Below are 113,475 nucleotides of genomic sequence, written 5' to 3' on the forward strand. Positions count from 1 at the left end.
CTTCCGTCAGATCCTCACCGCCAACGTCCTCCATGTGGAAGAACACGTCGTCGTCAGCATCCTCAGTCGCGATGAAACCGTAGCCGCCTGTATCGTTGAAGAAATCAACCTTACCGTTTGCCATTACGATTATATACAGACCCACTACACGGTTAAGTGTTCGGTATTCGTTTTCTTATTCTCCGACACCCTAAACAAATATCCAAATAAATAGCGAATGGGTGATTGATTGACCATGTATGTGATACTACGAAGAAGCCACACCTGATTCGTCAGAACGAATGGTAACTTCCGACGAAACCATACTCCTCGCTTCGCGAGAACCCTTACCATCGGTCGTTCCAAGGATCACTGGCCGCTGTCTAACCGTACCCTCTGTCGGAAATGTCTCTCGCAGAGAGGACCCTAGTCCGCGCAGCACGACTGACCATAGCCGATCTCTTGGCTTTGTTGAACCCATCAAGTGAAGACATGTTTCGGTGGTCGGGTTGAATACAGGGCGCGTACTTTGGATGATAATGCGCCGTGAAGCCGGCGTTACCAGGACACGCGAATCGGTCACTCGATCTCCAACTGGCCGCTCCCACCGTCATTTCCATTGCCGTTCTCGTCCCATTCGAGTTCGAACTCGATACTCAATTCACCGGGGCCGTCCGTCGGCCCCTCGCGTTCGGCTTTGACCTCAAATGTCGGACGGGCTGGCGGCTCCATCGTCACGGACTCGGAACCCGATTTCAGAGTGACCGCCTCTCCTTGGTCGAGTTTATCAGCGACACTACGAAGATACGACGCAATTTCTTCTCGGGTCTGGTCGCTCTCGGATTTGAACAGGACTTCTTCAGGCATACAGGAATACTACACCGCCTCACCGATAAGTCCACCCACTGATTTACTCACCCCGCTGCACAGCCGTTATGAGTTGGCTCTTCGGAAGCCACTCGTCGGAAAGGATCGGAGCATCGTCTCGATTAGCAACCTTTCGGCGTTTTTTACGAAGATGGCCCTCTAGCTCTTCGCGGCGGGTATCATCCGCTCCAGTGTTTTCTATGCCGCGTTCGAGAGAGTGTATACCGTGTGCGAGGCGCATGAGCGGACGCACAGGCGCAGAATTTTCGAAAAGAATCGCATCTTCCGTTCCCAGGTGACGTGTCCAACGAACGTTGTCGGTATGATTCCATCTGCGTCACGGGGTTTCTCTTCGGTCAACCACTCGGGGATCTGGATGAACAGGTTGTCTTCACCAAGGAGACCTAACAATTGCCACAGTTGACGAGTATCCTGTTCGTTGAGTAACCCCCGCTTTTGGGCATTCTCAAGGAATATGCAGCGGTCGTCGAGAGTCTTTGCCTGCCACCTACGGGCAAATGATTCGTAATCGGCGTAGTCGGTGATCAGGTCAGTCACTATCTCAGGTCTAACGACACCCGGAAGTGGGCTTTTGTTCTAGATACCAGCGTATTACCACTCGAAGAAACTAGGGAGTTCACTCTTCTCCCGCCGTTAGGACGATTGTCTGAGCCTCACATTCTGGACATTGGTCGCGCTGGGCGTTAATGCGTGCATCACACGCCTGACACTGATAGACTACGTCCTTCTTGGCAGTTTCCGTCGCCGTCTGCTTGAACTTCTCGACCTGTCTCCCGACTCGTTTAAAAAAGCTCATCTATTCGTTTTCGTCTCTCAGAGACCGTTTGCTGTCTCCGTCTGAGTCAGACTGGTGGACGGTGATCTGTCCGTTGCTGTCGACCCTGACGTGATATGCATCGTACGTGAACAGGACATGGCCATTCGTCTCACGCAGCGTATCACCAGCTTTTGGCCCGAAGAGCGCATCAAGCGCCTCGGGATCGACCAATTCCGAGAGGAGTGAGAGTTCGGTGGGATCAGCGTCGTTCAGTGTTGCAACAGCCTTGACAAGTTCTTCACTGACGCTGTCTGAAATCGGATCAAACTCGGTCTGGTAGGCTTCGTTCTCTTTCTGCACGTGCTCATCGGATGGGGGGTGTTCGGTCATGATGTGGGTACGAGAAGTTCTAACTAAGAATGTACCCACACATGGCATGTGAAACAGCCAGACTGTTTCTGAAAGGTTTGTCCCCGCCGCCTGGAAACAGATACACAGTATATCCTTGCTTCTTTGTCAAAGACTCCTATGCGTGCCAGTCACCTAAAGGTCCGGTTCGGAATCATCACACTAAAGATAGATGGTTGTCACTCGCATAGTCATCTGGAGCTTCCTAGCCACTAGTGAGAGGTGATGACCATCGCCCTGCTGTATTTCACTCGAGATCAGGTGTGTCCACACCCGCTTAGTGCAACATGGAATAGTGAGACAAGTGGATCTCAGCCATTCACTCTTCATCGGTAGAGACTTTCGCCTAAAACGTCAATCGGCAGTGGGTCTCCCCCAGTGCCCTCTTTTCGATCAGTGCGTGAAGGTTACTCGGAATCACAGGACAAGACAGTACTGATGGCTCACTGGTTTCTATTGCCAATGATATTATTACGGTGACTGTTGCATAATTCATAACGTAGTAGCGTCGATGGCCACTACTATCGGTCCTAAATAATCGAGAAATGATTCAGCTGAGTTTCGGGCTTGACCCGGCTAAAATCCCGGTTCGCTGAGGCTGAAAAAATGGCTTCAACGCCAAAGTCATCTACGTATCGCCTGATTAATTGCCGCTACCAGTTTGGTTGCCGCCTCCACCGGTCGTCTGAGTACCGCCATCCCCATCGCCGCCTTGCTGCAGTTGCCACCAGTCATCGTTTTCGAGAATGTTGGTCTCCTCGTTCTCGGGAATTGTGCTGAAGTTAACCGTCACAAGGAATGAGGAGTCGTCGAAGACGGTGAACTCCTGATCCATTTCATAGACGTTCGGCTGTTGTGGATCCTGCTGGTCGGTCACGAAGCCGAGGTTTGAGTCGAATTGACCGATGTTTGCGGCTTTCGCAACGAAAAACGGTACTTGTTCGTTCGTGTTCAAGTACCGAATCATGCGCGTCTGGTAGTTCGTCCAGACGTTGTCCTGTACCTCCGGTACGTTTGGCGTCCATTGGACGACATCTGAGGTGAATACGAATCGGGCACCCGGTCGGAATGAGTTTTGAAAGACCAGCCCTTTCTCACCCTCTTGGAGCGCCATCGCGTTGTCGGCTCCTGTTTCAGCGCCCGCAACACCGCTCCCGACGGCAGTGAGCGCGGTGCCGACCGACGCGAGGGCACTCGTTTTGAGGAACGTTCGTCGTGTCGATGCGTCTCTCTCGTCCGTTTGGAAACCCTTTTGGCTAGGCATTGTGTCCCTCCGTGGACGGTTATCAATACGTCTACGCTTCAAAAAACCCGGATGATCGTTATTCAAGCATCCATGGTATAATCGTCGGTTGACGCTGCCGTATCAGTCGTAACCAACGATTCCTAACCCGGGTACGTCGCCCAATCTCGCACAATCATTCAATCCTATGAACTGACCGAAAGCACATGATTTTGCCAGCACTGACTGTCTGCCAAGATGCTGGCAAATTTCAAATATGGCTACGTTATCGTGAACAGCATTGAGGTCAAGTTCTGAGGCACTCCGAACGCTGTCTCTGCAGATCGATTACTTGGTGAAAATTAGATATTAGACATTTCCTGGTAATTAGGGCCGTGATTACGGAGCTCACTTCCGAAATAATCATTGTTACTACTCAAGTTATATTCACAACGCGGTAAAACGATCAATTGGTTCTTTCCTTCCCTTACCGAAGCTAATCGGCAATGCACGCACGTTACGTTTTCATAGTCACAATACTTCTCACCATCGCCGGAACTGGTATGACGGCTGGACACGGACAGTCATCGAACAACACTATCCACCAACCCACGGCTCCTGCCGCCCAGCAGGCGTGTGATTACGTCTCATTATATAACAAAACCATTGACTCGGTCGTTGCAGTGCAAAGAGGCGGTGGAGAAGGGTCTGGGTTCGTTTATCGCACTTTTGAGAGTAATAATACAAGGGCACTGTCTAGTTTAGCTCCTCCTCGACAGGCGTTCGGTTGTTGAGCGATTGATGCGGTCGTTGATAGTTATAGTAATGCACAAACTGTTCAAGCCACTGCTGGACGCTTGGCCGACTGCCCACCCACGACGTATGGAAGCGGTCGATCCTCTGTTTGAGCGTGTGAAACCATTTTTCGATCAGGTTTCGCTCGGTATAGTCAAGGTGACCGCGCAATCCAATTCGGAAGAGGGCAGTCCGATAGCCGTAGCCATCAACGAGAAACACAGTGTCAGAGAGATCGTGTTTCTCGGCCAATCCAGACAGAAACGCAGCCGCTTGATCGGTCCCATGCCGATCAAACACTTTGACATCGAGCAGTAACTTTGTTTCTGTGTCTATTGCAGCGTACACCCAAGACCACTCGCCGTTAATTTTGACAGCGGTTTCGTCAACCGCGACCCGCGTCGGCGTCGCCGACGCTGTCAGATACCCGATGAACCCATTGGAAAATTGCTTGATGCGACCGTTTTACGCCGAGGAGTGCGAGAATCCCTTTTGTTTCCCTGAGTGAACAACCGGTCGCGTGGAGCCGGACGGCGAATGCCCTGACGGGCGTCGCCGTCCGCTCACGCTCCCAACATTCAAGCGTAGCCGTCTCTAAACTCTTTTTGAGCAGGTTTGAGAGTAGCATGAATCACTAGCTCTTCAACCTGCTCGTCCTTATCTAGACAGTGCCAATACAAGCTATATTGTAACAAACGCACACGTCGTTGGGAACGCATCGTCAGTTACTATCCAATTCACGCGGGGAGAGACCCGAACTGGTTCCGTCATTGGTCGGGCCCGAGCCGTTGATTTGGCCGTCGTCAGGATCAACCGAACACCATCATATGTCGAAGCGTTGCCGGTGGCTAATACGCTTCCACCGACTGGGCAGTACGTTGCAGCATTCGGGAATCCGTTTGGATTAGAGGAGACAATCACGCATGGCATCGTTAGTGGTGTCAACCGGTCACTGCCAACGGTAGGCGGATTCACAATTCCAACAACAATTCAAACTGACGCTCCTATTAGTCCTGGAAATAGCGGTGGGCCGCTTGTGACGTGTAATGGGACGGTCGTCGGTGTGAACACAGCTGGAATTGGAGCACGCCAAGCTGAAAATATCGGCTTTGCGATTCCCGCTCCACTTATTCAACGAGCTGTTCCACAACTTATCAAAACTGGGGAATTCAGTCTCCCGTTCTTCGGTGTTCAAACGACAGAAATTACACCAGCAATTAAAGCAGCGAACAATCTCAATGTGACCCACGGTGCATATGTAGTTTCTGTCCTTGAACGAGGGCCCGCTAGTAGCGCACTCCAGGGTGCTAACCGAGCTGTCGCCGTGAACGGAACGCAAGTTCCGGTCGGGGGTGATGTGATTGTGGCAGCTGAGAACCGTTCGGTAACATCGTCGCAACATCTTTCGCAATTTCTCGTACAGCGGGCACAGCCAGGAGAGACCGTGTCGCTCACGGTTATTCGCAACGGTGAGCGCAGACAGGTGAATGTGACGCTCGGTGAACGACCCGAGCCAGGGACGGCGTGAATCTGTATCTGTAGTAAACTCCTTCGAGTGTGAATATTCCCAACTCGTTGTATTTTCCCTCTTTTATTCTACTGTTGATCTAATTAGCGGTGACAGAGTCGTCACTAAAACTGAGACTTCACGACCGTGAGGAGAGGGTCAATTATCGTATCCATAGCGTGCTAGCTCGGTAATTTGTCTCATTAGGAATCAGTAAGAGGTAGAAATATAAACGGTAACGTTGCTTGGTGAGTTGGTCTCATTCTCTTTTTGCGTGGCCGTGAGTGCTTAGGTAGACACATACATATGGTTCTTTGTGTTAATAAAAAATATGGATCGATTGAATAAATCTCGAAGATCACATTGAGGATCGTCAGATCATGGTTTACCTGTTCTAAAAAATCGACGTGAGACGATCGCGGTGATGCTTCTGAAGTAGGTAGTCCCCCAGATGGCGATGAAAATGGCGGCAATTGTGTTGAATACGAGGTCGGATACAATATCGTCAGTTCCATATTGAGTGAGGACTGCTTTACTGCCGAGCATCGAAGCGAGTCCACCGACCGTGAACTCCGCGATTTCCCATGCAACACCGAATGCAAGGATAAAACAGAGTGTGAAGATGAAACGAAATTCTTCAGGGAAGTGTACTCGCGCTGAACTGTGATCGAGCGCCACTATCACGGCATAACCAGCGCCAGCGACGAACGAGGCTGAGATAGCATGTGCTACCTGATCATACCATGATAAGAGTCCAGATTGGATATTGTAAAGTCCAATAAACCCCACCACGTGGAATAACGCAGCAACAGTAATCCAAATGACGAGGCGAGGATCGACTTCATAGTCAAACCGCCAACCGAGAACCGTCGGAACTAATGTAAGTGTGAGTGCGAGCATCCCGTTAACGGCCAGACTGGCGGTTCCTCTAAGGACACCGTAACCGATCAGCGCTACAAGGACGATTTGTAGTCCTCTCGTAATGAGAGTGAAAATCGAATCACCTTTGATGTTCTTGAGAAGACTCATTAGATGTCACTCCATGCGTCATAGGAGAGCTCGTTACTTGGACTAAGCCGTCGAAAGTAGAACTCAAAGATAATTCCGGCAAGAACGCCAACCCCAGTAGCGATCACTAGGCTCCACATCACTGCAGTCTGACCAGCAAGAAACGTAGTACCGAGATAGATGTCAGAGACGAATTGAGCGATCGTCCAGAGCCCAGCAATGGCCATCGTAATGATGACGATGAATACGACCGCAAACCCAGATGTCATCTCGACGGAGGTAAATGCATTGAGTTCAACCGCGACGATGAGCGCGAGGGTGGCAACTGAGAGATATGTGGAAGGCTCAATGAGCATGTTGAACGACCGGGCGACGACTGGGACTGCAGCAAGTGCAAGCACTTCCCAGGCGATCATCTCTGTAAATCGATGTGAGAGTATCGGGGGGACGAGTGCGATGGCGATTACCGCTACTACCATCCCAGTCCAGAGGAATTGCCTCGATAGGCACTGTCTAGATAAGGAAAACCAAGTGGCAGCGGTACAATTGGCGGGGATTTATGCACTAGTCATACGTACTAATTTTTGAGATTTAGATCGACTGCACTGTGAGAAGACTGAATTCGATTGCTTCACCGAAAACCTAGTCATGATGAGACGAAGAGATTCGTTAGCTACTCATGGTAGAGACGTTGAAACGCCACTTTACAACGGAATCTCTTAACTAGACAGTGCCCCTCGATAAGACGTACTTGATAGTGGAGAGAAGGAGAATGGTGATTACAGTCCACCCGAGTACAGCGTTTGTTAGCTTATAAGTAAGGAGATTGAACCCATCCTCCATTACGTCTACTATTACTCAAAGGATTGTAAAACCGTTTGGCTACAATGACCTACTCTCCTAGAAGAGCTAACTCGCTCGTTTATTAGATACTACTTTGCTGACTCAACCAAGCAGTGCCCCAACGACTAACTGTAAAGTAACCATTTGTAGATACATGAGTGCAAATGATGATCCCAATACCGACGACGCATACGATAATGATCGATCTGACGACTCATTCTTTCCTGGTAGATGGAGAAGAAGATGGGGGTTTGGATGCGGATGGCTGCCTCTGCCTCGTCGAGAAGCCAACAATGAGACCGCGTACAGAAATGAACCGGATAGTGAGAATGTCGTGACGAATGAACGAGAGGAACATGGCAGTTAGTGGGACAAAGGGCTAATCTCGTTGCTTCTCATTGTTGGGATTGTTCTGTTCTTCTTCCCTGAGCCAGCCACGTCGATGCTGGGCATCATCTTGCTTCTCATTGGGGCTGTAGCGTGGTTGATTGATGCTTTTACGTGATAGTCCCCATCATGAAAATAAGCTAACAACTATTAATTCATGCCTAATAAATTGGGTAGAAATGTAGAGTATCTTAATTACCGAGTCTAGGAGTTAGAAATGCGAATTGACGACAAAGAAAGACATCAACAATAGAATTTCTGCATGAAAGTTATTCAACAAGGCAGTCGAATGAGGTTTGGAAGAGTTCGTGCCTCATCATCTTTCTTCACACGGTCTACAACGATAACTTCGTCAACAGAGCGTAGTCTCTCACTTTCTACCCCTTAACCGAACACAGGTATCTATTCAATGGGATTCTTTAATTACTCTTGGTAGAGGGAGGCAGCTGTGAGTCGCGAAAAACAAAAAAACTCTTCGTATCTATTGGCGATTGAACTGCCATCACACTCTGTATCATGGCTCTGGTAGCGTTTCCTGATGACTATGTCAGAGATGGTCACGAGTAGTTCCCCAGATGATGATCATGAGAATTCTGCAAAAATCTATGCTCCCACTATCTTTCCTGGCCACTCTCCTTTCAAACCGGTTATAGCGCAACACTAAGATGCTCACTGTAGGTTTTGATAGCAGTTCCGTCACCTATGATTTTCAAGATACCAATTATAGTGTGGGAGTATTGCTTTCGGGGACAATAACTATCCAATTGACACTCGATCTTTGAGGTATGGCTGACGTCGCTGGACACATTGCTGTCGGAGCGCTCTTCGCAATCCCGGCGTGGTTTTTCTGGAGTCGCCGGCCCGCGATAGTGTTTATCGGCATTACGATTATTAGCGCGCTGTTGCCGGATAGCGATTTGTACTTGCGAAAAGTATTCCCCACGATACACCACCATGGTGTGACCCATACTCTCCTCTTTACAGTTCTCGTAAGCCTTATTGGGGGTGCTATCGCAGCAGTCGTACTGCCTGATTATCTCAATCAGAAATGGTTCCCAGAAAGATCCCTCGATCGGGAAACGGTTTTCGTCTTTTGTGGAAGCGCCTTCTTTCTTGGAAGCCTCAGCCATATTTTCGCCGATATGCTCTCGGCGCCAGATATCGCTTCACGACTCGAACCGTTGTGGCCGCTCGTGAACGGGCAGATTGTGACGCTTGATGTGTACTACTACAACTCCCCGCTTGTAAACTTCGGACTCCTCGCCGTTACTCTTGTGATACATGCCGTTCTCTACTGGCAGGACGGCTACCAGATTACAGATCGCTACACCGTCGGGAGAGAATCTTCCTAACAATAGCTCTCAAGTTCAAGTTCCAAAACATTTGCCCAGCACCATCTATATTAGCAACTTAAATCCGATAGCACGCGATTAGCGAAAACTGGCCGTAAAACAGTTGGCTAGAGTACCAATCTCAATTTAGTTGTGATGCACTTCTGTTGTGGCGAGATGGATCAATTAGATACTCCCCCGCAAGCGTATGCTTGGCCAGTTATATCCAAGACTGTCATTTGACGTGATATGGATAGAAGAGCGTGGAGCTTACTTCTCCACTCTCCCCTCTGTACTCCTATCGCTACATGTGCACCACACTTTGAGACTTATTACTCGAAGACTATGTCGAGAACTAAGATATAGTTTTGAGTGATTTACATATTTGCCCATAGGTGGATAAAGACACAGTGAAATGACACCTTCGTACAGCTATGGCTCCGAACTAACATACAACTCGTGAACGGTTACATATCCATCTCAAAGAAGTTCACAGTGTGACCAAGTCACCTGTCGTCAAGGATATTTTAGACATTATCAGACGCAACAAAACGCACTATGCTAAAGTCCAGAGAAATCGGTTAAACGACGGATTTGAAACGCCACAGAGATTTTAATCGATAAAACCGTACGTTGTTGCCGATGAACGCCTTTCGTCTAATAATGGAGTACTATCCCTACGTTTTCCATCCGATTACGGTACTCGGCATCGGGATCACCGTCCTTGTCTACCACGTGTGGCGTTTACAAAATATTGATAAGTCGATGCTGTGGCATCGCATTGCGGCATTTTTCGGCTCCGGTTTACTTTCGCTCGTCCCAACAGTGGCGTACGTGTTCGTGACCGGAACTAGGCTAATGGAAGTCACGGAGGGAAATATGTGGCAAGTTGACGCACTCGTAGCGAGTGGAATGGTGATCTCTGCCAGCGTGACGTGGTACCTCTGGCGACGGTTCGAGTGGGGATCACTCGTCCCGAACGCGATGCAGATACTTATCGTTGTGACGATACCATACATGGCGCTCTCACCGTTCTGGAACATCTCCGGACACGTCATCATCGCGTTGATGCCTACTCTCTATCTCACGCTCGTGGCCCGGAAGTTCTGGCCACTTCTTGCAATTCCCGTTGTGATGGTTCCAAACCGTATCGTTCTCGACGCCCACACGTGGGGGCAGGCAGTCGGCGGGTTCTTCATTACCGCCGTCATCGTTGTCGCTCTCTACCAGTTACAGGTCGACGGGTCGTCACATATTGATGCTGAGCCAGCAGCTCCGTGAGTCGTTGGAGACTGAGCAAAAACGGAGTTTGACAGTTGGCAAACTGCTTTGCGACGCCGTTATCGGGGTGGAACTCACCACTGTGACGATTCTTCCGCAAAATCCCCCTCGTGTGGAACTCATCGAAGAATGCTTGTCACAGCCTCAACGCCAGCGATATCCGCTCCACCTGGACGACTCAGTAGCGTTGTCGATCTGAGTTTCGAGTTCATCTCGCAGTGAGAGCCATTTCGATTCAGGGAGCGTGTTGTAGTCCCAAGTGTCAATGATGGAAAATTCGTGGCCGGGCGCGTCTGCGAGACCGGCTAGTGTGATGTCTCCTTGGATCGCTTTCCGTGCTCCGTTACTCCGTCGGTTGGAATCAAGGTATTTTGGTATATTTCCCAGTTTGGTCTATTATTTGACAGCAATAATCGCATAATACGTTATTCGCCTTTTTCATTACGGTTAGGCGAGGTGTTGCTGACTCAATGCCAGCACACCCGACGAACAGCCGGGAAGTAATCGTCGAGTTTGTCGTGGTCGGGATCGTAAGTGGCCTTTTTCGCGTCGTGTACGTGCTTGGACTACCCCACGTATTCGCGTTTCTCGGTACAGCAATGGCCGTCGGGATTCGTCCCGGGGTCGGTTCCATAATCAGCCAGCCAGTAGAGGATCCTGAGGCCGATTATACCGAGTACAATGCCGACGAGAACATTGATAAAGTAGTGGACGCCGAGGACAAGTCGTGAGAGCGAGACAAGGCCAACAACTATTCCGGCGACGCCGACGCGCAAACGGTCCGTTCGCCGATCAAGGACAAGTGCCAATCCACCCCAAACTATCGTCGTCCCGAGCGCGTGGCCACTCGGAAATCCAGAGCCTTCCGCAGTCGTAATGTTAGTAAATAGCCCCGCGGACGTCAAGAGGATCCACCGCAGGACGAGCGGCTCAGCGGCCCTGGTAGCCGTGGGAATACAAAGATGTGCTTGAGGACTCCGATAAGAGCAATGTACGTAACTACGAGCGTGATGGTGTCTCGCGCTTGCGCATGGTTGTGATATGTCGGCTAAACGCGCGTTCGGTACGGAATAAGTTACGAACCTCATGATTTACCTGATAGCAACATTTGACTGTCGATCGATCGCAGCTCGTCGGTATTACTCGCCCGTCGGATCTGATTCGTACTCCGAGCCAACACATATGGTGAGCGCATGTGGATGGGTGCGCAGGTCCAGCCGTTCATGCACACTCAGTTCTCCATCGAGACTGAAATCAATCGCCTCACCGTGCAACTCATTGATCTCCAGTCGACTCGCCTTCAGGTTGAGGATGTGTTCGGTATCGTGCCCGAGCAATCGCTGTACCGTCCCCTCGGCAATGAGATCGATTGTGGGCATCTGCTTGACGATCGTAACATCGAACAGACCATCCTCAACATTCGCCTGTCCTCCCCGCTTTGTGAATCGGCGAATGTTTCCAACGAGGACACACAGGGCATCTCCCGCCCACGTCGTCTCTTCGTCCTGAGAGATTGCCTTTACCTCCAGATGGAGCTCTTCGAACATCGCAACCTCCTGTAATCCTGCGATAATGAATCCGAGTGACCCAAAGCGTTCTTTCAGCTCCGGACTCGTGGCCACGCTCGCGTCTGCGGGCAGCCCAGCGATACAAGACGTCACGAACGGTTCCTTCCCGGCAAAACCGACATCAATGCGCCTCATTTCGCCGGTTTCGAGAGCAGCGAATCCCTGTTCGATATCCTGAATTCCAATGTTTGTCGCAAAGATGTTCTCCGTTCCTACCGGAATCACACCCAATATCATGTCGTCGAGTGCGTCCATCTTGACGAGGCCCTGTACCGCTTCGTGAACTGTGCCATCGCCCCCGGCCACGGCAAGTACGTCGGCAGCGGCCGCAGCGGCCGCTGCTGCAAGTTCAATTGCGTGTTCTTCTTCCTCCGTTTCTTCGATACGATAGCCCCGATCAGTGGCGAGACGGCGTATTTGTTCGATGTGGTCGGCCCTCCCACTAATCGGATTCAAAATAAGCCAGTATCGGTCTGATCTGGTAGTGGACGACGGCCCCTCCTTGCTTCGCTCATCGACTGGTAGCTCCTCGTCCTGCCCCATAGGGATCATTCTGTATCTACAGATAAAGAAGTGCGGTCTGCATTCGATCGAAATGGCTAGTCCGTGTCTTTCCACTTGCTGGTCTTATGTATGTCAATCCATATTTTGGGTGAAATTCTGGAGGAGACGATCACCGAACAAAAGTACAAGAAGTGCACCAAGCAAGTTGAAGAAGAGATCGACGATGGTATCGCGGGCACTGTAGGGGATAAGCACAGGCTCAAGACCGAGACGATCGGTGAGTCCGTGAATGGTGTACTCCATGACCTCCCAGAGAATTCCCCCGCCAACAATGGCAACAAGAACGCTTCGCTGGGAGTCACGGCCACACCGTTGAGCAGCAACATACACGGCCCCGCCAAGCAGACTTGCGGAGAGAGTATGCGTGAAATGATCCCACCACCATGTATCATCATATGGCCCAAGCATTCCAACAGCGTGCATGAGCATTGCAATTTCCGTATATACTCGTTGCCATGGCCGGAATTCAACGTCGTACTTACCTTCGATGATATCTGGAAGGTAGGCGACCACGAGCCCGACTGCGGCATTCACGATTGCGCCCGGGTTCCATCGGCGAACGCCTGCAATGAATACAGCAACGATTGCACCTTTGATACTACGCTTCACTTTTTGTCCCATTGGAATCTGCGTAGAATTTACCATGAATGTACACTAGTACTGGAAATGAGTGACGTATGTTTGCTGAGGTATTGATTTGCGCTTTGTAGGAAAGTGGAGGCCCGAAACGAGAACTACCTATTCCTCAGTATCCTGCTTCTATCAGGTCTTTTTGTCATGAATGGAGTGCTTGACCATTTTTGATATCAGCACCATTCATGCATTCTAAGCACCCGTGAACGGCGTTGTGATTATCGCCAAACACGCGGGCAAAATTACGGGAAACGAAGCTGCCGCAGTTCTGACAGCGAGTGTCTACGATTCGTGACTCCGTTTGGCTCGAGGGGCTTGTACTTGACATGAGTTGCCATTTTTCACAGATTATTTGCGCGCTGTTTGCTCGTGGTGCCACACTGCTGGCACTCCGTGACCCGATACGGTTCGCGAGAGAACGCCGCGTTCGAATCCTCTTCGCTTTCAGTGATGATCTCGAGCGTCACGTGATGCGGCGTCATTGCATTGCAGTTCTCGCACCGTTCGCCAGGTTGGCTGTCAGTAGTTGCTGTAGTGACCATGAGTTCTGGTAGTTCTGGTGGACTGCATTACATCCCGATCAGCTGTGCTTCGATACAAGAAAATAGACAAACAGGAACCGCCTTTACGTATGGGCTTGGAATGCAAGCTGTATAAGCCCTGACCGATACTGCTAGTAAGTGTTAACGAGTACAATTGCTTTAAATCATGGAGTATTTCCTCTTTAGGGCCTTTATGCCGCCTCGGTGGCTTCAAACCCGTTGCTGGAGTAGAAGCAGTGACATATAGACGCCTCATTTCCTTGTAGAAAGTAGACAAGTGAAGAAGGTGCTTGCAAATGCAAGCCCCAGATTTATTAAATCAACCCCTATATTGCATAGCAGAACCACAGGACAGAAAGTGTGTCCGAGCCACGCCCCTGTGATGAAGGGGCCAATGATCCACTCTAAAGCGCTCAGATCGGGTTCATGCGCGTTGCCGGTACGCGGGGCACACCAACACGTGCGTTCTTACAAAAACACGTATCCATGAATCCACACGACAGCAATCGACCTGGTAGTTCCGATTCTCAAACGATTTCCTCGCAGCTTGACGCTGACCCGACGTACACATCCCAGCGTAACGATAGCTCGTCATCCCCGGATCTTCCCCTCGATACGATCTTTGATGTCCTGTCTCATTCGCGTCGCCGCCAGATTCTCTCATATCTTTCACAGACCGAAGATAATCTCGTAACAGTCGCCGAGCTTGTCACTGTCATTTCGAAGCACGAATCAGAAAGCGAAATGAGCGTACAACGCACTCAGGACGATGCTGTGGGTATTGCGCTGCGTCATAATCATCTCCCAAAACTAGCCGATGCCGGAGTAATCGAATTTGATACTCGAAGCGAAACCATCCAATACCAGGCTCATCCCAACGTGGAAAAGTACCTGTCTGTGCTCGATACAATAAAGTAGAATGTCTCACATCGCTTGATCGGATCCTGATGAACCGTTTCATTACTATGTGAGAGAAGTACTAAGAGAATAGTATCTTCATCTCTCGCCAGAGGATGTTTATAACTACAGACCAGAGTTTTGTATGGAGTGCTCGTGATGGGAATACCCCTCACTAGTCACGAGAACTCTGGAGAGAGAATAAAAAATGGGAGAGACAACGACCAACGCACCGAGCAACAAGCAAACGACTGTAAGAGAGCCATCAATCGTGGTGTTGATCCAAGCAGCGATCGCTGCTCGTGACGGTCCCGAGACAAGTGACTGCCCGCCATTGTACAACGTTATTGATCCAGACGCACTCGACACGCTGTTTGCTCCACTTCACCGTGAATCCGAGCGGCACGGGAAAGTGATCTTTGAGTACTGTGGCTATGAAATAACAGTCACTGACGACAGAACAGTGAAGGTAGCTTCACTCGACGCAAACGAGAGTGAGTAAAACTCAGCTGTTCGGTTTCTACACTGATTGTTCATCTACTACTGAGAATAGCCTCCAGTGTGGCCATCTAAGGCTATCATCTACTATTTAGCTACATCTTCCCAAGCTACTAAGAGAGTATACATAGATGGCTCAGAGACTGATGGCAGTCATTGTTGAGTTGTCACTCCCTCCAGAAGATTTCCCACTCGGAACATTGCTGACTGCAGGAACAGCAATTCACCTCGAATTCGAGCGAGTCGTCCCGGTCGGTGCCGATGTCGTCCCTATTTTCTGGGCCTGGAATGGAGATTTAGACAGCTTTGAAGATCGTGTGCGAGCGGATCCAAGCGTTCAGCAGCTCGTTGCAATTGACGAAATCGATGACCGACGTTTGTATCTTCTCAATTGGGACATCCCGCCTGGCGCTTTTCTGGAAAGTCTCACCGTCGCAGAAGGGATTATTCGGAGTGCACATGGCTCCGGGAACGACGATTGGGAGTTCGAATTATTGTTCCCTTCGCACGACCATCTGACGCGCTTTCACAATGTCAGCCGCGACAATAATATTGAGTATATACTTGGGAAAATGCAGGCACTGCAAGACGCTGGAGCATCCCAATTAGCAAATATCGTCACTGACAAACAACAAGAAGCACTCGTGCTCGCCTTCCAACGTGGCTATTTCAGGACGCCGCGGCAGGTAACGCTCTCAGAATTAGCGACAGAACTGGATATTAGTCAGCAATCACTCTCTGATCGTATTCGACATGGTGTTGAAGCAATTATTGAATTTGTCCTCTTCCGCACGTCGGAAGTATGATTTCCACTATTGTTCTTTTAAACTACCCTGTCTGAACAGACCAATCCCTTTTACAACTGGCTCTTATACTTCCATAGAATGAGCTCGTCGGATGACGATGATGATCAACGCTGTTCGCTTGATGAACTCTTGAAGCTCCTAGCAGATTCGGAACGCCGACAAATATTGACCTACCTTCTCGAGGATGCCGATCGTCCGATTCCCCTCGAAGCACTACTTGAAGAACTCAGATCCGATGGGAGTACTGATCCTACGCAAGCTCGAGAACGTCTCTTAATTCGGCTTCACCATATTCACCTCCCAAAATTGGCTGATTATGGTGTAATCGAGTACAACGCCTCGCTCCAGCTTATTTCGTATACTGAACATCCGCGTATAGAAGCACTGCTACGTGCAGAACAAATCGAGAACGATGAAACAGAAGGAGATTCGAATGCGGACGATCCACTTACGTAATCCACACCGTTAAAAATGTCTGTTCTACCGTTTGCCTCCCAAGTTGATACCATCGTTGACAGCTTTGTTTTACTCGAGATTCACTGCCCTCACACTTCTTGCGACGAATCGGCATACTGAGGCAGATCGCTATGGAGAGGGCAGTTCTTCGTTCTCGATAAAGGTCTGGATCGTGGAACAGTCGCGAGCACACAAGGCCGGTTCAGTATTAGTGTGGAGTGGGACTGCTCTGTACTCCATTGTTGATGCTGTTTTGACACTGTAATAGCCCCCACACCCGCTTAGTGCAAAATGAGGCAGTGGAGTCGGATTCATCGTGTACGGCTGCTTGCATCACTGATTGACATGGCGGCGATCTGGACGACGCGATAGCTGAGGCCCGTGCCGAAGGATACATGGAGGAGCAGGATGGTAAGTACGTCGCCACAGATTGCGTGTGGGAACTCCCGCCCGGTACTTCTCGTGCATGATCGCTAGCGGGCTCACGCGATACGTTTCCTCTCTTCCCTCGCTCGCAAGAGCGGGGGAGAGTAGGTTGCTGTTAGTCGTCTATCCTTCATGAATACCTTGCAATCGTTCGTTAGTATTAGCTACTAACAAACATCTATGAGTCATCATCGTGGAAAAAATCTGGGTTGTTATTCGTCGCTGTCTCCGATACCAAGCAGTTCGGGCAGTCGGTCACTTTCGAGGCCCGCTTTGATGACTGCCGGGTAAAAAGTGCGTCCTTTGCCCAACTTCTCGCCGTGCTCACGCTGGTACTGCGCGCTCAGCAATTGGTACTGGATGTCGAGTTCGTCGGAATATGCCTTTGGAAGGAACATTAAGACTCCCGGTCGGTCTTTCACGTTCTCATCCGCATTGATGACATCGCTAAACTCCGAGTCAAACGATATCGTGTCTATTTTATCTTGTTTATCGGGTTTAACCTGTTTATCGAGATTATCTTGTTTACCTGTTTTATCTTGTTTATCGGGTTTACCGCTTGATGAACTGGATTCTTTCCGCTCAAAACGGCTTGCGAGCCGATTTGACCGTTCACCTTTGTCGTCAGTCATCAGGCTACCTCCTCGATATGTTCGGCAAGGGAATCAAATTCCGCCGCCATGTCACACGCTTCATCGTGCTCGAAGGTGGAGACCCCAGCATCCCACGCACGTTTGAGCGCGACTCGCTTACGGATCTCGAACACAGGGAGATGTGCTGCATACGTATCCTCGAACCACTGCATCATCTCGTCGGCTTCACCGTCGTTCTCAACACGATTTGCGACGAGCGCGAGTTCAGTCACGTCGATATCGTACCCACTTTCGAGCGATTCGACTTGATTCGTGAGCAGTTCGAGGGCACGGATACTCGTTGATTCAGCGAGTGCAGGAATGACGATGTTTCGACAGGCAAGCATCGCATTGTCCGTGAGGACGCCTAAGTTCGGCGGACAATCGACGACGATGAAGTCGTACTCGGTGTCGAGTTCGTCGAATGCAATCGAGAGTCGTTCTTCGGTCCGAATCGAGGTCATCAATTCGTATTCGACATTGAAGAGGTCAATGTTCGAGGGGAGGACGTCGAACTCACTACCCTCACGAATGAGATCGTTGATGAGTGGTGATTCTTCGATGTCGGAAAACATCGTGTACGCGTTCGGTTCACGTTCTTCATAGGCGGTTGCCAAGCCGACGCCTTCGGTACCGTTTCCTTGGGGATCGATGTCGGCGAAGAGGATGTCGTGGCCGCGATGTGCAAGTGCGCCTGCGAGGTTGATTGCGACCATTGTCTTCCCAACACCGCCCTTTTGGTTCGTGACAGCAATTCGTGTTGCTTCATTCTTTCCGGACATTGGTACAACCCGTTAATTTGTTTAACCCGTTAAACCCGGTTAACTGTTTCCCTCAACATCAGATCGTGAAGAATCACGGTAGTAACGGGTGTCCGGCTACTGTGGAGTGCATCTTTTCTGCGATCCGGTGGTTATCAAACAGGGCTTAGCGAACGTGACGGCAGAGCATGTCTATGCTGAGATGGACGAGTGACGAAGCCACATTTTGAGGATCTGTGGTTAGGAGCACATACTAACGTTTCGACCCCTCCGATTTATCGCCTCGCAGTCGCAACGCGACAGTATGAGCGAAATGGGGACGACACGACTGTCAGTCGGGGATCGCGTCATCGACACGGACGACGACAACCCAGACCAAGCAGTTGTCATCGCACGACCGCCAGAGACGACGATTGCAGAGTGGGAGTTTCCCACGAATGAGGGCCCGATGACGACCGCTGACACGAATCCCGAGTATCCAGCTGACGCGCAGTTAGTGCTGGTCTCGTTTCTCTCGGACCTCAATGGCTACTGGGAAGAATGGACTGACGCAGACCCTGCTGACCTTCGTGACGGTGTTGAAGCGAATCACGTCCATCGCTACGGCTTTCCCGAACCACGCTTAGCACCCGTTGACCAGAGTGAAACTTCACCGAAGAATACAGAATCGAGCGATGATGAGGCCGAACCGCCGGAGCAGTTCAGGCCAATTATCGAGCGGCTTGAACAGAATGAGTTCACGGTGAGTTACGATGCGGACGAGCAGGTGATTCGAGTCGAGAAGTTTGGTGTTGAGCATACCATTGACCAGGAGGGAACGGTTGGCGGTGAGAGTGGGATCAAAAATCGGGTGAAGTCGATTGCGGATCGCTTTCTCTAACGCTGGTTGACGTATTCCCTACCGCAACTCAGCCACCATGCATCAGCATGTATTAACTCCGCTCGTGGAGCAGTGTTCGAAGAAGCAAAAGTCGTTATTCACCCCAGTGAGCGATTCTTGGACGCCCGTTTTGTCCATTCGCTGTGGGAGAGACATATATACCCAAGGCATCTTGTAGGTTAGTTTATTATACTAACTCACTGCACTCTACGTTGTGCACTTTTCAACCGAGACTGAATACTGCCGCTGAACGGTACACGCAGAATTGCTGTATGAGTTGTCTCCATATGGGGTTGAACCCATATCTATATGTGTATGGGGTTCGTCCCATACTATGAGGATGGCAGATGTTGAGACGCTCATTGACGAGACCACCAAAGGAGACGGCTACGTCACCCATGTCCGCGTTCGGCAAACAACCAACGACAAATACCCGTGCGGGTGGGACTACACACTCCACTTCGGAACGCTCGAAGGGGACACCATCCTTCGCTACGATAACGCCCACGAACGCACGCACGGTCACGACCGGCATACAACCGACGGCGTGGAAGAAATCGAATTCCCCGGAATGTCGACGCTCATTCAACGATTTCGGACTGAACGGGGAGAATTGAAAGACGAACGATCATCCGACACTCACTAACACCATGACAGAAGATCGAACGCTCCGAATTCGCGTTGCAGATTCCGAACAGGCCCTTGACGAAGCCCAAGCGGCAGTCGAAGCACTCGAACGTGGCGAAGAAGTTGAGAGCCGGCACACGCTGACGTTCGAAAGCGAGGCAGACTTGGCACGGCTAGTTTCAGAAACTAACCTCGAACTGCTCCGAACGATTGCCGAACACGAACCCGAAAGCATCCAGCAGGCTGCCGAACTGGTTGACCGCGATTACCGGGACGTGCACCGAAATCTGTCTGAACTTGAAACACTGAATGTCATCGAGTTCGAGCAGGCGGGACAGGCGAAGAAACCAGTCATGCGCTATGATGGAATCGAGATCGACATCGACATGCCCGCTGGGAGACGCGGAACCGCTTCAGCATAGTCTATAGTCACACGAGACAACAGGTGAGCGTCAACCTCTGTCTCAGATTAGCGTGATTGCACACCACCACGGTCGCTTTGACGGCGATCTGGACGACGCGATAGCCGAAGCCCGTGCCGAAGGATACATCCAAGAGGAAGATGGTGAGTACGTTGCAACCGCCCGCGTGTGGGTACTCGTGCCCGGTACTTCTCGCACGTGATCGCTCGCGACTCCGGTCGGTACTTTCGACCACAATTTGTTTAATAAAAAGATTTATAATACACAAGGGGTGTGGTGTCAATGTGGCAAGCAAGACGGCCACAGGCTTGCTCTCCCGACCACTGGTGTGACATTCACCAGATCGACGGCGTTTCTCCGTCGAGAACCACGGTCGCCCGGAGCTTGCCCGCGCCGATGACCGGGACAACCGGGAAAAGCGGCACTTTGCGGGCCACCGCACCGTCACGAAACTCGAAACGCGCTCCCGACCCCATGTGACGCTCATCACTCACTTCGGGAAGCCGCGGAGATGAGTTGGTCCCCGGTGACGTGAAGGCGTGGAACAGGCCACACTCGTCTGCCTGAAAACCCTCGCTCGCAAGAGTGGGGGAGAGTAAGTTACTGTCATCCATCTCTCAGCCAACAGCAGATCCTCGCCCAATAGCCGCTGTATCGCTCGCTCGCGGCCATTGATCCACGAGTGTAGTCCCAACCTTTATCCTAGTTGAATTGCAATTATAGGGTAGATGAATTAACGAGGTATTATTTGCATATGAACAGACGAACGTATCTCAAAGCAACAACCGCACTCGGCCTCAGTACGAGCCTCGCAGGCTGTGGCATGTCCATGGGCGGCGGCACCGGGAGTGTTCCGGCATCCGGCAACAACTCCAGCAGCACGAACTCAAGTCAGATCGGCGTTGGAAGTGCTCTCGATCCCAGCCAGTATTCGGGGCAGTTCAATCGCGTGGTCAACATGGTCGAAGACGCCGGTGCCGACCCGACCGGCGAAGAAGACGTCTCTCCGCTTATCCAGCGAGAGCTTCGAGACGAGACGCTGTTGTTCTTCCCGCAGGGAACGTACAAGATGAATTCTCAAATCCGGCGTGCTGGGAACAAAGACATGGGGATTATCGGGAATAACGCGGTGATGAAACACGGGACCGTCGAAGCGATTGACGGCTTCGACGTAACGAAGGGCGAGTTTCACGGCCCCGCCCAACACTTCAAAATCGGCGTGCCCGACAACCCGCATCGCGGCAAATTCGTTTTCGGTGGGTTCGTGTTCGATTGGCGCGGGAAAAACGAAGGTATCCAGATCCTCAATCACCATACAGCCGGAAGCTCCATCGTCCAAAACGTTCGGCAACGGGGGATGCATTCGCTCGGGTGTCAGGGAGCCTTCCGCCTCGATCCAGTAACCGAAGAGGCAGCGATTCTCGGTCGACGACTCGACATTCGATTTGGTGGGAAGACCTACCAAAAGACGATCAACACCCGCGATACGTACGACGGTGGGCCGTATGCCGGACGCTCGTGGGCGACATCTGGAATCACGATGCATCCGCGCACGCAAGGGACGCTTCGCTTAGAGGAGATCATGTGTGGCGGATGGCCTGATAATGGCATCTACGTGATCGGAGGCCATCCAGACAAAGGGGATGGCACCGTCGAAGTGATCAACTGTATCGCAGCGAACTCACAAGCCTCGAATATCCGTATCGGCGGGGAGAACTCGAAAATCATCGGATGTAAAGTGATCATCGATCAGGCGTTCGGCGAGGAGTTCTACCACGAGCAGCGACCCATCCGCATCGACGACGGCACCTGTACAGTCAAGAATACGCGCATCATTCAACGGCAACCCACAGGATGGAGTCTCACAGTCCTCCACGGCGTGCAGAACGCGACCATTCAGAACGTGTCGGTCGAGATCTTCAATCAACCACAGCTTGCGTTAGTGGTGTCTGATGGCGCTGGCAAGTGTACAGTAGACGGGTTTTCGGTTCAAACAAAGGGGTGGCACGGGACGCGTGCCAGTGTGTTCCGGGGCTGGCCGGACGTCGCGAAGAATATCTCTGTGAATGGTCGTTCGGTCGCCTGATATTGTCCGTTCAATAAGAGAATTTGCAGGAGTTAGCTGCTGACGGGAGAGAAAAAGAGACCTATGAACACAAGGACACCGTAGAAAAACATGGTTGTAATGACACTAATGCCAGTGAAGTGCTGGGGTTTTCGTGTCACCATGTATCCGCCTGCAAGAGCGAGAAAGATCGATGAGATAATTCCCCAATCCTTGATTAAAAAGACCGCACAGACGAGTGTAACTAAGCCGATAAAGGTGGCAGCCTTTGCATCAAGTCGTGCGTGAAGTCCCATCGTGATTACCTCGTACTCACTCGTTCGAGTTGTCTTCTCTTAATTTTTCGGACAGCACAGACGTAATCGCTACTCTGTCGTGTCTGAATCATCCGAAATGTCTCCGTTAAAGATACCGTCCGCGATTAATCCCTCGCGCAAGAGCTTTGTGTGGGCCTCGTCGCGGCTGAGGTCGTGCTTTTCTGCGTAGTCTTTGACGCCACCGATGATGTGATACGGAATTTCGACGCTTGGTCGAGCCATGTTGAATTCTCTCCTATGTTTATACCCGTTAAACTTAAGTCTGTCGTGACGTTATAATTATTTGTGTAAAGTCGTCTAAAAAGACAATGTGTCTAAAAGCATATAATAGACAATCTAAAACAATGACTGACTCACACGTCCTCCCGAATCTAGAATCGTTTATAACCGCCCTCTCACGCCGCCTCGCCCCGCTTCTTGTCGCAGGGAGCGGTAGCACACTGATGATAGGGACCGCCGCCGCGCAGGACTTCTGCAATACCCAAGGCGGTCAGTTCGCCGCTGCCGTGCAAACGGGCATTGGTGGGCTTGCAATCGCATTTCTCGTCGCCATGCTGCTCGCTGCGGTCGTGCTGAAAGCCGTCCCCGTCAAAGGCACCTCGAAGCTGGCGAACGTCGCCATTGGTGGTTTCTTCGTTGGTGTCGCGATGATCGTAATCGGATTGGCGTTCGCGAACTTCGCGCTTGGATTCTCGCCCGTGGAAGCGAGCAGTTCCTGCGGGAACATCCTCGGATAGCTTCCGATCACTTGACGAACTCCAATTTTATGACACACTTCCGTCTGGTGATTCGGACCCTTGTCGCCCTGCTTGTCGTTACCTCGGTCGTTGGAGCGACAGGCATCGTGAATCCGGTCGCCGCACAGACACAGACGAACAACTCAACAACCAACGGTTCGGCCGGTGATGATAGTGGCTACAGCCCCGGCGACGGGTGGGGGCACTGGGCTGGCTCGAATAACAGCAGTACCGGCAGTGGGGGTGGAGGTTTTGGTCTTGGCATCGGTCCGAGAGAGTGGGCCGAAGAGACTGTTGACTTCTTTAAAGAGAAGGTCGGCAATATGTTCCGGTGGGCGCTACGCGCGTCTATGTCTCTGTGGATCGGGACCCCTTACGCACATATGGGAAATAACGGCGTTCCCACGAATGAACCGTTTACGACCCTTCACAAGGAGGTGTACGGCGCGTACATCTTCCCCGCAATCGTGTTGTTCCTCGGTATGTTCGTGATGATGAGCGCCGCTGCGATGAGTGCCAGCACGATGTTTAGTCGAGGGCGGATCACACGCTGGCTTGGCCGTCTTGGGATGGCGGTTATCGTTGTTGGTCTTGCCTACAACTTCACGAACCTCATGCAGCATTTCGCAAACTCTGTTGCATGGGCATTCGCACCCAAACCAAAGAATCTCACCAGTTCGTTAGGTGGTGTGCTTAAGCTCAGTGCTGGACCGATTGTTGGAATTCTTGGTCTCTATCTTACCGGCGCAATAGAAGCACTGATCCTTGCACTCGTGTACGGGTTCCGGCAGTTGGTATTACTGTTCGCCCCGATCATGATGCCGATCATCCTGCTCACCGCGTATGCGGCTCCCCATCGCCGTCTCAGAATGTTGGGGAGTATGCTGTTCTGGCAGTGGTTCGGCCTTGTCTGGGTTTCACTTCCCGTCGCTGTTCTCCTCCGAGTTGCCTACGAATTAGAGTGGAGTTTCGGCATCGGTGGCATTATCGGGTTCTTCCTGACGCTCGCGATCTTTGCCATCGCACTTGGCCTCCCCTTCGTCATCTCGTACGGCTTCTTCAAATTCCCCGCGTCGATCACGACGAGCGCCGCAGCAGTTGGCGGCGCGGCGGCATCGAAGGCTGATTACTTCCATGAGCGCTACGACCGCTTCCGCGACGAAGACGACGACGGCATCTCGCTCACCTCCAATTCCAGCACGACAAGCCCGGAAGACCGCACTATCGCTGCCGACGGAGGTATCACCGGCGAACAAGCCAACCTGCTGGCTGATCGTATGAATCGGTCGAGCCGGACGGACGATACGCAGACGGCCGAACGCATTCGTGCACTCCACGACGCGACGCATTCCAGCGACCAACGCTTCCGCACTCGCGCCCGCAAGCACGTCGTTCGAACTCGCCATGCTCGCGAGCAATCGTCCGCTCGGTCGCAGTCGGCTGATTCGTACGAAGCCAAGCCACGCTACCGGCTCAGTCGGACGGGAGGTGACGACTAATGGCCCGGCGCAATGACGAAGTGCAGCTTGTGTTGTCGGAGTACTCGGCGAGTGCTGATCTGTACGGCTACGACAAATTCGACCTCGCCAAGCTGTACATGCCCTCGCTCGTGCTGTACTTCATCGTTAAATTCGTGCTGACGGGGTGGCCCGCCACGCTCGGGTGGGTCGTTCTCATTCTATGCGTGCTCGTGACGACTATCGGCGTTCTCGCGACACCCGATCACATGGGGCCAGTCGAGTATCTCTCGATTATCATTCGCCACTACACCCGCCAGCACGTGCTGTTGCACGACCGCGACATCCAGACGCCCGTTCTCGGCTACCAACCCCCGGAGTATCGCTCGCCAACCGATGCAGACGACGACTCATAATCCTCTAGACCAATGTTTGACAACACTGATTCCGACGATTCGGACACGGATGACCGCTTGTTCAACCAACCGCAGAACGATAGTCTCCCTGCCCGGCTCGCACGCAAGCCGCTGTTGAATCGCTTGCCGGGCGTACCCGACGAAAGCGACGACCGCACCCAAGAGTTGGTGAGTCTCAACTACCCATTCCGGGGAGATCCCGCACTCGTGGATGAGTCAGGCGCACTCATCGGCGGCGTGAAGATCGAGCCCGCGAACATGGCGCTCGCCGACATCGGAACGTGGGAAAAGCGCGTGCGGTCGCTCGCTGATACGCTCGCGACCACGGTGTCGTATGAAGCACAGTGGTACAGTCCAATGCGGACGGTGAATTACGATGACCGTCAAGAACGCTACAAGGACGCCGAACTCACCGTTCGCCGCCAGCAGGACGATCTCTCGTTCGCTGAACAGGTGCGGGCGGACGTGTGGGAAGAACGTGCTGCCGTGGTCGACCTCTACCAACAGACCACGCTTTCGCGTGAATACTACATGCTCGCGAAGGTTCGTCCCGGTGAAGGGGTGCTGGATACGACGAGCGAGGAGGGCGGCCTTGGCAACGTTCCCGGCCTTGGGGAGTTGATCGAGAAGAAAGAACTCCACGAACGAGCGGGAAGTGCCGATCTCACAAACCAATTGCTGGATACGCTCCGGCGGCGCGTCGAAGAACTTGCGACGGCACTCGGCCAGATCGAAGGATTGTCCGCCCATCCGGTGGGTTCGTTCGACCTCGCACAGGTTGCAGCCGACTACTATCGAGCGGACAACGTGGGCGCACGCGACGAGTGGACGACCGCCCTTCGCGGCGCACCCACACCAGGGACGCTCGAAGATCCCGAGCATGAAATGACCTACCAGCACGTCACCGCGCTCAACAATGACGAGGGTCGCCAACCCATCGAACCCGACGGCGGGGCAGTCCAGCGACCCGCTCGCGGACGCTCGCGACGATCACCATCTGTCCCCGACGCTGATACACCGGGCGAGGTCGGAGACTGGGAGTTCGACACCGCGGCCGTGAATGCGAATGCGGTCGCAGACCTCGTATCGGGTGAGGAAGCGACCGCTGAACACTTCCGCAGTGTCCTTGCCCCCGAAGTGTTCGACCGGAGCAATCCCGACTACGTGCAGATTGACGACGATCTGTATTCGACGACACTCGCATTGCGTGAGTGGCCCGGTCAACCCGCCTACGGCGCGCTTGAAAACGTGCTGAATTACGGCCTTCCGGGCGTCGAAGTCGTCGTTTCGACTTCTATCGAAGGGGTGGACGAGCAGAAAGCCCGCCGCGAACTGGCCGACGCTCAGGACGCCTTGACGAAGAAAGCCGAGGACGCGCTGAATTCGAAGTGGAACCCCTTCGGCAGCAAGTACGAACGGAAACTCAGCGAGGTGAGTGCAACCCTCGATGCACTCGAAGCGAGCGACTACGGGTTGTTCGACACGCAGACGTACATCACCGTTCGGGCACCGGACACTGATACGTTGCAGACGGCGATCAGCCAGATTCGGGCCCGCTTGCAGGACGAACGTGTCTCGGCTAAGCGGATGAAATTCAATCACGAAGCGGGCTATCGAATGTCCGCCCCGACTGTCCCGAAATCGGCCTACCAACCCGTGAAAATGCTTGGGATGGGCTTGGCAAGTCTGTTCCCGTGGAGTACCCAGAACGTCGAGGAACCCGGCGGCATCGAGATCGGCGAACACGCTCACACGGGCGAGCCAACGATCCTCGACTGGTACGATTGCCAGACGGGGTACAACTTCGGCATCTACGGGAACATTGGTTCAGGGAAAACCACGACGGGCAAGCAAATCGCGTTCCGGCAGAAGACGAAACATCCCGACATGAAGCTGGTGATGGTCGATCCGCTCCAAGAGTTCACCGGCTTGTGCGAAGCGTTCGACGGCCAGCACATCATCGTCGGCGGTGACACGCCCATCAATCCGATGCGGATTGAGCCGACGCCCACTGATCGCTTGCAGAAGATCGGCAAGCACACGCCGTATAACGACGCTGTCACCCAGACTATCGGGTTTGTCGGGAACTACTATTACATCGAAGGGCTGAGCGGCTTCGAAGAGAAGAAAGGAACGTGGCAAAAGGCGATCAAAGCCGCGTACAAGCGGGCGGGGATCACCAAGGACCCGACGACCCACAGCAATGCGAGTCCGACGCTGGCCGACGTGATCGACGTGCTGAAGGCCATGGTCACGGACCCTGAAACCTACGTTGATAAGGAGATTCGGGAGTCAGACGAAGCCGTCAACGACCGTCAACAGACGGCAATCGATATTGTGAACAACGATATTGAGGCGTTCAACGACGAGTACGGCCAGTTGACCAAGCAATCGAACATCAGCTTTGACGACGCCGACACGATCTATCTCGACCTCCAACGCTACGAGAACGAGCAACAGCGTGGCGGCCTGATGATGGAATTGTTGTTGAAGGAGATGTACGAGCAGGCCAAGACCTCGCCGGAACCGCTGATGATGCTGATCGACGAGGCGAGCTACATGCTCAAAAACTCCGCCAATCTGGAATCGCTCAAACAGGCTCACCGCCACAGTCGGCACTACGACCTTTCGATTGGGTTGTTCACCCAGTCGGTGTCGGAGTTCTTCGCTGAAACCAGCGGCGACGGCAGCAACCAGACTGAGACATTGACCGAGAGTGCGGAAGTGATCTTCCAGAATCAATCGCGCCAGATCTACCACTATCTCAAGGAGATGAACGACGAACGCGGGCGAGAAATCGGGCTGAGCGAGCAAGCGGTGGAATACATCCAGGACGCCGATCCCGGCGAAGCAGGGAAAGGCTGGTCGGATGCCCTGCTTGACATTGACCAGAAAGAAAGCTACCCCCTCCGTGTGGTGATGACCGACGAGATGAACCCGCGTGAGTTCGCGTTGTACGAGTACGACGCAGCCAACGATGGCTCCGATTTGCAGGGCTTTTTGGAGGACTACTGCGCCGAGAGTGACGAGCAGTGGGAATGGAGGTGGTCCTAATGCCCCCAACCATCGCCGCGTGGGGACTCTCGCTGCTCGGAAATCTGTTGCTTGCCAGTCCGCTCGCCCCCGTTGTCGAAATGTTCGGCGTGTCGCTCCCCGAGCGGTTTGCGTTTACACTTACCAGCCTCGGCAGCGGGTTTGTGAGCGATCTCTTGGTACTCACTTGTCTCTTGGCAGCCCACTTTGCCGTCGTCATGCTCGTAATCAATGCACTCCGACTCGGCCAGTATGCGAGCGAGCGCTATCAGGAGGTGGTCGCATGACGGGCTTTTTCGAAAGCGTGTATGAGAACGTGCGCGGACAGGGGAGTCCCGCCGCGCGACAGGTTGATGACGACCTCGTGACCGATCTCTACGACCATGCGTGTGAGCAATCAGCACTCATCGGGATTCGCCCGTACAAGGACGAAGGAGGGCTTCAACGTGGGATGCAACTATTGAGTTCGCTCCATGATGTGCAGCTCGACGGGCGGGTTCGCAAGCAGAACGTGACGCCGGGCAGTGCGTTCGAACTCGTCTACGACGATGACGAGGAGATCCTACAGTATCGATTCGCACCAGGTGACGAGGGGATGCACGACCGCTTAGATCGCCAACTCAAGACATACTACGGCGATTCGGATATTGTCGAGATCGAGCCCGAATTCTTGGATATGGCCGCCGGACAGTACGTTGCGGCCGCTCGCCTCAAGCTGCGCCAAGACGATTCGTTCCTCCCGATCAAGCACTTCAAGCTCGATCCTGATCATTTCGAGACCGATCCCTACGACTCGATCACCTCAGAGATGGTCGGAGCCCCACATCGTCCGAACGCGGACGTGATGGTGCAGATCATGATCAAGCCTGCGATTTCAAACGCGACGTGGGACCGTCGCAACTGGTATCACGGCATCGGCAAGACCGTGCGGCGACTCAAAGAGTCCAAAAGCGGGTTTGACGCTGGAGCGGTCCTGAGGGAAACGGCCTCAGCGATGAGTGGCGGGCAACTCGAAGGCGTTGACGCGGACGAACAGGAGAATTTCACGAAGTATCGCGAGGAAGCCAGCAACTCGAAAGCCGCGAATGTCGTTGCGAGCCAACGCGGGAAGAAAGGCTATCACGTCGATATTCGCGTGGTTGCCGTCTCTGATAGCGAAGAAGAGGCCGTGAGTCGTGTCGAGGAGACTGCTGGGATGTACCGGAAATTCTACGACTCCAGCTACGAGCAAGGCTTCACCCCGAAGTTCTTCAAACAGAAGCAACTGGGTGGCTTCTTGGAGTCAATGGCAAGCCGAGAGTGGACCGGTACCAACCAAGGAATCACGTTCGCGACCGACACGCTCACCGGGATTTGTCACGTCCCGACCGACCTCAACACCCAAGAGATTGAGTACACGATGAGCAAATCCGGGCGTGGAATTCCGCCCCGGACCCCGCGCTTCGATTACGACGCTCACGACCTCGAACGCGCGACGAGTGATCCGGGTGCAATCCAACTTGCCATGCTCTCGGAGGACGACCCGGCCCGGCCGTACTGGTACGGGCGCGGCAAGAAGAATGGAATCGAGGCGGGCGTGACTCCCGAGATCCTGAATATTCACCAATTTGTCGGCGGCGGAACCGGGATGGGCAAGACGACATTCTTGGTGAATCAAGCCAGCCAGATCATGAATCGGGGCCATGGCTGTCTCATCTTCGACCCGAAAGGCAAGGACGCCGACGAGTTCCTACGCGAGGTGCCCGAAGATCGCGAGGATGATTTGGTGTTCGTTGACCTCACCGACGAGTACGACGAGCAAGTGACGTTCAACTTCATGGAAGTCCCGTCGAACGCCCCGCCGGACAGTCGCGCGTTCGCGAGCGCTGTTGAAGCGCTCGCCGACGACGTGGTGGCGATTGCTGCCCAAGCGGGCGGTGACGACAACTATTGGGGGGCGTTGATGAATCGAGTCACACGGACCCTGATCCGTGGGATGGCGAAGTCTGGACGAGACTGTACGCTCCTCGATCTGGCGTGCTGTGTCGCGGATTCGGATAATCTCGATAAGTTCCACAACTGGATGGACGAAGAGCGGATTCACTTCATCCGCGAGTCGGCCAAACGCATTGCTGACAAAGAAGATAGCGACCTCGAACCGCTCGCCGGTCGCTTTAGCCAGTGGATTGAGAACGACGCCGTGCGGAACCTGATTAGCAACCCGGACAGTACGGTGTCGATTCAGGAAGCCGTCGAGAACGGGAAGATCGTGGTTGTTCGCAACGACCCGAGCAGCGGGGAAACCGAAAAGCGACTGTTCGCGACGGCGCTCATTCGTCGGGCATGGGTCGCGATTCGAGAAGCCGACGACAATCCGCCGTTCTACGTGATCTGTGACGAGTTCGACTCCATCGTCACCGAGGAGTCCAACATCCACAAGATTCTCTCGGAAGCCCGTGCGTTCGACTTCTGCCTGACGCTCGCGTGTCAGAACCCATCAAATCAGTTGCCGACGAAAGTCGAGAAAGCAATTGCGAACCAGTGTAAGACGTTCATCTCCTACAACCCCGGCGGGGACGAGGACGCTCGCCTCATTGCCAAGCAGCATTCGCGGGATATTGAGTGGGAGGATCTGATGAACATGAGTCCGTACACCTTCTTCATGCGGACGCTCGACGACAATGACCAACTCACTCACTCCTACAAGGTGCGCGCGTTCCCACCGGTCGGTGAAGTCCGCACCGAGCAGACCGGCCAGCCCGGTCGCACGGACGCCGAGTTGGACACACTGAAACGGACGTCGCTCGCCGAGTACGGAACAACCCAACTCACGCCCGAAGAACAGCAGGAAGTCTCGCACTTCTACAGCGGCGAGCAGCAGGATGCAGAACCAACAGCAGCAGCGAGCGATCTGAGCGAAAAGGCGTGGCGCAATCAGGCGCTGAAAGCCGTCTACGACGAGACGATCCGCCACGGGAATCCCGGCGGGTGGGTAGCTGTTGCGGAGTGTGTGGACCGACTGAACGACTACCTGCCGGACACGACCGTCAGCGACGCCGGGAAAGCATGGCGCAAAGTCTTGCAGGAAATCCCCGATCCGTACATTGACCGACGCGAAGTCGAAGACGAAATGCAGGTCAAACCACTCGATACGGGATTCCTGAACCTCGGCGACTCGGAAAACGACGGGAACGCCGAGCACTGGGCCCCGATGGCCGACGCCTACATCCCGATGACCCAACTCGGCTTTATCTTCGAGATTCCCGAGCAGACCGGCGACGCCATGCCCGACGGCCTTGCGCGAACGGACGATATGCTCGCGATCATGCCGGACGACGACCCCGAGGAAATCACCGAGAAAGTGACCAGCTACCGGCAGCAAAAACAGCTCCCCTATCGTCTTGCCGGGACCAACGATGCCTATATCGAGAGCGAACACACGACGGGAAGCAGCCAACCCTCCCAGACAGTGAAGAATCTCGCCCAAGCCCACAACGCGGGCCATCGCTGTCTGTTCTTTGCCCGTGAAGACGTGGCGACAAACGTCTACGATACGGTCGCTCATGAGCCAATGTGCTGTCAGAGTTCACACCCCGACGACAGCGAACGGCGATTCTACACAGGGACCCAGCCGTTGAAGATCGACGGACAGGCCATGACGCGACCGGGAAGCCGTGATAATATCTGGGTGCATGATGAACAGACCGGCGAATACATCCTACGAGACTCCGATGGGACGGTTCACGCCCGCTTTGACACAGCAGCGGACATCTACACGGATGCAAGTGCGTACCCAGACGAGGGCGAGCGCAACATCATGCCCCCAGTGATCCCCGAGTACGAGATTAATGGGGATCTCCACGAAGTCGAATGGGATGTGATCGTTGTTCCGACCCCAGCAACGGACGAGAACGACGAGAAAATTCCGCTCACACCGATGGACCTTCGACTGTATGAAGGCAGCGAGCAGACGCCGCTGCTCGATCTGGTGGACAACGTAGCTCCCCACCGACAACAGCCGACCAGCGAAGACGAGTCGGTCACAGACGAGCAGCAGACCGACGAGAGTCCTGAGGCGACCCCCGTCAGCAGAACTGAGCCAGGGACCGAAGCAGATGCCGACAACGGGAACTGTGAGAAAGAGGAGGACGCGACGAACTCCCTCAACGAACTACGATAGATCGGCGTTATTCACGATCTCAGTTACTTTTTGCTGTGTTGCATCGTCGTGCGTTGCGGTGAGTACTTGGAGAATATCGATGATCGTCTCACGGCGTTGGCGGGTTTCACGCTCTAGTTCCTCGATCCGATTCTCTAAGGCAGTCACACGCTCTGCGGTGGCCGCACCAGCAGGCGGGGAAAGAACGTCTGGATTCTCATCGATGAGTGCCCTTCCATCTGCGGTGAGTTGCCAGACGCGTGCCTTGCGACCACCGCCGCCGCTGTATTCTCGCCGCCCGGTGTCCTCGATCAGGCCCCACCGTTCCAGTGTCTTCAGATGATGGCTCATGCTGCCGGTGGGAATATCGGCGCGTTGTCGGAGTGTTGAGGTATTGAGTTGGTCCGTTTCAGCGGCGTCAAACACGCCGAGGAGATTGCGCCGATGGGGACTCCCGTGATTCAGCTTCTGCTCAATTTCGTCGGGGGTGAGATCCGTGGTGGTGGTGGATGTATCAGATACCATAGTTTCTCACATGCAACGATAATGAACTGAGACGACTATAATATTACGGTTGGGTCCAAGTGTATCAGCAACTCCCGACTGCTGTGCATGAAGCGGAAACAAACGCCAAAAAATAACGCCATGGGGGTATCCCCACAGTTCTATCAGAAACTGTAAATGAGAGTGCGCGACACACCGCGGGGCGAGTACGCCCCGAGAAGAGGAGGGAAATTCAGGTGGGCGCCAAAGGCAAAGTGACGAGTGTAACAGCAACAAGAGGCACCCCCAATTTGTCACAAAAGTGATGGTGGAGGATATGAGGTGAACAGGGGCACCCCAGCAGGCACAGAACAAGCGAGAAACCGACGAGCGAACAGCCCATCAACAGGGCGCGAACAGAGGGGACAGTCCACCCGAGAACACGAGGAGAAAAAGAACAGAGTGAGGACGTGGGACAGTCAGGCCATGCCGAACCCAGAGAAAACAGAGAAACGAGACAGGGACAGTCCAGCAGCGCGACCAGCAGAGCAAGCAACAGAGTGGACCAACAGAAAACAGGACGACGGGGAGGACGGAGACAAACTGAGGAGCAGCGGTGAACAGGGACCGAGAGCGCTGGCGTCCAGGACAGCCCGAAGACCGTAGCAACCGCGGCAGGCGAGAAGCAGTGAGTCACGGCCTGAACAGTACGGAGAGCGACGAGACAGCCGACAGTGAGAGTGCAACCACACCAGAATTCTTGCAAAACATCGCGAACAGTAGCACCCCAGAGACAGAGTGATGACCACGAGAAAGAACGTAGCACGACCATGCAGGACAGTCACTGGGCGTGACAAGGCCGGACAGTCCACTTCTGGCCGGACAGGCCCGACAGAACGCTGTGCGTCTGGTGTGGGGGTGCCACCTCTGCACCCGAACAGAGGGGGTGCCGACGAGCGCCACATCTCTACTCACAGCCAGAGTAATGGCCGGGTGCCATCACCAGCACGCTTCATCTGGGTGCCGATATGACGGCATAATCTGGGTGCCAGCTTCAGCGCACCAGTGGGGTGCCAACGTGGACGACACACCACAGTTTCAGTGAGCGCACCACACGAGGAGAAGCGACGACAGCGGGCAGCACCGTCAGCACGTGGGACTGTCCACCAGCGACAGACTGTCCTGTCCGCCGGCCACCGACAAAGGGGACTGTCAAATCTGGCGACCAGTACGCCGAGCCTCTAGCTAGCTGCGGCGTCGACGGCGCGACACACCAAGTACAAATCATCACGCACAGCAGGGCCGACTGTCCTCCGGGCGAGACACTGAATTCTCTGAGCTCGAGCAGCACCAGACTGTCAGCCCAGCACGGTCCACGAGGGACTGTCACCCGGAGCGACGTACGATGGGCCAGAGAGGGACGAGGACCACTGAAGACGGCCAAATTACTCCGGAAATGTGGTGTCCTCTCTCCGAGCAATCTGACTGTCCACCGGCTACAAGAGCCTGACTGTCCCACCCGCGTTAGCAGAAAGCGGTCATTCGGCCGAACTGGGGCCATATTATCTCTCGACAATAGTAGGAATATTTATTTTTCCTGACTATCTATTGTTGGCTAATGATAAACCTCCAATACCGATCACCCCAGACTCCACTTGGGCTGTTTGTTGGAGCGTGGGCTATCTGGTCGCTTTCTACAATTTGGACAAGCGGGATTAACTGGCAAAGTTGGGGTGCTGTTGCCTTCGTTGGCGGTGTCACAGCTGTCTGTCTAGGTTGTCTTGTTTGGGCAATTGGTACAGCGACCGGTGATTCTTCGGAGCGGCCAGCACCGTATCGGCGACTTATGCAACTCTTTGGCGCGCTTGGAATCCTGTTTCTCGGTGCTATTGCTCTTGCAGCTTTTCTCTAGGTTTAAAACGGCTGTTCAGGGGTCATATTACTCCACGAGCGTGTAGCCAGACCTATCGTGTCGCACATTATTCTTCGTCCCCAATATTGAACTAAACACAGAGACGACCACCAGTATGCATCGCACCCTCCCCATTCTTGGCCTTGTCCTACTCGTTGTCCTCGCGGGCTGTCTCGGCGGCCTTGGATTCGGCGGTAGTAGCGACGGCCCAACCACAACCACTGCGGCACCAACCAACACAGAGCCGACACAGACGGCAACCAGCACGCTGTCCCCGACGACATCCAAGACAACGACCACCCCGACCACAACAGCCAGCACGACCACAGCAACGACCAGCACAGCAACAACGACGCAACCCAGTACAGCAAGCCAAACAACGACAGTACCGACACAGACCACCGCACGAATCGACGCACCGAGCGGGGGCCAGCGCTTCGAAGCGCGGGTGACGAAAATCGTCGATCCGACAACCATCAAAATTGAACGCAACGGCAAGACCCAGACGGTTGATCTGATCGGTGTGCGCGTCCCAAAGGACGGTCTGTACCACACGCGAGCGCTCCAAACCACCAAAGCACAACTAGAGTACAGTACCGTCACGCTCGTCACAGATCCACAGGTAGGAACCAGCAGTGACGGCCACCCACAAATGTACGTCTATACGGGAGAGTGGCTGTATAACACCCAGTTGCTCCGGTCAGGCTATGCGCGAGTGGCAGACGGCGAGTTCAGCAAGCGAGCGGAGTTTGAGCGAAAGCAACAGGAGGCCAAGCAAGGCGGCTATGGCCTGTGGAAGAACACGACGACAACAGCCTAACTAAGTCAGGCGGATATTGTTGGAATAAAATATTTATCCTTTGGGTACAATTTCTGGACCACTATGCACCTCCAGTCATGGTTACGTCCTGCGGTATACGTAAGCGCAATCGGCCTATTTGTCCTCGGACTCGGTATCACCGGTGTTGCGATCTCTGGTGAAATCAACGGCGATTACATGATTCAAGTCGACCACGTGAGTGCATCGACCACAGAGTCTACGGTATCCTATACTGGTCTCACACCGGCAGAGAAAGCTGTCTTTGACCGGGTGAAATCAGGACACGCAGCTCCCCTCGAGGGAGCAACCCTGGAGACGTTCGCCAATAACGCTGTTCGTTATCAGGGAGACATCTACGCCTTTGAAACGACGTATGATCCAACCACGCTCACACCACTTGTCGCTGGGTTCGGAATTGCATTGGCTGTTGCTGGAGGCGCACTATTCTTCCTGACGCGCGTGCTTGATCGGCGGTCGATTTCCCTGCCAGATACCATGTTCTAGCTCCGATCGTTCCGATTTTGTTCTTTTAGTTAACCGATTTTAGTGCCACTGCCTCATGTTGCACTAAGCGGGTGTGGACACACCTGATATTGAGTGACGGACTACTGGTGGGAAATGCCGGGTGCTACCAACAAAGCGGAGATTTCGGTAACCAACCGTGTCAATCTTCGCAACATTCCTGACAGACATGATCCTCAAGATAGATCGTAAGGACTGAGATTCCACAGCTGGTACACCCTGCGATGATAGCGGTGTTGTCTCGTCGGCATAATAGTCTCACAGAGGGCATCAGGTCCGCGCTTCGAGTTCCTCGGCGAGGTCAAGATACTGTTCAAGACACCGCGTACCGTGATAGCGGGCGGTTTCACTTCGGGTATCGTAGTCAATGATGCCAGCGGCATCCATCTTCGGGAGATGGATGTGTGTCAAGCTCAGCTGCAGGTTCTTCGTCGGTTCGGAGTCGGTGTCGCCAGTGACTCCGTCGCGAGCACTCTCTCCCACGCACTCCAAGAGTTCGGTGATAGACGCTACACCATCGTCCCTCGCGATAAGATACGAGAGAGCGTGGCGACGGTGGTCATGGGCGAGGATATCGAATATCTGATCGAGCTGGGCAGTAGTGTCATCGCTGACGTTTGATGAGTTAGTCATGATTGGGTGGCGGAACGCATGATGATGTTATGTTCCGCGTCCCCGCTACGCGAATGAACCGTGTCCTAGTGACACAACGACCTGTGTTCAGCACTCCCTCCGTTCGTGGGAGATGAACACACCTTCAGAGATGGCTGTGTTAAACATTAACACAGCGTGGACAGAAAAGGGTGGTGGTTGTTACTACGGATGAGGAACTTTCCGTTTGAGAGTGCACCACAGCGCGAGACGGATCCTAGTGAGCCAAAGACGAGCTCTGTGCCATGAACACCGACACGTTTAGCGGAGAAAACTGGAATTATTTCACTGCCAAATATACTGCTCACAGACAGTCAACTGCTTCAAATCGGGTAAATTCGGAAAGTCAATCTCGCCGCCGCCGTCCGTTCCACGTCGGTTATAGGATCAATCAGCCGTCTTGGAACGTGGCGGAATATTACAAGCCAAAATAGTGCCACTGAGACATAACCGACAACTCAAGTGTACCATGAGCCATCAGCCATCATCGTCAGTTACCGCTGGATTCGGTTGAATGTGAAAGGATGATGGTACCGTCAGTCTGGACACGAACAATGTAGTCTTCGTACCTAAATTGTACTCGCCTATTGGTGTCCCGGAGAGTCCCGTCATGGCGGGGCTCAAAGAGTCTATCAAGAGCTTCTGGGTCAACAAAGTCAGACAGAATCGCCAATTCGCTTGGGTCGGCGTTATTCAGCGTGGCGATGGCGCTGACGAGTGTTCGGCTGACCGAGTCTGTTTTGGGATCGAAGGTAAATTGATGCGTTGTTTGGTCGGCGTGTTCTCGGTGCTGGTTGGACGTATCGCTCGTGGTGTGATCGGTCATGATATGTGGGCGAGTGAGACTCTGTGATGCGCGCAACCTGGGTTCTAATCGCGTGAAATACGCCACCGGTGGAATACCACTGCCGTTTACAGCAGTGAATGCACAGTGTGTGCTGGTTCGGAGTATCCCATCAGTGCTCACTCCGGTTAAAAGCGGCGTTAGCTCACAATCACACAGGTTTGCTGAACACCATGTGCTTCCCTTCAGAAGTCACTGAGACGATGACTTGGCGTGAAAATCTTGGGGGTAGTTACCACTAGGCAGCGTAGAAAAGATATGGAAACATATGCAGATCCATCCCAACAACCGACTATGAGTGTAAAGCAAGCAGTGGCTACATTAGAGGAGTGTCAGCCTGATCAGCTTGGAACACTGAGTGCAGTAGTCGATATTAACGAGCTCGTTCGGGTTCTTGATCCGCCGAGTGATCGGGAATCGGTTGTATTTCGGTACTGTGGGTATTCGGTCGAAGTCACGTCCGATCGTAGAATTCGTGTCGAACCATAAGTGATAGAATCAGGTCTCGCGGGTGGGTCAAAAGCAGAAAGAGGAATTGCTGCGGTTAGTATACAATACTAACCTTGGAAATCTATTCCGACTTCAAAGCAAGAGCAACAATGATAGCAGTGTTCGCCGGTCATTGATCGTCAGCCACCTCAATTTGGAGTGACCCGCTGCAGTCGCCACAACTGTACTTCTCGGGGCGTTTCACAACTTTCGAGCGTTGATAGCGCGCGAGTTGTCCGCCGCATTCGGTGCAGATTACCCACCTGTTCGGAACCTTGAACCGCTCGTAGTGCTGTGAGGTGTCGAGCATATCCGTCCAGCGGGTGAACGTCTCACCGTGGTTCGCTTCCCCGAACTCGTGGTACTGCTAAGCGTGAATCAACTCATGGCGCACCGTCGAACTAAATTGCTCCCAGCCGTGCGCGTGTCGTAAGCGTCCCAGCTGAGCGTGATCGTAATCACGTCCGTGTCGAGGTCGTACTTCGTCACTCCTGCCTGCCGTTTCGCGCGGTGCGACACGTCCCACGCAATCGCCTCAATCGGCAAATCGGGGAAATGCTCAGCGGCGACATCCGCCGCGTGTGCTTGCGCTCGGTCAAGCAGGTCGCGCTCGGTTGTTGGTTGGTTGCCGTCCTCGTCGGGCGTATCCGCACACTCGGTCAGCGTTCGCTGGGCGGCTACATCGGCCAGCGTTGTTTGGCGTGACATAAATAGAAAAAAGTGAGTGGGTTAGCAGCAGTCGGTGAGAGCGCCCTTCCGGGTGGCTTCCGCACCACAGTTCTCACACGTCCAGTAGGTGTGATCGACGTTGCCGTACGTGTCGTAGCCGGTGGACGGGCCACCGAGATGTCCGTCGTCCGATGGGAATGCGTTGAGCGTCCTGTCATCGGTTGCGTTTTCGACGGCGGCCATATGCTTGCAGAACGCGTTTCGGTGGACGTGATGCGGGCACGTGCAGGCCATCAGGTCGTTGGTCACGTCGACCTGTCCGGGGACATCAACATTGTAGGAGAACTGTTCGGCCTGTGCGCGCGTTTCTGTGGCTTCTTTCCCATGGTGCTCACTGTCGGGATCAGTCTCGGACACGTAGACCTGTACGTCGTCGCCCAGTTGATAGGGGTCGCTCGCTGGTTAGGGCACGTCCTCCATCGATATTCGGTATTCTGTGTAGTGAGTTTTTATCAGTACCGAACATCTATATGATACGATGGCCAACGATCCCCTGACCTATACTAACGATGTTCTTGACGTAGATCCATTCGAACCGGAATCAGTCGCAACGAACTTGTTATAATTTGTCTGTCGCGTAGCTAGAAAACGATGGTCTGTTTGATTTCGTCGGGGATCATACATCAACAATACGGGATACAAACAGTGTGATTTTACGAATGCGTGGTGAACTTCCCAATAGCCATGGGAGACAATGATAGAGATTGGGATGAATTTGATCCAGAGGCGCGCGAAGAACGCGAAATCGGTCGCGAGATGGTTTCGAAGAGTACGGGTCTCGGATCGGTCATGGCGCACTTCTATCGCGGAGAGATGAGTGTAGTCACGACATGGCGCCAGCGACTGGATGAGACAATCAACTGGGCAGTAACGATTATCTCGGCGATCCTCATCTATGCTTTCTCAACCGAGGGCAAGCACGTGATTCTCCTCACTGGGATGGTGGTGATCGCTGTATTCTTAGGAATCGAAGCCCGGCGCTATCAGGCCTATGACGTATATCGGTCGCGAGCACGGATGCTCCAGGAGAACCTCTTTGCAAATACACTCGATCCCTCACAAGGCGTTGAGCACCCCGCCTGGCGGCGTGAACTCAGTGATGATTATCGAAATCCGACGATCAAGACGCCCTATTTGGAAGCACTTGCACGACGACTCCGTCGGATCTATCTTCCGTTTTTCGTGCTCATGCTCGCCGCTTGGCTATTCAAACTCACGGCTTTCTCCTCCCAATCATTATTCAAAACAGCCGCGATAGGAAAGATACCAGGACTCATTGTACTCGGGGTTGTAGGCCTGTCATACATCATTTTAGTTGCAATTACATTCTGGCCACGCGAGCGGAAGGCAAAAGGCGAATTCGACAAAGTCGAATACGGCGAGTGGAAAGAATCTGATCAATAATCACTCTAGCTTAAAGAACGGGCCGCTCAAGACGATCAGTGCGGTCTAAGTCTACTCTGCTTTGTTGAATAGCAAGATGGCGGCAGGATACCCTGTGATATTTGTAGAGTAAAGCCAATAAAGTTGGGATGTAATGAAAGTAAACCTCCTCGACTTCGCTAGCGAATGAAAGCACGGTGCTCAACCCAGGTGGACTACAGATCTTTTCACAGCATCACTATCCGATATTTTGCGCACAGGTATTCTATGTATTCCGCCAGCATACCCATAACAAGGATGTCCTGCAGATATTCTCTCTTCAGTGACTTTGGATCAGATCTAGTGACGAGCAATCAGAGTGAGTGGGACTAGTTCGGTAGTTCCTTCCGACCCGTTCGCACGCATGGCCAGCGCGGGAAGCCATTCAGGCCGCCACACTTGCACTCTACCGATTCAGTGTCGTCTTCGTCCGTCTCGTTGTCCTCCGGCAGGAACGCCGTCAGGGTGCCATCATCAGTTGTGGTTTCTACGCCAACCATGTGCTTACAGAACGCGCTTCGGTGAACGTGATGCGGGCAGGTGCATGCCATCGCGTCGCCGGTCACGTCGTCCAGCGTGACCACGTAGTGATGCTCAGCAGGATTCTCGTGGCTCTCGTTGGTGACGTTGATGAGTCCGGGGACATCGACGTCGAAGGCGAATTGTTCGGCCTGTGCGCGGTTCTGTGCCGTCTCGTCAGCTTCAAGGGCTGCGGATCGGTTTGTACTCATGGTCTTTCGCTCAGATTTGGAAGACCGGTGCCGGGTGTTCTAGCACCCGGCGCGTTTCTACACGCCCGAGGGCACCTTTCCGGCCGATATTACTTCTGCGTGTGGATTCAGGGGACAGTATACTTGATTCACTTGTCTATGAAGAGTGGATTGCTTGGAATCCATTTGTCTCACTGCTCCATGTCGCACTAAGCAGACATGGACACCTCACGCGAAAACGGGAGCATCTTTGGCGCCTGACCTGCTGTGCCCATGCTCTTATCCCTTCCCAGAACTTTGCGTTGCTATGAGTGTCATTGCTGAATTTACGGTACCGAGTGACACACTCGCGCTTTCGGAGACACTTGAACAAACTCCTGAGATGACCATCGAAATCGAGCGTGTTGTCGCTCGTGGCAATGACCGAGTGATGCCCTACTTCTGGATCCGCGGCGGTGACTACGGTACGTTTGAAACGGCTGTCAAAGACGATCCATCAACCCAGAATATTACGAAACTTGATGACTATGAGAATGGCACACTCTATCGGGCCGAGTGGACACAGAACATCGAGAGTATCGTCTACGCCTATCTTGAAGTCGGAGCGTCAATTCTTGAAGCGACTGGACAGATAGAAGGGTGGGAGCTTCAGATGCGCTTCGACAATGAACACCTCGTGAGTGGTTTCCAAGAATACTGCACAGAACATGAGATTCCATATGAATTGACCCGATTGTATCATCCCTCGGAGCCGATGGGTGGTGGCCAGTATGATCTCTCCCCAAAACAGCGGAATGCGCTGGTTACCGCGTTAAACAATGGGTATTTCGAGGTTCCACGCGCGGTATCAATGGACGCAATAGCAGATAAGATTGGTATTTCCCAACAATCATGCTCAAAGTTGTTACGCCGGGCCCATCAGAACCTAATCACCAATGTGTTGACGGTGGGCCATCCAGAGGATGGTTCGATACAAGAAGAATAGCATTGTGCTTAGTCGGTCCTACTCCGGGTAGAGAGTGCACAGGCCAACATCGGATGGAGAGGGCGTATATACTCCCCATAGATTCTTCGTTTTGGAGTTTCTTTTTCCCACTATGACTAACGGCTCAAAGAACCAACACCTCTGTGCACTCCACGAGGATACCGCACTACCAGTACAGGACACCCTCTTCAAGTGATGACCGGAACAATCGTTGAAGTAACCATCCCGAGCGAACAGTTTGCACTCGAACACACACTCACTGAATTTGAGACACTGACGTTTGAGGTCGAGCAGATGGTCGCCATGAATCGCGATACCCTGATGCCGTTCATTTGGATTGACTCATCCGATCTCATCAGGCTTGAAACGGCGTTTAGGGCTGATGAGAGCGTTGCTGAGTTTGAGCGCATCGCTGATTTTGAGACTGACTGTCTGTATCAGCTCACATGGGTGGATCGCATTAGCCATCTGATTCGGATTCTTGTCGATGAAAAAGGAACGGTGATGAGCGCAACGGGCTACGACGACACGTGGCACCTGCGGCTGTTGTTTGCCGACCGGGATGCAGCCACCCGCACCAATGCCTATTGCGAAGAGCAGGGTATTGACTTTGGCATTGAGAATATTCATGAGTTTACTAATCACAGTGGCAGTCGCGTAGGGGTAACAGATCCGCAACAAGAGACGCTTCAGCTCGCTGCTGAGCGTGGCTATTATACAGTGCCTCGCGAGGCTACCGCAGAAGACCTCGCCAAGGAATTCGGGATTAGTCACCAAGCGCTGTCCGAGCGGCTTCGGCGCGGGCACGGCGCTCTCGTCACGCATGTGTTTGGCGGAAGTGCCGGGACGTCGGAATCGCCAGAACCAGCAGACACCACGTCTGACAAAAGGTCGGCGCCGAGTACAGAACCACATGGCGACTGAGGTAGTGGCTGTGTTTGTCACATCGAAAATGCCAATCCTATCGGCACGAACAGTAACCTGAGATCCACAGTATTGGGAAGTAGCATACAGATCCGTCCATCGAATGAACGATGCCTATCGTCGGCACTGTCTAGTTGAGCCAGCTTGAGGAATGAGCAGGTTGAGAGTAGCATGAATCACTAACTCTTCAACCTGCTCGTCCTTATCTAGACAGTGCTCCCTACGCAAAATAATATCAGATTATTTCCGACAGTATCTTCGTGCTTGTTAGGTAGACTGAGGGTAGAATCCGACGTGATTTTCCATGGTTCGTTTATTCATATACTATATTATATATCGAGAAATTCACCAACAACCTAAAGCGTATAACTCGCCCTCTGCTATTCTAATTGGCTAAATACAGTTACACCTCATGATGGTTACGAAGACCTGATTTATCGTTGTGAATCACGCAAGATCAATGGTTCAATGGCGAGCGTTCGCTTCGCAACTGTGACGACCCGCAAGACATACGATGTAAAGAGCAGAAACGGGACGAGCGTTATGGTAAATGCAACCCCGATCGTCCAGGCCATATTTGTTACACCGAGCGTGCTCCCTGGAAACGTAGTTGCATCGACAATCGTGAGCATGATGCCAGCGACGACAAGTGCTGGGATCGCTGCATACAGGATCATTTGTGAGAGACTGACGAGTGCCCATTCAAAGTAGAGTGTCTTAATATGCTCACGAGCGGGACCGAATAGGCTCAGTGCCGTTTTCAGATCAATTAAGAGCGTGGTCTCTTCCTCGGTGAGACTCTCGTCATAGTTATTCATGAGTCGTTCGACTTGGAAAATTTTCCATGAGTAATTGAAATTGAGTGCGGCAAAAAGCACGTCGAACGTACCAAATTTGGCGCCATCAAGCTGATCGCGAACAACTTCCGAATTTCCAGTGAAACTGTCGGTGAACTCGTCAACTTCCTCTTGAAGTTGATCATTGTCATTTTCGGACAGACCCTCTTGAAGGGCGACGGCTCGCTGCTCGGCCACATTGATCAGTTCTCGGAGGAATGCCGACGGATCTGCAGGACTCGGCGAACCGATCAGTTCCTCGGCATAATCACGGAAGTCCATCGAATTCTCCATGCGTTCGCGTTGCTCGCCGAGCGGGCCGTTTTCCTGGGAGATGACGAGTTGACCGATGGTCACGACGAGCGTCACGCCGGTGATTATAGCCCCAATCATCGTCGAGAACATCGTTTCAATCGTGTCACCTGATTGGAGTTGTTGTTGCAAGGGTGGCGAAAGGATGGTCACCGCAATGACAAAGACGATCAAGACTGCAAACGCCAAGACAGCAGTGACGTGGAGGCGGTTTGCGGCGAGTAATAGCCAGATTTTGAGCCGACTCTCGCCTGCTCGCTCGCGCATTGTATTGGCCGTACTGATGTCAGAACTCTCATCGCTCATGATTCTGCGTCCTCACCAGTACCGGTATCAGCTGCAACTGGACGTTTAAAGACGAGATACTTGGTGCCGCCACCCGTGTATTCGATCGTTTCGCTCAGTTCCCAGCCGTCTTTCCCATAGGCATTCAATTCTTTTTGTGGGTCTTCGGCTTCTTTTTTGGTTTCACCACGCGGTGGTCTGAGTGTCTTATACTCCCAGTGAGTTATTTGCGTTTGGCTCATTTACATGGCTACTATCGCACTCAACAGGCCTAAGAATGATGATCTAAATATGAAAACGAGGTTTTATTGTCAAATTGAGTGGTCGTGAGGACTAAGCATACAGCAACATATCATAGATATAATGAATCAACGATTCCATATTTCAGTGGTCACAATACTGATGGTGATACTCTCGATGACGAGCGGCTGTCTGTCGCTTGATCCAACTGTAACTCTTGATACTGCTGATTCCACCGTCTTCAAGAGTACATCTACGACTGATACAGTTGCAGTAGGGAAAGTCGATACACGGGTTATGCTCACTAATGAAGCAACGACCAGCGAAGGGGTGACGCAACTGAACGTGATTGATGCGACAGGCAAAGCAGTCTATAAGACTCCTGTTGAAAGTGGCGAGACGACTGTCACACTAATGCTCCCGACAACTGGTACGGTGACAGTTGTTGCAGTCAATACAGTCAATGGAACGGTTGTCGAAACGCAAAACGCAACGATCACCGGAGATTCAGTGATTTAAGCACCTATACTTCCCCGTAGTGTTTCTTTGCGTGGTGATCTTTAGGTTAATACTCTCGATAGATAGAATCAGAGATCAACAGTAAAGACAAGCGGTCACTGTGGCAAGAATGTCATCACAGTAACACTCAGGAACAGTGCGTAAAACTCATCAATCGTACCGCTGCCGCTTGGTTTTCCGGCCTTGTTGAAATCCTTTGAGAGTAACACGTTCGGTCGAGAATCGTCCATCAATGGACGACCTTCCGAAATCGGATCTGCTCAGATTCGTCAAGCGGGCGGTTGCGCTTGCCAGTCGAGCAGTCGCTTGCTATTCTTCAAAATTCTCGAAGAAGCGGTACACCCTGCGTCAGCACGTGTTCTTGCTCTGTCTCAAAGTGAAGAAGACGACCACATACCGTGATCTTGTTGACGAACTCATCGAGATGCCCCGCATTTGTGACTCCCTCGAACTCGATTCTATCCCTGCCTCCTCAACGCTCTGCAAGGCGTCCAACCGATTGGAGATGGCCGTCTGGCGTGTCCTACTGACCATCTCAGTCGCTGACCTACCACTGAGCGGTGTCACCGGCATCGATGCGTCTGGGTTTGGACGAGCCCACACCTCAGTCCTCCACACGAAACACGGGACAACGACGGAAAGGACTGGCACCGGTCAGGATTATAGAACAAACGGCTCGGTATCAGTGGCCCGCAGAGTGACAGTCGCCACTCTGAGCATAAAGGCGGTGAGGATAATAAACGGTGCCAGGGCGACCGTGAACGCGGCGGCCACAAAAGTCAGGAGCGGTGAGAGGCCAAGTATCCATATTTGCGGGAGGATGTTCGCGTTTATAGCCAGAATCGTGGTTGCGGTTCCCAAGATGGCTGGGAGCGAGACAATTAAGAGCGTTCGTGACAACATTGAGAACTCTCGTCGATAATACAACGTCTTGAAAAAATGGCGTCCGGTCGTGATTAGTTCGAACGCGCGGATGAGCCTCTCGAACCGATCTTCACCACTATCAGAGAGCACATCGGTATACGCCAGATGCAATACACGCGACCGTTCCATCAACGGGCCAAGATCTAAATCAAGCCCAAGCCATAGGGCACTGAACTCGCCCCCACCCGTTTGATCAACGGACTTCTCAATGTATTCGATGGTCTGGAGAATGGTCTCGATGTGTTCTCTGATTTCCTCGGCATCCCTCCCGTCAAGCTCCTCTGTAACCGTCTCTAAGTCGTGTGCTCGATGGTTGATAACTTCGACCATCATAGAGAGGAATGAAGCCGGGTCCATGTCCATGGGGCTACGCTCGGTGTCTGTCAGATGACCTATTTCGCTGCGGAACTCTAGCGTGCCTCGAAGACGATCTTCCTGTGCACCGATAGAAATGATATCGTATGATAGGGCAAATGAGTTGATCGATACGACGATCGAGACCAGCAGGATAATCCCTCCCAGGAAGGTGTTGAGAACCGTCTGAACGGCAGCGGTCTTGGTGAGGAGTCGTTGCATTTCGAACGGCCAAATCGTGCCAATTCCGAGGATAGCGACGAACGTCATCGTGAGAAGCGCCCCGGTGACGGCATGCCGATTCCCCTCCAAGAGTACCCATTGTGCCAGGCTGACGCCACGTCTCCCTGATGGATCCGGGAACCACCCTCGCCAGCCTCCGGATCGGCTCATTTTATCACCCGGATGAAGCAGGAAACAAGTACTGGTTTGACCGATGGAGATTGATTCGAAGCACCCATACACCGATATGATCGCTGCCTATCCATTTAACCCACGGCATTGTTATCGCCTCGGACTTGATGGGAATAGGGTCAGAAGGGACGGGCGATAACTAAATTCGGGTCTGCTTTCCTTCGGCATCCGGTGGAATGGAGTGGAACCTCAATGATGAATACGCGCCCTCGGCCTTGTTTAGACGCGGTGCAGATCGTCCACTACGCGCTTTCTCCAAACAACGAAATCGGGTCGAGAGGCACTCATGGACTGGTTCTGTTCACCCGATATAGCCACTAACCGACGCCTACAGGCGCGTCTAAACAAGGCCCGTGCCCTCTATTCAGCACGTGCTCAACGAACTGTCCGCGACTGAGAATTTCGACAGAGCCGGTTTTCCTTATCTAAACAGTGCACTTCAGACGTCCTCGGAATGGTGCTGATCGATGTGTTCGCGGAGCTCGTCTTCACTGTCGAACGTTTCATGGCAGAACTGGCACTCGTTATCAGTTGCCGTAGGGTTGTCTGGGCTCACACGATAAATCCGCTCTCATTATGTTTATTCATTTTGGCACTGGCTCTCTTAGTAAGTATGTCCTTAATTATGACCATATCTTCATCCAATTTTACAGAAAATCCTCGGCCATCGATACTCTTGTCTCCCAGGCATAAGCCTGCGAGTGGTGATAAGAAGGTGACTCATTCACTTGGTCAACTTCGCGAACTCTTGACCCTGCTAGGCATGGATGTGTTTATGTGGTATAAAGCTGCACCGGACTGCGCCTAGTCATGGTCCTCAAAGCGTCCAAATGGACAGAATCGTATTCTCGGCCGATTTTGGGTTATCCTAGTGCCAGGCCGAAAGAAAAGTGTCAATGGCCGCTCTACCACACAATCCAACGGTCGGTGGTATAGTGGCTATGATGGTTAGCTTATTCAAGCAAGTGCTCACAATAGGGGTAAATTCGATGGCGTGGATGGATGGGTCGTTCACAGTGGAGACACTCGGTATCATCAGCGGTCTCATCCATCATGGAGGTATCATGGGCTATAAGGATTCAACGGTGGTTGCAACTGCTGTGTTGAATAGCGGTCTAATCGGGTGATATCATGGAGTAGAAGGATGAAGACGAGTAAATCGGCTCTTGTCTATGGAGGTCGATCTCCTCGGCTTCGTTGAGCAGTGTCGGCACCTAGCCAAACAAGCGTTAGGGAAGCACGCGGGCGAGCCCGCCAGCGGCGGGTTCGCCCGCTGGGTCCATGTCGTCCTGCACTGTCTTCGGCTCGAAGAAGACCACAGCTACCGCGAAACGCCGAATCGGCTGAAGTACATGGCTGAGATCCGTGACGTACTCGGCTTAGATCGGGACGATCTGCCAGAGTACACGACGATCTACAAATCATTTGACCGGCTGAAAATGTGGGTGTGGCGGGCGTTGCTGCGCGTTTCAGCGCAGCAACACCCGCAGTCTGGTCACGCAGCTCTCGACAGTACGTTCTTCGACCGCCGCTCAGCCTCCTCGTACTACCGCCAGCGGTCTGGAAGCGACGTGCAGACGCTGAAAGTGACGACATTAACTGATGTAGAATCGCTCGCTGTTCTCGACGTGCATATCTCAGCACGGTGGAAACACGATACGAAGACTGGGCCGCAGGTCGTCCGCCGGAATGCGGACGACCTGCTGTCCGTCTCAGCTGACAAAGCCTTCCACAACTGGCACACCAAGTACGAATTCTACGCGCTCGGTGTCGAACCGCTCATCTTACAACGTGGATCGAGATCACTCACGGTAGGACATAATGCGCTTATCCGGGCAAAAGGCTATTCACAGCGCTGGATGGCCGAAACTTCCTACTCGACGACGAAGCGCTCGCTCGGCGACGCCGTGCGAGCGCTGGGCTGGTATCGACAGTTTCGTGAGATCGTCCTCATGTTCGCCATCGCCAATATAGAACCGCTCTGTGAGCCACTCTAACCGTGATTCAGTAGCTATTCAACACGGCAGTTGCAACAAGTTCTACTAGTACTGCTTTCAGACGCAGACTCTTTAATGGAAAATGCAGATACAATATCAGCTCTTCGCTATGTAGAGGTTCAAAAGCACTCCCAAAATCCCACCTCGTTGGAGAGCTCAGAGAATGGATGTCATAATTGTCTTTTAATGAAACCTGTACTGTTTGTCCTTGATTCTCGCTGCGACTCATCCGGTGTAGCAGCCACCACCTTATTGCAACTCGCGATTCTATCATAGCCGTATGAGTGATGATCGATCTCCCGTGGAGGAGCGAGCAAAAGGCGGTGAACTTGGCGATTTCGATGAGTTTCTCAAAGAGCAAGACTATCCAGTGAAAAGCAGTGAATTGGTTTCTAACTATGGCGATCACGAAGTTGAGTCAATGAATGGCACACAATCCATTGAAGAAGTGCTGAGTTCAGCCGACGAGAAAACATACGATTCCGCAGACGAAATCCGAGACGACATACTAAACCAATTAGATAGGGGAGAATAGACGTCTGGTGAGTAGGACTGTTTGGTTAGATATTGCCCCTATCATTGGCTAACAGCTGATTGGTATGGAGTTCACCGCAATCGACCGGCGGTGTTGCACAACTGTATTGATATCGTCGCCTTGGAAGATTCCTTCTTCGGACCGACCGTTGCGGGCGAGCGCCGTGATGCGGTTGGTAGTGTCGAGTTTGAGTATGACGAGTATCGTGTTGAAGTGAGTAGTAATGGCTGGGTTTCAGTGTATGGACACCCCTGAACACCAGAACTGATGTCGTGCAGTATATGAGTGAATAGCCAAAATAAACGATTTACGGCGACTGTCATTGATACCGGAAAGTTCGGAGATGGACTACTGTTTTGCTGCTGAATCAGTCGCTTGACGTTGAGGATGCTCAGTACCATACGGATGGCCAGTTTCGATGAGATGATCGAGTGCTTCGAACGTCACGGCCTATTGCGATTTACCCTGTGACGTGCTGGCTGTCCATCGGCAGACGTTGCAGTAAAGCGTCTACTCGTCAGTCATTGGGCTGAATACGTACCTTCCGAGCAGGCGTGATTTCAATGTGGCACCCAGCGTAGTCGAACTGGACGCGTGGCGATGATCGCGTATAAATGAGATCGAGCGCGTCTGGATCCATAACAGTATAGAATGGTGGTAAAAGGCCCGCTGGATCACAGCCTTTCATGTCGGCAACTTCTCGAATGACGGTCTGGCTGATCGAGGTGGATGGTGATCGACTGGGACGTGCTGGCTCAGTCAGCGGCTATGACGATGGGGAGTTGGTATCGAATTGAGGGCCTTTTTTCACGATATTCTCATCGTGATCCCAGATGACAAAGCCATGGTCTACTAATGTAGCGAGATCAGTATTGCGGTGGTCAAGCCGAAACTGTGCGACATCTTCGTCGGCCGATGGTGGGTCGTCATGTGGCATGCACTACCACTTGCCACGCATGTCCGTAAACCCAGAGTACTTTCGAGGCTACTAGACGTGTGATTAATCGGGTGAATTCAACACCCAAATAGTCGGTTGCTGGAACAGTTGCTATCGACTGTGGTAGTTATGTCATGGACTTCATATACCTGAATGAAACGATCTGAGAGATCCACTGCCGCTCATCGAGTTATGGGGAAAAGGGGTTGGAGCAAGCGATCTCGATTTTAAATGAGTACTTTAAACGCTGAGCACCCGTGCATGACAGATGTAACTCCAATAAGTAGATTCATGCGTTTTTCGCCAGCTCCGGCAATTTGCCGTTGATAACGATCTTCACCAACAAATCCAGTAGCTATCAGATTTGTTGGGTAAGATCAGGCGTTCGTCTGTCGAGTTTCAGACTAGGAGTCAATCTCTTTCAGTGAGAGAATACCTGTATCTCTCACTAATTCTCCGTTAGAGGTTACGACCTGTGTTCTCATTGCCGGAGATATTTGGGAGAACTTCCTTGAGGATTCCTTTGGTTCCTCGCCGAAGACGCTCGGAAAGCGCTTGGTGTGAGACGCCAAGTTTCTCGGCCAATTCTGATTGGTCAATCACCCGCGGGACGTCGTAGTAGCCGTGTTCGACGCCCAGGGCAAGGGCTTTTTGTTGGCCGTCGGTGAGATCGAACCGCACCCGCTGGGCGCTATCAGCATCATAGATCCGGGCAACATCGAGCGAGAATCCGTGTTCTTTCGCAAACTGACTAACTGCCGAAATCTTGTTCTGCTCGGGGAACAGTACACGAAGAGTCCACTGGTTGCCGTGTGCCGTTGCCCGCTGCACGGTTGCGTCCTGTTCGAGCAGCATATACGCGATGATTTGGGTCTTGTAGACCCATTCCATTCGGTAGAGCCGTTCGTCTTCGAGTTTGGTGAGCAGCTCGACATTCCCAACACTTGGATCGTCTTCGAGTACTTCTGTCAGCGTCTCAAAATCACCGTTGGATGCCCAGACAAATGGCAGTACATGTTCTGTATCGTGTGCGACCACCCGGTCGATTGTAAACACCATCTCGGGCAGGCGCTCCAATGTCTCGGATAATGCAAATTCCTCCGCCGGAATACTGAATTCCGTGATCGTACTCATACTTCGTGTGGTTTTCGGGGGCTTATGGGCGTTATGGGCGGCAGAGCTCTAGCAAGTGCCGCGATCACATATCCCGTGAGAACAGAGAGAGACACACACTACGAACCCCACGATTTGGAGGCGGCTATCAAAGGTTTCTGCTTAAGCAGTCGCTGTTGAATCCGTTCTGACCACGGAGCGTGATTGAGGAACCCAGTTGGTGTAATGCTACAGGTACTCATCGGGGAGTTCGCCACCGTAGTTCTCCAAGAGATCGGACACTGGGGTGATGGCGTCGAAAAAGTGTCCTTAACTGAGTGACAACCTGTTCCCAGCGAAAGAGACCGACGAAACCACCACGACCAAAATATACTAGAGTGTAACTCAATTTCTCACATAATGTTCCAGGAGAACCACGCCCCAGACGAACCCAGCACGCAGACCTGATGTGTCCTAACTATCAACCACTACGTGCCAGTTCAAGACCACCGATGAATTCACGGAGCTTACCCCACCCATGACGATGGATTCGGCTGAGACCTCCAAGGAAACGGCGATCTTCACCTGGTGCCTCGACGAGTCAGAAGACGAGTGCTTCGAGTAGAATACGCTGTCACCCACTTCCTCACACATTCTTTAAGGACGTGAGGCCACTAGCTAAGATACCAGAGAATCACCATGACTGCACCCACTACTACATCCGCAAGCACTGGTCGACCTGGTGAACCACCAACCCGTCACCTGAAGTCACTCACTGAGCGGATTATCGAGGCGGTCGCCGATGCAGCCGATACCTCGCCTCATGAGCTCCCGCCGCTCTACGACGTCGTCGATCCAGAGGCATTGAATCATCTCTTCGCGTCAACCTATGAGGGGGAGACGCGAGCAGCCGGCCAGGTCACGCTTGCGTATGCCGGTTATGAAATTATCCGAGAAAGTAAGGAGAGTGGAAGCGATTCAGAATCGGGTTCTATCGAGAAGGGGCGCTGACTCAGAATGAAATACTGTGTGGTCTGTGACTGGTCGATAAGTACCGATGAGGGATATTCCAAGACCGAGTGTAGCGATCGTGCCATCGATCATTATCTCACCACTGGGCACGAGATCGATTCAGATAGTCGCTCTCTGCCGACGCAGAACGCGACTCCCTCTCAGACTCCCTCACCACAATTGACGATCGATGGATGCGATGGGTTGCAAGATCGAACCGGCTATGACCCCATGACGGAGACATATCACACCCAACACGACTGGACGGGCACTGACTCACTCGGTGTCACCATCCGCAAAGCCGTTGCGGCACTCACTGGCAAGGAGCCCTCCGACAGGAGCGCCTTGTCCAGCACTCTTGACCCGAACGCACTCAACGCACTGTTTCACCCCGCCAGAACTGACAATTCTCGTCCTGCTGGGCGCGTCTCATTCACTCTCGATAGCCACGAGGTGACCGTTCATGCGGACGGAGATATTAGCATTTCTCCACCCGGAAACCGCACCATGGACGCCAGCAGGACGACGCTAAGCGAGGGAGGCGAAATGGCCTACAAGACGAGGGATAACCCTGAAACTGACACGCATCAGGCACAATACGACTGGGCTACGTCGGACTCACTCAGCACCACCGTCGTCTCGACGATTGCAACGGTCGCTGGCAAGGAACCGACGGAACTCAAACCACTCTTTGACCAGCTTGACCGGGATGCCCTCGATGCGTTGTTCCAACCAACGGACGACGCGCTTCGAGTCGGCGGACAGGTCGCATTCATCCTCGATGACTATCAGGTAACTGTTCACGCAAACGGCAAAATCGTCAGTCAGGACGCGAACGAGACGTCCTCCCTCCTTACAATAGAGGACTCAAATGGGAAGTGACTGTCAATTACGGGAAGTGCTCGACTCTGATCCAGTCACGCCACTTCGCTCCCGCAGCACTTTGTCTCTGGCACTGAAGAGAGTGACCAAGTGGTAGCTGGGTCACGTTCACGCATGTTAGATATCACATGACGATCACCAGTAATTGCATGAGCGACAGTAATTCGCTCGACGAACATAGAGAGTAGCTCCGTCAATCTTTGAGGCGCTGGTAGTGGCTGTCCGGTCAGTGTGTATACAATACTATCCGTGGGCATCTATTCCGACCTCAAAGCAAGAGCAGCAATGAAGGCAGCGTTCACCGGTTATTGATTGTCACCCTCCTTACTTCGGAGTGAGCCACCACACTCTCCACACCTGTAGTTCTCGGGGTGTTTGACGACTTTCGAGCGCTGGTAGCGCGCAAGTCGCCCATTGCATTCGGTGCAGATTACCCACCAGTTCGGCGATTTGAACCGCTCGCAGTATTGCGTAGCGTCGAGAGTATCCGTCCAGCGGGTGAACGTCTCACCGTGATCCGCTTCGCCGAACTCATGGTACTGCCATGCGTGAATCAACTCGTGGCGCACCGTCGAACTGAACTGCTCCCGGCCGTGTTGCTCGAACGCGTCCCAGCTGAGCCTGATTGTGATCTCATCTGTATCAGGGTCGTACTTGGTGACGCCTGCCCGCCGTTTCGCCCGGTGGGACACGTCCCACCCAATCGCCTCAATCGGCAGATCGGGGAAATGCTCAGCGGCGACGTCCGCCGCGTGTGCTTGCGCTCGGTCGAGCAGGGCGCGCTCAGTCGTCGGTGTATCGTCTTCGCGTTCAGTCGAACCATCCGCGCACTCGGTCAGCGTTCGCTGGGTGACATCTGACAGCGTCGTTTGGCGTGACATAAATAGGAAAAAGTGAGTGGGCTAGCAGCAGTCGGTGAGTGCGCCCTTACGGGTGGCTTCCGCCCCACAGTCCTCACATGTCCAGTAGTTGTGATCGACGTTGCCGTACGTGTCGTAGCCGGTGTATGGGCCACTGATACGCTCGTCGTCCGATGGAAACGCCTCAAGCGTCCCGTCGTCCGTCGCGGTTTGGACGGCAGCCATGTGTTTGCAGAACGCACTTCGGTGAACGTGGTGCGGGCAGGTGCACGCCATCACGTCGCCGGTCACGTCGTCCAGCGTCACGACGTAGTGATGCTCAGTGAGATAGTCGTAACACTATGTAATAGTATTATCAATATAAGAGAATAAACATTGGAGTGTACCGCTAGTTCAAACGTGGCTGAATGGTTGCGAGAGTCTTCTCTGAGCAAACAGACTGCAGACTATTTACTGCCGATCATTTTTCGGACAGAACTCATCATGTTAGTCGGGTTTATGCGCTTTTCCATCCGTTTTTGGTTGAAGTAGCTCGCAAATGCGAGGAGCGTCGGTGGCCACAACCCAATGAATATCCCCCGAGTTCTGTTGCCACGGATGAAGAATTGATACCAAGACAGGCCAACGGATGCGAGAGCTGCGAGTACGATTGGATCCTGTACGGATTCACCTGCTGCTTTTTGTTCTGGCTGTTCCCTCATTTCTTCTTGACTTTCACCCATCATTCCGAATATAGTGACTATCGACAGTTAGTTAACTATAGTGGCAATTGATTTCGCAATATTACTTAGATGATTTGTGAGCTATTATCGTTGAGATTCACGAAGGATAAGCGGGCCAATCGCAAGCGTTCGTTTGGCAACGGGGGCAATCCGAAGAATGTAGGAGGTAAACAAGAGGAAGGGAATGAGCGTCACCGTAAACGCCCCACTCACAACCCATGTAATAATGGGAATTGAAAGGAATGTACCACTGAACGTTTCTGCTCCAACGAAGGTCAGCATACCACCGGAAACGATGAGCGCTGGAATCGCTGCATACAGAATATATTGGGAGAGGTTAACGAGCGCCCACTGGAAGTACAGCGTCTTAATGTGCTCTCGAGCTGGTCCAAACATGGCTAACGCTGTCTCTAGATCATTGAAGGCCAGTTGTTGGTTTTCACTCAGTGAATCAGAAAACTCGTCTACCATTCGTTCGACTTGGTAGATCTTCCACCCATAGTTAAAATTCAATGCCGAAAATAGAACATCAAAAGTTCCGAACTGGGACCCTTCGAGCTCGTCTTGGACTTCTTTCGCGTTTCCATGCAGACTATCGACGAACTCGGATACTTGGCGGATTAGTTCATCATCGTCGTTCTCCCCGACCAGGCGATCGAGAACTTCTGCTCGTCGCTCAGTTTCATTCACGAGTTGCCCAAGAAATTTTGAAGGATCGGCTGGGACGACAGAGTTGAACAAGTCTTTGGTGTAGGTGCGAAAGTCCATCGCATCACTCATTCGTTTACGCTGGTCACCTAATGGCCCGTTTTCTTGTGAGAGAACAAGCTGGCTGATTGTAATGACCAACGTTGTTCCGGTGACGATGACACCGATCATCGCAGAAAAGATCGTTTCAATTGTGTCGGTGGATTTGATTTCGCTCGGGAGCGATGGATTGAGCGTGAGACTGAAGACGAGAAATGAAAGGAAGACAACAAGAGCAAGTAATCCAGTCAGAAGAAACCGGTTCATCCGAAAGAGGACCCATATTTTGAGCCGACTCTCTTCGGACCGTCCGCGCATCGTATTCGCAGTCCCAATATCGCTGTCGTTGCTACTCATTCATTCCTCCATATCTGCGTCCAGCGGTCGTTTTAGAACGAGGTACTTCGTGCCACCGCCCTCATACTCAATCGTATCGACGAACTCCCAACCCTCGGCGCCAAGTTCGTTGAGTTTGTCCGTTGGATCACTCGCTTCTTTCTGTGTTTCTTCACGTGGTGGTCTAAGGCTGCGGTACTCCCATTGAGTAGCGTTCTGGGCACACATCGGTATACTCTTCGAGTTTTTATCATATTAGCTTCATTCAGAAGTCACCATCATGAAGAAGAACGTATTCAACAGTTAGAGAAACTTTATTAAGTTATTAGTTTATAAATTTCCCAAAATTTATAGAAGAAACGACACAATTGCAAGAACAATAAAAACGATCACGAGCCATTTTGCCACCTCCATCGACAGGCCAGCAACACCTCTCGCTCCGAGGACACCGGCGATGATTGCGAGGACGAAAAACGCGATTGCGAGTTCTATGATTGCCATAGATAGTATATAAGATATCCAAGTAGTTAACCACCTCGCCAAGACCGAAAACCAGCACCAATCGACAGTAGAATGTGTATCATTCCAAAGGAGAGAGTGAGGGAGTAACTCGGTGAGTCGAGAGCATAGAAGATAGATGAATACAGCAAGGATACTACGATTAGGTGTATATATTTGGGTTCTGGTAACGCAGGTTAAGCCAGTGAATAGCTTCTAGATGGATGTTATGGGGGAAGATTCAGACGAGTTCAAACCAGAGGGGGAAGAGGAACGCGAGGTAAGTGAAAAAGCTGCATACGATCGCTCTGAGATGCTGTCGCTACTCCAGCAGTACTATCGTGGCGAGATGTCTCAGTCAGCGACCTTTCTTGGCCGACTCGATTTGACTGTTGATTGGGCGATTGCGGTTGTGACAGCGATTCTTGCATTATCATTTGAAAGCAGAGGGTCTTACTTGCTTCTCATTGGAATGGTTGCGCTCTCCATGTTCCTGATTTTTGACGTACGCCGGTATCGGATGTACGATGCCTATCGGGCACGAGTCCGTCTTATCGAAGAAAACGTCCTTGCGAACGCATTCGACCCGGAAGGAGTACCACTTACGAATTGGCGCGAAGAGATCGCGAACGATCTAAAACATCCCACGTATAAAGTCTCATATATAGAAACACTAGCTCGGCGCCTCAAGCGGATTTATCTGCCATTGTTGGTACTGCTTGGTCTCGCCTGGCTCTTCCGTATCACCATCTTTGTCCCTGATGAAACATGGAACGAAACAGCAGCAATCCCTGGTATTCCTGGTGAAATTGTCGTCAGTATCGTCGGAGTTTTTTATGTAGTCTTATTTGTGCTGACGTTCTGGCCGCGTGAGCGGAAAGCGAAAGGCGAGTTCCATGGGAAAGCATCAGACACGTGGAAAGAAGCAGATTGATTAATTTACATCTCTATTTCCGTTGGATCCGTCGAATCGTTAGGCACGCACTGGAACATTCGCCTTGGGTGCTTCAGTCGAAACTTCCAACAATTGTACAGATGGGTTATCAGGCGTGTATTTGTACAATTACTGACCAGTAAAAATGATACAAACATCCGAAGAATAACAAATGAGACACACAATGAATGTTTAGAGAAAGTAGAAATGCACTGATGAGGTATTTCTATACCAATGGCCGGAACGATTGTCGAAGTGACTTTTCCTGCCGAACAATTTGCGCTCGAACATACACTCAACACGCTTGAGACGGTGACCTTCGAAGTTGAGCAAATAGTCGCAACCAATCCGGACAGCTTGATGCCGTTCATTTGGATTACCACGACAGATCGTACTACACTCGAAGAAGCGTTTGCTGCTGATGAGAGTGTGGCTGACTTTCAGCTGATTGCCGACTTCGAGACAGAATATTTGTATCAACTCGAATGGATCGACCGTATTGAGCATCTCATCCGAATCCTCGTGACTGAAAAAGCGACAGTCCTTGCTGCGAGAGGGCACAAAAACGCGTGGCATTTGCGACTATTGTTTGTTGATCACGATTCAGTCACACGTACTCACGAGTACTGTCAGGAACACGGTATCGACTTTGGAATCGAGAATATTCAGGAGTTCAGCAACCAACGCGGCGATCAATTTGGCCTAACAGCGACACAGCAAAAAGCACTCCAACTTGCTGCCGATCGTGGGTACTACTCGATTCCACGTGAAATCACGACTGAGGACCTCGCTGAAGATCTCGATGTGAGTCACCAAGCGCTCTCTGAGCGCTTGCGGCGCGGTCATGGTAATCTAGTCGATCATCTGCTTGGTACGGGTGATGAGACAGCAGAATCCACAGAGACGGCACTCACCGAACCAGAACGGAAAACAAGTACAGACTAACGAATACGCCGTCGAAATCACGAATCATTTGCAGTAACCGGATCAAGAGAGACTGTTCTATCACCGGAGACTGTGATGTGATAGCCACAGTATTGGAAGGTCACCTTCCCGTGGCGTTCGCGACCTGCTTGAGTTGGTGCGAACAAGTTGTCGAGTGCATCTTAGTAGGGAGGGCTATCATAGCGGGTCTCGTGGCCAGAACCTACAGTAGTTAGAACGTAATACGGTAGAAAATGCGAGAGCTTCATGTTCGAATATCTGATGAGTATTTCGACGATGTCATGGCTGTCCTCGATAATTACGATGTCGATTGTATCATAATAACAGGAAACGAGGATAAAACCCTTATTTTGTGTCCACTCCCAACAGCGGCGGTCTCTCCAGTTCTCGATGACCTACGGCAAGTAGGCATTGGCGATGAATCGTACACAGTCATGACAAAGGCGGAGTTCGTTGAAACGCCAAATTTTACCGATCTTCGTCAGCAGTATTCAGCTGCTGTCCGAAAACTCGCAAAGTCCGAGTTGCACGCCAAAATCAGAGATATCCAGTGGCCATATCAGTTGTACTACCTTGGTACCATTTTGAGTGTTATCGCAGCGGCTGCCGGACTCTTACTTGATCAGCCAGCACTCATCATCGGTGCGATGATAATCGCTCCACAGGCAAGTTCAGCTCTTGCAGCACCTGCAGGAATACTCTTGAGTGATTGGGAGTTATTCGTCGATAGTGTTAAAGAGCAAATTCTTGGTCTTGGTCTTGCAATTATCTGCGCTGCTTTATTCGGTTGGCTCGTTCGCTGGACAGGCTTTGTTCCACCCGGGTTAGTAATCACACAGGTCGAATTAGTGGGTGTCCGGCTCTCACCAACTTTCCTTTCGACAGTCGGTGCCATAATTGCGGGTATTGTCGGTGCGTTTGGCTATACAACTGAACAATCAACGGCACTCATCGGTGTGATGATTGCTGCAGCACTGATTCCCGCAGCTGCAGCGGTTGGTCTCGCAGCTGCGTGGACGGCCCCAGTATTCGGCCTCGGTGCATTTCTCCTCTTATTAGTGAGCATTCTCGCGATCAATCTCGGTGCTTTTCTCACGTTGCTCGCAATGGGATATCAGCCTGACTGGCGAGCTGCAGACCATTCCTTTCGCGAGTCGATTCCATCCGAACAGCGATTGACTGTGTACGGCACACTGCTCTTACTCTTAGTAGCGACGCTTAGTACCGGGTATCTTACTGCAACGAATATTGTCTTTGCCCAGTCTGTGAATCAGGAAATGGAAATGACACTCGATCAATCGGCGTACACGGATCTCTCACTCTCAAGCGTACAGACGGCGTATGGTGGGCCGAGTTGGCGAGCAGAACCAACGAACGTAACTGTGCGAGTGAGTCGAACCTCTAATCAGGAGTATCCAAATCTCACAAAGCAGTTGGAAGGGCGGATTGAGCGTCGAACAAATCAGGATATCCAAGTTACCGTCGAATTCACCGAATCACAAACAGTCGATTCTACATCATTAGCGATGAGGAAAGGAGTATTGTTGATATTCTCGGGGTATCGTGTTGGGATTCATACAAATCGTCAAAATTTGAATCGGTAGTAGAATCCGCACTAGACAAAATCAATAGAACTAGGTTTTATAGCTCCAGTATCGACTAATTTCCCTAGTTCGTTGCTAGTTTATATGTTATTAAATAGGACATGAACAAAAAGACTAAAGCAAGGATCAGGTTGACAGTGTTCTACGACTCATCCTCATATATGGCCAGCACGGGAAGTCATTCAGGCCGTCACACTCGCACTCGGCAGGTTCGGCATCGTCTTCATTATCCTCCGAAGGGAATGCGTCGAGCGAGCCGTCATCAGTCGCGTTCTCGACGGCAGCCATGTGTTTGCAGAAGGCATTGCGGTGGACGTGGTGCGGGCACGTACAGGCCATCAGTTCGTCAGTCACGTCGTCGATGGAGACAGTGTACTGGTGCTCTGCGGGGTTGTCGTGGCTCTCGTTGGTGACTTCAACGAGTCCGGGGGCTTGGATGTCGAAGAAGAACCGTTCGGTCTGTGCGCGTTTCTGTGCCGTCTCGTCAGCGTCACGGGCTGCGGGAATGTTCAAATTAAAGTATCAAAGTACTACTTGAACCAGCCACATTGTCCCATAGCCAAGACCAATTGCGAGCACTAGTGAACCGAGCCACGCCAGCACAGTATAGAGCATCTTCTGTGTGCTCATACCTGCACCACCAACCACAAACCCACTCCCCACAACTGCGCTGACGATGACTTCGTTAAACGACACTGGTATTCCGAACAAGACTGCTGTCTGAGCAATTGCAAACGAGGGAATCAACGCGGCAATCGACCGACGTGGACCCAGTGATGAATAATCCTGTGCGATTGCTTTAATCATTCGAGGAGCACCCATCCACGAGCCTGCTACCAACCCAATACCGCCGAATATCAGTAGTACGATTAGTGGTATGGTGATTGAGAGCGATGCATCGTTGAATGCCGCAAGTAAGGGACCAACGGCAAGTCCAACCTGGCTACCACCTGCCGAAAATGCGACAAGCCCGCCGAGTGCTAAAAGAAAATGTTGTTGAGCCGCTTCGACGTCAGAGTTGAGGTCCCAACGAAGAAGGATTGTGAGAAAGAGCGCAAAAAGAATTGAAACAACTACTGCTCCGATGGTCGGTGCCACTGGAATTTGTGTTGCAATAGTCGCGGCAATCGATGCACCACTCGGAGCAGATCCCAGAAGAGTAAACGGAATATTTGCCAGAATAAGGCCAACAACGCCACCGAGAACGGGAATACTATAGCGCTCCGGGATATTCTCATTTCGCAATAGTCGAGCTGTGAGGTATGCGATACCACCACCGACGAACGGAATGAGTACCCACAAGGTCGCAATCTCGATATACGCAGGCCAAACAGGGGTCCCACCAAGGGCTAATCCGACACCAATGACAGCACCGGTAACCGTGAACGCTGTTGCAATCGGATAACCTGTGAAGATACCAATCACAACGAGGGCTGCTGCGAGTAAGAGAAGAATTGTCGCTGCTGGTGCAGTAAGTGAAATACCACCAACCAGGCCAGTCCCAACTGCATCTGCGACATTTGCCCCTTGAAGCACGGCACCAGCGAATCCAAGAATACCGACGATAAATCCAGCTCGCATTACGGAAATAGCACGAGCCCCGACTGCGGGTGCGAATGGAGTTGATCCCGACGAACCTGCGCCAATCGTCCACGCCATAATAAAGCTTGCACCACTAGCAATAATGAGAAGTAGTAATTGTCCGGGATCGACCATATCCAAATTATCCGTTCACTGATGAAGAGTATTTGGTTTGCGCCCGAAGGCAAAAAGAAATATTGGTCTGTATGTTGTATACCTGTCGGATACCATGAAATTGCAATTGGGGGAGACAGACGTAGAGGAAATGAAATGGGAGATTGATGCAGAATTGGCAGAACTCGAGTTCGAGGTTCAGGCGTATGAGACGTAATCTGTTAGCGCTTACGGCAGTCCGAACAGTACCCGTCCTCCAGATAGGTTGCAAGCACTGACTCGCCACAGCCGGCACACTCAGCAATAATCTCATCGAGTTCATTGTCATCGTTCGTTTTGGCCATTGTCTTCGTCACCTTCCTTGATTTGCTTCGTGCGGATGAGAACCACTTCGAGCTGTGGGTGGCCCCGATAGCGAATCATTTCACTGCGAGTGTCGTAGTCGATGAGACCGGTATCTTGTAGATGAGGAAGAATCGCGTGGTGAAGTCGAACTCGAAGCGTGTCTTCCTGGTTGATACTCTTTTCCGATACAGTTCGAAGATATTCGATGAGTTCATCTGGTGCAACCCCTTCTCCATCTGCTTCAAAAACGAGGTAGTAGAGGGTAAATCGTCGGAAATCGTCCGCAAGGAGAGAATAAACGGTGTCATAGGAGAGGTCTGCAGTGACGAGCATGTCGCGTGCGCCATCGGGAATGGGTTCGTCCGATGGATCTGGCGAATTCGAATTCATCGTGCTTGGTAGAAGATCGGTTATCGTGAACTGATAGCATTCATTTGAATGGAGTTTATGTTGAGTGTTTATCCATCACCGTACTTTTGATGAGCGAGTACAAGCCACGCCTGAGTCGTCGCGCAAACGATTGGCCGGTGATTCCCACTGCCTCTCCTAGTTCGCCGAGTGATGTCTCACGTGGGACATTGAAGTATCCGTCTGAGAACGCATATTCGATTGCTTCCCGCTGTTTGTCGGTGATTCCGTACTCTGCGGCCGATGGTTTGCCTGGCTTCCACACGCGCTGAATCTCGAGTGGAATGTCGTAGTCTGCACACGTTTGTTGAAACGCCGAGAGATTCCCGTGATCTGGCCCTCGAACGGTAAATCGCCAGGTTTCATTGGTTCCGGTTGCCCCCTCGACGATGAGATCGTGCTCACGAAATGCGGCGAGCATGTGATCGATATTCCTCGTCCATTCGATCTGGTACAGTTTCTTCTTTGGCCCTTTATCAAGCGGAATAAGGCTTGCAACGCGCTCATCAGCTCGCACTGATTGTTCAAACGCGTCTTGATCAGCCGTTTCCGCCCAAAAGTACGGGACAAGCGTTTGTTCAATCGGGACGAATTGGGTCAACTCGATAGAAACGTCACCGCCATTTTGCAAGACGTTGCCCAGAATGAAGCGATCGGTTGGGACGATGAATTCGACGGTAACGGCACTCATTGGCGTGCCTCCTGAGAGCTCGGAATGAATAAACTCGAATGGGTGTACCGTGGGAAGAATCGTGAGGCAACGGGCGTTTCAGCTGTCACCTGATTTGTCGATGGTGGTGTCATGGTGGTGTGACCGTTGGTGCAGAACACATGGGTACTCAATCATGCACCCTGTGGAGCGACTACACAAAGAAACGGGGTTACCGAAACACACCGTCGGAGTTCATCATTTCCTCCATCAATGGAAATGAGCGCACATAGTGTACTAGTGAGTTCTGTGCCAACTCTAGTCAGAGCATCCCGATAAGTGTGGCGTCTCATACCACTGCGGCACAACACAATCGTATACCATTGCCTCGTGAATCGAACTCGGCATCGTGAACCGAGTAGTGATCGAAAGCGGGTGGCACTCACTACTATCTGCCTGCCACATCCAGTACGAACACCCGGTAGGCAGCTCGTCCAAAGACCCACGACTGATTTGTTCAATCCTGGGTCTCAGGACGCCAGATTGGACCCCAGAGGGATTGGTGTGAGCGAGGTGGGAGAGGCGTGTACGAGCGCGCACACACGGGAGAATGGGTGGTCTCAATATAATGGGTAATCGCAGCATTCGTAACGGCCGCGCGTGAGGTTCCATCAGCGGTACTAGCAGACCACTCACAGACATCACAATAAAGACTGTACGGGTTAGTCATTGCGTCTGGAGAGTCACCCTCCGGGCTGGTGTGATTTCAATGTGGTAGTCAGCATAATCGAACTCTATGCGCGGTGAGGCCCGTGCGTAGATCGCATCAAGCGCATCGGGATCAATCACATCGTACAGCGGTGGGGCGATCATTAACGGGTCGCATTCTTCGGCGTCGGCGACTGCTTGAATTACGAGTTCACTCATTGGTGTGTGTGGTGAGCGGGTGGTGCGAGGCGGATCGATCGGCGGCGTTTGTGTGTTGGTGTCGTCCATTGGATTTCTCGGAAGTGGTTTGTGATGGTTTATCGTGGTGGTTCGACGAGAGTAAGGGGTATGAGCGGGGTCCTCGGTGTGTACAGATGAGTATAGATGTTCCCGTGGGGTAAGGATGACTCTCAGGCTTAAGGGGGGTTGTCATGAACACCCATCTCTTATAAGTGAGACTGAATGTCTAAGTACCAGCGAGCATACACTGAACTGAGCTACTCTTTTGGGGGAGAAAACAGGACTTCAGCCACTAATGTGGTAATCCCGCGGCGAAGCCGTTGGGACGCTGAATTCCCACTGATTCCAAGTTCAGCGGCCAGGTCTTCCAGTGTGCTATCACGTGGGATATTCCAAAAACCACGCTCGTAGGCCGTTGTAATGATCTCGCGTTGGTCGGTGGTCAACTGGCCCCCCTCGTCTGGAAGTGTGGGATTGTAGAGCCGGCGGAGGTCAATCGCAACGCCGTGCTCGCGGCATTGAGCTAAAAACTCGGTGAGTGCTTGTCGAGTCGGGAATTGCAGCCGGAACTCCCACGCATCGACGGTACCCTCTGCCACCAGTATCTCGGTATCTGTCGCGAGCAAGGGTTGGACGAGATGGTTAACGTCCGCACTCCATTCGATCTCAAACAGGAAGCGACCATCCGCTTCAGTGAGCAATTGGACGTCCCGTGTGAGTGGGTCATTGTGGAGCGTTGCTTCAATGGCATCGTGCTCCCCGCCTTCGACCCAAAACAAGGGTATAATCCCTGATTGGAGTGGAACGAGGCTTTCGAGTTCGACCTTGATGTCAGGGTATGCTTCGAGGAGGCAACCGAGGGCGAACTGATTGGCGGGTACCGTGATATCTGTAATGATCATCGGAATCTTTTGATGAATGAGGGTGAGTGCGGTGGGTCTATTAAGCGCGTCGCTACAATTCATATCTCTCTTGGGATTAGTTGTGTGGGCTGCTGATTCAGGCTGTGTACTACCCAGGCCCAGAAGTCAACCTTGTTGCATCAGTTTCGGCTCTTGCTTGGTGTGTCACCACAGGTAGCAGAGCGAGTGTGGACAATGAAGGTGAAGGGTATCGCTCGTGAATCCGAATCCGTAGCAGAGACAGTACGGATCAGTCATTGGACTGAATGTGTATGTTCTTTACTGGCGTGATTTCGACTCTGTACCCGGCATAGTTGAATTGGGCATGCGGCGATTGATGGCGACCGGTTTACAGCCGGCTGATGATCCTGAAGTGGCCGGCGACGAATGACTGCTTGTGTCGCTATCCCTCAGTCGTCCTGCAGGAGTTCGAGTTCGACGTCGTTCTCGCTGGTAACTGTCACCTGATAGCCCTGATATTGAAACGTAACTGCGCCAGTTGTCGGTCGGTGTGAGCCCGCTCGTGTGGGGCCAAACAGTGTGTTGAGTGCGTCGGGATCGATGACCTCGTACAACGGCACAAGATCGTTAGACGAGATGTTCTCGCGTGCTAGAATACGGTTGATGATTGTCGCTGTTACCGACTCGGTGTCATCTAGTGGTTGTTTACCCGATGTGCTCGGTACTTCGGTGTGGGTAGCAGGGGAGTCCTCTGGTGGAGTCATGAGTGTATCTCGTCAGAGCGATTCGAGAAGGTCGTATATAGGTATTCAAGAGGGTGACGTCCGTACACGGACGACCGCGGAAATGGTGGGTCACTCCTCACAACCTGGAGCATCGAGTCAATTACAACAGAGGCCGTAAGAGGGACTGATACCGAGACAGGTGAGACACGAGAATGGAATCGAGAGGAATTGATACACCGTCTCGGTGCTCGTGAATTCAGTGCAGAATTGACGACCTTTGATCGAGTAAGTGTGACCGAAATCGGGAAATGGAGCGAAAGGCACTCGGTTGAAGACACCGAGAAGGAAAAACCGTATGTAATCGTAATTGCGTACGGGAACAACGGAGAGAAATTCACACAGCAGTATGCTGCAACCGAGCCGGGCGATTGGGACTTACTCGCGGTGGTACAAGAGGATACAACGATCCAGGACTTCAGCGACGAGTTACGGAACCGCTTCGATGACGCTGTACACAAGACTCACAAGGTCGAACAACGGTATCACTGAGTAGACCTTCGTCGTGACCGGGATCCGTTTCCTGGAGGAGACCAGACAGAGCACTGCCTAGTTACAGGATTCAGTTATAGAGTAATGTTTCAACGTCTCTACCGGGTGCAACCAGTGAACTACTTTATCTCATCATGACTGGATTTCACTGCCAGATGAAAGTAAATCATCAAAAGTGTCCATCCAACATCACATATATTGTCAAAAGATAATATAATATTCAATAAAATATTAATACATGAGAGTAACTAAGGAGAAATCGTGTTTCAGCATCTTAGACTGAGTAATGGCCGTCGAGAGAAGTGAGGTTTTGGCCAATGAATATATAATATTTAATATGGAACGATGCCTGGACTGACTTATTACAAAAGAGCCGAGTTATATACAACTCTATGCAGGAAGATGTCACATGAGGATAAACAATATACCAATAACGTGGGAAGGAATGAGCACTTAGCAGCGACGATGGTTTCCCACGTTTTATTGGAGAAATTTTTGTCCAACGAGAAAACCATGTGGCCCCGAAGGACTACTGATAAGCGGTTACTAGTTGTTATGTGTTACCACCCCACAAGATATATTGGATGGGTATCTGTATAAGGATGCGGCTTGCCAATTCAGGCATCCCAGTACCGCTATAGTTTTATTTGCAGACAATAAATGATTCAAACTGAGAACAAGGATATGAATATAATCATAGATATATACATTAAAATAGCTGAAGTAGAAAGGGCAATAGTATACCGATTCAATCATCTAATCGCCCATAGCTGCATGTCCTAGTAGATCTACTTCCTAATCCGGCAATCTTTGTTTTGCCAGTCGATTTTGGAATAAATAAGATCCATCCATTGGTCGAATATCATACTAGTGATTCGCTTTTCTGTACTCATGATACTGCCACATTTGAATAATTTCATGATGGTTGTTATGCTGAATTATTTCTAGTCAAGCTGGTGAAAACGAGAACATCGATTACTGATGATCCCTTAGTGAGGTGAATGAGCAAACCAACAGAGACAGTCAAATTCAAAGCAATCACTGACCAGAACCCCGAAACAGCGACGTTCATCGAAGGACTATCAGGACACGGCCTGGTTGCTGCAATTGCGGTAGATCAAATTACTCAACAACTTGGACTAAGCCATCACGGATCGCTTCACTCTGGTCTGTTTCCTTCGGTGACATCATTTACGGAGGGCCAAATACAGGACCCTGTTCGAGTATATGCCGGTGAAACACCGTCTGTACTCACATTGCAGAGTGATGTTGTCCTCCCTCCGACGAGTTATCGAGCGCTCGGAAAGTGCCTACGAGAGGACATCATGGCCAAATTTGAGCGTGCGGTGTTTTTGGTTGGCGCTCCCGCGCAATCAGAATCTGAAGTGGGCGACGTACAGGGGGTTGCAACAACAGATGGACTCAAAGACGAGTTAATCGCCGCGGATATTCCACTCGCCACTTCCCCCGGACTTGTTGGTGGCGTCACAGGCGCACTTGCGGACGATTTCTATCGATCTGGAATCCCTTCCGTGCTACTCATCGTCCAAGCGAATCCTTTCTATCCAGATCCTACTGCTGCACAATCTCTGATTGAGGAGGCTGTTGAACCCTTGGTTGACTTTGATATTGAAACACCAGAACTCGAACAACAAGCAGATGCAATCCAATCCGAACTTGAACAAGTCGCTGCACAATACCAGCAACTCATCCAGGACGAACAAGCAGGTCAATCACAAGATCTAGATCAACCGGTACCAAGTATGTACCAGTAGACAAGTGTAGCTGATCAGTTTCTATTGACAAACAGTCGGTAATGGGTTTATTCATCGTAACGGGGAGGAGATAAGCAAGGACGTCAAGGAAAATCGGTGTGATATCGATGGTTAGTTTTGCGAATCATATGGCTCTGCGATATTCGCTAACGCCTCGCCCATAATAATGGTCGCTTCCTGGGTCAACACGTACAGGATCCCATCTCGGTCTGCACGAATTGTCTGAAGCGGTTCGTACGTGGTTGGATCGTACAATGTCCCGAGAAACATGCCGCTTTCGACTGTTGAGCCGACAGTCAGGTCTGGATTCGAGCGAAAAAGTCCGGAGTCAGACGCGACAATGCGACCGAGATGGTTCCGAGCAAGTGTTTGTGGGCCGGTGTCAGTCAATGGTTCATCGAGGATGCCGAGATGCCGCAAGACGTTCAAAATCCCTCTCACTCCAATCTCGACCGCATCCTCGACGATTTGTTTACTGTAGGCGAGTTCCGGTGTGATACTCGGGATTTCGTCTTCAATGGCAGCAACACGGAGTTTGCCGCCAAAACTTCGCCGGTGCCACTCTTCACTCGCTGCAGCGTGTGCTTGTTCGGTGAGCAAGAGTCCGGTGCCAAAGACCCGCCCAAGCTCAAGTGAGTCAGTGTGGCCTTCGAGTGCAACGACATGCGGGAGCATATTCGGACTTCCTGTGTGTAAATCGATGATCACATCGGCAGTATGTGCGTGGTCCCAGAGGCGAGCTGCCATTCGTTCGTGAACGCTCCCATTTGCATCACCTGGCCACACACGATTCATATTCGGATTGACTGGGTCCAGTTGCTCAGGTGTAATATAGGAGACGTGGTCGAAGGTGAGCGGGTCGGCAACTGGAACCGCAATGACTTTGCCAGCAAGATCAGCATCAACAATCTCGTTGTGGAGCCGCCGAAGGACTTCTGCACCATTGACTTCGCGACCATGCTGTGCGGCTTGGAGATAGACTGTTGGGCCGTCCTTGGAGCCTGTATAGGTGTGGACCATTGTTTCGATTTTCGTGCCGGATGGTAACCGGGCAAGCGTTTCACGTGTCGCTGTATGTGTACTCTCCCCCATGGCTGGTAATCTCAGGTGTGGAAGTAGCAACTCACTTTCGGCCATTCTCAACGTTCAATGTGCAACTCACCGATTCTGTTCCACAGAATCGCCCGCAGTTGGGTCCCTTTGTTGTGCGGGATTGGTCAGCGTCTCCGGCCTGAGATGCAAACGATCCAAGGGTTGCATATGTGGGTGAACACCGATGAAGAAGGTGTTCAGTCCGAGACCTCGCAACGATCGATGCGCCACATAAGTGCAGGACTCGAACGAAATGGAGACGGTGTGTACGAACGCGCTCGTATGGGAGTATGACTCGTTTCCCGATAATGGGCAATCCCAGCACTCGTGACGGCCATGCGTGAGTTTCCATCAGCGGTGCTGGCAGACCAGTCACAGACGCCACAAACGAGGCTGTATGGGTCAGTCATTGCGGTTGGACAGTCACTATCCTAGCAGGTGTGATTTCAATCTGGTAATCGGAATACTCGAAGTGCATGCATGGTGATGCCCGCGCATAGATGGCATCAAGCGCGTCGGGATCGATAGCATCATACAGGGGTGGCGTTACCATCGAGGGATCACACTCTTCTGCCTTGGCAATCGCTTGAATCACGAGGTCACTGATGTGAGGTGGGCCAGTTGGGGGCGTCTGTGTATGCGTTGTATCCATGGTGGATGAGTCGGCTAACTGCGTCGACATGCCCCTTTTGGTTGCATGCGGTTGACAGTGTGGGTTGCTAATTCATGTGTGGGGAACTAACGTACTGAGGGAGGTTGAGATGAGTCGCAAAGAGAGCTTTGGCGTACTTAGTGAGTATTGTTCATGCTGATTTTGGAGGCTCGGGATAAAGATACGCCATTCAAGGCGGGTCTCTCGGTTGAAAGTCTGGCATGAACATGCGAACGATGGAAATTAGCCCAATCGACGAAATCGCTCATCTTGTTGACGATGAAGAGAATTCTTCCGGAGCAGTATCAAAATGCGCAGGAACGCCAGTCTGATGCTATTCTACCATAGAATTGACTACCTTAATCGAGATAGGTTGCGACATCGTCTCGCAACCGGTTAGCATACTCCAACCGAACCTGGCATGCATCACCCGCTGAAATGCGATCATTCCCAGCAATTTCTTCTGTGAGTGGATGATATTGGTTCGTCTCAAATCCCATCATGGTAAGATAACGACAGACACGGTCTGAGAGCCCCGCTGTCATCGCAGTCGTCGTGATGGCACGCAGTTCGGTGAATGATGGGATACCGATCTCATTAGCTCTAATGCCAGGAGTACCGACGCGTACTGGTCTTTCTTCTGTGAGTGAAAGTATCCTTGAAACATCGCCTACGAATTGGAGAATTTGGCTCGGGAGTGCAATATCGGGTGCCCGCCATTCAATCGTGGGCGTTTGGGCTCGTAATCGCACCGGTGTTAGTACGACATCTTCCTGCTGAATATGTCGTGAGAATTCGGCCTGGGGAATGTCAAGCTGTTCAGCGTATAACGTCAGCGTCTCGTGCATTTGTGCGAGCTTCTCATCCCACTCATCAACTGACTCGGTGTATGACCACAGATCACGGTACCGAGTGAGAAACTGCGTCGAATGAGTGCGATACATGAGCGCGCGAGCATCCATCCCCATCAATACCCCATCGTAGTACGGAGATGAACTCACAAGTGCAATTGCTGGATCGAGTGCTGTGAGGATATTCAGCTGTCGAACCACATTTCTTTTGTCAAAGTGAACATGTGTCCCCGCACAGTGTTTCGCGTGTCTGATCTCTTCACCGAAGATGGTCTGCAATATTTTGCCTCGTTCACTGTTGACAGGGAACTGATGTTCAGTAAGTGGGGTCCCAAGCGGGACAAGATGCATGTCGAGCTCGGTTGCTCGAGCCAACACCGTTTCGAGAATCGGGATGAGGTTTTGCTGCAACTCTGTGATTCCATCGGCAGGTGGTACTTGGATCTCGATCATCGGGTCAACAAATTCAGGCACTACTGCCTCGTGGCTAGCAAGTAAATCCATCCCACTGACTAATTCTCCTTCGTTATTCACCACCCAGTATTCGAGTTCGAGCCCGATTTTCATCATTTGGCCTCCTCCTGTCTTGTGATCACCACTTTTTTGTCACTATTTTTATTATCACCAAATGGTGAACAGACAAGATTTGTATCCGGAAATGTACAAAATAAATGAGCAACTGCAAAATCACCTGCTACCAATTGAATTTTAACGAGTGTTTCCCCCATAGGATAGCTACACTACACACCCTCCTAACTCTTCAGATAATCCAACTTTCAGACTAGAGATTACGAAACTCGAGATGATTCACTTAGGTGCCAAACTGTGCAATACTACTTTCTTCTATTCGCGCAGACGTAGGATGTGAAAAGATATTTGGAAAACGAAATGTGTTTTCTCGAGAACGTTAATCTGCCATGTTCCACTGCCGCTTATACGCCAAATATTCGATCAAAGTTGCTCACAATAATACGGCGACATATACGTCCACATTTTACACTAAGTAGGTGTGGAGACACCCGATCTCGAGTGAAGGACCATTGGTGGAAAATGCCGGTTGCTCCCGACAGAGCATAGATTTCGACGACCAACCGGCGTCAATCTTCGTGGCCTTTCTAGCAGACATTCTCCTCACGATCGATCGTGCGCTCTTGGATCGAAGATTGGTGGTCAGTTCTCAGCAGTAGCTAAGGCGGCTCAACCTCATTATAGAAATTCCACGATGGGGAGGTTACTTGATGCCCGGTCGCACGAAAATGCCGTATTGCACGCCGATTGACGTCATGTGACGAATGCTCGCGGGTGCTTATTCGCCACTGACAGTCAACGCAGGTGAGGAGCCGTTCAGTTGTCATACGCTCAGGTCCGAACTAGAAATGGTTTATCAGCTTGGTTGCTTTCCCAAGGGATTCATTTCGACCCCCGGTTCGCTGGGTTCATCGGCACCCTGACCGAGAACAATAGAATTTTCAACAAGACTGCCATGACCTCGTCAAAGTCGTTCGGAAATCGATTGGTGTGAAACTCTGATTTCATCAGCGACATCTTCAGCCGTTGCCCGGCGTGGAATCTCATACCATCCCTGCTCATACGCGGCTATCAGTGGCCTTTGTTGCTCATTTGAAAGTTCAAAGTGACTCTCTGAAACAGAGGAGCAAGTACATAGTCACCTGCTGTCAATTGAAAGACGACCACAGCCACACACTCGTCACTGTCTGGCTGCAAGCATTGATCGGGCACACCAGCAATTCAGGTCAGTACCGCGTCAATACCGGATAATTTCGGTTATCTCTCTAAGAATAGATTACTACTTATATATATCACGTTACGGCGACTCGGTGCGTATGTATCGATCTGGTCGGGAAATCACACTCGATAGCGAGTGTTTAAGACTATTCACACTCCTATATGAGCTATGACGGGGAACGAACCACCTCCCGACGAGAGGGAGACACATTCTAGTCGGACCGCCGAGGAGAGTGCCGCCGAACGCGATCTCGATATTGATGTCCCAGAGTCCATCCTCGAGTTGCAACCCGTCTTCGCGGCGATTGCACATCCACGACGACGTTACCTTGTCTACACCCTCGCCGAAGCAACCGAATGGTCACTTGATGACCTCGCGACCAAACTGGCTGCCTGGGAAACTGATACTCCAGAGACGGATATCGCGACGCTCACGCGCCAGGAGATGTACACGTCGCTCTATCACACGCACGTCCCGAAACTCGTTGACCTGGACGTAATCGAGTTCGAGGCTGACACCGAGACGATTTCCCCTGGTCCCTATGCAATCCAAGTACTGACGGTGTTGGAAGGCGCAGGCGGCAGTCTCGACAATCGGCAAGAAACGCATGCTCGCAGTGAGTTCGGCCGGGAGGGTACTCAGTAACCGATGGCTGGGCAAAGAGGTATCTCTATCTCGGGAATACCACAACTTTACGATACATTCACACGGAGGACAACAAATGACGTCAAGTAAGAACCACACCGATGATGGGACTGAACTTGCACAGGATGGAAACGGACCCGACGACCCCGACATGACATTTGTGACACAGGCGCACTACGACCGCGAGAGCCACCGCGATCTCACCACCGAAATCATGTTCGCAATCGCGGACGCCGAGGATGTTGCGCCGATAGAGATCAAAGATCCACCCTTATACGAATGTGTGGATATCGCCGCGATTGAAGACGGCTTCTTCGGCCCGAAAGTCGCGGGTCACGCACGCGATAGTGAGGGGAGTGTTGCCTTCCAGTACAATCAGTATCGCATTGGGGTTGCCAGTGATGGGTGGATTACGGTGTCTGAGCCCGCAGAGTATGAAGAGGTGTCAGGCTCGGAGTGACTAGATTCGGTTTACGGTTTGCGTCGGTGTGAGACGGTGGTCAGGTTGAGACAGTGGATCCGTTTCCGTATCTCGCAACTGCTGAGTTATTTCTGACCGTCCCCGCTGGAGTCGCCAGATTGTTCTTCGAGAGTCGATACCGGTGATTCGCCCGATAAGATCGGATGAGCGGTACTTTCGGTGATTATCACCGAACATGCCCCAAAGCCTATCCGAACACCATTCTTTGCCAGAACACATGAGTTATTCTCCAGCCGAACTCCCAATACAGACCGCACCCTCGGAGACTGAGTCAATCACTGTAGCTGTAGTGACGGCAATGACCGAAGTCAACGGAACAAAACCTGTAACCCCCCTTTACGAGGCTATCGACCCCGATGCACTCGAAAATCTCTATCGACATGGCTCGCCAGAGGTGAGCTTTGAGTATGCTGGGTATCATGTTACGGTTCACTCTGATCGAACTGTCACGGTGTCCGAGCTGAATCCATAGAACATCGCTGCCACTAGCCGATCAAGAGGTGCCGACTTCTACAAGTTGATGCGCTTCACTCAGACAGTGCAGTATTCCCAATAGCAGTACGACGAGTGAAGAGGACTAATAAACGAGTAGTCGAACCGCACTACTCCTGTAAGGAAGGTTTGTGTGCTCCAGGTGAAGCTGTCACCAGCATTTCCTCGAGCAGTGCGTCTACCTGCGGTGGGGCGGTATAGACAGCTTGCTGATTGGATTGATCATATTCGATCACCCCTGCATCTGCGAGTTTTGGGAGGTGGATATGATGCACCGCAATCTCTGCCTTCACGTCCCTCTCCGACGGTTCCCGGTCATCACGCTGTGTTAGCTCCGTTACTAATGCAGAAATAGACAAGGAAGCCTCTGTGTCGCGAAGGCAGTGGAGGAGAACTCGACGCCGGTGATCAGCAAGCAGCTTGTATAACTGGGAAATCTGCCCCGTGGTACCACGATCGCCACTCGCGTGTCTCTCCTCGTGCATACTCGCACCTCGAGTAGCCACACATATAGTCATTCTCTATAATTACATTGGTAGATTGTGGAATGCACACGGAGGGACGCGAATTATCGTTCTGCAACAGAGTTATTGTGTGATTCCAGCACTACGTGTCTTTAGAAGTGTGAAATGAGCAATCGAAAGGGTTGAAAAAATCAGCTCTCACGTCGCTCCTCTGCCGTCTCCTCACTGAAATGGAAATGATCGAATGGCTGGCTATGCCGCTCGCGCATGATCTCGGAACTCTCGATCGTAACGCCAGAGTCGTGCAGTGTGTCCGTGATGCGTGTGATATCTTGGCGACTCGTCCCAACCACTTCCACGTAGATATTCCGTTTGCCGACAAGCATCTCGCGTACATCGACCACGCCCTGCACTGCAAGTATCTGCTGGACAAATTCGGCTTGTTCGGTTGCTGGCGCGGTACACACGAACAGTACGCTTAGCGGAAGGTTGGCAGCTTCATAGTCAATATCGGGATGATAGCCCCTGATGATCCCATCGTCTTCGAGTTGCGAAATCCGGTTCCGGACAGTGCTTGCGGAGACACCGACTGTTTCAGCAATCTCTTCGGTGGTTGTATTCCGTGCGTCTCGCTGGAGATGATACAAAATGCCCTGATCAACGTTGTCGAGTCCTCGGCTCATCCGTAAGAATAGGTGGAGTAAGCGTAAGTAGTCTGTGAGAAACTGCGTGAACGCCACCAGCCCTCGTTCAAGTGATTCACTCACTTCCTCAAACAATGACTAATCTGAAAAATGAGGGTTGCTTAACCGTGTTCAGTGCGTTAGGATTTAAGTACCTATGACGCTCGATGAGCAGCTCTCAGTCCTCTCGAATCACCACCGCCGACAACTGCTTGTCGCCTTAGCACAACGGACTCCCCAGCCCGATCGTCTCGCTCCCTCTCGAGCTTTGGCAGCAGACGGAGGAGACGAAGAGCAAACGATCGCAATGCAGCACGTCCACCTCCCGAAGTTAGCGAATCACGGTTTCATCGACTGGGATCAAGACACACAGCACGTGACAAAGGGGCCGCAGTTCGATGAGATCGAGCCATTGCTCACTGTTCTGGTTGAGAATCACGATGTGCTTGCTGATCGTGGCATCTCTGACTGATTGATCCCGATCGAAAACTACCACGAAGGTGGCAGCAAGGTACGGAGTGGCGATTGGTTGGGACCCATTCGAACTCCGTACCATGTCGTCTTTTGGGCTAGTCCGGTATAACCCTGCTGTGATTATGTGGGTTACTGATTACATATCCGAGTAGTGAGACTAGGAATTTGCATCGCCTACTGCTGCTCTCATTGAACTCACCCCAGGTACTACTGTGAAATCAGCAATAGTACCACGATAAATTGCGCATTCAGCACCAATAACCTGTGATGCCGATGGACTGTGATTATCTGAGTGAATACCGTGACAGCTGGTGAATCAGCAAAATGACGGTACAGGGATGAGTGCCTTTGATACGTATTGACGCCCATATTCTAATATATGATGGACAGGACTGTTGGACGAGCGCGATGGGTTCAACAACAACTGTCTTGTGGGCGACGCCAAAACAGTATGAACAACCCCGGTGTTCCCGGGCAGATGGTTGGGACCCATGAACGACGTATCTAATCAACAACAATCGATCGAATTGCTCCAACAACTCGGCTTGAAAGAATACGAAGCAGGGTGTTTCGTGGCGTTAGCACGCCTTCCGAAAGGGACAGCCAAAGAGATCAGCGAAACCTCCGACGTACCGCGAACACGCGTCTATGATGCAATTCGAGTGTTAGAATCCAAAGGACTTGTCGAGATCCAGCATTCGAATCCGCAGCAATTTCGCGCCGTGCCGATCGAGGAGGCCGCCGAGACACTGCGCCAAGAATACGAATCGCGAACGGACACGCTTGTTGAGGCGATGACCGCGATCGAGCCTGCAGAATCGAACGGCGGTGATAAAGAAATCACACACGAAGTCTGGGCGCTGTCGGGGACCACTGCGATTACGAATCGTACTCAACAACTTATCGATGCCGCCGGGAGAGAGATCGTGCTCATCGTCGGTCGAGAAGACGTTATTACTGACGGATTACTCGAACAGCTCCAAGAGGCGCTCGACACTGGTCTCGATGTGTTGGTTGGCACACAATCCGAGGAGCTTCGTGAGCAAATTGTAGAGGCACTGCCCGATGCAGAAGTGTTCGTCTCCGGGCTAGAGTGGTTGCACAGTTCGCCCCTTGAGGACAACGACGACACGACGATCAGTCGACTGCTATTGATTGACAAGAACACGATTCTCGTGAGTTCGGTCCATGAGACGGACACCGGTGGGATTGAGACGGAAAAGGCAGTGTTTGGGAGAGGGTTCGACAATGGGATTGTGGTGATCGCCCGGCGATTGATGGCGACTGGTTTGCCACGGAGGCAGGATCCTGATGTGACAGAGGACGAGTAGTCCTCGGTGCGACAGCATCGAGAGTTCTTAGGTGGGGGCAACGTGAACGGTGCCAGTGCTGTGGACAGTGACGGAGTAGCCCGTGTAGGTGAAGGAGATCGACGCAGTCGTATCGGTGTTCCGTGCCAGTGGGGGTGCAATCATCGCATCGAAAGCGTCGGGATCAATCCACTCGTAGAGTGGACTGAGCTCCTGCTGGTCGCAGTGTGCTGCCTGGGCAACGGTTTCGACGACAGCGGTGCTCGGGGCGATTGCTGACCACTCATACTGGTTGTGAATTGCTTTACGTGGCATCTCATCATCAGAACTCGGCGACTCCTCATTACTCATGCGTGAACACTATGGGAGCGGTTATCAAAAACATTCTGTGAGGATATGGGTGACAAGAGAGTTGCATTGGCTTCTGAATCGGAAATTCACCATTCCCGACTACCGGAGCACATGCGAATCGGTTTTACCGGAAATACCCGGTGAGATTCACTGCCGCTTATACTGCCCACAGGAAGTCAATCGCCAAAATCGGCCAAGTTCAAGAAATCGACCTCGCTGCTGTCGTGCGTTCTACTTCGGTTATCAAATCAATCATCCATTTAGAAACACGGGGAACTCCTAGAAATCAGACTGCTTCTCATCCAATTGTTCAGCAGATCTGAACCAAGCAGCGGTTGAACAGCGATGACATACACGGTTGTCATGGATGTTGTATAATGGATCTTCGTTGGTTGGTACCACCACTCATTATGAATTTATTACAAATGGTGGTCTGTGACACACTGTGATGGACTCTGATCCATACGGCCGTGCAATTCGCGACTACTCCCTCGACCAGCAAACCGAACCACTCATCGAACGCTGTGGCGATGAAACACGCGAACACCCCATCGAGGAGTATTATTTTGGTGAATTCGAGCCAACGGATGACTGACACGACTCATGGCTTGCTGGTCCCTTACTCGATATGGGTGCTGGAGTTGGTCAGCACTCACTGTATTTCCAAGAGCACTTTGAAACAGTTGCAATCGAGATTAGCGAGCATCTTGTAGCGACGTTACGAGATCGAGGGGTGAACGATGCACGACAGGCCGATATGTTCGCCCTGCGAGAATCATTTGGACAGAACCGGTTTCGCTCTGCATTTGCCCATGGAACACAAGTTGGAGCTGCTGGGTCACGAGGCGGACTTCGGCAATTTCTCGGCGACCTCGCATACGTCACAACAGACGATGCCACAGCGATCATTGACGGCAACGATCCAGATCATGAGCACGCTCCCAGGCTCTTTGGCTATCGTGCTGATCCAGCACCAGGACTCGGCTTTCGCATCTACCACTTCGAATACGAAGGCGCTGTGAGTGAACCGCTGTTGCTCCGGTTGGTAAGCCCGAGTCGATTGCGTGATGTCGTGGTTGGAACCGGATGGGAGGTAGCTGAGATTCGTCGAGGTGAGAATGGACACTACTATCGGGCAGTTCTCACGAAACGCTGAGTGAGAAAGGGTGGACAAACACGAATCCTTCGCTCGGTATCGCTGTAAACAGTCGCCTGCCAAAGTGGGTACACAGAAGTTAGTATATTATACTAACTAGAGCGTACGACTCTGCCGCTTGAAAAGAACGAATGAAGAGGGCCGAAAGCGTTCGCGGAGTTAGTGAGAGTCAGCGAGTAATTCCATCACCCACACATCAGGGCGAGGTGGGTGCAGATCGCCCATCTCAAGCACTGCATCAGGAGCAGCCAACCGGTGTCCGCACGGACTCACATAGACCCGCGACGGACCTGCCACCGTCATCGTCCCAATAACTCCTAGACAGTGCGGACAGCGGTACTTGCGCGTCATTCGGTGGCCTCCTCGACGCGAAGCGACCCGCCGCAGTCGCCACAACTATAGTTCTCAGGCTGTTTGACGACCTTCGAGCGCTGGAAGCGCGGGAGTTGTCCACCGCACTCCTCGCAAATCAACCACCAGTTCGGCGATTTGAACCGCTCGCAGTGCTGGGTCGTGTTGAGCATGTCCGTCCACCGGTCGAACGTTCGCCCGTGGTCCGCCTCTCCGAACTCGTGATACTGCCATGCGTGAATCAACTCGTGGCGGACTGTCGAACTGAATTGCTCCCAGCCGTGTTGCTCGAACGCGTCCCATGCGAGCGAGATCGATGCGAGCGAGATCGTTATCTCCCCGTTCGCAGGGTCGTATTTCGTCGCACCTGCCGTTCGTTGCGCCCGCGTTGAGATCACCCACTCAATCGATCGACTGGCGACTCTGGAAAGTGTTCGAAATGTCTCTGCTACGTCTCAAGACTATTGTGACGTTGATCCAAAGTCTATCCGCTGAAACCAGGAATACGCCAATCCAAGAGGTATCACCCCCCAAACACAAAGTACAATTAGTGATGTCCCTGGTGTGAGTAAAAGAGGGGTCTCAGAAAACGTTTGACTGACCAATTGCAGATTCGTCTCTACGCCTGGTTGCTTTGCAAAAATAACATGCATCCACGGTGCTGTAGAGTTCCCAACTCCAGTGATTGTATTTGTTAGGACGTTATAGATATTCGATGGTGACAACCGTTTGATGACAAAGTAGATCTCAGTTCCTGCACTGGGGAAGACAGTTTGAATTCGGTGAAAAACCCATAGTGAAATCGCCCCATCCCAAAAAATCGGGAAGCACATAATATAACCAACCGTGATAGCAGTTGCTGTCCGTTCACTCTGACTCACTGCTGAAATTGCCGTTCCCAGCGAGACGCCAACTAACGCATATACAACAGTCAATAGTCCAGTCGCAAGCAAACCAACAATATCGGCATTTCCGTATTCATACCATCCAATACCAGTTCCAACAAGGAAGACACAACCAATTACAAGTGCAATCGCGCCTGCTCGACCAACCACCTTTCCAAGTAGTATCTCTCCCCGAGAATGGGGCAGTCCAAGGTGTGTTTTTAACGTTCCAGTTTCTCGTTCATGCACCACAGAGCGAAAGGACAGCAGCACACTTCCAATACCGACCAACGCAACCATCGCTTGTTGAAATGAACCGAGTATAATCACTGATCGGTTAAATTGATCCGGGAAAGGAGAAGTGAGTTGGAGAGTAAAATTAGCTAGTAATAGACCCCCAAACAGCCAGAGAGCTTTCGTCTGCAGAAGATGCTCAGATTCGAGTCGGGCAACCGCTCGCCAACTCACGATTCCTCCTCGGCAAAGGCCGTATACAGATCTTCTAACGAAGTATCCACAGAGTTGAAAGACTCAACTGACACATCAGACTCCACAATACGTGTGAAAACTTCATCCTGAGAGATGTCTGCTGTGCACGTGAGTAAAACCGTGTGGTCACGAACAGACGTTTCTTTCACAAACGCTGTTTCCAGTAGTTCCTCAGCGAGTGACTGTGGTGCATTGGCGACTTCCACAGCATACTGATTATTTGTCTCCAACGTCTCAAGTAACTGGTGTGGTTCTCCTTCCGCTAGAAGCTGCCCATCAGAGAGGAGCCCCACCCGACTGCAAAGCCGTTCAACCTGTTCGAGTCGGTGGCTCGAAAGCAAGATTGTGGTTCCACGCTTGTTTTCAGCAGTGACAATCTCACGAAGCAGCCGAACCCCGTCTGGGTCAAGCCCTGCAAATGGTTCATCTAAGAGAAGCACATCGGGCTCACCGATAAGGGCCATTGCCAACCCGAGTCGTTGCTGCATACCACGTGAGTAGGTTGTTGCAGCCTGTCCAGCAGAATCGAGTAATCCAACGCGATCAAGATAGGTATCAGTATCGGGGGATACATTTCGTGCATCAGCAACGTATTGTAAATGTCGCCGGCCGGAAAGCCGTGGAAAAACGCTGAAGCCGTCCGGAAGAACACCTACATGTCGACGAACGTCGACCGGATCCACTTGTGTGTCTTTTTTACAGATATGAGCTGTCCCAGCTGTTGGAGTGACAAGATCGAGAAGCATATTTATCAGGGTTGATTTGCCTGCACCATTTGGGCCCAAAAGCCCATATACGGCGTGTCTCGGAACCGTAAGAGAGACAGTGTCAACAACACGAACGTTCTGATACTGCTTGGTTAAATCGGAAGTGTGGATAATTGGTGTCGTCATGCAAGATCACAGGTGTTGAATCGGATGTAGCCAATGAGGACCGGAAGGACAAGCCAAGCACTGAGCACAAGTACGGAAGATAGGGGATGAAGCACGAGGGGCGTGGTATTAAACGCATCACCGACTGCAAGAACTGCAAATGGATCACCATAGTCGTTTAACAGTACAACATCGGGAATGCTCGCGGCATTATCAAGATTGAGGGCAGCATTAACAAGCACGTCGTACGCATCGACTGGAACGGCTCGTTTCAACAAGAAGAGAAACTGAGATTGGGGTGGAGGTGAAAGAATATATGGCCCAGCGAGTGCTCGAAACACAATTCCTGACACAACAGATTCCCACAGCAGCGTAAACAGAAGGTAGTAAATAATAGCAACAGGTGCAGCAAGTGCCCGAGATCGAACAATCGCTGAAATACTGGTGCCAAGGCTTACGACAGTCAGCACATAGAACAGCGATCCTAACACAACAGCAATGAAAGTTATACCATCGAAGACTCCATGAGTAAGAATTCCAAGTGCGCCACCGATGAGAAAGAGGCCTCCAAGGAACGTCCAGACAGCAGCTGTCCGCCCGACAATAGTTCCAATGAAAATGTCACGGCGTGAGTGCGGCTGAACAGCTATAAGTGAGAGACGGTGAGTGCCGGAAGCTGAAGTTAATGATTGATAAGAGATCAAGAGGGCAGCAAGACCGATGACATTCCCGATGGGAAATTGAAACGAAGCAAGGGTAACATTCGACCCAATATCTGAGACGAGTCGGGATCGTGGGGCAGCAATTCCGCGTGAGACTCCCCAGCCATAATAGACAAGTAAGAGGGCAAGCCCGGTTAGAATCCAAAGCCCACGCCAGCGAACTGCTTGTGAGTATTCTTTGTGTGCAAGCGGCTTCCAATTATACATTTATTTAAATGATGTGAACCTACAAATAAGTATGTTTTGACTGACGAACGTATGCTTGTTACTATCTATGGGTGAGTGATGTTTTTACGAACATTAAATCCGCCGCCTCCATAGCCGGAAATGTCGATAGTAGCAGCATCTGTAGTAATCACTTGGCCAGCGACGGAGTGTACATATCGATGAATTCTAGTGGAAACTGCCTTGCTATTATTATTCTGAATGTCGAGATAATTTCCGGTGAGACCCTTGTGATGCCAGAGTGGAACGGGTGCATTTCCACTTGAAGAGTTATTCGCACTACGAACCTTCCCTCCCGAAATGGTCATATCGAGAGTGTGATTAGTTTTGTGTACTGTTTGCCCAGCAATCTTTTTACGAAGAGTTGCTGTTTTTGAGATAGGAATAGCCATTGTCGTGACATCCGACGACGTTGTACGCTCATCGACTTCAAGATCATAACTACTCAAACGATTAATCGCATCTCTGAGTACACCAAGTTGCTCTTTGGAGAGATCTTGATATGCGTTAGCAACCTCCTTAGTTTCGCCAAGTTCAAGACTTCGTTTAACGAACTCCTCAGTGCTCTCCGGATTCGAGGAGTCCACCATCTTTGCAGAAACTGGCTTGTTTGCCGAAGCAGTTGCGGGAACGACAGCAGCGGCTAACGCAGTGCCAGAGAGCTTCAAAACCGATCGTCGGTCATATGAATGGTTCACCTTACTTTCTTGCTTCATTTTATCGGACATTGCAAAAATAAGTACTCGCATCCTATATTAAAAATTTTCTAATTCATCCTTATTGTTATTAGATATTGGAAGAATAACTTATTTAATATCTCTATAAAAATAAATTATATATAATGAAAATTTTCATCCCTAATATTTGATAATCATTTCACCATACGAAGTTGAACATGGACGAAAGGTCACTATTAGTTTCCACGTTATTGCCACTGTTGCCGTCATCACTGGAAGGTTCTTCGCTAAGATATTCCGTAAACATTCACTAGCCAGTACGTAGAAGATTCGTTGAAATTGGTATAATCTACTAACTAGTGTCAGCACCTGCTCCATTCGAAAATGAACGAAGGAAAGAATGAGGAGGGCCGAACCGTCGGGGGCGTCAGTCGTCAGATTCAGCGAAGAACTCCATGAGCCACTCGCCACACGAGAGCGGTCACAGGGAGAGATCGTGATCGCCGACGGGCCGCGAGTCGTCGTTACCAGCACCGTTTGGCCGCACACCGGACAGCGTTTCGGACTCATTCAGTGGCCTCCTCAACCCGCAGCGACCCACCGCAATCGTCGCAACTGTATGTCCCTGAATATATACGTGGTTCTTAGCTCGATAGAATGCTGCGCGACGACAAGCGAGGCACCGATCCGTCGGTGGGGGTCAATAACTCATGTGGAAACTGCCTCTTCGCCAGCGGTAGAGATGAATCAGATACAGAATTCCACCAAAGAGGAATCCGGCGACACAGATGATATAGATGTCAGAGAGAAACAGGAGGCCAAGCAAGGGATTTTCCGTGAGGGTAGAGAGGCTGCTTATCTGCATGCATGATTGCATCGAGAATGAGATGGCTGTAGATCCCAATGAGGCTCGCGGCCACGATCCGATACCGTGATCGCTCTTGTGCAAGGCCGAAGGGTGCACCAAGTCGGTTCCAAAATGGCTTCGTTTTGTACATAACCACAGCAAAGAGCCCAGCTAAGAGCGTGCCGCCAAGCACTGTATGTAGGGGACCACGGAGATTCCCGGTGAAGGGTCCGAAATAGATTGCGATCGCCCTCAGATCAACAATCATCGCCCCAATGCAGAGCGTTGGGAAATCGAGCCAGCGAAAGAGCGCAACGCCAAAGAACACGCCAACACCGAGGTGGAAGGGCGTCAGAGGCATATTAACAGAGTAATCATAAATTCATTTAATTTTTACTATAATTATAACTTTCGGTTAGTTCGTGATTGTGGTCACTAATACCGCCATTCGGCAGTATCGATAGCGTGCAGACCGTTCGTTACAATTATCTCAGATTCAGGGTGAGAAAGCGTTGCGCATAGATTGATCCGGGGCTACCGGGAGGATTCCACTGCCGCTTATGGATTTAGGCGGCAGGAAATCAGATTCAGTCTTCTTGTTTGTCCTCGTCAGTGAGGACATTGTCAATCGCATCGAGCAGACTACCGGATAGCACTTCTAGCTTGGTGGCGATTACTGCCATCAATTCCCACGCTCGTTGTCGCCGATCTATATCAAATGGTTAGGTGGGTTCATGCTAGCCATACCGAAAGTGAATACACAGGGGTTAGTATAATATACTAACGCCTGTTAGCACCTGTATCGCGGGAAAGCGAACGAATGAGAGAGTGAGGGAGAGCCGAAAGCGTTCGCGGGAGTCAGTGAAAATCAGCGAGAAAGTTCATCACCCACTCATCAAGGTGCAGCGGGTGCAGATGGCCCATTACAAGCACTACACCAGGAGCAGTGAGACGGTGCCTGCACGGATTCAGACTGACTCGCGATCAGCCACCATCATCGTCCCAACGACCCGCAGACAGCGAATCTAGCGCCATCGTCCTGACGGCGCTAGCGGAGCGTGTTCTTGTGAAGTGGGGCGAATTAGACCAACAGGCTGATTCCCGAGAACCAGCAGCCGGAGTATCACTGGAAGTGAGCCAATGAGACTGTCTGTAAGAGCGAGAGTGATTGAGGAAGGAGAAGACGTCTCCCAGTAGAATATAGCTGATTTACTCCGGAAATGTGGTGTGGTACTAGTGGACTGTCTGAGTAGCAGACGTCGACTGTCTGTGATGGTGAATTTCACTTGAAAAACGGGGTGTGTGATGTCAGGGTGAGCGCTGTTTCTGCCGGCCGACTGTCCACAGGGTGTGCGAAGTTGTGAGTGCGGATTGACTAGTGGTTGTTGGTAGGTGGGAGCGAGGGAGGTTATCGAGGAAGAGTATTCGGTACTTTGAGAGTGATTGAAGAGTGTGCGATACGCTACCGAACAGCACCTAAAACCTATTAGCACACCCTCCCTGAGCAGAGTGTATGGAAAGCACGTCATCGTCGCAGCCAAAGCCATCGATACGAGCGACACTTCCAGACACCGAGTCAGTCACTGCTGCCGTGGTGACGGCAGTGACTGAAGCGAATGGAACGGAGCCTGCGACACCCCTCTATGCAGCGATTGATCCTGATGCCCTTGAAGCGCTCTATCAGCATGACTCACCCAAAGTGAGCTTTGAGTATATTGGCCACCGTGTCACGATTCATTCTGATTGCACCGTTTCCGTTGTTGACCTGGATTCGTAGGGCATTGCTGATGTCTGCTAATCACAAAAGCTGATGGTAACCTCGTTCGATCCGATCCGGTAGTGATCAAAGAGAGTATTCTTCGTTTGAAATTACGATAGTATGCTAACCTGTAATTCGAGTTGGGCACTGATAAGGCAGAACCTAGCGCCATCACCCTACTTATTAGTTCTATCACACTCTTTGTACGGGTGAGTAAAAGAGGAGTTCCACGGACCAATTGTCGTTAGTCCAGACTACTAACTAGAGCGGGCACTGTCTAGGTTAGCTCCTTATCTAGACAGTGCCTATCGGATGGAATAATACTACAAAAGAACAGTGGCGAGATAGTTAAAACAACTATTAATTCGGAACACTGATGACGAAATCTTTCGGGTAATTCGCGAGTCAGAGGTTCCGGCAGTGACTGCTCGGAGAGTGGCGGATACTCTTGGAACTGGACGACCGTATGCACACCGGTGGTTTGAGGAGGATGTGACTAATTCGAGTACTGCGGTCATTTCAGTGACAACAGTCCGATTCTCGGGCAGAAAACGCATTTTGCGTCAATACATACTTTTCTTTTTACATGACAATTCATGTCCGGGGAGTAGACAGCGCCATGGATGCTTCCCCATGTAGTTGCGAGGTGGCATCATCCACGCTACCCGCTTTTGACAAACATGTGCAAGCCATCAGTTCGTCGGTCACATCGTCGATGGAGACGGTGTACTGGTGGTCTGCGGGATTCTCGTGGCTCTCGGTGACTTCGATGAGTCCGGGGGCATCGACGTCGAAGGAGAAGCGTTTTGGTAGAACGAAGATGCCGGCTCCAAGAATGAATCCTGCTAGAATGCTTACTGCGCCTACCAGTCCGATCTCTCCCACCGGTTTATGTGTGGTTCGCTTGTCCACACCCATCAGTCGTCTCACGTGGTGCTCTCGTGGCTCGTCAGTAAATCCTCGGCTCACTCAATAGACACGTGCCACGTAGTGTCAGCTACCCATTGTTGGCGACCGTCAGTGCCAATCTATTGGTGCTGATCGTTCTTTGACCAACTGGTGTATTAGCTGCCGTCCTCAAGCGCTTGGAGGGGCGGCAATTGAGAGAGTCCAGCGTGCTCTACGAGTTCGGTCGCCTCCTCGTGGTAGTCCGCGTACACCCCCTCAGCCCACTTGCGTGCAGCGGGTGCGTCAGTGTCAGCGTACGTTCGCAACAACCCCGTCTCGGTGCTGTAAATACCGACTCCAACCCGATCATCACAAATCGTCAGCCCGAACGGCAGGTCGTCGTGGACCCGGAGCGTGAGATTCCCGCTCTCAAATGCCTTCTTCGCCCGTTCTGGATTGGACGTGAGGAGTTCCTTGACGACCGCTGTGGGAAAGACAGCGTCGGTCTCCATGCCGTCTACGATGCGGTTTTGGATATCGTCGAGATGCAGTGGGTTGATCGTGGTTGGATCGAGACCGCGCAGTGTATCGGTTTCACTCACCAGTGACATGAACCGATTCACCGGGCGATAAGGATTGCCGGGTGCAGCGGTCGTCACGGTTGCGCCGGTAAAGACCGTTACGTCGAAGTCCACACCGTGTGCTTTGGCGCCCTCTAGAATCGGTGCGAGTTCCCACGCTGTCTCAATGGTTGTTCCGAACGCAGTAGCCTCCGCGGCAGCCACCTCGCCTAGCGCCGTGAGTACGAACTCGCCACCAGATCGCTCGATCAGATCACTCTCCCTGAGCGAGTGAGTGAACCGATGAACGGTGGATTTCGACACTGACAGGTGCTGTTCTAGCTCCCGGCGATCCATCGTGCCCTTATCGGCCAATGCTTCGAGTACTGGAGCCCGCCTGATGAGCTCGATGAGCCGCTCGGTGTCCATTCCTATAGACGGTAGTTATGATTTACTATATATCAGTCTTTCTCCAGTGCGATTGGATGGTGTCGGAAGAAACGGTGTGGATATATTTTGTACCGTTTCAGATTATACTAACAGCGCTAAGCTTTCTATTGGAAAGCAGCCGGCACAGAAAAACGAGCCCGCATGAACGACGACGGGACCATTCTTTCAGTAGCTATGGGATCAAAGAAGGTCGTTGATACCAATCCCCTAACCGGTACTACTCGCACCGCTCGGGTCGGGTTGTAGTTCCTCGTACGGTTGGACGATGACGAACCCGTCCTGTCCATCGAAACGGAGCTGAAAGGTCTCTCCCACCGAGCGTCCGAGGAACCTCTTGATGTTCAGGTCGTGCTTCAAGGTGGGCGAGATGTTGTCGCTCCAAGCGACGGTCGCGTTGGGATCAGTGGTGACCGGCGTTGGAATGACGAGCGGCTTTCCGTGGGTTGTGATCGCGATGTGCCACGGGCCCTTGAGATAGACATTGAACAGCCCACCGGGAGAAGTGCCAGCAATGGAGTTCATCATCTTGATGTCCCAGGTGATACTGTCCTCGAACCCCAACACGTCGTTGCCGTTGACGCTGATCTCGGCATCAGCGTTGAGTTCCAGGATTTGAACTTCCTTCCCTTCGTCGGCAAGGTAGAGATGACCGTTCCCTGCCGCCCGCATCACGGCGCCCTCGCCGGTCACTTTCCTTTTCAACATCCCCTTCAGCCCGCCTGTGGACTTGCGCTCGAAGGAAACATCGCTGGTGATAGTCGATCATCGACCCTGCTTTCGCCATGACGTTCCCGTCTAACGAGATGTCCAGCAGTTTCGAGCTTTCGAGTTCGAAGGTCTTTCCGGTCCTTTCCGGGCCGTGCGAATGCACGAATTCATCGAGGTCCATTGGTGTGTTCTCCGAGCCGGTTTCCGAGTGGCTCTAGTAGGAATGGTTACCTGTACCTAGATCTACTCACCGAGTGAATTCGTTTCAATGCCTGAAACGATCCCAGCTACCGATATTTTCCTACTCGATGCGTATAATCTGATCTCTCGCGTTGCCATCCTCGTTGGCGAAGAGAATCGCGGCGTTCGTGCGGACGAACGACGGCCAGCGACAAAACAAACCTTGGAGAAACCAATGGCAAGCACTACACAAGACATCAACACGGAGACCGAAACCGTGGCACCGGCCGTGGAAAGCGACTCAGGACTGGACGAGAACGTCGCGGGGGCACTGTCGTACCTGTTCGGTCTCGTGACGGGACTGCTCTTCGTGGCGTACATCGCAGTGAGCGTCATCGGAACGGCCATCACGACAGTGGTGTTCACGAGTACGAACACGTTCTTCATCGGGAGTATCGTCTCGTTGGTACTCGGTCTCGTCTGGCTGGTACTCGCGCTGGGCGGGTTCACCGCGTGGGTCTACCTGATGACCAAGACCTACCAGGGCGAGAGCCCGCGGCTCCCGGTGACGGCGGGCATCGCGGATAAGCTTGTCTGAGGGAACAGAGATGACCTTGAATCGGGAGGAGAGATGGCGGACATCGCCAAGTGGCCATTCGAGGAGCGGACGTGTCGGTTCGTCGCCGCTAGGGCGACACGCACGAGCGCCGATCGGAGTTCTGGCGACAGCCGGTCCAGCAGCGACGGAGACGGAACTGAGGACCACGAGAGCGACTGCGCGGGATCAAACGGGAAAATGACGTTCAGAACGTACACCGACGACGAATACGGCTACCGGATCGCCTATCCCGCAGAGTGGCTCGTCGAAGCGGAGCCGACGGGCGGAGCGTCGTTCGGCACTCGCAGGGGGTCGGCGGGCGCAGTGGTCTACGTCGACGAAGGACTCGCCCTCACCCTTGGGGAGTACGTCGCGGCGTTTCTCGACGAGCTTGCGGCCGACGAATACGTTCGTGCGGTTGAGGCGCTCAACCGACGGGACGTCGCACTCGAAGCCGGCGGAACCGGCCGGGCGGTCGAATACGCCTACCGTAACGCGTTCGACGAGCGCTGGCGGCTCGCGTATCTGTTCGTTCTCGACGGCACGACCGGGTACACCCTCGGGGTAGACTGGAACGACGCCGACCGGCTCGAAGCGGTCGCCGCACGGATCGTCGAATCGTTCGCCCTCGGGGCGAGCTAACCACGGACAGAATCACAATGCAGCACAAAAAAACCCGAACGACCGCGGAATCAACAGACGAACGTACAGAACGGGATCGACGTGGGGGCGCTCACGGCGGGCGATGCCGAAAGCACCATCGACTCGTTCGTCGTTGAGGAATAGCCAAGCAAAGACGGATCGATATCCGATGGAGACGACCGACAACGAACAGAAATCACGACACAAATCGCGAACTCATGCACGAATCAAACGGACGAGATGGACGAAACGGGCGGAATCGACTACTAAACACGAAGTGGAATACGCGCGTTCTTGCGACGTTGGCACTGGCCCTCGCGGTCGTCCTCGCGGGCTGTACGGGGATCGGCGGCCTTGGCGGAGATGGCGACGCGGGCGATGATGCCGGAGTCGCGGAGGCAGACACCCCGAACGACGGGGCCAACGGCGAGGCAGGCGACGCCACGACCGCGGCGTCCGAAAACGATGACGAGAGGGATGGCAATGGAGAGGGGGCTGGGTCCAGATCGATGGGCAGCGAGGGTTCTGGGGTGGAGGACAATTGGTTCAACCTGAGCGAACCAGGTTACTACGAGTTCGACCTCGCGGGGATGGATAAGGAGACTGGCGAGCAGGTCACCGGGCGGCTGGTGTACGACGTCAGAGCCACCGATGATGGCGAGCTGACCAGGAGCGTAGACTACGAGTTCGGCAGCGAGCAGTTCCAATCGAGCACCACCGGGCCCGCCGACGAATTCTCCGCCCCGTTGTTCTTCAATGAAGCGTACGCGCCTATCGCCACGCTCCAGGGCGTCTCGCTGATGTATCTCTTCGAGATGGGCTTTACCGACCCGACTGTTGGCAACCGCAAGCAGAGCTCCACCGATGAAGGTACGCAAGTCACCGAGGTTACCGAAAAGCGCACCTACGCGGGACTAGAGTGCTCCTTCGTCCGGACGACCCTCGACGGCGAAGTTACCCAGGAAAGCTGCATCCGCGGCTCGGAGGGGGGGATCGCCCCCTACGCGGCCACGTATACCGACGAGGGTGAACTCGAACTCGAAGTCGAACTCGTCGACTTCGAGCGGAGATAGCGGTCCAACGCCGACGCCGAACGAGGGCAACCGAGAGTAGCACTCTGCTGGAGAGCTGACGAATCGAATGGAGCTTGAAATGGCTCACCCTTCAGCGTCAGAATGCAGTGCAATAAGCGAGAGACAGACGGACTCGCCAGCAGCCTGTGCCTCCGGGTGAATTTGGTTCGCTTCCAACGGTGGCTCGCCAAATTCCATTACTGGCCCTCTCTTACTGGGGACACCGAATTCTCCGGACGAGGGCTCGTTTCTTGACAACGAGTGCGACGGTCGACTGGGATAGTCATGTAATCACTTCCAGGGGAGGGTCTAGTTTTGGGTCCATTCATAGCCGTCCGATGTTTCATGCACCGTACCGTCGTTCGTCCAGGTGTTCACAACTTGCGTCAATCCCTCGCGATACGTCGGATAGATCGGCTCCCAGCTCGTGGTTTGTTTGACCCGTGTATTTTTTGTAGGCATTGAGTTTGTGAGAAGCGACACAGTCTAGATAAGAAAAACCAAGCGACAGTGGTACGATTGGCGGCGTTTTATGCACTATTCGTAAGTGACTGATTCTTGAGAGTGAGATCAGCTGCACCATGAGAAGACTGAACTCGATTGCTTCACCGAACACCTAGTCATGATGAGGCGGGGAGATTCGTTAGCCACTCCCGTTAGAGACGTTGAAGCGCCACTCTACAACAGAATCGCTTAACTACTTGACTTCGCACGTTAGACGAACATACCTTCGATCTGGTGCATTAGTTCGTCGGTGTTTTGATTCGGACTGGTGAGTGCCCAGGACAGAAGGTTCTGAACGCTCTCGCGGAACGAACGTTTGATCTCGGCACGAAGCGATGTTGCTCGGGCGAGGATCGTTCCAAGAGCTCTGTGTGCAGCACCGAGCTTCAGGAGACTGTGTACTGGTGGTCTGCGGGATTCTCGTGGCTCTCGGTGACTTCGACCATTCCAGGGGCATTGACGTCGAAGGCAAATTGTTCGGCCTGTGCGCGTTTCTGTGCCGTCTCGTCAGCTTCAAGTTCACTAGGCGTTTTCGTTGACATGGTCTTCTTGGCGTCATCACGGAAGACCGGTGCCGGGTGCACTAACACCCGGCGCGTTTCTACACGCCCGAGGGCACCGTTCTTCCTTGCCAATTGCTACGCACCAAATGGTAATAAAGCTTGTCCTCTTGCTTCGCACCAATAGGCATACACCCGTCGAAATACTAGAGGCGGATATGAGCCGAGAACGGAACCGAGATACTGGTCGATACGTCCAGACACTCACCCTGGATGCCGTCCTTCGGGCGATGCGTGAAGCCAGTGACCCGGTCGTCACGGCAAAGGAACTGAGCGAACGACTGGATTACTCATCGGAAGCAGCCCGCCAGAAACTCGTTCAGCTCCATGAGCAGGGACTAATCGAACGTCGGAAGGTTGGGGCGGGGGCAGTCATCTGGTGGATCGACGAGGATACAACGGAACCGAGCGGGATCAATGCAGACGATCCATTTTGGTCGCTGAAGCCAGCTGCTGGAGAGCCGGTCGAGGAGGACGAGATCGACGATATCCTCTACGGTGGCGATGAGTGAACAGCCACAGCCCTTGTTCATCGATACAGGGGCATTCTTTGCGTGGGTAAACACCCGTGCTGGACGGCATGAGAAAGCCCAATCCGTGTTTGATGCGCTTCACCGTGAAGCGATTCCGTATCAGCCGTTGTTCACGAGTCGGTACGTGCTCTCGGAGTTAGCCACACTCACCACTCGGAAGGTTAACCACAAGACGGCGGTGGATGTGCTTCAGACGATTCGGCGTTCGGAGAGTTTCAATATTCTTCCCGTTGGTGAGGGTGTGTTTGCTGCGGCGTGTGATGAGTTCGAGCGGTATGACGACCAGCAGATTTCGTTCGTTGATCACACGAGTGCGGTACTGGCTCGTGAATATGAGATCGACCATATCTTTGCCTTTGATCGGGATTTCACGACGCTTGGGTTGACTCGTGTGCCTGCGGACATTCACTTTCCGGAGTGAACGAGAGATAGTGGTTTATCACAGCTATCGGTCAATAAGATCGTTCAACAGCACTCGCCCCTCGACGACCGATATTCGGTCCTCTACACCAACGGCTACTAAGGCATCTCGAATAGCCTGTTCTGCAATCGTATCGCTCACGAGTACTGCAACGTGAGTTTGACCTTCGGCGACGTATTGATAGGCCAATCCAGCGAGAATAGTATCCGTTTTCTCGATCTCGTCTTCCGTGACGTCATTGGCTGAGAGACTCAACATCCGTCTTCGCGTTTTGTCGACGACTTCCGGAACACGAGGAGTTGAGAAGTCAATCCGACCCGGCTCTAGCCATCCTGCATCTTGGGCTGCTCGCAATCGATCGCGCTGGTAGGCATATGCATCGGGACTCTCACCTAACTCCGCAGCAACTTGTTCTGGGACTGTGACGGTGAGATTTCGCTGGCGGACGAATCGTTCGAACGCTTGGTATTTCTCGTTCGACGGTCCGCCCATTGCGAACAGAACACTACTGTCGATAATCGCAGTACTGTCGCTCGGAATCTCCGCCCCTACCATTATTCAGCCTGCTCCAGATAGGGATCGTAGTCAGCCGCCTCTTCGACGACATCCTGTAACGCAGTGAAGACAGTCATTCCCTCGACGGGGTGAACACCGAGTTTGGATGCTCCAGTCCGTTGTGTGAGATCACCGTTCATGACCCGGAGCGTGTAGTGGAGCGCTGCGGCCAGTTTGGCAATGCCCTGTCGCTCGACAAAGACACGAATATCCTCTGTATCGTGTTGGCGGCCAATCGCGTCGATGAGCGTTGGTGTTGCAGTCACGTCGCCATGCTCGGTTTCGATTTGGAGGCGAATCGGTTCCACTGTGACCATTGCTGGTGTTTCGTCATCGTTCCGGGACAGCACGCCCATTTCTTCGAGTTGCCCGATGTATTTGTAGGTCGTCGAATGAGCCATGTCGAGATCCGTTTTGATCGTCTCGATTGCGACTGGCCCGTTTTGGAGAATGTAAATGTAGAGGCGGGCCAGTTGGGGTGTGTTCAGGAGTTCAGCGTAGGTGAGGAGGTCGTTGAATGTCTCCTCGTGGTTGGGAGTCGTCGAGATTTGGTCGTCCGTCGACATCACAATACATGTTCTATGGATAGTGTATTAACTTTTGTCCTGCGACGGAATGGTATCGAAAACCACAAGTCGGGGAGTACTCGGCGGCCACGTTCGTTGCGTGCTGCTGTGATCGGTCAGGGGGGCCGTTGGTGTCTCTGGTGTATCGTCGGCCGGTATATCCGCGCTTTTCGTGAGCGTTCGCTGATCGATGATATCACCGTCAGAGGCACTCCCACGAGTGTAGATTATGCTAGCAGACACCTACGTCAGAGCGGGATTACGAAACATCGTAGACTACGATTTCAGTCGAATCGCAGGTAGAGCACCGCTGTTCGGTAGTTTCAAGCGTCATTCCGCAATGCCGACACTCATGAATAAGGCTCTCATTCGCAGAGAACCACCGACGTACAATGGCGGGAAATGCCATATCAATCTTCCTTTCCGACTCACCATATTAAAAAATCTGGCCTCTTTTCAATTTAGTATTAGATTGAAGCCACAGCGAAAACCATGCCGCAGTCACGTTCTACAGTAATACCCATCGCCATATCTTATTTATCATTCACTCTTATCCTGTTTCCAATTTCGTCGTTGTGGCACCAGGAGATAACTGAGAGGACAAGACAATCCTCGGTAGTCGAAACTACCAGCGACGCTCACGGTAACGAGATCTAAATAAACGCCCGGAGCGGTGGTTCGTTCGGTAGTTCTTTTCGTCCCATACGCACGCACGGCCAGCACGGGAAGCCACTGAGGCCGTCACAGCCGCAGTCGTCGGGTTCGGTCTCGTTGTCGTCTTCGGGCTGGAGGGCTTCGAGCGTTCCGTCGCCAGTCGCGGTTTCGACGGCGGCCATGTGCTTGCAGAAGGCATTGCGGTGGACGTGATGCGGGCAGATGCAGGCCATCGCATCGTTTGTTACGTCGTCCAGTATGACAACGTATTGATTCGCAGCGGGGTTCTCGTGGCTTTCATTGGTCACGTCAACATCCGAGGAAGGGTCGCATCTCGGCACACCGATGACCATATTTATTCTTGCCTGTAATGAGTCCACTTGCATGGCTGACTCGGTAATTACCGGTATCGACCATATTCTCGTCCGTGTTGAACACCCAGAGCCGCTCTTCTCAACACTCACTGAGGTTTTCGGATTACCGTCTCCGTGGCCTCTTTCGACTCATCCAACGTTTGCCAGCGTCGGTGTCTCGCTCGGAAACGTCGATCTCGAACTCGTTCGGTTCGGTGAGTCAACTGAGCGACGACCAAACGCCCGTCTCTACGGTATTGCATTTGAACCGAACGCACCGACACTTACGGAGAGTCAACGTGAGCTACAGCGACGTAATGTCCCTCACAGTTCAGTGGTTCCTTACGTTCGTCAAGACGAGAGTGGTAATCCTAAACACCTCTGGGACAATCTCTACGTCGGCGGGCTTCTTGGTGGAAATATTTGGCAGAAAGCGTTTTTTTGCGGCAACGAAGCTTCTCCCAGAACGAGTTCTCTCACGGCCGAACGAGAGCGATGTCAGTCCCCTCCTTGATCGCGTGTTTCCCCACGGAATGACGTTCTTAGTAGACTATGATTCTGCGTTTACTGAGAATTTCAAGCGTGAGGAGGCACGGCACTCACTCCGTAATCGTAACGGCGGCCCACTAGGAATCATCGGCCTTCGAGAAGTTGTGGTTGGCGCTAACCATATTGACGCAGTTCGAGGCCGGTGGAGTGACCTCTTCTGTCCTGTTGCTGAATCAACTCCAAACCGATGGCGCTTCGACAATGGGATGCGCGTTCAGCTCGTCCCGCAATCGAACGACGGACTTGTTGCCCTCGTGGTCGAAGTCGAGTGTCTCGATCAGGCGAAAACATTTCTGGCTACTCATGACATGATCGGTAGTGTGAGTGAGTCATCGGTTGCAATCGCACTCTCTACTCTTGCGGGGCTTGATATTCGGCTGGTTGAATCCGTCAGTTGACCGTGTTGGATGTGATTTGCGTGAGAGGGTCTTATTCACTGAATGAGTCCTGTAGATCTCGTCCAATTTCGGCAATGGCGTCTCGCGCCTGAGGTAATTCGGGGTCATCAAGCATACCAATGAATCCATGGATCAGGTCATCGTAATGGCGATGAGTAACTCTAATATCGGCGCCTTCGAGGCGCTCGGCATATGCGATCCCTTGGTCTCGCAGAACATCGAAGCCGCAGGTCACAACCGTTGCAGAGGGAAGATTATGGAGACTTCGTGCCCGTAGCGGCGATGCATATGAGTTGTTTCCATCAAGGGTGTTCTCAAGGTAGTGATCCCAGACCCATTCCATATCCGTTTTGGTGACTACTACTTGTTCTGGATCAAAGTCGTACGATGGGGTATCGAACGCGTGATCAACGATCGGTGTGACTAATACTTGGTGTGCTAGTATTGGACCGTCACGATTACGAGCGACTTGCGCAACCGCGGCTGCCAGATTTCCGCCTGCACTCTCTCCATAAATTGCGATGCGATCGGGATCTCCGTATGCGACCCATGGATTCTCCGCGATCCATTTCGTCGCAGCATAGCAGTCTTCGACAGGTGCAGGGAATGGATGCTCAGGCGGGTGACGATAGCCGACAGAGACTACCGCACACTCAACCGTATTCGTGAGGGCTCGACAAATACTATCGTCGATATCGATGCTTCCCATGACCCAGCCACCGCCATGGAAATATACGAGGATTGGAAACGGGGTGGAGCCCGCTGGTGTATAAATTCTGATCGGGATACCATCAGTGGGCCCTTCGATTGTGAAATCGCGCACTGCCGCGACAGGCTCAGGCTCGTCGGGTGAAGCCCAAAGCTCTGCGAGAAGGTGGCGTGCTCCGTCAACAGAGAGCGTACTGAATCGCGGGACGCCTTGTGTCTTCCGTGCACTGAGGATTGCTTGCATGTCCGGATGAGGTTCTGATGCGGCCATCTCCGATCGCTCTATAAGAAGGGTTCAGCGGCTATATTGTTAGCGCGTTACACCAAGTCGGCACCAGATTTTCAGCCATCCGATGGCGTCGGTTCACTTCGGTATCTATCGGCTTAGGAACCAGCGGATAGTCACACAGATGAGTAGTAAGCCTTCACTCGTGCTAGACGAACGGGCCCTGCAACCATAGCAACGCCGGTCGCCAAGAACGCGATAAGGCTAGAGGCGAGTAGCAGAGACTCGTATCCGAACCCGAAGGAAATTGCCAGACCAGCAAACACTATTGGGCCGGTAGTCCGCCCAAGAAACGTGGTACTATTTCGGAGACTCATCGCGCCAGCCATGTATTCGGTCGAAACCCTGTCGCTCACAGCAGCATCGACCACCGGCATCAGTAGACCAACGCCGACACCGATGACGACGACTGCCGCCATCGTATCGATCAATCCACTCGAGGCCCAGGTGCCCGCAAATCCAACTGCATAGCAAGCGAATCCGATCACGATTAGCCACTCATTCGAGAAGTAGCGCGCCAGTCGGCCGCTCGAGGCAGCGACGACCATCGACGCCGCTTCCGACACCAATATCACGACCCCGATTAGAATCGGTGTGAGCGTCGCCGCGAGTACGAACGGTATCGCCGTGAAAATCACGCCGAACAAGAGAAATTCGGTGATGAATGCGACGGCGAACAACGCCAACAGCGACGGCGTAACGATTGATCGCGCTGCGTCCGCGAGATACGTAATTCCTTGTCCATTAGAAGCATGGTGAGGTTCGTCCAGTGCCACCTGTGCGAACACGGCGACTGGAATCGCCACGAGGTACATCAAAAACGGTGCATTCCACGCGATACCAGCGAGCGCCCCTCCGAGCACTGGAAATAGGGCGGCAGTAGCGGAGAGAACGGCGATGTTTGCTCCCAGCACCGCATTACGCTGAACGCCATCGAACACATCACCGACGATTGTAACAGTGGTAATGAAGATCGCTGCGGCAGCGGTCCCCTGTGCGATACGGAGCACGAGTAAGATCTCGAATGTCGGTGCTATCGCCATCGCGCCACCCAGTATGCCAAACGCCAATAGACCCGCGACGAGTACTCGCTTCCGTCCGATGCGATCCGCAAGGATACCGATGAACGGTGAAAGAACGATTCCGACAAGGAAGTACGTACTCACCAAGAGACTCGCCTGTGCATCGGTAATTTCGAACACGTTACGGAATACCGGTAGTGCGGGGCTGATGAGTGGTACTCCGAGCGGTGCGAGCGCCGTGCTGATCAATACGATCTGTACCGTTCGGGAACGCCACGGAACGGTTTCAGTTGGTTCGTCGATCGATGTTTCCTGTGGACTGACCTCGATTGTGTGGTCCATGAATGTATAGAAGCAGCTAACACTTGTGTAGTCATTTATAGACAGTGACATCTCTATCCGAGTGTAGTATCGTCGTCTTTGAGGTGTCTCACCACCTGCGACAACAATAACCATGTGAGAATCTTCTATCTCTGTAGTGGTTCAGCGACCATGTGATCGAAATGGGAAACGCAGTACTCGACGAGATCTTAGAGACCAGCCTCGAATTGGATTCGAATCCGATTTCGGCACACGAACTTGGCTCGCGGATGGAGACCGACGAACTCATCGATATCATCCGTCACCGTGAGGTTCTCGAGGCGCTTGTGACCGATTCGCTCGACCGAAATGAGCTCGAAGCACGGCTCGACATTTCCCGGGCCACGAGTCATCGATTCACGCGATGGCTGGAGAATCACGACCTCGCGGAACGTGTCGACAACGAATTTACACTGACAGGAACGGGTCAAGTCTACGCCGACGCGATCATTCACCTTGAGCGAGACCTTCGAGCGGCGACGGTACTGGCCCCATTGCTCGAGTCGATCTGTGAAGCACACCGAGAGTTTGTCGTTGCACCATTCGCGGATGGGACGGTGACAACCGCTACACCCGAGGACCCGTACGCACCATTCACCCGATTCGTTCAGCTGTTGCAAGAGAGCAATACCCTTCGTGGGTTCAACACGACTCACATGTTCCCGCCAACACTCGAAAAGCCATCCGACCAACTGTTTGACGACCTTGAGGTAGAACTCATTTATTTGCCTGATGTCGTTGATACTCTCTTCGGGACCCACCCCGATCGACTTCGTGACGCCATCGATGCAGGTCATCTAACGCTTCGAACGCGTGAGGCACTTCCATACGGACTTGCAATCTTCGACGATCGCGTCGGAATCGGCGGCTATGACGACCAGACCGGCATAATGCGGGTGTTCGTCGACTCCGACTCCGCCATCGCACGCGGATGGGCCGAACGCGTTTTCGAAACCTACCGAGATCACTCGGAACCGATCTCCGATCATGATAGATCTATGATGGACTAATTGAACTCTCAGTCATCAATTTTCACAGCTATATGAGGAAAGTCCGCCATCCCAAGAGCCGTCTCAGGTGGTGAGATGTTGATCATTTGATGATCGCCGTTTCACTTCCTGTCATTGTTCTCCTGCGTGGATTATACCTGTTTGTCCGACCTTCACTCGTACATGATGTGGATACGTTGGTTGGAATCGGCGGAAGCAATCAGACAACAATTCGCAAGAACTCGTGCATTCGGTGAGCGATGCCGTGGCGGTATCTTGTTCGCGACCGTGACTCTCGTGATGGGGATGGGGTATGTTGCGATCGGAATCGGCACCGAAACTGTCCCACCAACGGTTCTCGCAGCGTTTCGCTTTGACGTGTCTGCGGTGGTACTGTTGACGTACGCGGTCCTCTCAGGTCACTGGCGGCCACGGACGACGGTCGATGTCCTCGCGATCATCACTCTTGGCGAACTCGTGTTCGCTGGAACCATCGGCTTTCTCTTCGTGGGGCAGCAATATACCACGCCTTCGATCGCCGCTGTTGTAATGGGTCTCGGTCCGATCGTTACTATTCCTATCGCGTACCTGCTTATTCCAAGTGAACGTCTCTCTCGTGCAGATATCGTCGGCGTTCTCCTCGGGTTTTTCGGCGTTGCGATCGTCGCCAATCCGTCACCAGCGCAAGCGGCGACGGGAGCCAACGTGGGGGTCGTCTTCGTTTGCTGTGCGGTGCTCAGTTCGAGTCTCGGTGGTGTCTTGCTCAGTCGCTTCGAGACGGAGCTATCACCGTTGGCACTGACCGGGTGGGGGGCGTTGCTCGGGGGAGCGACATTACATCTCGTCAGCATCGGTCTCGGTGAATCGACAAGAACGATCAGTTGGACGCCTGCTTCGATCGTGGCTCTTGTCTACCTAGCAGTCGTTGTCGGTGTCGGTGGGTATACAGCCCTCCTCGTTCTTCTGTCGGAAATAGGCCCCACTCGAAGTAGCCTCACATCTTTCGTGAGCCCAATCGTCGCGATTGGAGCGGGCTGGCTCCTTGTCGGGGAGGCCGTTACAGTCACCACGTTGGTGGGATTGGTCGTGGTCGTTGTGGGGTTTGCCCTGCCGAACTGGTCGAGTTTCAGATGGACCCTGATACCAAGGTGATAACGTATTAAGCGGCGACCACTCAGAATGATGTTTTTTGGCCACTATGATTGATTTCCCCAGCACAGTAGTTTGCTGTATATCTACGCACGCTCCCGAAACGTGAATGTTGTCTATATCTCGATTGCGCTAATGGTCAATGAACGTTTGCTGCTCATCGACGTGAATACACGGCTGATAGGGTATGTACGAAAAACAGCTGAAGTGGTGGTTAGTTCGGCAGTTCTTTCCGTCCTGTTCGCACGCACGGCCAGCACGGGAAGCCACCGAGGCCCTCACAGTCACAGTCTGCTGGTTCGGTATCGTTTTCGTCCTCGGAGGGGAACGCATCGAGCGTCCCGTCAGTTGCGTTTTCGACGGCGGCCATGTGTTTGCAGAAGGCGTTGCGATGGACGTGGTGCGGACACGTACAGGCCATCAGTTCCTCGGTCACGTCGTCGATGAAGACTGTGTACTGGTGGTCTGCGGGGTTCTCGTGGCTCTCGTTGGTGACTTCGATAAGTCCGGGGGCATCGACGTCGAAGGAAAATTGTTCGGTCTATGCGCGTTGCTGTGTCGTCACAGTAGGGATCACGGGCTGCAGAGGGCCGGAGAATGCTATCTTAGACAATGCATAGTTCGTTATGCAAATTTCCGGATCAAGTGTTTGTCTATCCGCTTAAGTCGTCCACACTCTGTTTATACGAGTCGGTCGTAGTTGGACACAGTATGGGGAGTGAAGATTCGCCAATTGATCAGGAAGAGAAGACAGAGGAACCCGAGCAGATTCAGGCGTTCTATAACTGGGGGGATACAGCACCGAGCGCAGCTGTCATCGATACCGTTGCCTTCGCAGCCCATCGTGAGCTATCTGATCTTCCGTTATTGTACGAAGTAGTCGAACCGGAAGCACTTGATAAGCTGATCACCTCCTCGAATGCAATGCGGGCCTCTCAAGATTCACAACTCTCAATTTCGTTCGCGTATGCAAACTGTGCCGTGACGATAAAATGTGATGGCGAAGTTTGTATCCGGTCACCAACTCATTCGGAAAAACAGTCGGGATGATGGGCTCGATCTCCTCGCTTCACCCTTTGATGAGTCCTATCTAAACAGAGGAGCTCCTAGACCGATTTGCAGGGAGTGGCACATACTGTCAGAACATGAATACGGGACTATAACTTCCTGTTTTAGCTTTGTATTGACTAGATTTCCCAGAATTCACTCAGTGGATGAATTCCCCCATCCTTACAACCGTTGACGATATCTCCATATGTAAGAACTGATGAGAGGTACTCGACGACGATTTGTCAAAATGAGTAGTGTAACAGGAATTGGTCTCCTTACAGGTTGCAGTGCGCCGGGAACACAAACTAACACGGAAAATGTGGCACCTGTTGATATTAGAGGTGCTCTCTATCTACCAACACGGGATTTTAATTTCTACCAGATGTGGGAAAATTATTCGCCCAAAATAATCGAGCGTGATCTCGGTTATGCAGCACAGTTAAATTTGAATGCGATTCGAACCTGGGTGAATTATGAATTTTGGCTTGAAAACCCACGAGCTCATAGAAAAGCGATAAACCATTTTCTCACAACTGCCGCCGACAAAAACATCGACGTTTTGTTCAGTCTGTTCGAAAACGTCGGTACAACGCCAAGCCATGAAAATTTAATAGATAGTGACCCTCAAACTGCAACGCCAGTACGATCACCTTCACTAACGGTCGTTCAAAATAAGAAACAGTGGACGAAACCGCGAGAATTTGTTCGATGGTTCATGGATCGATATCGAAACGATGACCGGTTGCTCGCTATCGAAGTGATGAATGAACCTGGATGGCGCTCTGACGTGAAGAGATTTGCAAAGGCTATGTTTCAAACGCTTCTGCAGAATCGCGGTACTGTTCCATTAACCGTAGGCGCGACTAGTCTAATTAACAGTGTAGACTATCTCGATTGGGGAAGTGATATACTACAGTTCCATTATAATTATCCATCTAGTAAGAAGATATTTGAGGATTTGCTGCAAGATTATCGTAAAATATCAGAACAAGTTGAGCGACCAATCTGGTTGACAGAGTGGCAAAAAGTAGCCTCATTTGGATGGAGTAGTTCAAGTCAAGCGGTAGAAGATTGGTATCCAGACTACTCATCACTAGCTCCACTTCTGCAAAGATACAACGTTGGCAATTTCTTTTGGTCACTCATGCTCAAGCCAGCGTATACAATCCCAATGCGTCGAAAGAGTGTTCTCAATGGCCTTTTTTACGAAGATGGTGCTGTGTGGAGTCTGGAAGATGCACGAAGCATCAAAGGTATGTCCGGCGATCGTTCCTTTTCGGGTGTGGAACGAAAACAATGGCCGCAATGGATCAACGCAATAAAACATCCACAAAGTTAGATTTCCAATCTAGTAAGGCTGATTTTATAATATTTCCACTTCATTATTTGAATATGAATTCTTGTCTACTTCCAACTGTTCAATACCATCATTAACTCTTATACCAACGGTGTTATTTTGGATCGTATTCCATTTGATTTGTGCCCGAGTGACATTCTCAACTGAGATCCCAAAGACGTTTGATGAGGCCATGACATTCTGTACAATAGCTGTCGTTGCCTGCCGAAATTCAACCCCATTATGCCAATCAGTGAGAGATAAGTTCTGGATTTTAACACCTCCAGTAGCCTTCGACGTAATTACTTGAACTCCTGTGGTATGACTATTTCCACGCCCGCTTATTGTATGTCCGTTACCATCTAAAACCACATTTCCTGATCGGATTTTTATACAAGATTTGGAAATACCAGTTCCACCTCCGTTTGTGATATTACTTTTCAGTTCGTAGTGCCCAGGTTTATTGATTGATGTGCAATTGTTGATTGTTCTTTTGTTTTCAACGTTTGATATTTGGTATGCACTTTGAGCGCCGAGACATCCTGAGAAGGAGATTGTGAAGATCAAAAGAACTGACAGCAGTTTTCTGTTTGTGTGCACAAGGGAACCAATGAGTTCATCCCCAATAGATGTTTATTGAGCAATCCTCTATAAGCCAGATTCACGTATCGTCAAGAGATTAAACGGGAATATTCGAAAGCGATGACGATCTTCCTCGAGTGATTCGTGCGTCCGAGTTTCCAGCGGTGACCGCTCGGTGGGTTGCAGATACAGTTGGAATGGAACGGCGGCCAGTGCACCAGCGGCTCGAGGAGTTGCATGAGCAGGGTGATTGGAACGGGGGAAACTGAGTCCGCGGATGGTTACAACGACTAAAGACTCTATATTGGCTGGTTCTGGTGTCCTCTGGTGGAAATTTATCGGGTCTGGCAACCACTCATATCTCTGAATGTACAGATGCGATTTTCCGACGATTGGCTGCTACTGAGGCCGCCAACCGTATCATTCGTCCGACGATACCGGTTCGCCGTCTTCCATTCGCCATTCGAGTTCGACTTCGAACTCGGCCTCGTCGTCGGTAACCTCGTATTCGACTTCCAGTTCGAAATGCTCTGGAACCGCGACCGTGAAACCGTTGTCTCCTTCGATGTCGATTGTCCCGTTCTCCACACCATCTGCGACTTCGCGGAGGATCCCCGCACCGTCTGCCCGACTCATCACTTTCTCACCTTCACGTTCCGTCTCATCATCTACCGATTTCGCTTCGGTCTTGGATTCTTCGTCGTCGTTTCCCATACCGAACCCGCAACGGCTGTCAATAAAACATCTCGGGCCTCATATCCGCACAGTTTGATCGGTGGTAGTCACCACTTTTATCGAAACACCACCGAGAGGATCCTTACTGTCTCAAGTGGTAAGTCTATCTCCTGTATCTATCGATTAGAGTGACTAGTCGAGATTGTGGGTGGGGCAGGTGATGGTGAGTTCTCGAAACTGTTTCCGCCAGTATCGAGCCGGTCGAACGCCTTATACAATCACCATATTATTGATCTGATTTGGTCTTTGAAGATTCTCATCCCTTTCCATTGGATACATCATAATCGATTTCGGCCGTGTAACTAGCACGAGACAGTAGTCCCAACTGAATTATTAAAAATCGCTTCGTCGTGAAAGAAGAACCTCATCACCAAGTCAACCAGTAGTCTCGTTCATTCATATTCAGTCCAAATGTCGCCCATTCGATCATAGACCCAAGGGACAACGACACGTGAGAATACGGATGGCAACTCTGGTGGATGCTCTCGGTTCACCCCATCGTCATGAGTCGCGTTTGGTGGTGAGTGAAAATGGTCCATAGAATATTCTTCACTCTCGTGGCGATCCCACCGACACATCCACTCCTCGCCGAAATGATCTTCGAAGTACGTGATATGGAAATCACCGTTGCCATACGATTGGACCTCGAGGTACGCTTCTCTCACATACGCTTCTGGGTAGTGTTCGTCTCGAAGTGAGATGACGATCGAATCCGGCCGGTTTGATGGAAAGACGGAAATCGTCTCGATCCACTCTTCAGATCCGAGAATCGATGCGATTTCCCGTAGTAAAGCACGATTTGGTGTCCGCTTTCGCCTCCCGTCAACCACACTCAGACGACTCCTTCATCGGTCGCACTGTCGCGGTTGACACGGCGGAGGTCATGAATCTCCTGTCTGACTGCTTCCCAATTGGTGATGTCTAACCAGACTTGTTCTGGATCCCCGTACTGTGCATACTCTAAGGGATCGATGTCATTGGGGCTCTCGACATCGTAGGTCTGTTTGTAGTTTTCGTTCTCAGCGAGTAAATCACCAAGACGGGATTTGTACTCCTGTTCGCTCAACTCTGCCAATCGATTCAGCCGTCGCCACTCGAAGTACGCTTCGTTCCGTTTGTACGTCGCCGGGTTCTCTGTCATACGGGTCAAGAGGCCGATCTCGGCGAATCGTTTAAGATGGCGGCGGGCAGCATTCGCAGAGCAGTCTGCGCGGTCAGCAACTTCGGCAACACGGGTTGGGTCGGTGAGTTCGAGGGCGATTCTGTAGACGCGCTCGTCGGCAGGGGCGTTCTCCAGTCTGTCGGCGAACTCGGATGCAAAATCAGTTTCTGGTGGTCCTCGTTCGTTTGTATCGCTCATACGCAGAAATACGAGTTAGTGCGCAATATAACTATTGACTGCGTATATTAACGGGCATCTGCTATTCTCTCTGGTGTCGGATCAGGATGAGTTACAGTCCATGAGAGGTGTAGTAGCAAGGAGCAGCTACAGAGAGCTCAAGGATAGTGAATTCCCCTATTGTTTAGCTGATTCCTTCAAGAATTGGAGTGCACTCGATTCGATCGCCGCAGCGTAGTCATCATAGGATCCAACACCTGTATTCGTGGCTAACGCACCGGAGCGAAGAGAATACTCACTCATCACTCTCGATTCCTCTGCAATCCGATCGTCTCGACCGGGATAGACGAGTACTCCCGGTACTTCGAGTGCGAGAATGTACGACGTAAGTTGATACACATCACTGGACGATGCCGACCCTGTCTTCCACTTGGCGTCAACCACCAGTGCGGGTGTGCCATCACTGCGGGTAATGAGCACGTCTGGGCGCATCGAAACGGCATGCGGCCCTTCAACGACGTTTGGAATCGATGCCTGCCCCTCGACGGTGAAATCGCCGAGTTCCTGTGCTGCTGCAATGAAGGCCCGCTCGACGATGCGTTCGAACACGTCGTTCATGTTGACGAACAACGCCAAGGATCGACGATCACCGGCACGCACGTCGTCGAAGAATTCGCGGTCGAGAACTAGTCGTGTGAGTCCAAGGAGGGCTTCGTAGTGATCGTTCAATCGTGAGAGCTCAAGTCGATCGACATCTCTCGGGGAGACGTCTTCGACGGACACGAACTCTTGGAGGCGTTGTTCGTGATGGTGCAGTCGACTCGAGAGTTTGTCGTCACGTGCGAGTGTCACCAAGATACGGGTTGCTACGAGGACTGCTTGATTCAGGAGGTTGTCTGTGGTGAAGTCGTCGTGAGTGACTGCAAAGTCGGTTGTGACGGCTGCCGGCAGTTGGAGTTGTCGCTGGACGTCGATTCGACCCTGAACATGATCACGGACTGAGTTCGTTCTCACGTATTCTCGATGGAGTCCTTGCGCAAGCACGGACTGGAGTTCAGCCTGAAAGAGGACGCCAATCGCATCGAAAAACGACGATGCACCGGTGAATTCTGTCTCAAATTCAAGTGAATCCACGGGGGTGTCGAATGCGTATTTGAGTGCCCACAGAAGGCGTGTCACCGTCTGTTTAGGTGTGACCTCGATTTGAACGCCACTCGGCAGCGTGAGGACACCAACGTGACTGCCGGTTTTGATAATCGCTTTGCCGTCGCTGGTAAACGAGACGTTCAATGGGTTCGCTCGACATCGTTCTTCGAGTGATTCCAAGAAGACTGCATCTTCTCGGCTGATTTCGAAGGGAGCGGTGCTATCGTGTTCTTCCAGTGAGATAGGATCAGACGGTGGAACCGTTCCGTCTGCATCCACTTGATCGACCGGTGGACCGAGATACCCAACCGGCGTGATCTCAGTCATGCTGGAAGGTTGCTGCCCGTTCGGTGAATGATTGAAGACCTTCGCTCAGGGCAGTGATATCCTCCTCGGAGAGGTCACTCACATAGAGTCGAGGATCTACAAACCCTCCTTCTTCTCCCTTCTCGGGATTCCATCGATGCTCGTAGCCACTTATATTTGTGAAGACGCGTGAGGCACCTTCGATGAATTCGCGATCGAGTGGGTTTGTATCACGGTCAAGCAACCAATTCCACCGGAAGTCGATCCTACCGTCTTGGGAGAGCTGAATGATTCCGACGCCAGAATCCACCGAATCGGACTTCAGCATAATCGATGCTCGGTCACCCCGACCGGTGTCAAGCCATCCAATATCGTCACCGATATCGAGAATACGAACCATCTTTTCTGCAGAGTCATCGTCGAGGATGGATTGTAGTCGTTCTCGGAACGTTTCTGGTGTTCGGTCTCCAGCAGCCCACGCATCATCTGGTTGCCCTTGCAGGGCTTCTGTTCCGTTTCCATCCGGTATGGCCTGCATTGCATCGGCGAGTGGTGCTGGGTCCTCAACGCCGGCGAGATCACAGAGGGCTGAATAGAGTGCCTGATCGTCGAACGATTGAATTCGTTCGGTCTCCCAGTCGATCAGGCGGGTATCGATTTCATTGAGCAGTTCGTCGCGGAGGCGATCGAACTGGCCGAAGTAGTATTCTTCGAGTTGCGGAAGGATGTCGTATCGCCACGCATCAACAATATCGTCGGATGAGTCGTGAATGAGGAAGTACGTGTGACCGAGTTGTTTGCCTTTGCCGAGCTGTGGAGCATCGAGAATACGTTCGTTGAGTTCATGAGCTGCAAGCACGCTTGCTCCCAAGAGTCGTTCCTGCCGGGAGATTCCACTTGAGTGGGCTGTGACAGCGGCCTGTGCATCGAGCGGTTCGATGTCGTATTGTTCGAAGACGATATCCAGATCCGGTGGGAAATCGATGAACCGGAACCGACGGCGGAGTGCAGTATCGACCAGTGCGATGGACTGATCAGCCGTATTCATCGTGCCGATAACGTAGAGATTCGGTGGGACGGTGAAGGTCTCACCGGAGTGGGCGAGTTCGATTTCGAAGTTCCCGCGTTTGTCTGCCTCGAGGAGAGTGATGACTTCACCAAAGATTTGAGCGAGATTCCCCCGGTTGATCTCGTCGATAATCAGCACGTAGGGGGGAGCTTCATCGGTGTCTTCCTGTTGGTTCGCATATTCGTATGCGGTCTGTGCACGCTGGCAAATCCGTTTGAACACTCCCTCTTCGATGCGGTATTCGACAGCGCCATCATTCGCCTCGGCAGTCAGTCCCTCGATGAAATCTTCGTAGGAGAACGACGGATGGAACGTCACTATCTGTATTTGTTCGTCAACAGATTCAGAACTGGTTTGGTTGTGAACCCACCACTGTGCGAATCGGTGGGCAGTGTAGGTTTTACCTGTCCCTGGTGGACCGTAGAAAATGGCTTGGTTGGTAGCCAGTAACTGCCGGGCGATTTCGTCAGCTTGAGATGGTTTCGCAGGTGGTTCGACCGGCCTAGAAATATCATTCAAAGCAAGATAGTTTGCTTTGACGTCATGGAGTTTACCGAGAACAGTATCGATAGACAGGCTCTCATCGGTCTGTATTTTCTCCAGATTACGATTTCCTTTCCAATCTTCTTCATCCCGAAGATTCCCACCAACGTGGAGACCATATGTAACGCGATTCCAATGGACACCGAGATACAACTGATATTCGTCTCGCTGGTCACCAATTTCTCCAGGATAGATTGCTAACCATGCGAAATCAGAGAGGAAATTTCGAGGTTCTGTGAAATGAACAGTGTGGATATCGTGGTCAGATACATCGAGTTCTGTAGCGATGAAATTGGCAAGCCGGTCGAGGTACCCGTCGATACGCGGTCTGAAGAAATCGAAATACAGCTGACCGATAATCTCGTAATTCCCCCATCTCAAGAATATGTTGGTATCGAACTTCGCTGCTTCCTTCTCTTTGAGCGATTCGAGTACATCAATCGGGATTTCTCCATCATCAGATAGGCTATCGAGAATTTGATATCGGACGTGGTTGATTTTCTTCGAATCAGCGTATCGCTGCTGTTCGACTACTCGATATTCGGTGGGGAGATTTCGAATGGCATTCAATAATGCTTGAGTGTCATCGGTTCCTTCTGAACTCGGGTCAAACTCTTGGAGTTGTTGGGAAAATTTCCAAACGTAGTTTAGGATGAAATCAGCAACATCCTTCTGATTCGATTCGTCAGTAAGTGCTGCTGCGAATCGACGAACATCCGCTTCAGTGGCGTCATAACTGTACTGCTCCGTGAGATTCTCCGCAATAGTGGAACAAACCCGCGCTGATATAGGTCGCGTTTTTCACTCTCGGAGAAGCTGTTGAGTGAATTGGCAGCCAAATCATTAAATGACGAAGCTCGAATTGGTCCCCAGTCACAGAAAAGTTCGAGGAATGTCCGGAAGGACTGTTCATCATATTCGTCCTCTGTCGAGGATTTCTCGGGACCGATTTGGCTGTATGCCTTCTGTATCGCCCACGTGTCGAAAACTAAATTATCGATATGGAGTGTACTGTACATTTCAGTTTGATATTCTAATCAAACCACATAATTCTATGTAAATGGTCTCCCACGAGAGACACAGGTCAACCTCTGGCTTCCTCAGGCAGTGAACTCGATCAAGTGTAGCCACATGAGGAGATGTCTGAGAAAAACCGCTTGAGAATTTTCATGAGACCAGACTCAATATCGGATACGTTCAGAATCTTGATTTCGTTGTCCTACTGGAGAAAGGGGAGATACCCGAGTGTTTCTTTGATCCTTGGCGAATCGTCTTGGTGTTCGTGCTGTTTTTGACTTCGGTGATGAGGTAGTCTTGCTCACCATCATGGTGGGTGATTTGGAGGACGATGATATCTTTCTATCTCTTGATCCGAAGCCTACAACAGACGACTCATAAAGCGTGTTACGCAGGCATTTATTGGATGACGGATACAATGCCGCGTTATCATGCACTATTCATTTCGTGTGGGTCAACAATACCGAGACACTGGCAGCTTTCGAAACCCGGACGATCAATTCTTGCGATGGATTCGAGGCTCGCTCGACAGTGGCATCAAGAACGCCGGCGGAATTCGTGATCTTGGCGCGAATCGGTCCAATATGCCTGCGGCGCTCGTCCTTGTGTCGAACGACAGCGGCATTTCCCAGCACGACGATCCGTGGGAAGACACGCTCGCAGTCAACGCAGGCTACGTCAGTTACTGGGGCGATGCGAAAGCCGACAACCCCTACGACGACTCTGCGAATAATCAGAAGATCAAGACGGCGTTCGACCGAGCTGCGGCGGGACGACGCGAGGATGTCACACCAGTCCTGATGTTCCGCAAACCAGAGTCCGGAGTCGTCGAATTCTGTGGGCTCTGCGTCCCGGATCACTTCGAAGTACGCTCCTATCGGGATGACGCCGGGACGCAGATTCCGAACTACCTCTTTCACTTCTCGATCCTCAACACCCAGTCAGTCCCCGTCTCGTGGCTGCATGACCGCGCCCGTATGAACGACAACGACCGTGCTCCGGATGTTTGGAAGCGCTGGGTCGAAACCGGCGACGTCGCCCAATGGCCGACCGGCGAAACTCTCGATCAGAGTGGGCGGATCCGACGCTACGAAACCTCCGAAACCGTCGTGAGCGACGCATTCCGAGCAGAAACGTTCGACCACTACGGGCACAAGTGTACCATGACCGGGATTCGAGAGGCTGAACTCCTGGATCTGGCCCATATCCTTCCCAGAAGCCAGCATCCCGACCTCGCCGAGCACCCAGAGAACGTGCTCGTGTTGAACTCACTGCATCACGGGCGTTCGACGCTGCATTGTTCACCATCGACAGCGACTACCGAATCCGAACGAGCCCCTCATTCGATCCCGCTCACCCATTCCTCCGTGAGACAATCCTCGAACGAGCAGGTGAGCAACTGGCGTTCCCAGCCACCGTTCAGGTCCGGCCGTCGTTCCTCGACGAACTCAACACCGGTCTCTCGTGGCTGTAGCTCCCTGTTCCTCTATTGAAATCGCTTATTGGGCACAGCACTCGCTACCCGTACTCTAAATAATCGATCACTCAATTCCTCCCCCTTCCTAGAAACTGAATGTGGCAGAGAAAGAATCATGATCCGTCTGTGTCACTGTTCATTCATGCCTCCGGATCGGCTCCGCAGTATTGTCCCGATGTTTGGCGGTGGGACGCGCTACGTCGAGACGTTGGAATCAATTCTTGAGTTCGTTGAAGCTCATGAACCGACAACCGATGAGCTCGTCGAGTGGCATCGCAGGACGTTCTCGAACGTATCCAGTCGTGATTCGATTATGCGGCGGGTCAGCTATCTTCAGAAGACCGGGTTCCTCCGTCAGGAGAATGAGCAGTGGGAACTTGGGCAGGCCGGGCGTGAGTATGTCCAGCAGCGCGGTGTGGCAACGCTGCTGCGAATTATGTGTGAGCGGAACGTTGGGCTTCGAAGCTTGTTGTATGCGTTGTCTGTTGGCCCAATGACGATCGCGGAGATCAGTGACCAACAGTTAGATACGCACCCAGAGTTGGGATGGAGCCGCGGGGAGACGGATATGGCGAAGCAACGGGCGAACTGGTTGTGGAGCATGGGGCTTGTCGAGAAACACAGCGAGGAGTATTCGTTAACGGATAAGGGTCGAGAATTCGTTGCGGGTGCAGTTGAAGAGTGGGCGGATGCACAATGGACTGTGACAGCGCATGGCGCGGAATTCTCGGCTGGCACGTACGAAACCACGACTCATGCCAGAGTGGTAGATCCGGAGTTCCGTGCGACAGTGATTGCTCGGCACGACCGGACGTGTCCAATTTCTGGTGTTGACCATCCGGGGTTGTTGGACGTCGCACACGTGTTGCCGTGGAACGAGTACCCGAAGTACAGAGCTGATTTGGCGAACGTGCTACCGTTAAGCAAGACGCATCACGCGGCGTTTGATCGAGAGTTATTCACAATCGACCGGGAATACAGGTTGCAGGTGAATCCGTCGTTCGAGACAGACAGTGAACTATTGCGGCGGACGGTTCTTGACCGGGCTGGGGAGCGAATCTCGCTCCCAGATGCGAGTTTGAATCCAAAGTACGTAGCGCAGCACAACGCGACGCTTGAGTGGGTATGAGGCTATACAGCTGATTATTCAACTGATGGGTTCCGATTGAATATTCTAGTGTCCAATCATTGGAGAGGACTTCGTCTTTGTCCTCGGTTCCGCCCTTAGTGAGCAGATCAACGTGGTAGAGGTGGTATTCGAATTGGAAGTGTAATCGCGTCTGAGTCGATTATCCTGCTAATATTGGTGCTCAAAGGTTAGATCGGCATAGTTGTACGAATACGAGTTGATACCAGACTCGTCACAAAATGACTTGAGATCTATTGGGGGCATGTACGCATTGTCACCAGCCTTTTCTTCGAGATGGTGGCAAAACGCGATATCGATATCCCGATCAGCGCCGTTTTCTTCAGCAACCGTGAGAACCACCGCTAGATCCGGATCGTCATAATCGGGTTTGATGACGTAGTCGCCTGGCGTGAAGGGATTCTCAGCAAGCTCCAAATTTGTGTGCTTGTACGTGTAGAGCTTGATGTCCTGATCGTCGCAGTAGGAGGCGAGCTTTGCAGGGTGGATTTCACGCCAATTACCGGGACCCTCATCGAGCAGGTTTGGGAATGTTACGTTCACTGCTTCGCCGTCCATCTCCTGTCCGTAGGCAGTCGTGTTTTTCTCTGGAGGGAGTACCTCGACGACCACGGCAACAGACCCATCTTTGTCACCGGCTTTCGTAACACGGTCACCAGGTTTGAACGGGTTCTCTGGCTTCTGGTTTAGGTGGGCGGTATTCGGGCCTAAGTCGTGCAGTTCGTTCATGGGACGAGCAGCAAGATGTGCGAGTTTCGCTGGTTCTTCGCCCGAGTAGGCTTCTTGGGTTGTGACCTTCGATTTGAGGGTCTCAGTTCGCTCCCAGCCAAGCAAAATAAGTGCGTCTTCATTATCTCGGTGCCAGACCATGACGATGATGTCGTCGTCAGGGTCGTTTGCGAGGATGTTCGCCGGACGGAATGCAGAGACGTCCCGTGACGTTTTGACGTCTATCTTGTAGCCGAATACCTCGAAATCGTGACCGGAGAAACTCTCGGAATTACAGCGCCGGATGGCTGCTTCATTTTCCCACTCCCACATCTCGACGGGGAGGTATTCACGACAGAACTGTTCGAATGCGAGTTCGCCGAGGTTCCCGATTCGTTTGACGTCTAAGTCGTCGTTGCCTTGGATCACTGCCTGGTGATGGGCGCGTTCGCGGTCGATTTCGTCCGGCGTGTAGAGGTACATTACATATTCGTTATTTGTCGATATTATGTATTTTACTCTTTGATGGTGGTTTCTTATAGGGCACTGTCTAGTTGAGCCAATTTGAGAAGTGAGCAGGCCGGTGATATCCGAGAGCGTCAATTGGCGTGCCATGGATAAAAAATGCTGAAGCGGTGGTTCGGCAGTTCCTTCTGTCCCGTTCGCACGCACGGCCAGCACGGGAAATCACCGAGGCCGTCGCAGTCACAATCGTCTGGTTCGATATCGTCCTCGTCCTCCGACGGGAACGCATTGAGTGTCCCGTTGTCGGTTGCGTTTTCGACGGCGGCCATGTGCTTGCAGAAGGCGTTGCGGTGGACGTGGTGCGGACACGTGCAGGCCATCAGTTCGTCAGTCACGTCGTCGATGGAGACTGTGTACTGGTGGGCTGCGGGGTTCTCGTGGCTCTCGTTGGTGACTCCTACTAGTCTAAGGGCTTCGACGTCGAGGTCAGTTCGACATCGAACGGTTAGTCGAACGTTCTGGGAAGTAGCATATCCGGGGTTTCCGGTCACAATGAACGGCTGAAACAGCAGAGAAGATGTGAGTTTGAAGCGTCAGACCGGGATAACAAGGATCAACAGCGGTCGTCCTGATCGTCTTCAGAGTCACCACCGGTGTTCCCTCCGGAATTGCCACCCGAATTGCCACCGGAATCACCGTCGGAATCGCCGCCCGAGTTGCCGTCGTTCTCGTCACTGGAATCACCGCCAGAGTTGCTACCTGAGTCCCCGCCGGAATCTCCATTCGAGTTGCCACCGGAATCGTCGCCAGAATCGTCACTGGAATCTCCGCCAGAGTCGCCACCCGAGTTACCGTCGTTCTCGTCGCCGCCGTCGTACTCCCAGCTGTTATTGCTACCCTCGTATCCGTCCG

The 113,475-nt window shown here is 52.1% G+C and carries 118 protein-coding genes and 5 pseudogenes (1 of these 123 only partly in view); 53 read left to right on the forward strand and 70 right to left on the reverse strand.

Features of this window, described 5'->3' with window-relative positions; genetic code table 11:
• The 8 genes and pseudogenes from LJF34_RS23245 to LJF34_RS23280 form a co-directional block, all read right to left on the reverse strand.
• Window positions 1-124 (reverse strand): cold shock domain-containing protein (locus LJF34_RS23245; protein WP_231188554.1); only part of this gene is annotated, 124 nt, incomplete at its 3' end.
• Between the two features lie 434 nt (window positions 125-558).
• Window positions 559-846, reverse strand: a complete 288-nt coding sequence (locus LJF34_RS23250) for an amphi-Trp domain-containing protein (protein WP_231188230.1) — start codon at window positions 844-846, stop codon at window positions 559-561.
• 198 nt (window positions 847-1,044) lie between these two features.
• Entirely contained in the window at window positions 1,045-1,404 is a 360-nt protein-coding gene (locus tag LJF34_RS23255) for a hypothetical protein (protein WP_231188231.1), read from the reverse strand.
• Between the two features lie 259 nt (window positions 1,405-1,663).
• Window positions 1,664-2,014: a HalOD1 output domain-containing protein gene (locus LJF34_RS23260; RefSeq protein ID WP_231188232.1), complete on the reverse strand. Its 351-nt coding sequence runs from the start codon at window positions 2,012-2,014 to the stop codon at window positions 1,664-1,666.
• Window positions 2,015-2,675: 661 nt separating this feature from the next.
• On the reverse strand, window positions 2,676-3,296 hold the full coding sequence (locus LJF34_RS23265; RefSeq protein ID WP_231188236.1) for a twin-arginine translocation signal domain-containing protein: 621 nt from the start codon (window positions 3,294-3,296) through the stop codon (window positions 2,676-2,678).
• Window positions 3,297-4,010: 714 nt separating this feature from the next.
• Window positions 4,011-4,677 (reverse strand): annotated as a pseudogene (locus LJF34_RS23270) (IS6 family transposase).
• 1,257 nt (window positions 4,678-5,934) lie between these two features.
• A complete protein-coding gene (locus LJF34_RS23275; protein ID WP_231188238.1) occupies window positions 5,935-6,585 on the reverse strand; it encodes a hypothetical protein in 651 nt (216 codons plus the stop codon).
• On the reverse strand, window positions 6,585-7,043 hold the full coding sequence (locus LJF34_RS23280; protein ID WP_231188240.1) for a hypothetical protein: 459 nt from the start codon (window positions 7,041-7,043) through the stop codon (window positions 6,585-6,587). Before LJF34_RS23280 ends, LJF34_RS23275 begins: the two co-directional genes overlap by 1 nt.
• A 1,536-nt stretch (window positions 7,044-8,579) precedes the next feature.
• Between LJF34_RS23280 and LJF34_RS23285 the strand changes: the two genes are divergently transcribed.
• Both LJF34_RS23285 and LJF34_RS23290 read left to right on the forward strand, forming a co-directional pair.
• On the forward strand, window positions 8,580-9,146 hold the full coding sequence (locus LJF34_RS23285; RefSeq protein WP_231188243.1) for a metal-dependent hydrolase: 567 nt from the start codon (window positions 8,580-8,582) through the stop codon (window positions 9,144-9,146).
• Between the two features lie 642 nt (window positions 9,147-9,788).
• Window positions 9,789-10,406 (forward strand): phosphoesterase, encoded by a 618-nt coding sequence (locus tag LJF34_RS23290; protein WP_231188246.1) that lies wholly within the window; start codon window positions 9,789-9,791, stop codon window positions 10,404-10,406.
• A 566-nt stretch (window positions 10,407-10,972) separates the two neighbouring features.
• On the opposite strand, the gene LJF34_RS23295 is transcribed toward LJF34_RS23290, so the two are convergent.
• From LJF34_RS23295 to LJF34_RS23310, 4 genes are all read right to left on the reverse strand, one after another.
• On the reverse strand, window positions 10,973-11,494 hold the full coding sequence (locus LJF34_RS23295) for a phosphatase PAP2 family protein (protein WP_231188252.1): 522 nt from the start codon (window positions 11,492-11,494) through the stop codon (window positions 10,973-10,975).
• Between the two features lie 51 nt (window positions 11,495-11,545).
• Window positions 11,546-12,517, reverse strand: a complete 972-nt coding sequence (locus tag LJF34_RS23300) for a YegS/Rv2252/BmrU family lipid kinase (RefSeq protein WP_231188253.1) — start codon at window positions 12,515-12,517, stop codon at window positions 11,546-11,548.
• A gap of 93 nt (window positions 12,518-12,610) precedes the next feature.
• Entirely contained in the window at window positions 12,611-13,183 is a 573-nt protein-coding gene (locus tag LJF34_RS23305) for a hypothetical protein (RefSeq protein WP_231188255.1), read from the reverse strand.
• A gap of 329 nt (window positions 13,184-13,512) precedes the next feature.
• Window positions 13,513-13,653 (reverse strand): hypothetical protein, encoded by a 141-nt coding sequence (locus tag LJF34_RS23310; protein WP_231188257.1) that lies wholly within the window; start codon window positions 13,651-13,653, stop codon window positions 13,513-13,515.
• Window positions 13,654-14,199: 546 nt separating this feature from the next.
• Between LJF34_RS23310 and LJF34_RS23315 the strand changes: the two genes are divergently transcribed.
• From LJF34_RS23315 to LJF34_RS23330, 4 genes are all read left to right on the forward strand, one after another.
• Window positions 14,200-14,631 carry a hypothetical protein gene (locus LJF34_RS23315; protein WP_231188259.1) on the forward strand — a complete coding sequence of 144 codons (432 nt, stop codon included), beginning with the start codon at window positions 14,200-14,202 and terminating at the stop codon, window positions 14,629-14,631.
• A gap of 187 nt (window positions 14,632-14,818) precedes the next feature.
• Window positions 14,819-15,112: a HalOD1 output domain-containing protein gene (locus tag LJF34_RS23320; protein WP_231188261.1), complete on the forward strand. Its 294-nt coding sequence runs from the start codon at window positions 14,819-14,821 to the stop codon at window positions 15,110-15,112.
• A gap of 127 nt (window positions 15,113-15,239) precedes the next feature.
• Window positions 15,240-15,914: a helix-turn-helix domain-containing protein gene (locus LJF34_RS23325; protein ID WP_231188262.1), complete on the forward strand. Its 675-nt coding sequence runs from the start codon at window positions 15,240-15,242 to the stop codon at window positions 15,912-15,914.
• Window positions 15,915-15,992: 78 nt separating this feature from the next.
• Entirely contained in the window at window positions 15,993-16,370 is a 378-nt protein-coding gene (locus LJF34_RS23330) for a hypothetical protein (RefSeq protein WP_231188263.1), read from the forward strand.
• A 638-nt stretch (window positions 16,371-17,008) separates the two neighbouring features.
• Here the strand turns inward: LJF34_RS23330 and LJF34_RS23335 are convergent.
• Window positions 17,009-17,428: a hypothetical protein gene (locus tag LJF34_RS23335; protein ID WP_231188264.1), complete on the reverse strand. Its 420-nt coding sequence runs from the start codon at window positions 17,426-17,428 to the stop codon at window positions 17,009-17,011.
• Window positions 17,428-18,210, reverse strand: a complete 783-nt coding sequence (locus tag LJF34_RS23340) for a ParA family protein (RefSeq protein ID WP_255666465.1) — start codon at window positions 18,208-18,210, stop codon at window positions 17,428-17,430. The genes LJF34_RS23335 and LJF34_RS23340 overlap by 1 nt, the downstream gene beginning before the upstream one ends.
• A 427-nt stretch (window positions 18,211-18,637) precedes the next feature.
• Between LJF34_RS23340 and LJF34_RS23345 the strand changes: the two genes are divergently transcribed.
• The 4 genes from LJF34_RS23345 to LJF34_RS23360 all read left to right on the forward strand — a co-directional run bounded on the left by LJF34_RS23345 (window position 18,638) and on the right by LJF34_RS23360 (window position 20,320).
• Window positions 18,638-19,069: a hypothetical protein gene (locus LJF34_RS23345; RefSeq protein ID WP_231188273.1), complete on the forward strand. Its 432-nt coding sequence runs from the start codon at window positions 18,638-18,640 to the stop codon at window positions 19,067-19,069.
• A 340-nt stretch (window positions 19,070-19,409) separates the two neighbouring features.
• The gene (locus tag LJF34_RS23350; RefSeq protein ID WP_231188276.1) at window positions 19,410-19,715 is read left to right on the forward strand and encodes a DUF6516 family protein; all 306 of its coding nucleotides are present in this window, start codon (window positions 19,410-19,412) and stop codon (window positions 19,713-19,715) included.
• A gap of 4 nt (window positions 19,716-19,719) precedes the next feature.
• Window positions 19,720-20,118, forward strand: a complete 399-nt coding sequence (locus LJF34_RS23355) for a hypothetical protein (RefSeq protein WP_231188278.1) — start codon at window positions 19,720-19,722, stop codon at window positions 20,116-20,118.
• A gap of 52 nt (window positions 20,119-20,170) precedes the next feature.
• Window positions 20,171-20,320: a hypothetical protein gene (locus tag LJF34_RS23360; RefSeq protein WP_231188279.1), complete on the forward strand. Its 150-nt coding sequence runs from the start codon at window positions 20,171-20,173 to the stop codon at window positions 20,318-20,320.
• A 133-nt stretch (window positions 20,321-20,453) separates the two neighbouring features.
• Here LJF34_RS23360 and LJF34_RS23365 read toward each other — a convergent pair whose 3' ends face one another.
• The gene (locus tag LJF34_RS23365; RefSeq protein WP_231188280.1) at window positions 20,454-20,732 is read right to left on the reverse strand and encodes a hypothetical protein; all 279 of its coding nucleotides are present in this window, start codon (window positions 20,730-20,732) and stop codon (window positions 20,454-20,456) included.
• 140 nt (window positions 20,733-20,872) lie between these two features.
• Between LJF34_RS23365 and LJF34_RS23370 the strand changes: the two genes are divergently transcribed.
• The gene (locus tag LJF34_RS23370) at window positions 20,873-22,204 is read left to right on the forward strand and encodes a hypothetical protein (RefSeq protein WP_231188281.1); all 1,332 of its coding nucleotides are present in this window, start codon (window positions 20,873-20,875) and stop codon (window positions 22,202-22,204) included.
• Window positions 22,205-22,236: 32 nt separating this feature from the next.
• Here LJF34_RS23370 and LJF34_RS23375 read toward each other — a convergent pair whose 3' ends face one another.
• Window positions 22,237-22,479, reverse strand: a complete 243-nt coding sequence (locus tag LJF34_RS23375; RefSeq protein ID WP_231188282.1) for a hypothetical protein — start codon at window positions 22,477-22,479, stop codon at window positions 22,237-22,239.
• A gap of 69 nt (window positions 22,480-22,548) precedes the next feature.
• Window positions 22,549-22,722, reverse strand: a complete 174-nt coding sequence (locus LJF34_RS23380; protein WP_231188283.1) for a hypothetical protein — start codon at window positions 22,720-22,722, stop codon at window positions 22,549-22,551.
• Between the two features lie 122 nt (window positions 22,723-22,844).
• Between LJF34_RS23380 and LJF34_RS23385 the strand changes: the two genes are divergently transcribed.
• The 6 genes from LJF34_RS23385 to LJF34_RS23410 are packed head-to-tail and all read left to right on the forward strand — an operon-like array spanning window position 22,845 to window position 32,302.
• The gene (locus tag LJF34_RS23385; protein ID WP_231188284.1) at window positions 22,845-23,237 is read left to right on the forward strand and encodes a hypothetical protein; all 393 of its coding nucleotides are present in this window, start codon (window positions 22,845-22,847) and stop codon (window positions 23,235-23,237) included.
• A 29-nt stretch (window positions 23,238-23,266) separates the two neighbouring features.
• Window positions 23,267-24,736, forward strand: a complete 1,470-nt coding sequence (locus LJF34_RS23390) for a hypothetical protein (RefSeq protein ID WP_231188285.1) — start codon at window positions 23,267-23,269, stop codon at window positions 24,734-24,736.
• Window positions 24,736-25,110: a hypothetical protein gene (locus LJF34_RS23395; protein WP_231188286.1), complete on the forward strand. Its 375-nt coding sequence runs from the start codon at window positions 24,736-24,738 to the stop codon at window positions 25,108-25,110. Before LJF34_RS23390 ends, LJF34_RS23395 begins: the two co-directional genes overlap by 1 nt.
• A gap of 12 nt (window positions 25,111-25,122) precedes the next feature.
• Window positions 25,123-28,164: a hypothetical protein gene (locus LJF34_RS23400; RefSeq protein ID WP_231188287.1), complete on the forward strand. Its 3,042-nt coding sequence runs from the start codon at window positions 25,123-25,125 to the stop codon at window positions 28,162-28,164.
• Window positions 28,164-28,430 carry a hypothetical protein gene (locus LJF34_RS23405; RefSeq protein WP_231188288.1) on the forward strand — a complete coding sequence of 89 codons (267 nt, stop codon included), beginning with the start codon at window positions 28,164-28,166 and terminating at the stop codon, window positions 28,428-28,430. Before LJF34_RS23400 ends, LJF34_RS23405 begins: the two co-directional genes overlap by 1 nt.
• Entirely contained in the window at window positions 28,427-32,302 is a 3,876-nt protein-coding gene (locus LJF34_RS23410) for a type IV secretion system DNA-binding domain-containing protein (protein ID WP_231188289.1), read from the forward strand. Before LJF34_RS23405 ends, LJF34_RS23410 begins: the two co-directional genes overlap by 4 nt.
• On the opposite strand, the gene LJF34_RS23415 is transcribed toward LJF34_RS23410, so the two are convergent.
• Window positions 32,294-32,806, reverse strand: a complete 513-nt coding sequence (locus LJF34_RS23415) for a helix-turn-helix domain-containing protein (protein WP_231188290.1) — start codon at window positions 32,804-32,806, stop codon at window positions 32,294-32,296. The genes LJF34_RS23410 and LJF34_RS23415 overlap by 9 nt on opposite strands.
• A gap of 1,985 nt (window positions 32,807-34,791) precedes the next feature.
• On the opposite strand from LJF34_RS23415, the gene LJF34_RS23420 reads away from it, so the two are divergent.
• Window positions 34,792-35,496 (forward strand): thermonuclease family protein, encoded by a 705-nt coding sequence (locus LJF34_RS23420; RefSeq protein WP_231188291.1) that lies wholly within the window; start codon window positions 34,792-34,794, stop codon window positions 35,494-35,496.
• A 63-nt stretch (window positions 35,497-35,559) separates the two neighbouring features.
• Window positions 35,560-36,000 (forward strand): hypothetical protein, encoded by a 441-nt coding sequence (locus tag LJF34_RS23425; RefSeq protein WP_231188292.1) that lies wholly within the window; start codon window positions 35,560-35,562, stop codon window positions 35,998-36,000.
• Window positions 36,001-36,288: 288 nt separating this feature from the next.
• On the opposite strand, the gene LJF34_RS23430 is transcribed toward LJF34_RS23425, so the two are convergent.
• The gene (locus LJF34_RS23430) at window positions 36,289-36,651 is read right to left on the reverse strand and encodes a hypothetical protein (RefSeq protein WP_231188293.1); all 363 of its coding nucleotides are present in this window, start codon (window positions 36,649-36,651) and stop codon (window positions 36,289-36,291) included.
• A gap of 628 nt (window positions 36,652-37,279) precedes the next feature.
• On the opposite strand from LJF34_RS23430, the gene LJF34_RS23435 reads away from it, so the two are divergent.
• Window positions 37,280-37,522: a hypothetical protein gene (locus tag LJF34_RS23435; protein WP_231188294.1), complete on the forward strand. Its 243-nt coding sequence runs from the start codon at window positions 37,280-37,282 to the stop codon at window positions 37,520-37,522.
• An 858-nt stretch (window positions 37,523-38,380) separates the two neighbouring features.
• Here the strand turns inward: LJF34_RS23435 and LJF34_RS23440 are convergent.
• Window positions 38,381-38,710, reverse strand: coding sequence for a hypothetical protein (locus tag LJF34_RS23440; RefSeq protein ID WP_231188295.1), 330 nt, complete (start codon window positions 38,708-38,710; stop codon window positions 38,381-38,383).
• 21 nt (window positions 38,711-38,731) lie between these two features.
• On the reverse strand, window positions 38,732-39,088 hold the full coding sequence (locus LJF34_RS23445; RefSeq protein WP_231188296.1) for a hypothetical protein: 357 nt from the start codon (window positions 39,086-39,088) through the stop codon (window positions 38,732-38,734).
• Between the two features lie 327 nt (window positions 39,089-39,415).
• On the opposite strand from LJF34_RS23445, the gene LJF34_RS23450 reads away from it, so the two are divergent.
• Window positions 39,416-40,135, forward strand: coding sequence for a DUF2270 domain-containing protein (locus LJF34_RS23450; RefSeq protein WP_231188297.1), 720 nt, complete (start codon window positions 39,416-39,418; stop codon window positions 40,133-40,135).
• Between the two features lie 347 nt (window positions 40,136-40,482).
• Here LJF34_RS23450 and LJF34_RS23455 read toward each other — a convergent pair whose 3' ends face one another.
• Window positions 40,483-40,884 carry an SWIM zinc finger family protein gene (locus LJF34_RS23455; RefSeq protein ID WP_231188298.1) on the reverse strand — a complete coding sequence of 134 codons (402 nt, stop codon included), beginning with the start codon at window positions 40,882-40,884 and terminating at the stop codon, window positions 40,483-40,485.
• A 286-nt stretch (window positions 40,885-41,170) separates the two neighbouring features.
• Here LJF34_RS23455 and LJF34_RS23460 point away from each other — a divergent pair, with 286 nt between their 5' ends.
• Both LJF34_RS23460 and LJF34_RS23465 read left to right on the forward strand, forming a co-directional pair.
• Complete coding sequence (locus LJF34_RS23460) at window positions 41,171-41,848, forward strand: bacterio-opsin activator domain-containing protein (protein WP_231188299.1); 678 nt, start codon at window positions 41,171-41,173, stop codon at window positions 41,846-41,848.
• Window positions 41,849-42,043: 195 nt separating this feature from the next.
• Window positions 42,044-42,772: a helix-turn-helix domain-containing protein gene (locus tag LJF34_RS23465; RefSeq protein ID WP_231188300.1), complete on the forward strand. Its 729-nt coding sequence runs from the start codon at window positions 42,044-42,046 to the stop codon at window positions 42,770-42,772.
• Between the two features lie 434 nt (window positions 42,773-43,206).
• Here the strand turns inward: LJF34_RS23465 and LJF34_RS23470 are convergent, their stop codons facing one another.
• A complete protein-coding gene (locus LJF34_RS23470) occupies window positions 43,207-44,226 on the reverse strand; it encodes a hypothetical protein (RefSeq protein ID WP_231188301.1) in 1,020 nt (339 codons plus the stop codon).
• A complete protein-coding gene (locus LJF34_RS23475; RefSeq protein WP_231188303.1) occupies window positions 44,223-44,447 on the reverse strand; it encodes a DUF4177 domain-containing protein in 225 nt (74 codons plus the stop codon). Before LJF34_RS23475 ends, LJF34_RS23470 begins: the two co-directional genes overlap by 4 nt.
• A 121-nt stretch (window positions 44,448-44,568) precedes the next feature.
• Between LJF34_RS23475 and LJF34_RS23480 the strand changes: the two genes are divergently transcribed.
• The gene (locus LJF34_RS23480; protein WP_231188304.1) at window positions 44,569-44,964 is read left to right on the forward strand and encodes a hypothetical protein; all 396 of its coding nucleotides are present in this window, start codon (window positions 44,569-44,571) and stop codon (window positions 44,962-44,964) included.
• A gap of 232 nt (window positions 44,965-45,196) precedes the next feature.
• Window positions 45,197-45,586, forward strand: a pseudogene (locus LJF34_RS23485) (IS5/IS1182 family transposase); the annotation flags it as partial.
• A gap of 38 nt (window positions 45,587-45,624) precedes the next feature.
• Here LJF34_RS23485 and LJF34_RS23490 read toward each other — a convergent pair.
• Window positions 45,625-46,635, reverse strand: a complete 1,011-nt coding sequence (locus tag LJF34_RS23490) for a hypothetical protein (RefSeq protein ID WP_231188306.1) — start codon at window positions 46,633-46,635, stop codon at window positions 45,625-45,627.
• 917 nt (window positions 46,636-47,552) lie between these two features.
• Between LJF34_RS23490 and LJF34_RS23495 the strand changes: the two genes are divergently transcribed.
• The 3 genes from LJF34_RS23495 to LJF34_RS23505 all read left to right on the forward strand — a co-directional run bounded on the left by LJF34_RS23495 (window position 47,553) and on the right by LJF34_RS23505 (window position 49,188).
• Complete coding sequence (locus LJF34_RS23495) at window positions 47,553-47,783, forward strand: hypothetical protein (RefSeq protein ID WP_231188307.1); 231 nt, start codon at window positions 47,553-47,555, stop codon at window positions 47,781-47,783.
• 45 nt (window positions 47,784-47,828) lie between these two features.
• Window positions 47,829-48,653, forward strand: a complete 825-nt coding sequence (locus LJF34_RS23500) for an IS5 family transposase (protein ID WP_231188309.1) — start codon at window positions 47,829-47,831, stop codon at window positions 48,651-48,653.
• 280 nt (window positions 48,654-48,933) lie between these two features.
• Window positions 48,934-49,188, forward strand: a complete 255-nt coding sequence (locus LJF34_RS23505) for a DUF5789 family protein (RefSeq protein ID WP_231188311.1) — start codon at window positions 48,934-48,936, stop codon at window positions 49,186-49,188.
• A gap of 1,396 nt (window positions 49,189-50,584) precedes the next feature.
• Here LJF34_RS23505 and LJF34_RS23515 read toward each other — a convergent pair.
• The gene (locus LJF34_RS23515; RefSeq protein ID WP_231188314.1) at window positions 50,585-51,259 is read right to left on the reverse strand and encodes a bacterio-opsin activator domain-containing protein; all 675 of its coding nucleotides are present in this window, start codon (window positions 51,257-51,259) and stop codon (window positions 50,585-50,587) included.
• 1,476 nt (window positions 51,260-52,735) lie between these two features.
• Here LJF34_RS23515 and LJF34_RS23520 point away from each other — a divergent pair.
• Window positions 52,736-53,110 carry a HalOD1 output domain-containing protein gene (locus LJF34_RS23520; RefSeq protein ID WP_231188315.1) on the forward strand — a complete coding sequence of 125 codons (375 nt, stop codon included), beginning with the start codon at window positions 52,736-52,738 and terminating at the stop codon, window positions 53,108-53,110.
• Window positions 53,111-53,415: 305 nt separating this feature from the next.
• Here the strand turns inward: LJF34_RS23520 and LJF34_RS23525 are convergent, their stop codons facing one another.
• The 5 genes from LJF34_RS23525 to LJF34_RS23545 form a co-directional block, all read right to left on the reverse strand.
• Entirely contained in the window at window positions 53,416-53,991 is a 576-nt protein-coding gene (locus LJF34_RS23525; protein WP_231188317.1) for a SprT-like domain-containing protein, read from the reverse strand.
• Between the two features lie 21 nt (window positions 53,992-54,012).
• On the reverse strand, window positions 54,013-54,276 hold the full coding sequence (locus LJF34_RS23530) for a hypothetical protein (protein WP_231188319.1): 264 nt from the start codon (window positions 54,274-54,276) through the stop codon (window positions 54,013-54,015).
• Window positions 54,277-54,776: 500 nt separating this feature from the next.
• The gene (locus LJF34_RS23535; protein ID WP_231188321.1) at window positions 54,777-55,796 is read right to left on the reverse strand and encodes a hypothetical protein; all 1,020 of its coding nucleotides are present in this window, start codon (window positions 55,794-55,796) and stop codon (window positions 54,777-54,779) included.
• Entirely contained in the window at window positions 55,797-56,003 is a 207-nt protein-coding gene (locus LJF34_RS23540) for a DUF4177 domain-containing protein (RefSeq protein WP_231188323.1), read from the reverse strand. It abuts the gene before it with no gap.
• A 120-nt stretch (window positions 56,004-56,123) separates the two neighbouring features.
• On the reverse strand, window positions 56,124-56,276 hold the full coding sequence (locus tag LJF34_RS23545; RefSeq protein ID WP_231188324.1) for a DUF1328 domain-containing protein: 153 nt from the start codon (window positions 56,274-56,276) through the stop codon (window positions 56,124-56,126).
• 226 nt (window positions 56,277-56,502) lie between these two features.
• Between LJF34_RS23545 and LJF34_RS23550 the strand changes: the two genes are divergently transcribed.
• Both LJF34_RS23550 and LJF34_RS23555 read left to right on the forward strand, forming a co-directional pair.
• Window positions 56,503-57,207 carry a DUF2270 domain-containing protein gene (locus tag LJF34_RS23550; protein WP_231188326.1) on the forward strand — a complete coding sequence of 235 codons (705 nt, stop codon included), beginning with the start codon at window positions 56,503-56,505 and terminating at the stop codon, window positions 57,205-57,207.
• 234 nt (window positions 57,208-57,441) lie between these two features.
• Window positions 57,442-58,152: a helix-turn-helix domain-containing protein gene (locus LJF34_RS23555; protein ID WP_231188328.1), complete on the forward strand. Its 711-nt coding sequence runs from the start codon at window positions 57,442-57,444 to the stop codon at window positions 58,150-58,152.
• 17 nt (window positions 58,153-58,169) lie between these two features.
• On the opposite strand, the pseudogene LJF34_RS23560 reads toward LJF34_RS23555, so the two are convergent.
• Window positions 58,170-58,301 (reverse strand): annotated as a pseudogene (locus LJF34_RS23560) (HalOD1 output domain-containing protein); the annotation flags it as partial.
• Between the two features lie 84 nt (window positions 58,302-58,385).
• Here LJF34_RS23560 and LJF34_RS23565 point away from each other — a divergent pair.
• On the forward strand, window positions 58,386-59,756 hold the full coding sequence (locus tag LJF34_RS23565; protein WP_303646686.1) for a TIGR00341 family protein: 1,371 nt from the start codon (window positions 58,386-58,388) through the stop codon (window positions 59,754-59,756).
• A gap of 126 nt (window positions 59,757-59,882) precedes the next feature.
• On the opposite strand, the gene LJF34_RS23570 is transcribed toward LJF34_RS23565, so the two are convergent.
• The 7 genes from LJF34_RS23570 to LJF34_RS23600 form a co-directional block, all read right to left on the reverse strand.
• Window positions 59,883-60,269, reverse strand: a complete 387-nt coding sequence (locus tag LJF34_RS23570) for an SWIM zinc finger family protein (RefSeq protein WP_231188332.1) — start codon at window positions 60,267-60,269, stop codon at window positions 59,883-59,885.
• Between the two features lie 9 nt (window positions 60,270-60,278).
• Entirely contained in the window at window positions 60,279-61,472 is a 1,194-nt protein-coding gene (locus tag LJF34_RS23575; protein WP_231188334.1) for an inorganic phosphate transporter, read from the reverse strand.
• A gap of 303 nt (window positions 61,473-61,775) precedes the next feature.
• A complete protein-coding gene (locus tag LJF34_RS23580; RefSeq protein ID WP_231188336.1) occupies window positions 61,776-62,129 on the reverse strand; it encodes a hypothetical protein in 354 nt (117 codons plus the stop codon).
• Between the two features lie 112 nt (window positions 62,130-62,241).
• Window positions 62,242-62,895, reverse strand: coding sequence for a helix-turn-helix domain-containing protein (locus tag LJF34_RS23585; RefSeq protein WP_231188337.1), 654 nt, complete (start codon window positions 62,893-62,895; stop codon window positions 62,242-62,244).
• A 684-nt stretch (window positions 62,896-63,579) separates the two neighbouring features.
• A complete protein-coding gene (locus LJF34_RS23590) occupies window positions 63,580-63,849 on the reverse strand; it encodes a HalOD1 output domain-containing protein (RefSeq protein ID WP_231188338.1) in 270 nt (89 codons plus the stop codon).
• A gap of 209 nt (window positions 63,850-64,058) precedes the next feature.
• The gene (locus LJF34_RS23595; RefSeq protein ID WP_231188339.1) at window positions 64,059-64,766 is read right to left on the reverse strand and encodes a helix-turn-helix domain-containing protein; all 708 of its coding nucleotides are present in this window, start codon (window positions 64,764-64,766) and stop codon (window positions 64,059-64,061) included.
• Window positions 64,767-65,113: 347 nt separating this feature from the next.
• Window positions 65,114-65,428, reverse strand: a complete 315-nt coding sequence (locus LJF34_RS23600; RefSeq protein ID WP_231188340.1) for a HalOD1 output domain-containing protein — start codon at window positions 65,426-65,428, stop codon at window positions 65,114-65,116.
• Between the two features lie 252 nt (window positions 65,429-65,680).
• Here LJF34_RS23600 and LJF34_RS23605 point away from each other — a divergent pair, with 252 nt between their 5' ends.
• Both LJF34_RS23605 and LJF34_RS23610 read left to right on the forward strand, forming a co-directional pair.
• Window positions 65,681-65,938 (forward strand): hypothetical protein, encoded by a 258-nt coding sequence (locus LJF34_RS23605; RefSeq protein ID WP_231188341.1) that lies wholly within the window; start codon window positions 65,681-65,683, stop codon window positions 65,936-65,938.
• Window positions 65,939-66,939: 1,001 nt separating this feature from the next.
• Window positions 66,940-67,713: a PAC2 family protein gene (locus LJF34_RS23610; RefSeq protein WP_231188342.1), complete on the forward strand. Its 774-nt coding sequence runs from the start codon at window positions 66,940-66,942 to the stop codon at window positions 67,711-67,713.
• Between the two features lie 111 nt (window positions 67,714-67,824).
• On the opposite strand, the gene LJF34_RS23615 is transcribed toward LJF34_RS23610, so the two are convergent.
• From LJF34_RS23615 to LJF34_RS29090, 4 genes and pseudogenes are all read right to left on the reverse strand, one after another.
• Window positions 67,825-68,805: a succinylglutamate desuccinylase/aspartoacylase family protein gene (locus LJF34_RS23615; RefSeq protein ID WP_231188343.1), complete on the reverse strand. Its 981-nt coding sequence runs from the start codon at window positions 68,803-68,805 to the stop codon at window positions 67,825-67,827.
• 1,011 nt (window positions 68,806-69,816) lie between these two features.
• A complete protein-coding gene (locus tag LJF34_RS23620) occupies window positions 69,817-70,875 on the reverse strand; it encodes a glutamate-cysteine ligase family protein (RefSeq protein WP_231188344.1) in 1,059 nt (352 codons plus the stop codon).
• On the reverse strand, window positions 70,875-71,036 hold the full coding sequence (locus tag LJF34_RS23625) for a hypothetical protein (RefSeq protein ID WP_231188345.1): 162 nt from the start codon (window positions 71,034-71,036) through the stop codon (window positions 70,875-70,877). The genes LJF34_RS23620 and LJF34_RS23625 overlap by 1 nt, the downstream gene beginning before the upstream one ends.
• 764 nt (window positions 71,037-71,800) lie before the next feature.
• Window positions 71,801-71,923 (reverse strand): annotated as a pseudogene (locus LJF34_RS29090) (helix-turn-helix domain-containing protein); the annotation flags it as partial.
• A gap of 300 nt (window positions 71,924-72,223) precedes the next feature.
• Between LJF34_RS29090 and LJF34_RS23635 the strand changes: the two are divergent.
• The 3 genes from LJF34_RS23635 to LJF34_RS23645 all read left to right on the forward strand — a co-directional run bounded on the left by LJF34_RS23635 (window position 72,224) and on the right by LJF34_RS23645 (window position 73,653).
• Window positions 72,224-72,700, forward strand: a complete 477-nt coding sequence (locus LJF34_RS23635) for a hypothetical protein (protein ID WP_231188346.1) — start codon at window positions 72,224-72,226, stop codon at window positions 72,698-72,700.
• 76 nt (window positions 72,701-72,776) lie between these two features.
• On the forward strand, window positions 72,777-73,160 hold the full coding sequence (locus LJF34_RS23640) for a HalOD1 output domain-containing protein (RefSeq protein ID WP_231188347.1): 384 nt from the start codon (window positions 72,777-72,779) through the stop codon (window positions 73,158-73,160).
• Window positions 73,161-73,398: 238 nt separating this feature from the next.
• The gene (locus LJF34_RS23645; RefSeq protein WP_231188348.1) at window positions 73,399-73,653 is read left to right on the forward strand and encodes a HalOD1 output domain-containing protein; all 255 of its coding nucleotides are present in this window, start codon (window positions 73,399-73,401) and stop codon (window positions 73,651-73,653) included.
• Window positions 73,654-73,783: 130 nt separating this feature from the next.
• Here the strand turns inward: LJF34_RS23645 and LJF34_RS23650 are convergent, their stop codons facing one another.
• Both LJF34_RS23650 and LJF34_RS23655 read right to left on the reverse strand, forming a co-directional pair.
• On the reverse strand, window positions 73,784-74,158 hold the full coding sequence (locus tag LJF34_RS23650; RefSeq protein ID WP_231188349.1) for a hypothetical protein: 375 nt from the start codon (window positions 74,156-74,158) through the stop codon (window positions 73,784-73,786).
• 170 nt (window positions 74,159-74,328) lie between these two features.
• A complete protein-coding gene (locus LJF34_RS23655) occupies window positions 74,329-74,820 on the reverse strand; it encodes an Lrp/AsnC family transcriptional regulator (protein WP_231188350.1) in 492 nt (163 codons plus the stop codon).
• Between the two features lie 157 nt (window positions 74,821-74,977).
• Here LJF34_RS23655 and LJF34_RS23660 point away from each other — a divergent pair, with 157 nt between their 5' ends.
• Both LJF34_RS23660 and LJF34_RS23665 read left to right on the forward strand, forming a co-directional pair.
• Window positions 74,978-75,292 (forward strand): ArsR family transcriptional regulator, encoded by a 315-nt coding sequence (locus LJF34_RS23660; RefSeq protein ID WP_231188351.1) that lies wholly within the window; start codon window positions 74,978-74,980, stop codon window positions 75,290-75,292.
• Window positions 75,293-75,785: 493 nt separating this feature from the next.
• Window positions 75,786-76,625 (forward strand): helix-turn-helix domain-containing protein, encoded by an 840-nt coding sequence (locus tag LJF34_RS23665; RefSeq protein WP_231188352.1) that lies wholly within the window; start codon window positions 75,786-75,788, stop codon window positions 76,623-76,625.
• Window positions 76,626-76,652: 27 nt separating this feature from the next.
• On the opposite strand, the gene LJF34_RS23670 is transcribed toward LJF34_RS23665, so the two are convergent.
• Window positions 76,653-76,955 (reverse strand): HalOD1 output domain-containing protein, encoded by a 303-nt coding sequence (locus tag LJF34_RS23670; protein ID WP_231188353.1) that lies wholly within the window; start codon window positions 76,953-76,955, stop codon window positions 76,653-76,655.
• A 448-nt stretch (window positions 76,956-77,403) separates the two neighbouring features.
• Here LJF34_RS23670 and LJF34_RS23675 point away from each other — a divergent pair, with 448 nt between their 5' ends.
• Window positions 77,404-77,550 (forward strand): hypothetical protein, encoded by a 147-nt coding sequence (locus tag LJF34_RS23675; RefSeq protein ID WP_231188354.1) that lies wholly within the window; start codon window positions 77,404-77,406, stop codon window positions 77,548-77,550.
• Window positions 77,551-78,458: 908 nt separating this feature from the next.
• Here the strand turns inward: LJF34_RS23675 and LJF34_RS23680 are convergent.
• The 6 genes from LJF34_RS23680 to LJF34_RS23705 all read right to left on the reverse strand — a co-directional run bounded on the left by LJF34_RS23680 (window position 78,459) and on the right by LJF34_RS23705 (window position 83,539).
• Window positions 78,459-78,860, reverse strand: coding sequence for a SprT-like domain-containing protein (locus LJF34_RS23680; RefSeq protein ID WP_231188355.1), 402 nt, complete (start codon window positions 78,858-78,860; stop codon window positions 78,459-78,461).
• A 63-nt stretch (window positions 78,861-78,923) separates the two neighbouring features.
• Window positions 78,924-79,814: an ABC transporter permease subunit gene (locus LJF34_RS23685; protein ID WP_231188356.1), complete on the reverse strand. Its 891-nt coding sequence runs from the start codon at window positions 79,812-79,814 to the stop codon at window positions 78,924-78,926.
• Window positions 79,811-80,728 (reverse strand): ABC transporter ATP-binding protein, encoded by a 918-nt coding sequence (locus LJF34_RS23690; protein ID WP_231188357.1) that lies wholly within the window; start codon window positions 80,726-80,728, stop codon window positions 79,811-79,813. Before LJF34_RS23690 ends, LJF34_RS23685 begins: the two co-directional genes overlap by 4 nt.
• Window positions 80,725-81,636: an ABC transporter permease subunit gene (locus LJF34_RS23695; protein ID WP_231188358.1), complete on the reverse strand. Its 912-nt coding sequence runs from the start codon at window positions 81,634-81,636 to the stop codon at window positions 80,725-80,727. The genes LJF34_RS23690 and LJF34_RS23695 overlap by 4 nt, the downstream gene beginning before the upstream one ends.
• Before the next feature lie 65 nt (window positions 81,637-81,701).
• Window positions 81,702-82,382 (reverse strand): hypothetical protein, encoded by a 681-nt coding sequence (locus tag LJF34_RS23700; RefSeq protein ID WP_231188359.1) that lies wholly within the window; start codon window positions 82,380-82,382, stop codon window positions 81,702-81,704.
• A gap of 749 nt (window positions 82,383-83,131) precedes the next feature.
• Entirely contained in the window at window positions 83,132-83,539 is a 408-nt protein-coding gene (locus LJF34_RS23705) for a DUF4184 family protein (protein WP_231188360.1), read from the reverse strand.
• Between the two features lie 1,152 nt (window positions 83,540-84,691).
• On the opposite strand from LJF34_RS23705, the gene LJF34_RS23710 reads away from it, so the two are divergent.
• A complete protein-coding gene (locus tag LJF34_RS23710; RefSeq protein WP_231188361.1) occupies window positions 84,692-84,955 on the forward strand; it encodes a HalOD1 output domain-containing protein in 264 nt (87 codons plus the stop codon).
• Between the two features lie 576 nt (window positions 84,956-85,531).
• Here the strand turns inward: LJF34_RS23710 and LJF34_RS23715 are convergent.
• From LJF34_RS23715 to LJF34_RS23725, 3 genes and pseudogenes are all read right to left on the reverse strand, one after another.
• On the reverse strand, window positions 85,532-85,855 hold the full coding sequence (locus tag LJF34_RS23715; protein ID WP_231188362.1) for a hypothetical protein: 324 nt from the start codon (window positions 85,853-85,855) through the stop codon (window positions 85,532-85,534).
• A gap of 146 nt (window positions 85,856-86,001) precedes the next feature.
• Window positions 86,002-86,814: a MarR family winged helix-turn-helix transcriptional regulator gene (locus LJF34_RS23720; RefSeq protein WP_231188363.1), complete on the reverse strand. Its 813-nt coding sequence runs from the start codon at window positions 86,812-86,814 to the stop codon at window positions 86,002-86,004.
• Window positions 86,815-87,042: 228 nt separating this feature from the next.
• Window positions 87,043-87,724 (reverse strand): annotated as a pseudogene (locus LJF34_RS23725) (AIM24 family protein).
• A gap of 234 nt (window positions 87,725-87,958) precedes the next feature.
• On the opposite strand from LJF34_RS23725, the gene LJF34_RS23730 reads away from it, so the two are divergent.
• The 3 genes from LJF34_RS23730 (at window position 87,959) to LJF34_RS23740 (ending at window position 90,036) form a co-directional block, all read left to right on the forward strand.
• Window positions 87,959-88,321: a hypothetical protein gene (locus tag LJF34_RS23730; RefSeq protein WP_231188364.1), complete on the forward strand. Its 363-nt coding sequence runs from the start codon at window positions 87,959-87,961 to the stop codon at window positions 88,319-88,321.
• A 33-nt stretch (window positions 88,322-88,354) separates the two neighbouring features.
• A complete protein-coding gene (locus LJF34_RS23735) occupies window positions 88,355-88,963 on the forward strand; it encodes a hypothetical protein (protein ID WP_231188365.1) in 609 nt (202 codons plus the stop codon).
• A gap of 302 nt (window positions 88,964-89,265) precedes the next feature.
• The gene (locus tag LJF34_RS23740) at window positions 89,266-90,036 is read left to right on the forward strand and encodes a hypothetical protein (RefSeq protein WP_231188366.1); all 771 of its coding nucleotides are present in this window, start codon (window positions 89,266-89,268) and stop codon (window positions 90,034-90,036) included.
• Window positions 90,037-90,926: 890 nt separating this feature from the next.
• Here the strand turns inward: LJF34_RS23740 and LJF34_RS23745 are convergent.
• Entirely contained in the window at window positions 90,927-91,175 is a 249-nt protein-coding gene (locus tag LJF34_RS23745) for a hypothetical protein (protein ID WP_231188367.1), read from the reverse strand.
• An 83-nt stretch (window positions 91,176-91,258) separates the two neighbouring features.
• On the opposite strand from LJF34_RS23745, the gene LJF34_RS23750 reads away from it, so the two are divergent.
• Window positions 91,259-91,612: a DeoR family transcriptional regulator gene (locus tag LJF34_RS23750; protein ID WP_231188368.1), complete on the forward strand. Its 354-nt coding sequence runs from the start codon at window positions 91,259-91,261 to the stop codon at window positions 91,610-91,612.
• Entirely contained in the window at window positions 91,605-92,054 is a 450-nt protein-coding gene (locus LJF34_RS23755; RefSeq protein WP_231188369.1) for a PIN domain-containing protein, read from the forward strand. The genes LJF34_RS23750 and LJF34_RS23755 overlap by 8 nt, the downstream gene beginning before the upstream one ends.
• A 24-nt stretch (window positions 92,055-92,078) precedes the next feature.
• Here the strand turns inward: LJF34_RS23755 and LJF34_RS23760 are convergent, their stop codons facing one another.
• The 3 genes from LJF34_RS23760 to LJF34_RS23770 all read right to left on the reverse strand — a co-directional run bounded on the left by LJF34_RS23760 (window position 92,079) and on the right by LJF34_RS23770 (window position 94,137).
• Entirely contained in the window at window positions 92,079-92,609 is a 531-nt protein-coding gene (locus LJF34_RS23760) for a hypothetical protein (RefSeq protein WP_231188370.1), read from the reverse strand.
• Window positions 92,609-93,175 (reverse strand): helix-turn-helix domain-containing protein, encoded by a 567-nt coding sequence (locus LJF34_RS23765; protein WP_231188371.1) that lies wholly within the window; start codon window positions 93,173-93,175, stop codon window positions 92,609-92,611. The genes LJF34_RS23760 and LJF34_RS23765 overlap by 1 nt, the downstream gene beginning before the upstream one ends.
• A gap of 653 nt (window positions 93,176-93,828) precedes the next feature.
• Window positions 93,829-94,137, reverse strand: a complete 309-nt coding sequence (locus LJF34_RS23770; protein ID WP_231188372.1) for an SWIM zinc finger family protein — start codon at window positions 94,135-94,137, stop codon at window positions 93,829-93,831.
• 344 nt (window positions 94,138-94,481) lie between these two features.
• Between LJF34_RS23770 and LJF34_RS23775 the strand changes: the two genes are divergently transcribed.
• Entirely contained in the window at window positions 94,482-95,129 is a 648-nt protein-coding gene (locus LJF34_RS23775; RefSeq protein WP_231188373.1) for a hypothetical protein, read from the forward strand.
• A gap of 31 nt (window positions 95,130-95,160) precedes the next feature.
• Here the strand turns inward: LJF34_RS23775 and LJF34_RS23780 are convergent, their stop codons facing one another.
• Window positions 95,161-96,108: an alpha/beta hydrolase gene (locus tag LJF34_RS23780; protein ID WP_342765904.1), complete on the reverse strand. Its 948-nt coding sequence runs from the start codon at window positions 96,106-96,108 to the stop codon at window positions 95,161-95,163.
• A 131-nt stretch (window positions 96,109-96,239) separates the two neighbouring features.
• Complete coding sequence (locus LJF34_RS23785; protein WP_231188375.1) at window positions 96,240-97,487, reverse strand: MFS transporter; 1,248 nt, start codon at window positions 97,485-97,487, stop codon at window positions 96,240-96,242.
• A gap of 161 nt (window positions 97,488-97,648) precedes the next feature.
• On the opposite strand from LJF34_RS23785, the gene LJF34_RS23790 reads away from it, so the two are divergent.
• Together LJF34_RS23790 and LJF34_RS23795 are read left to right on the forward strand one after the other, a co-directional pair.
• Window positions 97,649-98,515, forward strand: a complete 867-nt coding sequence (locus LJF34_RS23790; RefSeq protein WP_231188376.1) for a MarR family transcriptional regulator — start codon at window positions 97,649-97,651, stop codon at window positions 98,513-98,515.
• 255 nt (window positions 98,516-98,770) lie between these two features.
• Window positions 98,771-99,646: a DMT family transporter gene (locus LJF34_RS23795; RefSeq protein ID WP_231188377.1), complete on the forward strand. Its 876-nt coding sequence runs from the start codon at window positions 98,771-98,773 to the stop codon at window positions 99,644-99,646.
• Between the two features lie 211 nt (window positions 99,647-99,857).
• Here LJF34_RS23795 and LJF34_RS23800 read toward each other — a convergent pair whose 3' ends face one another.
• On the reverse strand, window positions 99,858-100,064 hold the full coding sequence (locus tag LJF34_RS23800) for an SWIM zinc finger family protein (RefSeq protein ID WP_231188378.1): 207 nt from the start codon (window positions 100,062-100,064) through the stop codon (window positions 99,858-99,860).
• Window positions 100,065-100,354: 290 nt separating this feature from the next.
• Between LJF34_RS23800 and LJF34_RS23805 the strand changes: the two genes are divergently transcribed.
• Both LJF34_RS23805 and LJF34_RS23810 read left to right on the forward strand, forming a co-directional pair.
• Window positions 100,355-100,693 (forward strand): HalOD1 output domain-containing protein, encoded by a 339-nt coding sequence (locus tag LJF34_RS23805; RefSeq protein WP_231188379.1) that lies wholly within the window; start codon window positions 100,355-100,357, stop codon window positions 100,691-100,693.
• 247 nt (window positions 100,694-100,940) lie between these two features.
• Complete coding sequence (locus LJF34_RS23810) at window positions 100,941-102,032, forward strand: cellulase family glycosylhydrolase (protein ID WP_231188380.1); 1,092 nt, start codon at window positions 100,941-100,943, stop codon at window positions 102,030-102,032.
• Window positions 102,033-102,056: 24 nt separating this feature from the next.
• On the opposite strand, the gene LJF34_RS23815 is transcribed toward LJF34_RS23810, so the two are convergent.
• The 5 genes from LJF34_RS23815 to LJF34_RS23835 form a co-directional block, all read right to left on the reverse strand.
• Window positions 102,057-102,629 carry a right-handed parallel beta-helix repeat-containing protein gene (locus LJF34_RS23815; RefSeq protein WP_231188381.1) on the reverse strand — a complete coding sequence of 191 codons (573 nt, stop codon included), beginning with the start codon at window positions 102,627-102,629 and terminating at the stop codon, window positions 102,057-102,059.
• Window positions 102,630-103,031: 402 nt separating this feature from the next.
• On the reverse strand, window positions 103,032-103,325 hold the full coding sequence (locus tag LJF34_RS23820; RefSeq protein ID WP_231188382.1) for an amphi-Trp domain-containing protein: 294 nt from the start codon (window positions 103,323-103,325) through the stop codon (window positions 103,032-103,034).
• Between the two features lie 853 nt (window positions 103,326-104,178).
• The gene (locus LJF34_RS23825) at window positions 104,179-104,706 is read right to left on the reverse strand and encodes an ArsR family transcriptional regulator (RefSeq protein WP_231188383.1); all 528 of its coding nucleotides are present in this window, start codon (window positions 104,704-104,706) and stop codon (window positions 104,179-104,181) included.
• Window positions 104,707-104,862: 156 nt separating this feature from the next.
• Window positions 104,863-106,158: an McrC family protein gene (locus LJF34_RS23830; RefSeq protein WP_231188384.1), complete on the reverse strand. Its 1,296-nt coding sequence runs from the start codon at window positions 106,156-106,158 to the stop codon at window positions 104,863-104,865.
• A complete protein-coding gene (locus LJF34_RS23835; RefSeq protein ID WP_231188385.1) occupies window positions 106,151-108,319 on the reverse strand; it encodes an AAA family ATPase in 2,169 nt (722 codons plus the stop codon). Before LJF34_RS23835 ends, LJF34_RS23830 begins: the two co-directional genes overlap by 8 nt.
• Window positions 108,320-109,197: 878 nt before the next feature.
• On the opposite strand from LJF34_RS23835, the gene LJF34_RS23840 reads away from it, so the two are divergent.
• Window positions 109,198-110,259, forward strand: coding sequence for an HNH endonuclease (locus LJF34_RS23840; protein ID WP_255666467.1), 1,062 nt, complete (start codon window positions 109,198-109,200; stop codon window positions 110,257-110,259).
• A 126-nt stretch (window positions 110,260-110,385) separates the two neighbouring features.
• Window positions 110,386-111,372: an HNH endonuclease gene (locus tag LJF34_RS23845; protein WP_231188387.1), complete on the forward strand. Its 987-nt coding sequence runs from the start codon at window positions 110,386-110,388 to the stop codon at window positions 111,370-111,372.
• A gap of 168 nt (window positions 111,373-111,540) precedes the next feature.
• Here the strand turns inward: LJF34_RS23845 and LJF34_RS23850 are convergent, their stop codons facing one another.
• From LJF34_RS23850 to LJF34_RS23860, 3 genes are all read right to left on the reverse strand, one after another.
• Window positions 111,541-112,581: a hypothetical protein gene (locus tag LJF34_RS23850; RefSeq protein ID WP_231188388.1), complete on the reverse strand. Its 1,041-nt coding sequence runs from the start codon at window positions 112,579-112,581 to the stop codon at window positions 111,541-111,543.
• A 116-nt stretch (window positions 112,582-112,697) separates the two neighbouring features.
• Window positions 112,698-113,114, reverse strand: coding sequence for an SWIM zinc finger family protein (locus tag LJF34_RS23855; RefSeq protein ID WP_231188389.1), 417 nt, complete (start codon window positions 113,112-113,114; stop codon window positions 112,698-112,700).
• A 62-nt stretch (window positions 113,115-113,176) separates the two neighbouring features.
• On the reverse strand, window positions 113,177-113,475 hold the 3' end of the coding sequence (locus LJF34_RS23860) for a hypothetical protein (RefSeq protein WP_231188390.1). 1,360 nt of this gene lie beyond the right edge of the window; the window shows 299 of its 1,659 coding nt (coding positions 1,361-1,659); its start codon lies beyond the right edge, outside the window; the stop codon is at window positions 113,177-113,179.

This window comes from Haladaptatus sp. DYF46, assembly GCF_021083305.1.
GTDB lineage: Archaea > Halobacteriota > Halobacteria > Halobacteriales > Haladaptataceae > Haladaptatus.

Excerpts from the sequence above, each read along its gene's own strand:
- LJF34_RS23250 (WP_231188230.1), bottom strand. The coding sequence starts at position 846 with ATGCCTGAAGAAGTCCTGTTCAAATCCGAGAGCGACCAGACCCGAGAA.
- LJF34_RS23260 (WP_231188232.1), bottom strand. The coding sequence starts at position 2,014 with ATGACCGAACACCCCCCATCCGATGAGCACGTGCAGAAAGAGAACGAA.
- LJF34_RS23265 (WP_231188236.1), bottom strand. The coding sequence starts at position 3,296 with ATGCCTAGCCAAAAGGGTTTCCAAACGGACGAGAGAGACGCATCGACA.
- LJF34_RS23275 (WP_231188238.1), bottom strand. The coding sequence starts at position 6,585 with ATGAGTCTTCTCAAGAACATCAAAGGTGATTCGATTTTCACTCTCATT.
- LJF34_RS23280 (WP_231188240.1), bottom strand. The coding sequence starts at position 7,043 with ATGGTAGTAGCGGTAATCGCCATCGCACTCGTCCCCCCGATACTCTCA.
- LJF34_RS23285 (WP_231188243.1), top strand. The coding sequence starts at position 8,580 with ATGGCTGACGTCGCTGGACACATTGCTGTCGGAGCGCTCTTCGCAATC.
- LJF34_RS23290 (WP_231188246.1), top strand. The coding sequence starts at position 9,789 with ATGGAGTACTATCCCTACGTTTTCCATCCGATTACGGTACTCGGCATC.
- LJF34_RS23295 (WP_231188252.1), bottom strand. The coding sequence starts at position 11,494 with ATGAGGTTCGTAACTTATTCCGTACCGAACGCGCGTTTAGCCGACATA.
- LJF34_RS23300 (WP_231188253.1), bottom strand. The coding sequence starts at position 12,517 with ATGGGGCAGGACGAGGAGCTACCAGTCGATGAGCGAAGCAAGGAGGGG.
- LJF34_RS23305 (WP_231188255.1), bottom strand. The coding sequence starts at position 13,183 with ATGGTAAATTCTACGCAGATTCCAATGGGACAAAAAGTGAAGCGTAGT.
- LJF34_RS23310 (WP_231188257.1), bottom strand. The coding sequence starts at position 13,653 with ATGACGCCGCATCACGTGACGCTCGAGATCATCACTGAAAGCGAAGAG.
- LJF34_RS23315 (WP_231188259.1), top strand. The coding sequence starts at position 14,200 with ATGAATCCACACGACAGCAATCGACCTGGTAGTTCCGATTCTCAAACG.
- LJF34_RS23320 (WP_231188261.1), top strand. The coding sequence starts at position 14,819 with ATGGGAGAGACAACGACCAACGCACCGAGCAACAAGCAAACGACTGTA.
- LJF34_RS23325 (WP_231188262.1), top strand. The coding sequence starts at position 15,240 with ATGGCTCAGAGACTGATGGCAGTCATTGTTGAGTTGTCACTCCCTCCA.
- LJF34_RS23330 (WP_231188263.1), top strand. The coding sequence starts at position 15,993 with ATGAGCTCGTCGGATGACGATGATGATCAACGCTGTTCGCTTGATGAA.
- LJF34_RS23335 (WP_231188264.1), bottom strand. The coding sequence starts at position 17,428 with ATGACTGACGACAAAGGTGAACGGTCAAATCGGCTCGCAAGCCGTTTT.
- LJF34_RS23340 (WP_255666465.1), bottom strand. The coding sequence starts at position 18,210 with ATGTCCGGAAAGAATGAAGCAACACGAATTGCTGTCACGAACCAAAAG.
- LJF34_RS23345 (WP_231188273.1), top strand. The coding sequence starts at position 18,638 with ATGACGACCGCTGACACGAATCCCGAGTATCCAGCTGACGCGCAGTTA.
- LJF34_RS23350 (WP_231188276.1), top strand. The coding sequence starts at position 19,410 with ATGGCAGATGTTGAGACGCTCATTGACGAGACCACCAAAGGAGACGGC.
- LJF34_RS23355 (WP_231188278.1), top strand. The coding sequence starts at position 19,720 with ATGACAGAAGATCGAACGCTCCGAATTCGCGTTGCAGATTCCGAACAG.
- LJF34_RS23365 (WP_231188280.1), bottom strand. The coding sequence starts at position 20,732 with ATGGATGACAGTAACTTACTCTCCCCCACTCTTGCGAGCGAGGGTTTT.
- LJF34_RS23370 (WP_231188281.1), top strand. The coding sequence starts at position 20,873 with ATGAACAGACGAACGTATCTCAAAGCAACAACCGCACTCGGCCTCAGT.
- LJF34_RS23375 (WP_231188282.1), bottom strand. The coding sequence starts at position 22,479 with ATGGGACTTCACGCACGACTTGATGCAAAGGCTGCCACCTTTATCGGC.
- LJF34_RS23380 (WP_231188283.1), bottom strand. The coding sequence starts at position 22,722 with ATGGCTCGACCAAGCGTCGAAATTCCGTATCACATCATCGGTGGCGTC.
- LJF34_RS23385 (WP_231188284.1), top strand. The coding sequence starts at position 22,845 with ATGACTGACTCACACGTCCTCCCGAATCTAGAATCGTTTATAACCGCC.
- LJF34_RS23390 (WP_231188285.1), top strand. The coding sequence starts at position 23,267 with ATGACACACTTCCGTCTGGTGATTCGGACCCTTGTCGCCCTGCTTGTC.
- LJF34_RS23395 (WP_231188286.1), top strand. The coding sequence starts at position 24,736 with ATGGCCCGGCGCAATGACGAAGTGCAGCTTGTGTTGTCGGAGTACTCG.
- LJF34_RS23400 (WP_231188287.1), top strand. The coding sequence starts at position 25,123 with ATGTTTGACAACACTGATTCCGACGATTCGGACACGGATGACCGCTTG.
- LJF34_RS23405 (WP_231188288.1), top strand. The coding sequence starts at position 28,164 with ATGCCCCCAACCATCGCCGCGTGGGGACTCTCGCTGCTCGGAAATCTG.
- LJF34_RS23410 (WP_231188289.1), top strand. The coding sequence starts at position 28,427 with ATGACGGGCTTTTTCGAAAGCGTGTATGAGAACGTGCGCGGACAGGGG.
- LJF34_RS23415 (WP_231188290.1), bottom strand. The coding sequence starts at position 32,806 with ATGGTATCTGATACATCCACCACCACCACGGATCTCACCCCCGACGAA.
- LJF34_RS23420 (WP_231188291.1), top strand. The coding sequence starts at position 34,792 with ATGCATCGCACCCTCCCCATTCTTGGCCTTGTCCTACTCGTTGTCCTC.
- LJF34_RS23425 (WP_231188292.1), top strand. The coding sequence starts at position 35,560 with ATGCACCTCCAGTCATGGTTACGTCCTGCGGTATACGTAAGCGCAATC.
- LJF34_RS23430 (WP_231188293.1), bottom strand. The coding sequence starts at position 36,651 with ATGACTAACTCATCAAACGTCAGCGATGACACTACTGCCCAGCTCGAT.
- LJF34_RS23435 (WP_231188294.1), top strand. The coding sequence starts at position 37,280 with ATGGCGGGGCTCAAAGAGTCTATCAAGAGCTTCTGGGTCAACAAAGTC.
- LJF34_RS23440 (WP_231188295.1), bottom strand. The coding sequence starts at position 38,710 with ATGTCACGCCAAACAACGCTGGCCGATGTAGCCGCCCAGCGAACGCTG.
- LJF34_RS23450 (WP_231188297.1), top strand. The coding sequence starts at position 39,416 with ATGGGAGACAATGATAGAGATTGGGATGAATTTGATCCAGAGGCGCGC.
- LJF34_RS23455 (WP_231188298.1), bottom strand. The coding sequence starts at position 40,884 with ATGAGTACAAACCGATCCGCAGCCCTTGAAGCTGACGAGACGGCACAG.
- LJF34_RS23460 (WP_231188299.1), top strand. The coding sequence starts at position 41,171 with ATGAGTGTCATTGCTGAATTTACGGTACCGAGTGACACACTCGCGCTT.
- LJF34_RS23465 (WP_231188300.1), top strand. The coding sequence starts at position 42,044 with ATGACCGGAACAATCGTTGAAGTAACCATCCCGAGCGAACAGTTTGCA.
- LJF34_RS23470 (WP_231188301.1), bottom strand. The coding sequence starts at position 44,226 with ATGAGCGATGAGAGTTCTGACATCAGTACGGCCAATACAATGCGCGAG.
- LJF34_RS23475 (WP_231188303.1), bottom strand. The coding sequence starts at position 44,447 with ATGAGCCAAACGCAAATAACTCACTGGGAGTATAAGACACTCAGACCA.
- LJF34_RS23480 (WP_231188304.1), top strand. The coding sequence starts at position 44,569 with ATGAATCAACGATTCCATATTTCAGTGGTCACAATACTGATGGTGATA.
- LJF34_RS23490 (WP_231188306.1), bottom strand. The coding sequence starts at position 46,635 with ATGAGCCGATCCGGAGGCTGGCGAGGGTGGTTCCCGGATCCATCAGGG.
- LJF34_RS23495 (WP_231188307.1), top strand. The coding sequence starts at position 47,553 with ATGGCCGCTCTACCACACAATCCAACGGTCGGTGGTATAGTGGCTATG.
- LJF34_RS23500 (WP_231188309.1), top strand. The coding sequence starts at position 47,829 with ATGGAGGTCGATCTCCTCGGCTTCGTTGAGCAGTGTCGGCACCTAGCC.
- LJF34_RS23505 (WP_231188311.1), top strand. The coding sequence starts at position 48,934 with ATGAGTGATGATCGATCTCCCGTGGAGGAGCGAGCAAAAGGCGGTGAA.
- LJF34_RS23515 (WP_231188314.1), bottom strand. The coding sequence starts at position 51,259 with ATGAGTACGATCACGGAATTCAGTATTCCGGCGGAGGAATTTGCATTA.
- LJF34_RS23520 (WP_231188315.1), top strand. The coding sequence starts at position 52,736 with ATGGACGCCAGCAGGACGACGCTAAGCGAGGGAGGCGAAATGGCCTAC.
- LJF34_RS23525 (WP_231188317.1), bottom strand. The coding sequence starts at position 53,991 with ATGTCACGCCAAACGACGCTGTCAGATGTCACCCAGCGAACGCTGACC.
- LJF34_RS23535 (WP_231188321.1), bottom strand. The coding sequence starts at position 55,796 with ATGAGTAGCAACGACAGCGATATTGGGACTGCGAATACGATGCGCGGA.
- LJF34_RS23540 (WP_231188323.1), bottom strand. The coding sequence starts at position 56,003 with ATGTGTGCCCAGAACGCTACTCAATGGGAGTACCGCAGCCTTAGACCA.
- LJF34_RS23545 (WP_231188324.1), bottom strand. The coding sequence starts at position 56,276 with ATGGCAATCATAGAACTCGCAATCGCGTTTTTCGTCCTCGCAATCATC.
- LJF34_RS23550 (WP_231188326.1), top strand. The coding sequence starts at position 56,503 with ATGGGGGAAGATTCAGACGAGTTCAAACCAGAGGGGGAAGAGGAACGC.
- LJF34_RS23555 (WP_231188328.1), top strand. The coding sequence starts at position 57,442 with ATGGCCGGAACGATTGTCGAAGTGACTTTTCCTGCCGAACAATTTGCG.
- LJF34_RS23565 (WP_303646686.1), top strand. The coding sequence starts at position 58,386 with ATGCGAGAGCTTCATGTTCGAATATCTGATGAGTATTTCGACGATGTC.
- LJF34_RS23575 (WP_231188334.1), bottom strand. The coding sequence starts at position 61,472 with ATGGTCGATCCCGGACAATTACTACTTCTCATTATTGCTAGTGGTGCA.
- LJF34_RS23580 (WP_231188336.1), bottom strand. The coding sequence starts at position 62,129 with ATGCTCGTCACTGCAGACCTCTCCTATGACACCGTTTATTCTCTCCTT.
- LJF34_RS23585 (WP_231188337.1), bottom strand. The coding sequence starts at position 62,895 with ATGAGTGCCGTTACCGTCGAATTCATCGTCCCAACCGATCGCTTCATT.
- LJF34_RS23590 (WP_231188338.1), bottom strand. The coding sequence starts at position 63,849 with ATGGACGACACCAACACACAAACGCCGCCGATCGATCCGCCTCGCACC.
- LJF34_RS23595 (WP_231188339.1), bottom strand. The coding sequence starts at position 64,766 with ATGAATTGTAGCGACGCGCTTAATAGACCCACCGCACTCACCCTCATT.
- LJF34_RS23600 (WP_231188340.1), bottom strand. The coding sequence starts at position 65,428 with ATGACTCCACCAGAGGACTCCCCTGCTACCCACACCGAAGTACCGAGC.
- LJF34_RS23610 (WP_231188342.1), top strand. The coding sequence starts at position 66,940 with ATGAGCAAACCAACAGAGACAGTCAAATTCAAAGCAATCACTGACCAG.
- LJF34_RS23615 (WP_231188343.1), bottom strand. The coding sequence starts at position 68,805 with ATGGGGGAGAGTACACATACAGCGACACGTGAAACGCTTGCCCGGTTA.
- LJF34_RS23620 (WP_231188344.1), bottom strand. The coding sequence starts at position 70,875 with ATGAAAATCGGGCTCGAACTCGAATACTGGGTGGTGAATAACGAAGGA.
- LJF34_RS23625 (WP_231188345.1), bottom strand. The coding sequence starts at position 71,036 with ATGGGGGAAACACTCGTTAAAATTCAATTGGTAGCAGGTGATTTTGCA.
- LJF34_RS23635 (WP_231188346.1), top strand. The coding sequence starts at position 72,224 with ATGACGGGGAACGAACCACCTCCCGACGAGAGGGAGACACATTCTAGT.
- LJF34_RS23640 (WP_231188347.1), top strand. The coding sequence starts at position 72,777 with ATGACGTCAAGTAAGAACCACACCGATGATGGGACTGAACTTGCACAG.
- LJF34_RS23645 (WP_231188348.1), top strand. The coding sequence starts at position 73,399 with ATGAGTTATTCTCCAGCCGAACTCCCAATACAGACCGCACCCTCGGAG.
- LJF34_RS23650 (WP_231188349.1), bottom strand. The coding sequence starts at position 74,158 with ATGCACGAGGAGAGACACGCGAGTGGCGATCGTGGTACCACGGGGCAG.
- LJF34_RS23655 (WP_231188350.1), bottom strand. The coding sequence starts at position 74,820 with ATGAGCCGAGGACTCGACAACGTTGATCAGGGCATTTTGTATCATCTC.
- LJF34_RS23660 (WP_231188351.1), top strand. The coding sequence starts at position 74,978 with ATGACGCTCGATGAGCAGCTCTCAGTCCTCTCGAATCACCACCGCCGA.
- LJF34_RS23665 (WP_231188352.1), top strand. The coding sequence starts at position 75,786 with ATGAACGACGTATCTAATCAACAACAATCGATCGAATTGCTCCAACAA.
- LJF34_RS23670 (WP_231188353.1), bottom strand. The coding sequence starts at position 76,955 with ATGAGTAATGAGGAGTCGCCGAGTTCTGATGATGAGATGCCACGTAAA.
- LJF34_RS23675 (WP_231188354.1), top strand. The coding sequence starts at position 77,404 with ATGGACTCTGATCCATACGGCCGTGCAATTCGCGACTACTCCCTCGAC.
- LJF34_RS23690 (WP_231188357.1), bottom strand. The coding sequence starts at position 80,728 with ATGACGACACCAATTATCCACACTTCCGATTTAACCAAGCAGTATCAG.
- LJF34_RS23695 (WP_231188358.1), bottom strand. The coding sequence starts at position 81,636 with ATGTATAATTGGAAGCCGCTTGCACACAAAGAATACTCACAAGCAGTT.
- LJF34_RS23700 (WP_231188359.1), bottom strand. The coding sequence starts at position 82,382 with ATGTCCGATAAAATGAAGCAAGAAAGTAAGGTGAACCATTCATATGAC.
- LJF34_RS23705 (WP_231188360.1), bottom strand. The coding sequence starts at position 83,539 with ATGCCTCTGACGCCCTTCCACCTCGGTGTTGGCGTGTTCTTTGGCGTT.
- LJF34_RS23710 (WP_231188361.1), top strand. The coding sequence starts at position 84,692 with ATGGAAAGCACGTCATCGTCGCAGCCAAAGCCATCGATACGAGCGACA.
- LJF34_RS23715 (WP_231188362.1), bottom strand. The coding sequence starts at position 85,855 with ATGGGTGTGGACAAGCGAACCACACATAAACCGGTGGGAGAGATCGGA.
- LJF34_RS23720 (WP_231188363.1), bottom strand. The coding sequence starts at position 86,814 with ATGGACACCGAGCGGCTCATCGAGCTCATCAGGCGGGCTCCAGTACTC.
- LJF34_RS23730 (WP_231188364.1), top strand. The coding sequence starts at position 87,959 with ATGGCAAGCACTACACAAGACATCAACACGGAGACCGAAACCGTGGCA.
- LJF34_RS23735 (WP_231188365.1), top strand. The coding sequence starts at position 88,355 with ATGGCGGACATCGCCAAGTGGCCATTCGAGGAGCGGACGTGTCGGTTC.
- LJF34_RS23750 (WP_231188368.1), top strand. The coding sequence starts at position 91,259 with ATGAGCCGAGAACGGAACCGAGATACTGGTCGATACGTCCAGACACTC.
- LJF34_RS23755 (WP_231188369.1), top strand. The coding sequence starts at position 91,605 with ATGAGTGAACAGCCACAGCCCTTGTTCATCGATACAGGGGCATTCTTT.
- LJF34_RS23760 (WP_231188370.1), bottom strand. The coding sequence starts at position 92,609 with ATGGTAGGGGCGGAGATTCCGAGCGACAGTACTGCGATTATCGACAGT.
- LJF34_RS23765 (WP_231188371.1), bottom strand. The coding sequence starts at position 93,175 with ATGTCGACGGACGACCAAATCTCGACGACTCCCAACCACGAGGAGACA.
- LJF34_RS23780 (WP_342765904.1), bottom strand. The coding sequence starts at position 96,108 with ATGGCCGCATCAGAACCTCATCCGGACATGCAAGCAATCCTCAGTGCA.
- LJF34_RS23785 (WP_231188375.1), bottom strand. The coding sequence starts at position 97,487 with ATGGACCACACAATCGAGGTCAGTCCACAGGAAACATCGATCGACGAA.
- LJF34_RS23790 (WP_231188376.1), top strand. The coding sequence starts at position 97,649 with ATGGGAAACGCAGTACTCGACGAGATCTTAGAGACCAGCCTCGAATTG.
- LJF34_RS23800 (WP_231188378.1), bottom strand. The coding sequence starts at position 100,064 with ATGGCCTGTACGTGTCCGCACCACGTCCATCGCAACGCCTTCTGCAAA.
- LJF34_RS23805 (WP_231188379.1), top strand. The coding sequence starts at position 100,355 with ATGGGGAGTGAAGATTCGCCAATTGATCAGGAAGAGAAGACAGAGGAA.
- LJF34_RS23810 (WP_231188380.1), top strand. The coding sequence starts at position 100,941 with ATGAGTAGTGTAACAGGAATTGGTCTCCTTACAGGTTGCAGTGCGCCG.
- LJF34_RS23820 (WP_231188382.1), bottom strand. The coding sequence starts at position 103,325 with ATGGGAAACGACGACGAAGAATCCAAGACCGAAGCGAAATCGGTAGAT.
- LJF34_RS23825 (WP_231188383.1), bottom strand. The coding sequence starts at position 104,706 with ATGAGCGATACAAACGAACGAGGACCACCAGAAACTGATTTTGCATCC.
- LJF34_RS23830 (WP_231188384.1), bottom strand. The coding sequence starts at position 106,158 with ATGACTGAGATCACGCCGGTTGGGTATCTCGGTCCACCGGTCGATCAA.
- LJF34_RS23840 (WP_255666467.1), top strand. The coding sequence starts at position 109,198 with ATGCACTATTCATTTCGTGTGGGTCAACAATACCGAGACACTGGCAGC.
- LJF34_RS23845 (WP_231188387.1), top strand. The coding sequence starts at position 110,386 with ATGCCTCCGGATCGGCTCCGCAGTATTGTCCCGATGTTTGGCGGTGGG.
- LJF34_RS23850 (WP_231188388.1), bottom strand. The coding sequence starts at position 112,581 with ATGTACCTCTACACGCCGGACGAAATCGACCGCGAACGCGCCCATCAC.